This is a genomic window from Bacillus sp. JKS001846, assembly GCF_900176455.1.
GTDB classification, from domain to species: domain Bacteria; phylum Bacillota; class Bacilli; order Bacillales; family Bacillaceae_G; genus Bacillus_A; species Bacillus_A cereus.
In genome coordinates, this window is record NZ_FWYG01000001.1 from 2327798 (window position 1) to 2443140 (window position 115343).

Consider the following 115343-nt stretch of genomic DNA (forward strand, 5'->3'; position numbering starts at 1 on the left):
AAGAGGTCTTTATATAAAGAGCGGATATTACGAGTAAACTTTTTTGTGAACGCTAACAATTATATTAGGACGCTAACTAGCGAATGTTTCAATTTGGATTCATTATGATGAAGGACATACAAAGTGGGGCAACTTGTAAGGAATTCATTTTCCGAAAAGGGAATATTTGTTAGGTGCAAAGAGAGATGCAGGAATAGATACAAGGGGGAGTTATTATATGAACGGGAATACTGCAAAGAAAATAGAAGTTCAAGCTGAAAATACCGCACGAAAAAATGAGCAATATGCAGATCCGAAAAAGTGGCATAAGCAGGATACTACATGGGCACTCAGTCTATTTGGAACTGCAATTGGAGCAGGGGTGCTCTTTTTACCGATTAATGCAGGTTCAGGTGGTTTATTATCTTTACTACTAATTACATTACTTGCATATCCAGTTATGTATTACTCACATAGGGCGCTTGCTAAAATGATATACGCTTCTAATTCTGCTGATGAGGGGATCACAGGTACAATTAGAGAGTATTTCGGAAATAAAGCGAGTATCATTTTTAACATCGTATATTTCGGTTCAATTTATACAATCGTACTAATGTATTCGGTTGCGCTTACAAACACTGCAAGTAGTTTTATCGTGCATCAATTGCACATGCCAGAACCTCCAAGAGCTATTTTATCACTTGTATTAGTTCTTGGTCTTATCGCTATACTGAATTTTGGTCAAGATATTACTGTAAAGGTAATGAGTATGTTAGTGTATCCTTTCATAGTTTCTTTACTTTTTATCGCAATATCTTTAATTCCACAGTGGAATACGTCAATGCTTAGTTTTTCAGCTGTTTCAACTGCTTCAACAGGAACAGGCTATTTTGGAACGATATTGATGATTCTACCAATCATCGTATTCTCATTTAATCATTCACCTATGATTTCATCATTTGTTGTGAAACAGAGAGCTACGTATGGAATCGAAGCCACTGATGCTAAATGTGCGCAAATACAAAAGGTTTGTTATATCATGACATTCGCTGTTGTTATGTTCTTCGTTTGGAGTAGCGCATTGAGCTTGACTCCAGATGATATAAAAATGGCAAAAGAACAAAACTTATCAATTCTTTCATATCTTGCTAATGAGCTTAATTCGCCTGTAATCACTATTGCAGCTCCAATTATTGCTTTTGTGGCTATTACAAAGTCTTTCCTTGGCCATTATATCGGAGCATTTGAAGTAATGCGTGACATGATTATTAAGCTCGGTAAATCACGTGGAAAAGATATTGAAGAAAAAACAATTAAGACAGTAATCCTTACTTTTGTTGTATTATCATGCTGGTTTGTTGCTTATACAAATCCAAGTATTCTTGGACTTATTGATTCTCTAAGCGGTCCATTAGTTGCTGCTATCTTATGTCTATTACCGATGTATGCGATTCAAAAAGTTCCAGTACTAGCTAAATACAAAGGGAAAATGAGTAACGTATTTGTTATTATTGTAGGTGTACTTACTGTCTTAGCAAGTATTAAGTCATTATTCTAATTCACGATTGTTAGTTCTAGTGCAAAATAAAATAAAGCGATTTTGGGACAGGCTTCTCCATTTGGAGAGTTTGTCCCTTTTTAAATGAGTGACAAAAGGTCATCTTTTACATAGTCTCTTTTCGTACATAAGGTTGCTTTATTGAGTGTAATTTTTTGATGATTATGAACAAGCATTCCTTTGGTTAAATGAATATCCCATATGAAACTTTTAGCGAACCGGTTGCTCAATCAACTGTTTTTTATGTTTGTAAGTAGTATTCGGAAGAAAACTTCTATACGAAATGTTTAGCACTAGAGGACATACATTTTTAATGAGTTAAATATAATTCATAATAGCACCAAGAAGAAATGAATACGCTTTACGGTATTAGTTATATGGAAAGACCGCACGATAGGATTGCATAATTTTAAAAGTAGCAATCTGGCATAAAGTGAGTAAGGGGGACAAAGATATGAGTACTTCAAATTTGAATGAAATAAGTAAACAAATTTTAAAAGAGGAGGAAACACTTCAATTTTCCTCTTTTACAAATGAAGATGCCTTGCAACTAGGTTTATTTATCGTTGAAACAGCAAAGCAAGAGGGGAAATTGATTGCTGTTGATATAACGAAAAATGGTGTGCAATTATTTCATTTCAAGATGACAGGGACAAATGAGGAAAATACGAAATGGATTGAGCGTAAAAAACGAGTCGTTTCCCTGCATGATCGTAGCTCGTATTATATGCAGATACAAAGTGAAATAACTGGGGTCTCCTATAATGAAAAATATCTTTTAGATACTTCAGAATACGCTGCGTTTGGTGGATGTTTTCCTATCAGAATAAAAAACGTAGGGGTTATTGGAATGATAACAGTTTCAGGATTACCACCAGAAGAAGATCACGAATTGGTAATAAGGGCAGTTAAAAATCATTTGAAGCAATAGTAAAAATAAATGTGATGGTTAAGTAAAAGCCAAGAATGAACATATTATTGTTCGTTTTTGGCTTTTTATTATTTTTTCTTATAGTCGGCTAAGAGGGTTCTTTTACAGGTAGTACTTAATTTTGCAATGTTCTTTAAATTGCATCGTTTTGTTCGAGTGAGCGAAATTGCTGTAATTGAAGATGCTCTAAATTAATGTGAAATTTGGTGATTAAAGTAGCTACATTTCATATTTGTGTAAATATGAAACAAGCAGGATACATGAATAGAGAATGGGTAAAATAGTACCGAATGATGATTAGATTTTATGAATGATGTTATAAGGCTTTTTTTAGGAAAACTGAAGGAAGCAGTGTGTTTAGATTTAGAATGACTGGCAATGGGTGCTAGGAAGTTCAATGATTCAAAAATGAACTCATTTAAACGCATACTATCTTCGAGATGTATCATTTTGAAGAATATTAAAACTTAGGAGGAACGGAATTATGACAAAAGATTTCTATACTGCACTGAAAGAAAGACGTACTTACTATGGGATTAATAAAGAGGTACAAGTATCGGATGAAAAAATTAAAGAAATCGTGGAGTTTGCTGTGAAATATACTCCATCCGCTTTCAATTCTCAAACTGCACGATTAGTTGTATTATTTGGTGAAGCTCATGATAAATTATGGGATATTACCACTGAAACATTAAGAAAAGTAGTTGGAAATGGAGACTTTTCAGGAACGCAACAAAAAATGGATTCTTTTAAAGCTGGTTATGGAACAGTATTATTCTTTGAAGATGAGGCTATCGTTAAATCGCTTCAAGAAAAGTTTGCTGCATATGCTGAAAACTTCCCAATTTGGTCACACCAAGCATCAGGTATGCACCAATTAGTCGTGTGGACAGGTTTAGAAGCAGAGGGATTAGGGGCATCATTACAACATTATAATCCATTAATTGACGATGAGGTAAAACAAGAATGGAATGTCCCTGCTAATTGGAAACTAATTGCACAAATGCCATTTGGTAATCCAACAGCTGCACCAGGTGAAAAAGAATTCCAACCACTTGAAGAGCGTGTGAAATTTCATAAGTAATATTCGAATGTAATAAAATAGAAATTTAATCAGTGGTGGTCTTACTGTCCGCAAATAGCAGGGGAAGCTAACTGTATTGTAAAAATAAAACTGTTTATTAATAAAAAAGCTTATTCGTTTTTTTTATTAATCGAGTATGTATGAATAAAAGATTTTAAAACACTATTTTAATCTGTAAGGGAACAAGGTGATCGTTTTGATCACCTTGCTTTATTTCTTACATTTTATTTATTAAAAAACGCTAGCTTTTCATAAATGCTTGAAAAATTAGCGTTTTAATAATAGGTATCTGTAATTTGATTACTTAAAACTATATACGAAAAAGCTTTTATGTTATTCCTCAAGTTCTATCCATTCCTGTGACCATTCTTCTATTCCGCGAATAATAGCTTCTAAAGCAAATCCTTTTTGAGTTAAAGAATATTCTATACGAACTGGTGTCTCAGGAAAGACTTTACGTTCGACAATTCCTTCTAGTTCTAATTCTTTCAATCTTTCTGAAAGTAATCTTCCGCTAACAGGAAGAGAAGATTCAAGTGTACAAAAGCGCTGAGATCCAGAAAAAAGTTGGTAAATAATTAGTGCTGTCCATCGTTGACTAAAAAATTTCATTCCTTTTTCAAAGCGAGGGCATAATGTAGAATCATTCATTTTCCTTCACCTCCTAAAATAAATTATATAACATCTTACTATTAGTAACAAATGTTTTTATAATTAATTACTTGACGTAAATTGATTACGAATGTATACTAACTTACATAAAGTAACTAAGTTGTTTTATGTAACTAAAACTCTTTTCTTTAAATGGCCAAAGTTGTAATGATACATATTGCATATAAGCTGAGAGAAAAAAGAATAGCATCTGTAAAAACACTTACGTTGTGTAAGTTAAACAATAAAAAATATAACAATGGAAGAGAATTTTAGAGATTCTCTATACTAGGAGGTACCTAATGGTTACAACAGATACAATTCATATGTTAGAAGATAAAATTCAATTTATACATCAAGATGGAAAGGATATTTATTTAGTAGGTCCTATCAAATTGCCAATTAATTTATATGGGGAGACTAAAGTTTTTCAATGGTATTCTTGGTTACAATGTAGTGAGGTTACAAATAGTGTAGAAGGAATTATCGAAAAACTCTCATCTATTAATTTAGCTGATATGCAGCAATCTAGTGTACTTGTATATGGTGATTTTGAGAATTCTGAAGATGCCCTAATTCGTATGCATAGTATTTGTCACACCGGTGATATCTTTGGTAGTAAACGTTGTGACTGTGGATTCCAATTAAAGCAGTCTTTACAAATGATTACAGAACATGGTTCAGGTGCTTTATTTTACTTAGCGAATCATGAAGGAAGAGGAATTGGCTTGTTTAGTAAAGCTATGACGTACCTCTTGCAAGAAAATGGGTTAGATACAGTAGAAGCTAATCTGAACCTAGGTTTTGAAGATGATGTTCGAAACTATGATGATACAATTGAAGTATTAAAAGCGCTACGCTCAAAACCTGTAAAACTTATTACAAATAATCCGAAAAAATTAGAAGCGTTACAAAAAGCTGGATTAAATGTTACGAGTCGTGAACCGTTATGGGGTGATGTCTCAGAGTTTAATGAGAAATATTTGCAAACGAAGATTCAGCGTTCTGGACATTTTGAAGGGGGACACTTACATGCTTGAGCATGAATTGTATATGAAGCTAGCACTAGAAAATGCCAAGGCTATGAAGGGACAAACGACTCCAAATCCATTGGTTGGATCTGTAATTGTAAATGATAATCGAATTGTAGGGGTCGGAGCACATATGAAGGCCGGAGAACCACATGCCGAAATACATGCGATACGTATGGCTGGAGAACAGGCACGTGGTGGTACAATTTATGTAACTCTTGAACCTTGTTCTCATCATGGTAGAACAGGGCCTTGTGCTGAAGCAATTGTACAAGCAGGAATTAAGAAGGTAGTAGTTGCTACACTTGATCCCAACCCGCTTGTTTCTGGACGTGGAATTAAAATTCTACAAGATGCAGGTATTGAAGTACTTGTAGGAGTGTGTGAAGAAGAATCTAAAAAAATGAATGAAGTCTTTAATAAATATATTTTGACAAAGCGCCCATTTGTAACGATTAAATCAGGAGTTACATTAGATGGGAAAATCGCTACGTCTTTATCGGATAGTAAGTGGATTACATCTACAGAAGCAAGACAAGAAGTACACCAAATACGAAACGAAAATGCGGCTATTTTAGTAGGAGCGAATACTGTTCAAAAGGATAATCCATCATTGACAACGCGTATTCCAAATGGCCGAAATCCAATTCGAGTAATATTGGACTCGACATTACGCATACCGATGGAAGCTAACGTTGTTACAGATAGAGAAGCTCCTACCTGGATATTTACAACAAGTAATCATGCAGAGGAAAAAAAGAAAGCATTAGAAAATGCAGGAGTTAAAGTATTTGTTACTAGCGGAGAAAAGCATATAAACTTACATGAAATGCTTGATGTTTTAGGACAAAAAGGAGTTTCCTCCCTGCTTATTGAAGGTGGTGGAGAAGTAAATGCTTCGTTTATTGAAAATAAACTAATGGATAAAATTATTTTATATTTCGCACCTAAAATTATTGGAGGTAGATTGGCGCCTAGTTTTGTAGAGGGGACTGGTATTACTAAAATGAAAGATGCAATTGAATTTAAGGATATATCATTTACCCAGATTGGAAAAGATTATAGATTTATTGGCTATCCAGCATATCGGAAAGATGAGCAATAAGGGGAATAAAAACTACTTATATGTTCCGATAAATGGATTGCAGAAAGGAGCGATGAAGAGTGAAGTTTGGATTTGATATCGATGATACACTAATTGATTTAAGGCAGCATGCTTTTCATTTATATAATAAGAAATTAAACAAAAAAGTAGGGTTGGATGTATTCCATTCTTTAAAAACAATTGAAATTCATGAAGCATTTGGCATGACTTCCGAGGAAGGCGGTCATATGTGGAATAGTTTGCTGGATGAGATTTATTATACTTCTTGTTCACCGTTTCCGTATGCTGTAGAGACATTGCAAGAATTAGAAAGACAGGGACATGAAATTTACTATATAACGGCGCGACCTAAAGAGCATGGAGAGCAAACAAAAAAATGGTTAATAGAAAAAGGATTTCCGGTACATGAAGATCGCTTTTTCTATGGAATGAAGGATGAAGAAAAAATACACTTCATACAAGAAATAAAATTAAACTATTTCTTTGATGATAAGCCGGCTGTTTTAGAAACGTTAATAGGAAAACCGATAAATGTATATGCAAAAACTACTTCTTACAATCAATATCTCAATATCCCGCGTATTACAAATTGGATGGAGTTAGGAGATATTATAAAGAAAGATATGTGAGGATTTAAATGGAAAATCAAATAGAGCCAAGAGCATATTGAGTATTACAATTTTAGAGGAAAGACATACGTATTATGTCTTTCCTTATTTTTTAATATTATCGTTTTTATTAGTGTGATGTGCTAGGAGTACTTCTAATAGAGGGGGAATAGAAAAATGAGCAATAAGAAAAATATTTTTAAGCTAGTCTTGTATGGAAGCGTAATTTATATATCATACCAGTGATGGTTTTCCCTGGTGCCACAGTATATGCGGATATTTTGGGTAAGAAGTTCAAGAATTAATGAGATGTGTTCATGATCATGAATTTTTGGAAAACGAAAATTATAATGTTAGGTTATTTTGAATCAGTAGTGGACGATATGCAAAATTACATATTACAAAATAAACATCGTAATTTTTGGATTCTTGGTATAAAATACATTACTTAAACTATATATTAGAATGGAGAAAGTGAATTGGAATTATTAAGAAACAGTAAGATTGGTACAAAACTAAACATATTAATAACTATATCAAGTATTGCATGTATAGTATTATCCCTAATAGGGTTTTGGGGGTTAGAAAGAGGGAAAAGTACTTCCTCTAATATGTATGAGGATAATTTACTGCCAATTGAGTGGATTGGAATTGTAGAATCTAATTTTTATCACGTTAATATGAACTTTATGGAAATAATGTTATCAAAAGATGAAAAAAGAATGAACGAATTAATAAGAGAAATGGATGGGATTCGTAAGGAAAATGATCATCTTTTAAAGCAGTTTGAGGCTAAACTTATTTCTACTAAAGAAAAAGAATTATATAACACGTTTCATGAAACATTTAATGAATTAAGGACTCAAATGAAGAAAGCACAAGAATTAGGGAAGTCTAATAATGAGGAAGCATATGCATATTATCTAAAAGAGATTGAACCTAATATGCAAAAATCAATAAAATCAATTCGTGAATTGATTTTATATAATAGTAATAATGCAGAGCTTTTACAGAAGGAAAATAATAATAGTGCTCAAAATACAATGATAATGTTTGTTAGTATTTCGATTTTAGCAATTTTAATAATTATATTAATTGGATATGTTATTAAATTAACTATCCGAAAACCACTTGCATTACTACAAAATGATATGGAAAAAGTAGCAGCTGGAGATTTAACAACACGTACTCCTTATAAAGCAAATAATGAATTAGGGCATATTGTTCAGTCTTTTAATAGTATGTTAGATAACCTTCAACAATTAATTGCGAATGTTAAGATGACAACACAAGAGGTTATTTTTACTACGGAGAGTGTATTACAAGATACAAATCGAGCGTCTAGTATTTCAAATGAGGTTGTACAGACTGTTTTAGAAGTAAAAACAAAAATAGAAGGACAGGTAACTAGTATTCAGGAGAGCTCATCCTCAATGGAAGAAATTACAACCGGGGTGCAAACTGTAGCTGAATCTTCAGCAGTAGTCGCTGAGGTAGCAGTAACGACTACAGAACGAATAAATATCGGTAGTGAAGTGATAAATCACTCTATTCTTCAAATGAATAGTGTGCATGATGTTGTCGAGGAAACATCAAAAGTAATAAATAAACTTGTTACACGTACACAACAGATTGATACAGCTCTCGCTGCAATTACTAATATTGCCGAACAAACGAATCTTCTTGCCTTAAATGCCGCTATTGAAGCGGCACGTGCTGGAGAGAATGGGAAAGGATTTGCAGTGGTTGCCGCAGAAGTTCGAGACTTGGCTGAGCAATCTAAAGAATCTGCAAAAGAAGTTAATCATTTAATAAAATCCATTCAAAAAGATACCCAAGATACAGTTAATGTCATGCAAAAAGGACAACAAAAGGCAGTAGAAGGAAAAGAAGCTGCTTACAAAGCGAATCAAACCTTCTTGTCTATTATGAGAGATATTGATAAGATTACAGGTCAAATTCAAGAAGTATCCGCAGCGACAGAAGAGATGTCTGCTGGTACAGAAGAAGTAAATGCTTCTCTTTCGCTAGTTTCTGAAACTGCAACGGATGTGAAAAAGGAGACTCTTCAAACTGTAAATTCAATTCAATCACAGGCCGTATCAATTGAACAAATATCAATCCAATCCAACAAAATGAAAGAAAAGGTGGAAGAATTAACGGAATTGGTTTCAAAATTTAATATTACAGAACAAAAAGAATAAGTAAATTGTAAAAGATTAGGTACGGCTATCAGCCTAAAAATAATTGATTTTTTACGATTAAAAAGATTTTAGTAATTAATTCAATCACAAGTGTAATAACATGTATAAAAAACATGAAGACTTAAGAGTCTTCGTGTTTTTTTTATTGAATAATGTCTGAAAAAATATTGATAATTATACGATATTTTGGAATTTATCACAAAATATTCATATATGCAAAATTACATACATTTAATGATTGATAATCACGAGTTAATGTAACTATAATAATTACACTGATAAGTAACTTATTGACGACAGTTATAAGTGAAGAAGGAGGGCTTTATTGTATTTTGTATATAAAAAAATAGAGAAGGAGATATGCAAATGAAAAGGTTACTTGTTATAGGCCTAATGTATACAATGTTTTTCCTCATAGGAAATATACACTTACATGCTGATGAACGAATAAATGCAAAAAAAATTACTAGTTTAGAAGAGCCTACTTGGATATTTCAGGCGGGCATAAGTAAGGGGAAATATCATGACCGACAAGATTTAGGATTTATTTTGAAGAGAAATACACCATTAAAGGTAAGACAAACAAATCCTAATTTTAAAGACAAATTAACATTACGTTTATTGTCTAATGACTCAAAAAATGAAAAATCCATACAAGTAGGAAATGAATGGGTTACTATCCAAGGTGATACGTCTTTAGTTCCTTTCATAGATACTCCGTACGGTGAAGAGCACGCTGTACTTGAGTACCAAGTAGGGAATGAAAGTGCTACTAAACCCCTTCCCATTTATAAACAACAAGGAAGTGTATCTCAATTTTTTAGTGCATGGGATCAATTTGATGGAGAGTATGCGTTACTTCAAGGGGAGAGTTTTCAATTATTTGTACCTAAAAAAGATAAAGAGTTAGTAAGATCTTTAAAAGATTTTCAATCATTGGATGAGTTAATTGCGTATTATGAAGATATTTTTGTGATGTATGATTCAATTATTGGTTTAGATGGCTCAACGTTTGAAAATAAAAAAAGTCAAAATCGTTATTTCTTAAAAGCAGATATATCTGGTGCTGGCGGTGCCTATTATGGCACAAATTGGACAGCGAATAGTACAGATAGTACAAAGATGTGGTTAGATAAACTAAGTTGGGGAACTTTACATGAAATCGCTCATGGATACCAAGCTGGTTTTGATAATCAAGGAATATTTACAGGAGAAGTTTCTAATAATCTATTTGGTGTTCAATATCAATATAGTAAATACGGCAAAAAAGCAGATCAACTTGGTTGGTTGTTTAATTTCGGGAAAAAGGAACAGGTAGAACGGAATTTATATAATGCTTTAATGAAAGAAAATAAAAATTATGATGATTTAGATTTACGACAAAAACTTATTCTTTTAACGATGGCGAAACAAAAAGCTGGCGATGAAGCATTTGCAAAAATGTATCAAGGTTATCGAAAACTAGCTAGCAATGCTGCTTTCAAAAAAGGTGACCATTCTTTACCAGATTTAATGAATCAGTATTATAGTGAGAATGGACAAGTTGATTTTACACCTGTTTTTGAAAGGTGGGGCTTTAAGCTTAATCATAAACAAATAGAGATGAATAGGGCGAAAGGTTTTCCGGCTGTTACTTCTTTAGCTTATATAGTGCCTGAATCACAATTAGCGAAAGCAAGAGCTATAGTTGATCCTGATATTCCGATAAACTCCAACTTCGAAATAGTTACGAATCAGCAAATTGCTCCACTTGGGCTAAAAGGGAATTTGCATATCCATTTAAATACAAATGAAATAGATACATTAAAAGGAGGAAAAATTAAATTAAAAGAAGGGAATACAGTTATTCAAGAGAAAACAATTGAAACAACAGATATCAATTTACAAGACGTACCAAATGGAGTGTATACGGTTGAAATTTCAGGTGGGAAAACGAATAGTATGTACCATTTCAGTTCGTATTATGCCTATGTAAAAGAAAAAGATAATAGTCTAAAGATTGATATTAACGAAATGAAAGTGAGTAAGTTGGTAAATGAAACGATTCAATTCCTAGGATTAGGAGATGACCAGTTTGCCGTATTAAATACAGACTTAGAGCAAAATCGAGCTATTTTTACGATTACTACTAAAACGCCTCATAGCTATTATGCAGGTGAAAAATATGCATCGATAGAGGTCTTTAATGAAAAAGGTGAAAAAATTTATACGAAGGAAATGGAAGGAACAAATGTAACAATTGTAAAAGATATCATTCCACTAAAAGAGGGATATAGAATTAAAATCTATCATGATGAAATAAAAAAACGATTAACTAGTAAAGCTACTATTATTAATCCTATGAATAAAACGAATGAATTTATAATAACAAAATGGGGATTGAAAAATACTTCTTTGCAAAATAATCCAGAAGAAAATCTTATACAAAGAATTGATGAAGAAATGGAAGCGATTATAGGTAATCAGTTTTTAAAAGAGATACCAATGCAAAAATTAGAAATGAAAAAGAATGTGTGGATGGCAATAAATATGTTATCAGAACCACAAAAAATAACGTATATGAATAAATATAAAGATAGCTTATATAATGAATAATTTTTGAGAAATGAATTGAATTGAATTGAATCTAAAAAAGTAGCAAACCAATCTATTAACCTATGTATGTAGAGGTATGTAAAAACGATTGGCTATAGTTAAAATTTTTTATCTATGCTTAAAATTCTAAAATACATTTATTTAATTTAATAATACGATTATAAAGGAGTAAAAATATGAATAATTTCGTAAAGGTAGGTTTAACTACAGGAGTGGTGTTATCGGCGATTATGCCTTATGGAGGAGTACATGCGGAAACAGAAGATTTAAAAGTGGAAACAAAGGAAGATACGTTCCGAACAGGTAATTTAACAGCACCTTCTCAAAATTCGGCAGAAAATGTAGCAAAGGATGCACTAAAAGGAAAAACAGAACAAGCATTATCATCAAAGCAAGTTAATACGGAATCCAAAGTTAATTATAATGTTACGCAAAGTCGTAAATCTTATGATGGTACTACATTGGTACGTCTTCAACAAACGTATGAAGGACGTGATGTATACGGATATCAACTAACAGCACATATTAATGATGATGGTGTACTTACGAGCGTTTCGGGAGATAGTGCCCAAAATTTACAACAACAGGAAGATTTGAAACAACCTATTACTCTATCAGAAGAGGATGCAAAGAAACAGCTTTTCAACATCTATGGAAATGATCTCACATTTATCGAAGAACCAGAAATTAAACAAGTGGTATATGTAGATGAAAATACAAATAAAGCTACAAACGCATATCAAATTACTTTTAGTGCATCTACACCTGAATATGTATCCGGTACAGTATTAATTGATGCTTTTGGTGGTAATCTATTAAAAGAACTCGTTCAAAAATTGGGTATACAAGTAGAGAGTAGTATTGTCCAATCTGCGACATCAAATAAATCAACAGATCCTTCAAAATTAACAGGTACAGGAAAAGATGACTTAGGTATTAATCGTACGTTTGGAATTACACAAAGAAGTGATGGAATGTACATGCTTGCAGATTATTCTCGTGGTAAGGGAATTGAAACATATACTGCTAATTATAAAGATTATAATAATTATAGAAGAAATGTATGGGGTTATCTCGATGATTTAGTAACAAGTAATTCTACAAATTTTACAGATCCTAAAGCAGTTAGTGCCCATTATTTAGCAACGAAAGTATATGATTTTTATCAAGAAAAATATGGCCGTAACAGCTTTGATAATAACGGACAAAAAGTAATTTCTGTCGTTCATGGTTGGAACACAAATGGTACGAATAAAGGAAATCCTAAGCAGTGGTTTAATGCATTTAGTAATGGCGCTATGCTAGTATACGGAGATCCAATTGTTAGAGCATTTGATGTGGCAGGACATGAATTTACACACGCGGTTACAAGAAATGAGTCTGGACTTGAGTACGCAGGAGAAGCTGGTGCAATTAATGAAGCGTTATCTGATATTTTAGGAGTAGCAGTTGAAAAGTATGCCAATAACGGAAAGTTCAATTGGACAATGGGAGAACAATCAGGTCGTATTTTTAGAGATATGAAAAACCCATCATCTATCTCTTCTAGATATCCAGAGGATTATAGGCATTATAATAACTTACCTATTGATGCTGACCACGATCATGGTGGTGTACACACGAACTCTAGCATTATTAATAAAGTAGCTTACTTGATTGCTAGTGGTGGAAGCCATAATGGAGTAAACGTACATGGCATTGGAGAAGATAAAATGTTTGATATTTTCTATTATGCAAATACGGATGAATTAAATATGACTTCTGATTTTAAAGAATTAAAAGAAGCTTGTATTCGTGTAGCAACGAACTTATATGGTAAAGACTCATTAGAAGTACAAGCTGTCCAACAAGCCTTTAAAGCAGCGTATATTTAATATTATTGTGATGAATTACAAACTCTTTCATTTTAATATAGTGATTAATTTGTATTTATAGACAAAAACCTTGTAGAATTTTTCTGCAAGGTTTTTTTGAATGTTATCCCGCTATTTGCTGGGCAGTAAGACCCCCACCTCAAAATTTAGCTGTTATTTTTTTACTTGTTGTAAAGGATGGAAAGCTTTTAAGGTTGTGGCACGCCTCTTAAGAAAAAGATAAGGCGAAGCGATCTCGCTGTTATTTCCCAACAACAAACATTTTATTTAGTGAAAGTTACCAAACGTTTTTCAAAACTATTTTACCTATTGCTTTATTTGACTCCAAATATTCATGTGCTTGTGCAACTTCATCAAACGTAAAAGATTTAGAATCTAGCAATGGACGAAGTTTTCCTTCTTCTACAATTTGCGTTATTTTCGTTAAGATTTCTCCGCAATCATTACGCTTATCTGTATGTAATATTTTTAATGCCATAAAAGTAACGTGCAGAGAGAGTCCTTTTGCGTGTAAAGGAGAGAGGTCATGGGTTGAACGAGCTGCAATAGTTACGACAGTTCCATTGACCGCAGCAGCTTCAAAAGAATGATCAAGATTCTTGCCGCCTACTGTATCAAATATAACTTCAAATCCGTTTCCGTTCGTATGTTTTTGTACATATTCTTGAACAGATTCTTCTTTATAATTAATAGCTATATCGGCTCCTAAACGATGGGCTATTTCCATTTTGTTTTGCTGAGAAGCTGTTGTAAAAACTTTAGCGCCTGCCCATTTAGCTAGTTGAATGGCTACGTGTCCTACGCCACCAGTAGCTCCATGAATGAGAACATTTTGACCAGGTTTAATATTTGCACGATCAAATAAAGATTCCCAAGCTGTAATTGCAACTAATGGTAGAGCAGCAGCTTCTTCCATTGTTAAATTATTAGGTTTGTGAGCAATTAATCGTGCATCAGCAAGCATAAATTCTGCAAGTGCACCTCCAGTTTCTTTAAAACCTCCGGCACATCCGTATACTTTATCCCCTGATTTGAATTTCGAAACACCTTCTCCTACTTCAATAACAATACCAGCTACATCGCCGTGTAATATAGCTGGAAACTCAGGAGCGACGGCTGAAACGGCCCCACTACGCATTTTTGTATCGATTGGATTTACACTTGTTGCTTTTACATCGATTAGAACATGACCTGGTAAAAGTTTCGGTTTTGAAACTTCTTCTAATTGAAATACAGATGAATCCCCAAAAGAATGGATAATTTGTGCTTTCATAGTTTATACCTCCTGTTTGTGGTTATAGCATAGCAAAGTACGAAAAATAAGTATAATATTTTGAATTTTGTTAGTGAGAATTTTATATAGAGAAGGGGAAAGTGCATGAAATGAAATAATGTAACGTACTTCTAAAAACTACTGTAAAGCTTTTTGAAGAAAGGGTAGATGTTATTTTTGCAGCATGATTTATTCATTATGTTTATTATTACTCACTTAGTATAGGTATTTTAAAGTGCTACATCACTTTAAAGTACGTACTGCTATTCATGTTATGGCCGATTTATAATAACACTCGTAGCACAAAGAAAGTTATAACGATTACAATAGGCAACAATGTGGTGTTACAGTATTGCCTATCAATTTTGAGTAGAAATATGAAAAGTATAGATTTATATGAATGAAGGAAAGAAAGTGGATTGTGAGCTACAAAAGGATTAAATCGTCTTATTATAGAGAAGCCTTTTGGTTATAATGTAACGTCTGCTCGTGAGTTTAGTGTTAAATTAATTGAATATTTTGATAAAAATGATATTTATTATAACGATCATTATCTTTGAAAATGAATGGTAACTAGGAATACACTTAGAAAAGTATTACGAAATAAATCGTATGTAATTCAAGACATTTTTATTGACGATAATAATTTATGTGGTTAATATATTAGACATAAGATTATTTAATTACTAAAAGTAATCAGATATAAAATGTTTCGTTAAATTCTATAAATAAGTAAGTTGTGGTAGAAATGCTTTGAATTGCCACTATTAATATTGGGGACAATTAAAAAGCGAAAGGTATAAAAAGAATTGGGATTTGATAACTCTTTGTTTTTTTATAAAAACAGGGGCTTCTGTACAATTCATTTTTAGTATATCGACGAGGATTATACAACAAGAGGGGGACTGAACTTGGAATCAATGACCTTTGTTTTATTTGGAGCGACAGGGGACTTAGCGAAACGCAAAATTTACCCAGCACTATATAATTTATATAGAGATCAAAAGCTTCCAAAGCAAATATCCGTTATCGGGCTTGGGAGACGTCAAGTATCTCATGTAGATTTTCAAGAAAGAATAAAAGAATCAATAGAGACGTTTTCCCGTCATAGAGAAGAAGGTACTCCGGAACTGGAAGGTTTTTTAGATAATTTTCGCTATTGTCCATTAGATGTGAGTAAGCCGGAAGACTATGAGAGGTTATTACAAGTCGTTCGTGAAAGGGAAGAAGAATTACATATAAAAGGAAATAGAATGTTTTATCTTTCCGTTGCTCCTGAATTTTTCGAGACTATTGCTTTAAATATTAAGGAAAGCGGACTTGATAAAACGGATGGATGGAAACGTCTGATGATTGAGAAACCATTCGGGCACGACCTTACATCTGCTCGTGAGCTTAACGATAAGCTTAGTCGCACGTTTGAAGAAGACGAGATATACCGTATCGATCATTATTTAGGTAAACCGATGATTCAAAATCTTGAAGCATTAGAATTTGCAAATCCTGTTCTCCAATCAATTTGGAATAAAGAACATATAGCGAATGTACAAATCACAGCGAGTGAAACAGTTGGGGTTGAAGAAAGGGCAGGATATTATGACCAGGCAGGGGCCATTCGAGATATGGTTCAAAATCATATGTTACAAATATTAATGATGACTGCTATGAATCTGCCGGAAAAGGTTAATGCATGTGAAATTCGAGAGGAAAAGCGAAAGGTAATGGAAACGCTTCGTAAAGTGAAAAAAGAAGACGTTCAAAGCCATATCATTCGCGGACAATACGCTGCAGGTGAGATAAAAGGCGGGCAAGTTGTAGCATACAAAGAGGAGCCAGGAGTAAATCCTTCTTCTAACATAGACACATTTGTTGCTGCTCGCCTGTGGATCGATAATCCATTTTGGACTGGCGTTCCCTTCTATATACGAACAGGCAAACGAATGAAAGAAAAGTCTACTCGTATTGTAATCGAATTTAAAAATACGTTAAAACAGCAATATCAAGATAATAATCCAAATGCAGCACCTAACTTATTAATAATTGAAATTAGCCCAGGTGAGAACGTTTCATTACAGTTAAACAGTAAAAATCCATTGAAAAATGGAGAAATTGAACCGATGCGTATTAACTTTACTTGTGAGCAAGCGGATGTGGGAGTACCTGAAGCGTATGAAAGACTCATTCATGATGCTGTGAGTGGAGACGCTACATTCTTTGCACATTGGAGAGAAGTTGAATTGTCATGGGAATGGGTACAACCAATTCTTGAAGCGTTCGAGGAAAACTTATTACCGCTTCATGAATATGAGTCTGGTTCATATGGTCCAGAAGCGTCTAATGAACTGTTACAAGAAAGTGGATTTAAATGGTGGTTAGATCAAGAGACGGAAAAATAAGTACTTTCTTTAATGAAAGCATTTAGGGGGACGATTACTATGACACAAAACATAAATCAATTAGCAGTGAATACACTTCGTACGTTATCGATTGATGCTATTAATGCGGCAAACTCAGGTCATCCAGGTCTTCCGATGGGAGCAGCACCAATGGCTTATGCATTATGGGCGAATCATTTAAATTACAATCCTAATCACCCAGAATGGTTTAACCGTGATCGTTTCGTTTTATCGGCGGGACATGGATCTAGTCTGTTATATAGCCTACTTCATTTAGCTGGATATGACGTTTCAATTGATGACTTGAAAAATTTCAGAAAGTTAAATAGTAAAACACCTGGACATCCTGAGTTTGGGCATACTCCTGGAGTTGAAGCGACTACAGGCCCGTTAGGACAAGGGATTGCTAATGCTGTAGGAATGGCAATGGCAGAAGCTCATTTAGCAGCGAAGTTCAATAAGGATGGTCACTCTATTATAGATCACAATACGTATGCTTTAGTCGGAGATGGTGACTTAATGGAGGGTGTCGCTTATGAAGCGATGTCAATGGCAGGACATATGAAACTTGGCAAGTTAATTGTACTGTATGATTCAAATGAAATTTCACTTGATGGTGAATTAGGCATTGCTTTCTCTGAAGATATTCAGAAAAGGGCAGAATCTGTACATTGGCAATATGTAAGAGTTGAAGATGGAAACGATGTTGATGCGATTACAAAAGCTATTCAATCAGCGAAAGAAAATACGGATCAACCTACTCTTATAGAAATTAGAACCATTATAGGTTATGGAAGTCCAAAAGTTGCTGGAACGAACAAAGCACATGGTAATCCGCTTGGAGTAGAAGAAGCGACAGCGACAAAACAAGTGTATGGTTGGGATTATGAGGAAGATTTCTTTGTACCTGAAGAAGTAAAAGCTCATTTTAATGAACTAAAACAAAAAGGTATTGAAAAAGACAATGACTGGAATGAGCAGTTCAACTTATACAGAGAAGCGAATCCTACACTGGCAGATGAATTAGAAAAAGCGATTACAGGTGAGGTTTTAATTGAAGCAAAAGACATTCTATCTTTTGATACTGAAAAAACGATTTCCACTCGTGTTGCAAGTGGGGAAGCTATTAATCATTATGTGAAATCGATTCCTTCTATTTTCGGTGGAAGTGCGGATCTTTCTCATTCTACGATGACAGATATAAAAGGTGAAGCAGTATATGCAGTAGAATCATATGCTGGACGAAATATATATTTCGGTGTACGTGAACATGCAATGGGCGCTGCAGCGAATGGATTGGCGCTTCATGGAGGAGTAAAACCTTTCGTAAGTACATTCTTTGTATTTAATGATTATCTTCGTCCGTCCATTCGACTGGCTGCACTGCAAAAGTTACCTGTTACTTACGTATTTACACATGATTCGATTGCTGTAGGAGAAGATGGTCCAACGCATGAACCAATTGAACAATTGGCAGCTCTTCGAGCAATTCCTGGTTTAACAGTTATCCGCCCGTCAGATGCAAATGAAACAGCAAGTGCTTGGGCGTATGCTTTACAGCAAACGGATGGTCCAGTCGTTTTAGTACTGAGTCGTCAAAATTTACCGGTGTTTAATGAAACGAAAGCGAACATAGAGAATTTCTCTAAAGGAGCTTACGTATTAACACAAACAAATGAAAATCCGGATGTAATTTTAATTGCGACAGGTTCTGAAGTATCCTTAGCTGCTAGTGCGAAAGCAAAATTAGAAGAAGATCAAGTTTCTGTTCGCATCGTTGCAATGCCGAGCTGGGAGTTATTCGATCGCCAATCGAACGAATATAAAGAATCCGTTCTTCCGTCTTCTATAACGAAACGAGTATCTCTTGAGATGGGTGTATCTCTCGGTTGGGAACGTTATGTAGGACAAGAAGGAAAAGTAATATCAATTGAAACATTTGGAGCTTCAGGTACTGGAGCTGAAGTCATGAATCTATTTGGATTTACGACAGAAAATGTTGTTCAAATTACAAAAAATGTGTTGAATTCTTAAGCTATGACTGTGAATACCTTTCTGTACATACTAACATTTCAGTGCTGAAAGGTATTCCAGATTGTAGTGATATGGATTTTTAATAAAAGATGATTTGAGGAGGAATTATATTATGCAAGTAGGATTAATTGGGTTAGGTAAAATGGGATTAAATTTAGGGAAAAATTTAATGGATCATAAACATGAAGTAGTAGCGTTTGATTTAAATACGAGCGCAGTAGAAGAAACGAAAGAGTACGGGGCAACAGGTACATCTAGTTTAAGTGAACTTGTTCAGTCATTACAATCACCAAGAATTCTTTGGGTAATGGTACCACACGCTGTTGTTGATTCTGTTATTGATGAGGTTACACCACTTTTATCAAAAGGAGATATTTTAATTGAAGCTGGTAATTCACATTATAAAGAGTCTATCCGCCGATATGAGCAATTAAAGAAAGATGGCATTCACTTTATGGATGCAGGAACTTCTGGTGGAATGGAAGGCGCTCGTAATGGTGCTTGTTACATGATCGGAGGAGATCAAGAAGCTTGGGACATCGTTGAACCTATCTTCCGCGATACTGCTGTAGAAAATGGATTCTTATATGCTGGAAAAGCTGGTAGTGGTCACTTCTTAAAAATGGTTCATAACGGAATTGAATACGGTATGATGGCTGCTATTGGTGAAGGATTTGAGATTCTAGAAAAAAGTGAATTTGACTACGATTATGAAAAAGTATCAAGAGTATGGAACAACGGTTCAGTCATTCGTTCTTGGTTAATGGAATTAACAGAAAATGCATTTTCTAAAGATGCAAAACTGGATGAGATTAAGGGTGTTATGCATTCTTCTGGTGAAGGAAAATGGACAGTAGAAACAGCATTAGACCTTCAAACAGCAACTCCTGTTATCGCAATGTCTCTATTAATGCGCTACCGCTCATTAGACAATGATACATTTACAGGAAAAGTTGTAGCAGCTCTGCGCAATGAATTTGGCGGACATGCAGTAGAAAAGAAATAAAGTGAAACTTTAATAAGTAGGGGCTTCATTCCACACAAATCGGGCTTTTACGGGATAAGCATATTAAACATGTAACTCATCAACGTTTAAAAACTGGAGGGAATTAATCATGAAATTTTTTATTGATACTGCAAATCTTGAGGATATAAAAAAAGCATATAAACTTGGAGTTTTAGCTGGTGTTACAACGAATCCTTCTTTAGTAGCAAAAGAGGGCATTAAATTTGAAGACCGTATTGCAGAAATTTGTCAGGCAGTTCCTAAAGTTGAATCTGTTTCGGCAGAAGTAACGCCAGATGCTGTTACAGCTGAAGAGATGATCGCCCAAGCAGAAGAACTGATTAAAATTAACGGTGGCGATGAAAAAGTTACAATTAAACTTCCGATGACGTTAGCAGGATTAGAAGCTTGTCGCTACCTTACTGAAAAAGGTGTGAAAACGAATGTTACACTTATTTTCACGGTGAACCAAGCACTTTTAGCTGCTCGAGCAGGTGCAACGTACGTTTCTCCATTTTTAGGTCGCTTAGATGATATTTCTGAAGATGGTGTACTATTAGTTGCTAAAATTGCTGAATTATTCGATGTTCATCAACTAGATACACAAATTATTGCGGCTTCTGTTAGACATCCAGATCATGTAACTCGTGTAGCGATGGCAGGTGCTCACATTGCAACAATCCCTTATAAAGTAATTGAACAACTTGCTATGCACCCATTAACAGACCAAGGTATTGAGAAATTTGCTGCTGATTGGGCGAAAGCGCCTAAATTATAATGTTATGAAAGTGAAGGTGCTTTCCGAAAGTTGTTTTTCATGAGAAGACAAATCCTAAGTAACTTCATCGTTTAAAGTGGATACTGAGTTTGTAGTCTTACTACGTGAAAACAGCAAGAGAAGAAAGTGTCATTCACTTTTAAAAAAGGGAAAATTGATCGCGCGAAGCGTTTATCACAATAACATTATAATTATGGAAGAGAAATCCCCTTATCAGAGAGGTGAGTTAACATGTATCTCTGATAAGGGAGATTCTTTTTGTATAAATTATTATTTTGTGAAGATGATTTGTATATCGATATATAAATTCTTACTCATGAAAGAACTATATAGGTTCTCTTAATTGTATAGCAATTTTGAAAGGGTTTACATAAAGGGGTGGAACTGCGTATGAATATGTACCTTTTAATGATTACATTATTATCAATCGTAATTGTTATTTTAGGGGTATCGTGGTGGAGATGGCATGCATTTATTAGTTTAACGATTGCAAGTTTGTTTTTAGCAATTATGTCTGGGATGCCAATGGATAAAATAGTGAGTGCTTATGAAACGGGAGTCGGCAGTGTTCTCGGGCATTTAGTAGGTATTTTAGTATTAGGTACAATTTTAGGGAAAATGATGGCAGAGTCAGGTGCTGGAATGCAAGTGGCAGAGTTCTTTATTAAATCCTTTGGGATAAAAAACTTACCATGGGCGATGTTAATTGCAGGTTTTATTATTGGAATCCCGGTGTTTTTTGAAGTAGGCATTTTAATATTACTGCCGTTAGTAATTTCAATTCATAAAACAACGAAACAAAATATTTTATTGATAGCATTACCAGCAATTGCTGGGCTATCTGTCGTACACGGCCTTGTTCCTCCGCATCCAGGGGCCATAGTTGCAATTGGTATTTATAAAGCGAACCTTGGGAAGGTACTATTGTATTCACTCATTATTACATTTTTTGCAGCGATTATTGCAGGTCCTATATTCGCTAAATGGATTCACAAACGTGTAATTCCTGAAAATGAGCCAGAATTGATTCGTGTAAATACAAAATCAACGAAATTACCAGGAATAGGAGTTTCATTTTTAGTTATATTGTTACCAGTTATGTTAATGGTTTTAGCTGCAGCGGCTCCGTATGTTCCACTGTCTACTACTTTGATGAAGATTGTCACATTAATCGGTAGTCCTATCATTGCGTTATTGATTGCATGTTTTGCAGCATTTTATTTTCTTGGATTTCGTCAAGGTATCGATAAAAAGGCTATTAAGAAGGTAACAGAAGATAGCTTATTACCAATCGGTTCAATTGTTGCGATTATTGGTGCTGGTGGCGGATTTAAGCAAATTCTTATCGATAGTGGTGTAGGGAATGCTATTGCTCAAATGTCTGAGCATTTAGCTCTATCTCCAATTGTATTAGCATTTATAGTAGCAGGATTAATTCGAATTGCGACAGGGTCAGCGACAGTCGCTTTAACAACAGCAGCGGGTATCGTTTCGCCAATCGTTGAAAATACGATAGGTGTGAACTTAGAGTTACTCGTTATTGCAACAGGTGCAGGAGCGTTAATGTTTTCTCACGTAAACGATGCTGGGTTCTGGATGGTAAAAGAATACCTAGGCTTAACAGTGAAAGAAACATTTAAAACATGGACAGTATTAGAAACGTTACTTTCATTTATCGCTTTTGGAGGCGTTTTACTACTCGATATGTTTGTTTAAAATAAGGATATTTTTATATGAATTGAGAGAGACAACTTTAGCACATAACGTTATGAATAGATAAAATAAATATATTTTTATGGTTCTTATATGATTAGGACACTGTAGGGATTTTTGTTAGGAGGAAGAGATGGTGAGCTCAAAATATATGATTGGTGTAGATATTGGGACAACTAGTACAAAATCAGTTCTATTTTCTACTGATGGATCTGTTATTGCTAGTCATGGAATTGAATATCCTTTATATTCTCCTACACCTGAAACAGCAGAACAAGACCCAGAAGAAATCTTTCATGCAGTAATAAATACGATTAAAGAAACTGTACGAATAAGTAGTGTACAGCCGAATGATATTCTTTGTGTCTCTTTTAGTTCGGCAATGCATAGTATCATTGCTGTAGATGAAAAGGGAAAGCCGTTAACGAGATGTATCACTTGGGCAGATAATAGAAGTGCAAGCTGGGCGGAGAAAATAAAGAATGATATGAATGGTCATGAAATTTATCTTCGTACTGGGACACCAATTCATCCGATGTCACCACTTTCGAAATTAGTTTGGCTACAGAATGAGCAAGCAGAGTTATTCGCAAAAAGTTATAAATTCATTTCTATTAAAGAATATGTTTTTTACAAGTTATATAAAGAATATGTAATTGATTATTCTATAGCATCAGCGACAGGAATGTTCAATTTAAAATCTTTAAAGTGGGATGAAGAGGCTTTACATGTAGCAGGAATTACAGATGAAAAGCTTTCAAAGCTTGTTCCAACAACGCACAGTTTAACAGGATTAGATGAAGAGTTTGCCAAAGAGATGAATGTACTTGTTTCTACGCCTTTTGTAGTAGGAGCGAGTGATGGAGTACTATCTAATTTAGGTGTAAATGCAATAGATCCTGGCGTTGTGGCTGTTACAATTGGTACAAGCGGTGCGATACGTGCTGTAACAAATCGTCCTGTAACAGATCCAAAAGGTAGAATTTTTTGTTATGCGTTAACTGAAGACCATTGGGTAATCGGTGGACCAGTTAATAACGGCGGTATGATTTTCAGATGGGCTCGTGACCAATTGGGCACTTCAGAGATTGAACTTGCAAAGCGCTTAGGAAAAGATCCATATGAGGTGCTTACTGAAATAGCAGCAAAAGTGAATCCGGGATCTGACGGTTTATTATTTCACCCGTATTTAGCGGGGGAAAGGGCTCCTTTATGGAATGCAAATGCGCGAGGATCTTTCTTTGGACTCGGATTGCATCATAAGAAAGAACATCTGATACGTGCTGTTTTAGAAGGAGTAATTTATAACTTATATACAGTTCTTCTCGCTTTAAAAGAACTAATTGGCGAACCGAAAAAAATTCAAGCGACAGGCGGTTTTGCAAGGTCGGAACTTTGGAGACAGATGATGGCGGATATTTTCCATCAAGACGTATATGTTCCGGAAAGTTTCGAAAGCTCTTGCTTAGGAGCTGCAATCCTCGGTTTATATAGTTTAGGTGAAATAGATACATTATCCGTAGTTTCTGAAATGGTAGGTGCAGATTTTCATCATGAGCCAAACATGGAAAGTGTGGAAAAATATAAAGATTTAACGCCAATCTATATCCGCTTGTCCCGTCAATTGGAAGAAGAATATGAAAGTATAGCAGCGTATCAAAAAAAGTGGGTTTAAAAGCTATTTACCAAGAAAATATGGTAACGTATAAAGAGGTACTCCGATTTTTTAGGATACTCTTTCAACATAAAATATTTTAAAAAGTATGATGAACGAAAAATATAGGGAGAGAGGGTTATGAAAATGAAGGATAACAAAGAGTTTATCGGATATGTTGGGACTTACACGAAAGAAAATAGCGAAGGAATATATAAGTTTATTTTAGACACGGAAGCAAAAAAAATTGGTAATGTAACACTTACTGCTAAGCTGGATAACCCTACATATGTAACGATTAACCGAAATAATGAATATCTCTATTCTGTTGTTAAGGAAGGCGAATCTGGCGGTGTAGCTGCTTATTCCATTGATAGTCATACTGGAGAACTAAAAGCGAAAAATAGACAAGTAGTAGAAGGGGCTTCTCCTTGTCATATTAGTGTTGATAGTGGAAATCATACAGTAGTTACAGCAAATTACCATAAAGGAACGATTGAGTCTTTTGAAATAAATGAAGAAAATGGAACTGTAAATCCTGCTTCATCTATTATGGCACATGAAGGTTCAGGTCCGAATAAAGAAAGACAAGAAAAACCACATGCACATTACGCGGGGTACACTCCTGATGAAAAATATGTAGTGGGCGTTGATTTAGGGATAGATAAAATAATTACGTATGAAGTAAAAGATAGTACATTAATAGAAGTGAATAGCCTGTCTGTGAATCCGGGAAGTGGACCAAGACACATTGCTTTTCATCCAAATGGAAAATACGCTTATGTAATGACGGAGCTTAGTTCAGAGGTTATTGCGCTAACATATAACTCGGAAGAAGGATCCTTTACAGAATTACAGTATATTTCTACTCTTCCAGAACAATTTGATGAAAATAGTCAAGGCAGTGCTATCCATATTTCTTCTGACGGCCGCTTTGTATATGCAGGTAATCGTGGTCATAATAGTATCGCTGTTTATAGCGTAGATCAAAACTCAGGTGAGCTTGCATTTGTGGAACATACATCTACAGAAGGAAATTGGCCAAGAGACTTTGTATTAGATCCTACTGAAAAGTTTCTTGTTGCTACAAATGAAAAGTCACATAATCTTGTGCTATTTTCAAGAGATGAATCTACAGGAAAGTTAACACTTTTACAATCTGATGTTGCTGTGCCAGAGCCTGTTTGTGTGAAGTTTTTAAATGTTTAAGTTGTGTTCGATATAATTTCATATACTCAGAAAACAATAAAAAGCAAAGCGATATCGCTTTGCTTTTTATTGTTTCTTTTTCGGCCTACGTACTAATTCGCCGCCGCAGTTTGGACAAACGTTTTGTCTTTCTTCTGTACATGGTGCGCAAAATGTACATTCATATACACAAATGTATGCTTCAGAATCTTGTTCGAGCGATTGATCGCAAATTTGACAGTTTGTTTTCATTTCTAGTGCCATAATAAGTCTCCTTTTAGTTAGAAAATTTATAATTTAATTATAATTCATTAAATAGAAATAGTCCTTTTCAATTGAAAGGAAATCGAATGATAAAGTTATGAATTGGAACGAAAGATGCCGGTTTATTTTAAAATTGATTATTTATTACAGTTGGAATATTATGAAATAGTCAAAAGACAACAGGGGGTATAGATTTTGACTAATCATAATGATCATTTAAAAGCAAACTGCGAAAAATGCTTCGGTCTATGTTGCGTTGCATTACCGTTCGCAGCATCGGTAGATTTTGCAGTGAATAAAGATGGTGGTAAACCATGTTCTAACTTACAATCAGATTTTAAATGTAGTATACATAAAAATCTTAGAGGAAAAGGTTATAAAGGTTGTACAGTATTTGAGTGTTTCGGTGCTGGGCAGAAGATTTCTCAGGGTACGTTTAAAGGGATTGATTGGCGGAAAGATGCAAAGCATGCAAGAAAAATGTACGATGCTTTTCCGGTTATGCATCAACTTCATGAAATGCTTTGGTATTTGAATGAAGCGATTCTTTTAAAGGCAACACAGCCAATTCATAAAGAGCTGGAGACCGCAATTGAGGAGACAGAGCGACTTTCGAATTTAAATCCAGATGAGTTAATGAAAATAAATGTTCCAATGCATAGGGCAGAGGTGAACATTCTTCTTTTAGAAACGAGCGAATTAGTATGGAAGGAAATGAATACTGCACGTAAGAAACGAATCATTCACCGCGGAGCAGATCTTATGGGAGCAAATTTGAAAAAGAAAAATTTACAAGGTGCAAATTTAAGGGGTGCTTACTTAATTGCGGCTAACTTAAATGGAGCAAATTTAAGAGGAGCAGATCTTATCGGAGCAGATTTAAGAGATGCAGATATTCGCGGGGCTGATTTTACAAATAGTATTTTTCTGACGCAAGTTCAAATTAACGCAGCGAAAGGGGATAAGCATACGAAATTACCGAAAATGTTATCCCGTCCATCGCATTGGAGTGCGTAAAGAGTGAGGAGTGTTTAGTGTGGATATATTTCAGTATTTAGAAGAGATGCAAGAGGATCTCTTTTCGTTAGCAGTAGAGCAAATAGAAGCGAAGTATTATGATATATACCGATTTGTATTGGTTTTCACGACCAAGATCCAATAATGCGAACAGGCAGAGACTAAAAATCTCTGCCTGCTTTTTATTTCTTTTCAAAAGTAGTAATTAAAACGCTACATATAATAAGAATACCGCCAATAAAAAAGTTACTATTTAATGTCTCATTTAATAAGAGCCAGCCAAGTAATGATCCAACAATAGGTTGGAAGAAGAAAAATAAGGAACCGATGCTTGCATCTATTAATTCTAATCCTTTATTCCAAAGGAAAAAGGCACCTGCTGTTGAGACAATACCTAAGTATAATACGCCTAATATTACGTACGTATTTACTGTTCCGATAGAGGATGTTTGTAGTTCCCATATCATAAAGGGTGTAATAAAAAAGAGTGAAAAGAATATGGCATACGTTGTAATAACTAAGGATGAGAATTGGATTGAAGCGATCTTTACATAAATAGATAGTAAAGCCCACGTAATAGCGGCTCCAACTAAAATGATTGTTCCAATAAAATAGGAGCCAATTTCAATATCCCACCCGATTACGATAATGACGCCGATTGTCGCTATTATAGTAGATAAAAGTCTACGAGCGGTTAGTTTTTCTTTCAAAATGAGCGCTGCAAATATAACCATAAATGCAGGTGTAGCTGATGTAACTAACGAGCCTGTATGAGCGTCGGATAATTTTGTTCCGATAAATTGGCATGTGATCGAAATGAAATAGCCGATAAATCCAATCCAAGCGAATAGGAGCCAATCTTTTTTGCGAATGGTTACTTTTTTCTTTTGCTTTTTCTCAGCTAGTTTCAAAATGCCATACAAAACAACAAAAGCAATGATAAAGCGTAGCCAAACGAGGGTTAGTGGTGGGATAAAATCGAGTACGTATTTGCTAACAACATACATACCACCCCATATACTTGCTGCTAGTGATAAACATATAGCTCCTAAAATTGTTTGTTTCATGTAAAGTACCTCCGTCTATTTTTAGGGTATTATGAGTTCCCTAAGACGAGGCGTAGTGTATGTGTTATATGATTGCCCGTCTTAGTTTATAGACGGCCTACAGGTTGATCGTTTTCGAATGAAGTGTTGTAGTACATGCGTGCATTCCTCCTCTTTAAGTTATAATGATATTATAACTTAATTTTCTGATTATTGGAGGTTGTTATGAAATATATCGTTATAAAATCACATGTTAGCAATTATCCTAATCCAATTCGCTTAGAAGAGGGGGATGTAGTGAAAATGATAGAGAGTTACGCTGGTCCGGAAAACTGGGAAAACTGGATGTTTTGTCACGAAGAGAAATATGACCGGAAAGGATGGGTTCCGGAGCAAATTATAAAAAAAGATATGAATGGAACAGGAATTATTATAAAACAATATACTGCGAAAGAATTAAATGTGAGTATTGGAGAAAGAGTGATTGGATTAGAAGAATTCAATGGATGGGTTTGGGGCGAAGGAAGAGATGGTGAGAAGGGCTGGGTACCAAAGGAAAACTTACAAAAATATTAATAATAATATTTGATCAATAATTAGGAAACATATTTTTGCTTATGAGTATATTGGTTGTAGGATAAAAAGTAGATTAATAGAGAAAGAGGAGGAGATTATTATAACTACAACCGTTATTTCGCATTTTTACAATGAAGAATATTTATTGCCATGGTGGCTTATGCATCATACGAAACTTTTTGATCATGGTATTTTAATTAATAAAGGTTCAACAGATCGTTCCGTTGAGATTTGTAAAAAATTCGCACCGCATTGGGAAGTGCGAGATTCTGTAAATCCAGAGTTTGATGCATATGCGACAGATCATGAAGTGATGAGGATAGAACAAGAAGTACAAGGATGGAAAATGATTTTAAATACGACTGAGTTTCTTTGCATGCAAGATAAAAATCAGTTTTGGAAATCACTAGATGAATTGGGAGGTAGGATGTATTGGCTAGAAGGGCTTATTATGGTCGATGATCCTAACTATAATTATCCGGAACTTAACTTTGGAATACCTTTAATGAAACAGCGATTTCATGGTTATTTACCAGAGGAGTGGAGACTATGGAGAAGGGGAAGATTTATTCATAATCATGAGCATGGAAGTTATACGGTTGGAAGACATTTATCTGCGCATGAATCGATGATTTATCCACCTCTTGCCTGTATATTATGGTTTGGGTTTAGTCCGTGGAATGATGCGATGAGAAAGAGAAAGTTACAAATTGGTCCGACTCTTTCTGAAGCTAGTAAGCATGGAGGAATGGGTACGCATCATATTGTTACGCCGGAAAGATTAGAAGAATGGTATAAGGAATTAGCGAGAGGAACGAAGGATTTACGTTTTAATGATGCATATCGTTATGTTTTTGTATAAATGATTTCCACCATAAAATTGTTTCTTCTATTCCTGTATTTAGATCGTATGTTGGTTTCCAGTTTACTTCAGTTTTTAAACGTTCTACATTAACCCCGACAAATAAAGGTTCATCTTTAGAGAAAGGGATTGCACCTAGTTTAATTAAATGTTCTTTTCCTATCTTTTTAGCAATGATAGAAGCTAACTCTTTAATTTGTACAGATTGACCAGAAGCGATATTGATGGTGCCTGTAACGCCGTGTTCTAATATTGTTACGAGAGCGTCAGCGACGTCACTCACATGGAGGAAATCTCTCGATTGTTTTCCATGTGTACATAGTGCTTCCTCGTTTTTTAATAAGGAAGTGATAATGTTAGAAACGAGCCGATTACCTTGTTCGTGAGGTCCATACATATGAAAAATGCGGCCCCAACACATGCTGAGGCCTGTTTGTTGTGCATACGTTTCTAGCCAGGAGTGCAGTGCATTTTTACATAAAGAATACGGGGTTTTATAGGAAAGGAGCGGTGAATCTTCAAATAATACGCCGTTAAACCATTCGTATTCTGCGCCAGTACCTGCAACGACAACACGCTTTCCGCCGCATGTTGTAAAGTGCTGAATCAATGAAATACTAGACTTTAGCCAATAGTAATTATTAATAGATACATAGCATGCTGGTGGTACTGCTTCCCAAGCAAGGTGAATGAGATGGCTAGGCTGAACGTCGTAAATGAATTGTTTTACTTCGTCATTACGGAGCAAGTTTACTTTATGCCAGTGGCAAGGGAGGTGAGAGGGGTTATTTTTATTATACGTGGCGTGCACTTCGTATCCCTTTTGTATAAGTGAATGTACAACATATTTACCTATCCAGCCACTACCACCTGTTACAACAACTTTCTTCATGGCTCAATCACCTCAACTTCTGGAACTGTCACTAAAAATTTACCGCCCCATTCACGAATGAAAGAGCATTCTTTTATAATTTCGTCTTTCAAATTCCAAGGAAGTATGAGAATGTAATCCGGTTTTGTACGTTTAATTTCTGCTGGAGATTTTATTGGAATACGAGTTCCTGGTAAAAGGAGATTTTGTTTGTGAGGATTTTTATCTACTGTATACGCTAAAAATTCTTTACCTATTCCGCAATAATTCAACAGGGTGTTTCCTTTAGCCGGAGCGCCGTAGCCGATGATTTGTTTGTTTAAAGCTTTTGCTTCGATAAAAAACTTTAAAATATTTATTTTCAATTGTTCCACTCGTTTAGAAAAAAGGAGATAGCAATCTAATGTATCGAGTCCGTAATTGATTTCTTTTTGGAGTAAGTTTGTAACGTTGGAATGGATAGTGGATTGGGAACTTAGATGGTTTACAAAAATACGTAATGAACCACCATGTGTTGAAAGCTCTTCTACATCAACAATTTGTAAATGATGATGAGCTAAAATTTTTTGAAGGCTTATAAGTGAGAAGTAGGAGAAGTGTTCATGGTAGATGGTATCAAATTGGTTAAAGGATATAAGGTTTAATAAGTGCGGGAATTCAATTGTTATCGTGCCATCACGTTTTAATAGTGTTTTTAAACCAGCAACAAAATCATGCAAGTTTGGAACATGTGCTAATACGTTATTTGCGACGATTAAATCAGCTTGTGGCAATTTTTTTGCTAAGTCATTACTAAAAAAATTCACATGAGTAGGAATTCCTTTTTTGATAGCAATTTCTGCTACGTTTTTCGCGGGTTCAATTCCCAATGTCTCGATATTTTCTTTTTTAAAGTATTGTAATAAGTACCCATCGTTACTTGCGATTTCAATCACTTTTGAATGTTTCGTTAAGTTGAAACGCTTAATCGCCATTTCTACATATTGTTTAGCGTGTAGTAGCCAACTTGAGGAGTAAGAGCTGAAGTATAAATAGTTATGAAAAATATTTTGCGGGGATTCAAATTCATCTAGCTGTACGAGTAAACAAGAGTGACAAACAAATGTGTGCAGCGGATAAAAAGGTTCCATTTTATATGAGCTTTCAGGAGCTACAAATGAATTAGCGAGAGGGGAAACGCCCAAATCTAAAAAAGTGTTGGTTAGTAATGAGTGGCAAAAACGGCATTTTTTCTGTTCCATTTTATAGCCCCTTTATAAATTTTTGAATGCATCGATTTGTTGTCGTGTGAAAGATTCTATATTTTCACCAGATGCATATTTTTTGTACCAATCAACAGTCCAAGCGATAGAATCATCTGTTGATAACTTAGGAGTCCAGCCGAGTTTGTTTACTGCTTTTGTACTATCGAGTGTTAAAACAGGTGATTCATAAGGAGTATTTGTAGAGGAGGAAATGATTGTTAGTGGGTTATTCCATAATTTTATTACAGATTCAATGACATCATGAACGGTTCTGTTATGTTCATTTATTGGGCCGAAATTCCACGCTTCTGCATATTTAGCATCATTCCAAAGTTTCTCAGCTAAAAGGATATAGCCATGTAGAGGATCTAAAACATGTTGCCACGGACGGACGGCATATTTGTTTCGAATACACAAAGTATGATTGTACAAATATGCCCGAATGATATCAGGGAATAATCGATCTTCTGCCCAATCACCACCGCCGATGACGTTACCAGCTCTGACTGAGGCGAGTTTCTGGGTATTAGTGCGGAAGAATGATTTTTGATAGGATGTTGCCACTATTTCAGCGCAAGCTTTACTAGCGCTATAAGGGTCGAAACCTCCTAGTCGGTCATTTTCCACGAACGCTCGGTCGCCACTACCGTCATTCTCATAACATTTATCGCTTGTCACATTAATAATGGCACGTACGCTTTGGACGGACTTTGCTGCTTCTAGCACGTGGACAGTACCTAAAACATTCGTTTTGAATGTATCGATAGGATTTTTGTATGAAGCGGTTACGATTGGCTGAGCTGCTAAATGAAATATTATGTCAGGTTTATGCTGCTTCATGGCATGAAATAAAGAATGGTAATCTGTAATATCGCCTTTCATTGTCGTGCACTCTTTTGCTACGTTACCTTGTTCAAAAATGTTAGGAATGGATGGGGGATGAGAAGAAAAGCCTACTACTTCTGCACCTAAAGAACTTAAGAAAAGGGTGAGCCAGGAGCCTTTAAATCCAGTATGTCCCGTAATAAATACTTTTTTCTTATTCCAAAAAGATGATGAAGCCATATTACCAAACCTTCCACGGAGCGTTATTACTTTCCCATAGCTCGACTAATTTATTTTTATCGCGCAATGTATCCATCGGATGCCAAAAACCAGAATGTTGATATGCGGCCAATTCATTTTTATTTACTAACTGAACTAAAGAGTCTGTTTCAAAAACAGACTTATCTCCACTAATGTAATTGAAAACTTCAGGATTTAAAACGAAAAATCCACCATTAACCCATCCGCCATCACCTAATGGTTTTTCTTGAAAAGATGTTACAGACTGTTTATCTAATATGAGAGAACCGAATCTACCAGGAGGTTGTACGGCAGTAACAGTAGCCATTTTTCCATGTTTTTTATGGAATGTAATAAGTTCTTTTATATTTACATTACTTAATCCATCACCATAAGTGAGGCAGAAAGGTTCGTCTCCGACATAATTTTGAATCTTTTTCACTCGGCCACCCGTTTCGGTATTTACACCAGTATCGATTAGTGTAACTTTCCATGGTTCTACACGATGAGAATGGCTAGTAATTGTATTATCGTTTAACTGTATTGTGAAATCAGACATGTGTAAGTTGTAATTTAGAAAGAACTCTTTAATTGCATATCCTTTATAGCCTAAGCAAATAATAAACTCAGTAATTCCGTAATGACTATACAAACTCATAATGTGCCATAGAATGGGTTTTGTTTCAATTTCAATCATAGGTTTCGGTTTTAAATGTGTTTCTTCCCCAATTCTTGTACCGTACCCACCAGCAAGAATAACAGCTTTCATTTTTTCCTCCTAAAATAAAAATTTATTATTTATACAGTATTCATGTTTTATGCAAATGAGATTGTTTTTGATTAAGTGAATGAAAATGTTTGAGGTGATGACGATGCAGAAAATATTACGGTTTGAATTTTGGAAATAATTCTTGATATTCAGGGTTATGACGGAGGTCTTGTGTTAGGTTACTAAGCTCTAAAAAACGTATGTCCAGTACTTCAGGAGATTGACCGTAATGTGTTTGAAGTCCCATTTGAACACCCCTTTTTGAAAGGGTAGGTGTAATTTGTAATTTTCTTGCCTTTGATTGTTCATTCCAAGGGCTAAAATAAAATTTTAAAATAAATGAAGGATAGTCATAAATTATATATCCGTGCCGCGAATGATGTCTACCAGGTAAATATGCACCGTCTAGATGATTGTGAATAAATCTCCAAGCACATCCGAGATTTGGGTTATAAGGGAAGACACCGTGGTATCGCTGTTCTACTAAGGGGATAGAATATCTAGGCTTTGAATAATTATAATTATGATTATCTATCATTAAAATCATTCTAATCGCATACATGTTTTGGCCTAGTGTATGAAGAGATGAAAAAAATTCTTCAGTATTATTACAACAAAAGAATTCAGTAGTATTTAAAACGATTTTCCAACCTGAAACTTCTCTTTCAATTTCCATCACTTCAATATCAGTATTAGTTGGATCAAACTCAAGAAATCTTGAATTTCGTACCTCCCAGTGGGGTGCTAATAGTTTACAAATCTCTACGGAACGATCTGTAGACCCTCTATTAATTAAAATGCCGTGATCGAATATTTTCGTGTGATGCATAAGCCACCATGGAAGTAGGTATTCTTCATTATAAAAATGAGAAATGATTGTCTTTTTCATATTAATTCCCTCCTATACAAGCAATCATTATTAGTAGGATATGCTTTTAAATAAGAAAGGTTAAAAGTGGCAGACAATGTAGTGATTAGGTAGTAGTTTAGTAATTTTATTGTATAAGTGTAGATTACTCGTATTGAATCATCATAGGAGGAGATTGGAATTTTGTATAAATTGTGAATAATAAACCGTCACGTTTGACTGTACAGTTTATGTGTTGTATGATGTAAGTAATATAAACAAGGGGGGAAGATCGTTGGGAAGGTGTATCGAATCGGACAGTTGGCTCTCATGGCTCACGTGTCGAAACGAACGATTGATTATTATACGAATCTAGGTATCTTAAAAGCGGAGCGATCTCAATCTAATTATCGCTATTACGACGAAACAGCATTTGAGACATTACAATTTATTGAGAAGTGCAAAGAAATGCATATGCCGCTTTGTGAGATTAAAGAGAAAATCGAGGAGAAGAAGAAGCTGCTCGGTATCAATGAACACGTTTCGAAACAAGTGAATGAAGTGACAGACCATATTCATCAATTAGAAGTGGAGCTTACTGAGTTAAAGCCGCTTTTAGATGAATTGACTGATTCACAACGTGAAAAAATATCGAAATCTTTATCAGGTCAAACGACAGCTTTAATACAGACACTTGCTCTATTATTATAGAATAAGTGAAATCCGACCTCTTTAATTTTTGTATCGGGCTATGTTTTCTAACAAACAAATAAGAAAACATTATAGTATACAGGAGGTGGACACCTTAGTTTTTTAACTAAGGGGATTCATTGGAAATATTTAATTTAGTCATGGTTGCGATTTTAATCGCATTTACTGGATTTTTCGTAGCAGCAGAGTTTGCGATTGTAAAGATACGTTCAAGTCGTATCGATCAGCTTGTTGCGGAAGGAAAACGCGGTGCTTTAGCAGCGAAAAAGGTAACAACAAATTTAGATGAATATTTATCTGCTTGTCAATTAGGTATTACAGTTACAGCTATGGGATTAGGTTGGTTAGGTGAACCGACAATTGAAAAGTTATTACACCCGTTATTTGAGAAATGGAACTTAAATCCTTCTATTTCATCAGTATTAACATTTGGTCTTGCTTTTATGATTATGACGTATTTACACGTTGTAGTAGGGGAATTAGCTCCGAAAACGATGGCAATTCAAAAGGCTGAAAGGGTAACGTTATTATTGGCAGGTCCATTAATGATGTTCTATAAAGTAATGTATCCATTTATTTGGGTATTGAACGGTTCAGCTCGTGTGATAACTGGTTTATTCGGTTTAAAGCCAGCTTCAGAACATGAAGTAGCTCATACAGAAGAAGAATTACGTCTTATCCTTTCAGATAGCTATGAAAGTGGCGAAATTAATCAAGCTGAATACAAGTATGTAAATAACATTTTTGAATTTGATAATCGTATTGCAAAAGAGATTATGGTACCGCGAACAGAAATCGTTGGTTTCTACCTGGAAGATTCAGTAGAAGAACACATGAAAGTAATCCAAAATGAGCGATACACACGTTATCCGATTTTTGGAGAAGATAAAGATGATATTATCGGTATGGTCAACGTAAAAGATTTCTTTATTCGATATATGACCGAGGATCAAAAAGATTTATCATCTATTCGCTCGTATATGCGTCCGATTATTGAAGTGATGGAAACGACTCCAATTCACGATTTATTACTTCAAATGCAGAAGAAGCGAATTCCGATGGCTGTTTTATATGATGAGTACGGAGGAACAGCCGGAATTGTAACGCTTGAAGATATCTTGGAGGAAATCGTCGGCGAAATTCGTGACGAATATGATGAAGATGAGGCACCGCCAATTCAACATGTGAACGAGCAACATATCATTGTTGATGGAAAAGTGCTTATTTCAGAAGTGAAAGATTTATTTGGATTACACATCGAAGAAGATGATGTGGATACAATCGGTGGATGGATTATGATGCAAAATCATGAAATCGAAGAAGGACAACATGTTGACGCGGAAGGTTATGAATTTAAAGTGTTAGAAAAAGACGCTTACCAAATTAAACGTGTTGAAATTCGTAAGATGGAACAAGAACAAGAAGAAGAGAAAGCAGCAACTGTGTAAGTTGCTGCTTTTCTTCTAAAGTACAAAAAATGAGAACTTAGGAGCGGATATTTTGATTCAAGAAGCCTTACGTGTATATCGATTACAATTGTATGTGATCTTTAGTGGTTTACTACTTATGTGGACGATTACTCCGTTTGGAAAACAAGTGACAGGGTTCGGTATTGGATTAGCAGTAAGCGCCTATTGTCTTTGGTTATTAGCTCGCAGAGTGGAGAAACTCGGAAAAAGTATCGTAATGAAGGAAAAGGCTCCTGGATTAGGAGTTTTAAACCGATTTGCAGCTGCTATTTTAGGAGCTATCATCATGTATGAAATTGAGCATGAGATGGAAATGTGGGCATTCGGTACAGGTATTTTAGGTGGCCACTTTTTAATGATTGCAAATTTAGCGTATGCAAATATGCAGTTAGTGAAAGAAGAAGAGAAGCAAAGGGAACATGCTTCGAAAAACATAGAGCTATGATGAAAGGGACCTAATCGGGTTCCTTTTTTATTTTAGTGATTTGATACAAGTAAACAAATTAACGACAAATATAATACGCTTCTTTTTTACGTTTTTCAATAGTATGAAAAATAATAAAAAAAATTTAAAAAACCCATCGATTTCTAAAGGTTATGTATGTTATTATGACAAAAGACTTTTTGAAAGAGGTGGATACCAATGTTACAAGCGCTACTTATTTTTGTGCTACAAATTATTTACGTTCCAATTTTAACAATCCGTACGATTTTGCTTGTAAAGAATCAAACAAGATCCGCTGCTGGTGTTGGATTGTTAGAAGGAGCTATTTACATTGTCAGTTTAGGTATTGTGTTTCAAGATTTATCAAATTGGATGAACATCGTTGCCTATGTCATTGGCTTTAGTGCGGGACTGTTATTAGGCGGTTATATAGAGAATAAATTAGCAATTGGTTATATTACGTATCAAGTTAGTTTACTAGACCGTTGTAATGAATTAGTAGATGAGTTACGTCACTCTGGATTTGGCGTTACAGTATTTGAAGGCGAAGGTATTAATTCTATACGTTATCGCTTAGATATCGTCGCAAAGCGTTCTAGAGAGAAAGAGCTTTTAGAAATCATTAATGAAATTGCACCGAAAGCGTTTATGTCTTCGTATGAAATTCGCTCGTTTAAGGGTGGATATTTAACGAAGGCGATGAAGAAAAGAGCGTTAATGAAGAAGAAAGATGAACATGCATCGTAAAAAAGAGGAGTAGTGCTGCAGTAAAAGTGCAGTATAAGTCCAAATGTAAAAGGAGGAATCTATTTTGATGTAGATTCCTCTCTTTTTTTATGAAAAATATTGATCTGTTAATTCAAAAAAACTAAATCGTATAATTATTTTTTTTACTCATTCTCAAATTAATGATTAGCCATATAATTTGAAAAAATACCGGTATGATAAACGCAATTAATAAAACGATAAGTGATATTGATTTAATTTCAGGTGTTTGAATAACACCAGCACCATCAACATCTCGTAGCCAAATAATAGCGGCCCATATTCCAAAAACGATAATCCAAAATATGTTACCAATCCACCAAGAAATCCATCGTTTTTTCATGTTAGCACCCCCTACATTTATCTACTGTTAAAAGTATATTTTCGTTCGTTACATTTATAATGAAACAACTTTAAAATCAGTTTTTAACTGTATATCTAACTTGTTTGAAGATTACCATTTCTCCATCATCATTATCATCTTTCGTTTGGAAAAGTTGAACTTTTGGTTTGTAGTCTGTCCTATGAGCGTGTTCGATATCTTTAATATTAAGCTTGTAGGATTCACCATTTTTTAGTTTTTGTTCCAATACTTTTTTATTAGCAACATAAATAAAAGTTACTTTATTTTCATCAATGCCTTTAGTTTTAATTTCTAATTCATTATCTTTTGCTGTGATCGTTGGTGTTAATAATTCCATACTGCCTTTCCCGCTTTCTAAAGAATTCTCTGCTATAGTTGAACATCCTGATAATATGATTCCAGTGAATAGAAGAACAGCTAATTTCTGTTTCATAACATCCCTCAATTCCATGTGAATTTTGATTTTGGTATTGCTAGATTACTAGTGTGGAGCGTAAATGTTTAGTTAGTACCCTTTTAAGTGTACCATAATATGTAAATTAAAACAGGATGTATATCCAATTTAAGGGAGATTGAAAAATTTACTCATTATTGTAAATTCGTGTGTTTTAGCTTCTATTTCACTCGAAATGTAGACGAGAGAAAGAAATTTTTTTATAGAAATTATAATTTTCACATTTTACAATAATGATAGGGAATAGATGAATTCATTTACTTCGGAGGTAGTTGTTTGAACATTAATGAGAAGGCAATTGAAATGTTTGAACAAAATAAATATGAGGAAGCAATGGAACTGTTTCAACAAGCAGTACATGAATCTAGAGACGTACAATCTCTCAATAATCTTGCTTGGATGTACTTCTATGAGGAAGAGAATGATGATAAAGCTCTTGAATTAATAAGAGAAGTTGTTAAGTTGAATCCTTCTTCATACTTTCCTTATAACATCTTAGGGGACATTTACATGAAACAAGAAAAATGGACAGAAGCGAAAGAAGTATTACAAAAATCTATTTCGATTCAACCATCGGATGAAGCATATCATAATGTAGCTGTAGCTCATTATAACCTTGGAGAGCTGGAAAAAGCTTCGGAATTTTTTTACGAGTTGCAGGGGATTCGGACTATATCATGTATAGCTATGTAAAATGTTTAATTGATTTAGAACGAACGACAGAAGCAAAAGAGAAGTTAGATACTTTTAACAGGGAATCTGATAATTTTTTAGGGGAAATTAATGTAGCAGATTTATATGTTGAATTGAATTGCTATAAAGAAGCAATTGAATGGTTCGAAAAGGGATATAAAGAATGCTGGAAAAGTCCTAATTGGATTGGTAGATTTGTGTATGCTCTATATAAAACGAATAATTTCTCCCGTATAAATGAAGTTATACGGGAATCTATCGAAGCGAAAACAGCATAAATAGAAGATGTTCAGAGTGAAGAAGTAGAAGAAAACTGGACAGAAAATGATAAGAAAGAGTTAATTGAGGAATATACAGAAGAGAATAATTGTTATAAAACAATGGTAGAACGTATCAAATCTGGATACGTTCCAGGATTAGAGTTTGAAACTGATTATATAGGGGCTTGCTATTTATTTCGTTGTAAAAGACATAATCACCTTGAATATGAAAAATAAAAAGATTCGACTGTCACATATGATGGTCGAATCTTTTTCGTTATAGGTCGCTTGTATTACATAGGTGTATATCCTCTTTAGAGGCCACTTTTTTTATATTCAAAATATGTAGTGAAATAAAACCAATAAGTCCTATTCCGCCAAAAATAAGCCATGGTGTATACATTCCGCTTAAGTTGGATGTAAAAGATGTACCGGTATAATTACCAATGATAAAACCAAATGCGAGTGATAGTTGATAAAATCCGAAGAAAGTGGCTGTATATGATTCATTACTGTAATTTGCAATAGCGATATCAGCGTTAGGTAATACGAGTGTTTCACCGATTGTAAATAAAATTACACAAATAAAGAACCAATATGGGTGTTGAAATAAAGGAATGAGTAAAAAGGAAATACTCATTAATAAAACACCGTATTTAATAATCGAAAGTGTGTTGTATTTGTGGAATAATTTTCGGAATAATACCATAAATATGACGCCTGTTATCGCATTTATCGTAATAACGAGTGTAGCAAGTTGATTGCTATTACTAATGTTTTTCATATGAAGTGGAAGTGCGACAGTAAGCTGAGTAAACATAATATAGAAGAAAATCATGATAAAGGAAAACAGAAGGAAAGATTTGTTTTGTAAGATGACCTGTATTCCTAATGTAATAGACGTGTTTTCAGTAGTGACTTGGAAGTGATTTTTAAGTAAGTAAAAAATAAAAGCAAATAACAGCATAAGAGATCCTGTTAGAGAGAAAGCGTAGAGTGGATCGAGTAAGAGTAAGAATCCTCCTGCAATTGGTCCGATTATTGCACCGCAATTAAAGCTAAGGTTTAAATATGTAAATAAATTTTTTCTCAAATGAGCTGGCTGTGAGCCAAATATAGCGCGAGCGGCAGGTTCGTAAAATGCAGTTCCGAAGCCAATAAGTGCAGAAGAAATAGAAATTGTATAGAAATCAGAGCATATTCCTAAAGCGATAAATCCGACTCCTCTTAAAAATAATCCGGCTATCATCATAATGATATAGCCTATTTTGTCAGCAATTAACCCTGAGAATAATGGGATAACTCGTGATGTAATTGTCATAATCGTCAACACTGTTCCTACTTGGACAGCAGAAAAATGAAGAAAGGTTAATAGATAAATAGCTAAAAATGCGTATACTGCAAAATACCCAAAAGACATAAAAAATGAAGAAATAAGCATGAAACGTATCGGTGTTGAGAAACTTTTCATAGAAATCCTCCTAATTATGTAACCAGTAAAATTATTTGATGGTTAACTACTTTATATTATAATTATACATAAAGTCAGAAAAAAGTAAATTTTAAGAAGAAGGTGGATTGAATTGAATCAAAACGCTCCAAATGAACTAGAATATATTCGGGAATTTTTAAATACATGGAGAATACCAAACGATACGAGAGAGCCAATTGATTTGCTGCAAACAAAAGAAGATATAAAGCTCTTTATGAAAGAATATTTTGATGAAGAGTTTCCATTTCATACGATAGAGGAATTAAGAGGTTTTCGAGAAGATATTCGGATGACAATTGAAGGCGAAGGATCATTGCAAAAATGGTTAGAGAAATACCCATTTCATGTACATATAAAGGATGATATGAAAGGTATTACATATGAACCAGTATATGAAGAGAATGTGTATACAAAAGTGTTAAGCATTGTGTTAATGTCAATTCAAGAAAATGTGTGGGGAAGGTTAAAAGCATGTCCAGATTGTCGCTGGGTATTTTATGATCATTCGCGAAATGGAAGTAAAAGATGGTGCGGTATGTATGCTGGAGAAGAAGGAGGAAGAGCATGCGGTACGATTGCGAAAGTGAAAAACTACCGGGCGAAGAGAAAAGGGCGATCTGGTTATGATATGTAAGTAATATTAGAGAAAGAAAAATGGATGGGGGAATGAATAATATGAAAGGCACACAAATGCTAGCTACAAATAAAAAGTGTTGGGATACAGTTGCACCTTATTTCTTTCAAGTGGATTGTTTACCTAAATATGGTCCGTATACGGCGTCTGAAGATGAGATTCGTTTGTTCGATTCAATCAGAAAGAAAAAGGTTCTTGATATTGGCTGTGGAAGTGGGCATTCGTTGCAATATATGGCGGAACAAGGGGCAGAGGAATTATGGGGGCTTGATCTTTCGAGTACACAAATTGAAATAGCGAATAAGACGTTAAAGGATTGGAATCCAAAGTTAGTATGCGGAGCAATGGAAGAAGAAGGAGATATTCCGAAAGGATATTTTGATATTGTATATTCCATTTATGCATTAGGTTGGACTTCAGATTTAAGAAAAACGTTGGAACTGATTTATTCATATGTAAAGCCAGGGGGAAGTTTTATTTTTAGTTGGGAGCACCCAGTATATTCAAACTTACAGTATGGTACGGAAGAAGTTGCTATAAAGTCTTCTTATCATGAGGAAACGCCCATTACGTTTGAAACTTTTAAAGGAGAAAATGTACAAGCGACATTATATAAGAGAAAAATAAGTACATACATAAATGAGTTAAATAGAGCGGGATTTAAAATTGAGAGAATAGAAGAGCCTGAACCATCAAGCTCGTTTGATGGAGAACTAGCTGAGCCGTCTACGAAATATTATTCTTTATATAAAGCTAGGATGGTGCCAACTACTTTTATTATTAAGGCGAGGAAGTAAATTGTTTTATAAAAAGAAGCCTATCATTTCAAATAGATGAAATGATAGGCTTCTTTATTTTAAAAAATGAGGTCAAAGGTGTACTTTTTTTATAAAAATGCATTTCATATAAAAGGTGTAATATTTTCAAGGGGATGCAAATGGTGGGAATGAGACAGTATCTGTTAGATTGCTATTAAATGGAACGCAACTAACAGGGAGTTTTATACAAAACGTAACGACATCAACTGTAGTAATCGAACCAGCCATTTCAAATACACTTCTTGTGAATGTGACGAGTGCCAATTCAACATTAATATTACAAAATGGCCCGTTAGGTGTAGGGCATGTGACTACTATAGCAGGTGCGATTACAGCAAGCTTAAATGTAGTGAGAATTTTATAAAGAATATAAAAAACACAAGGAATGTCTTTGTAAGACACACCTTGTGTTTTTTAATATTAAATAAACATTTTCTTTATCTTTTCGGTTGAAAAATATGCTGAAAGAAGTATTTGTGATGTAAGTTATCTACAACCTTATTTGCTTGATATGTGCGTTGTTTTTCAATTCGAAGTCTTTGCTCCATCATTTTAATTGCGTGATCAGATAAACGTAACATAATACATTCTCCTTTTCTATAAATATAGGTGACTATTTGATATCGATCCCATATTTATAATTAAGGAGGCAAAATGTGTAACATAGGCAAAAAGCACCTTCCTCTCCCATTACGCTTACGAGGTTAGCTGTCGGACTCGGGAAGTGAGAGTTTCCCTACTTAAAAAAGATTCGCCCCAAGTAGCATAGCTACAAAAATGGTTCCCCCGCTCCAAAATTTGGACTCAGCAAAAGGTTTTATAAAGTAAAAAATAACATAAAGGAGCGAACAAGTCAAATTATTTTGTGTATTCTGTCTTTTTTAATTGCGTAAGAATCATACCGTCAGGAAGTATTGTATCTGATACTGTAATGAATCCGTGTTTTTTATATAAAGTAATAGCAGGGGTATTCGCTTTACCTGTTTGTACAATGTATGTCATTGAAGAGGGAAACATGTTAAATATATAAATTAGGAGTTTCGTTGCGATTCCTTTTTGAAAAAAATCGGGCGATACAACTAACCTGTGGATATCGATTAGTTTTTCTTCTTGTACAAAAGAAATAAAACCGACAAGTTTATTTTCAGAAAAATATCCATAGAATGTTTCAACGCAATTTTGAATATCGTTTACAGTATCATATAAACGAGGTATGGCAGTACTATTTAAGTAGTCTGCTTCAACTTTATAAGCTGGAATTTGAACCTGTAAAATGGATGTTGCTACTTCAAAAGAAGTGGAATTTAACTTAAGAATCATAGATAATGAAGCCTCCTTTAAATATGGTATATGAATATAATTGCTTTATGGGTGAGTTTGACAATATTTTTCTTTTTTGCATATAATATATGTATCTCCATATGTAAAATAGTAGTAAATATATTTCTATAGTGAAATATGATTAGCAATGATAAATACATATGTTTGTATTAAATCATACAAACTATAATAGAAATGGAGGGCTAAAAATGGGATGGATTATCACATTAATAGTTGGTGCTATTATAGGTGCAATTGCTAGTTCTATAACGGGTAAAAATTTCCCGGGTGGTATGTTCGGAAATATTATCGCAGGTTTATTAGGTGCTTCGTTAGGTGGTAGATTATTTGGATCCTTTGGGCCATCATTTGGTGGGATTCATGTAGTGCCAGCATTATTAGGTGCAATCGTGTTAATTTTTATTGTATCATTTGTAGTGAAAGCTACAAAGAAATAGATATATAGATTATGATGAAGAGCCCTGAATAAGGGCTTTTCATCATTCGAAGAGGTGGTTTCGTTGGAGAAAATAAATATAAGAAAAAGAGATAAGTTAAGAAAGTTTTTTAGAGAACAAAATTATTTGGCGGTATTACTTGGATTTGCGTTATTGTTCATTAATATTTTATTGCTAACAAAAATATCATTTGTTTTTACACCGTTTATCGTATTTTTAAAAACAATTTTCTTCCCAGTACTATTAGCAGGCGTGCTATTTTATATTTTACATCCATTCGTTTCGCTTTTAGAAAAGAAAGGTGTTTCAAGAATCGTATCGATAGCTTCCATATATTTAATCGTACTAGGATTATTTGTATTTTTAGTTGTAACGGTTATCCCTATTATTAAAGATCAAATTGATGCATTAATTGATAACTTACCGTATTTTGGCCATGAGATTGAACAAGCAGCACGTAGATTCGGGGAAAGTAATTTACTCGGTAAAATTCAAGAGAATTTAAATATTAATGTTGCGAATATGGTAAAAGAATACACAGTTGATTTTACAAAGTCATTATCATCAGTAACTGGGAATGTAACTGGATTTTTGAGTACTGTTACAGAGGTTGTTTTAACATTTGTAATGGTTCCATTTATATTGTTCTATCTTTTAAAAGATGGTGAGCAATTGCCGAATCACTTTTTAAAGTTTATTTCAGAGCAAAGACAACCAGCAGCAATGAGAATACTAGATGATATGCATTATGCGATTAGCTCGTATATTAGAGGTCAAATTATCGTGAGCTTATTTATCGGTATTATGTTATTAATCGGTTACCTTATTATCGGTATTAAATATGCTGTACTGCTTGCTATTTTAGCGATGATTGTAAATATCGTTCCGTACGTAGGACCAATTATCGCCATTACACCAGCGTTAATTATCGCATTTATCGACTCGCCAGCAATGGTGTTAAAAGTAATCATTGTTATGATGGTTGTACAATTAGCAGAAGGTAAATTTATTTCTCCGCAAGTCATGGGTAAAAAGTTAGATATTCACCCGATTACTATCATTTTTATCATTTTAACTGCCGGAAACTTATTCGGGATTATGGGGATTATCTTAGCGATTCCAGGATATGCGATATTGAAAGTATTAGTTACGCACGGTTATAGATTTGTTAAGTTGAATACGTGAAAAAAAGCGCTAAAACAGTGGGAACTGTTTTAGCGCTTTTTTATTAACAATTCATTTGCATATTGGCGCGCCCATTGATCCGCTTCTAATATAGCATCTAGTGAAGGATCTTTTACGTTATGATGAGCTTCAACTGTTTTGTAAATTGTTTTTTCAATATCGAAAAAGGCAATTTCATTTTTTAAGAATAGTGCATTCGCAAGTTCATTTGCTGCATTTAATACAGCGGGAGTAGTACCACCGATTTTGCCACATTCATATGCGTATTGTAGACAAGGGAACTTCTCTAAATCTGGTTTTTCAAAATGTAAACTACCGATTTCTAATAAATTTAATTTTTCATAGGAAGAAGGTAGCCGAGTAGGATAGTGAAACGCATATTGAATCGGCATTCTCATATCAGGAGCACCGAGCTGTGCCATAACTGATCCATCAATAAATTCTACTAAAGAATGAATGATACTTTCTTTATGAATCATTACATCAATTTTTTCATATGGAATATCAAATAGCCATCTCGCTTCCATTACTTCGAACCCTTTATTCATTAATGTGGCAGAATCAATCGTTAGTTTTGCGCCCATTAACCAGTTTGGGTGCTTTAAAGCATCTTTAGCTTGTAATGTTTGCATTTCATCACGTGTTTTATCACGGAATGCACCGCCAGAAGCTGTAACGATTAATTTCTCAATTTCTTTATTATTTTCTCCGTTTAAACATTGGAAAATAGCTGAATGTTCGCTATCTACTGGAATTAAGCGACATCCGTTTTGTTTCGCTAGTTCAGTTACGATATGTCCAGCTGCAACTAACGTTTCTTTATTAGCGATGGCAATATCTTTCTTCGCCTTTAATGCTTCAATCGTTGGAAGTAGTCCGGAAACTCCGACAACAGAACTTAATACAAGATTTGAATCAGGGTGAGTAGCTACCGCAATTAAGCCATCAGTTCCGTATGTGATTTTTGTATTCGCTGAAATACGCGTACGAAGCGTGTCTGCTAAGTCTTTTGTTGCAACGCTTACAATACGAGGTTGAAACGTTTTGATTTGTTGCTCAAGAAGATCGATATTATAATTTGCGCTTAAACCGACGATTTTGAAATGTTCAGGATGAGCTGAAACGACATCTAATGCAGATGTGCCGATGGATCCTGTGGAGCCTAAAATGGATATATATTTTACCATGAAAAAACCTCCAAAGTTGTTTCGAATATTTCTGCAAACCTATATAACATTAGACAATTGAAGTGAAAATTCCTGCTATATAAAATAGAAAATTCGGGTTTGTTTGGAAGTGAAATGTGATAAACTGTAAAAAATAACGAAAAAGCAATGAAAGAGAAGAGTACATATTCGAAACTTTTCAGAGAGCTGATATGTGGTGAGAATCAGTAAGGGATGAATATGGAATGGACTCTGGAGCTTCTAACTGAAATGAGTAGGTAAAGACGGTTACTTCACGTTATTGAAGTATGAAGTGAGCTAATGATAGCTAATTAAGGTGGTACCGCGGGAGTCTCTCGTCCTTTTTTAAGGATGAGGGGCTCTTTTTATTTTGAGAAAGGAGGAGTTAGTGTGAGTGAAAAAATAATGTTAACAGGAATTAAGCCGACAGGTTATCCGCATTTAGGGAATTATATTGGCGCGATTAAACCTGCATTACAAATGTCAAAGAATAATGAAGGAAAAGCATTGTACTTTATAGCTGATTATCATGCATTAAATGCTGTGCATGATTCAGAAAAGTTCAGCAGTTATACGAAAGAGGTAGCAGCTACTTGGTTATCACTTGGACTTGGAGAAGATGTTGTTTTTTATCGGCAAACAGAAGTACCAGAAATTCTAGAATTAGCTTGGATTTTAGCTTGCCTAACTCCGAAAGGTCTTATGAACCGTGCTCATGCGTATAAAGCGAAGGTGGAGCAAAATAAAGAAGCGGGGTTAGAGGTCGATGCAGGAGTGAATATGGGGTTATATACGTATCCGATTTTAATGGCAGCTGACATATTATTATTTCAAGCTACCCATGTACCTGTCGGAAAAGACCAAATTCAACATATTGAAATCGCGCGTGATATTGCGACGTATTTTAATCATACATTTGGCACGACATTTACACTTCCGGAGTATGTCATACAAGAAGAAGGAGCTATTTTACCTGGTCTTGATGGAAGGAAGATGAGTAAAAGTTACGGAAATGTGATCCCATTATTTGCAGAGCAAGAAAAACTACGAAAGTTAATATTTAAAATCAAAACAGACTCTTCACTTCCAAATGAACCGAAAGAATTAGAAACATTATTTATGATATATAAAGAGTTTGCGACCGAAGATGAAATACAGTCGATGTGTGAAAAGTATGAGACTGGAATCGGATGGGGCGATGTGAAAAAAGAGTTGTTTCGCGTTGTAGATCGTGAGTTAGCTGGACCTCGTGAAAAGTACGCAATGTATATGAATGAGCCGAATTTATTATATGAGGCGTTAGAAAACGGTGCTGAGAAGGCACGCGCTATTGCAAAGGTAAATTTAGCGGAAATTAAAAAACGGATTGGATTTGAGAGGGAACGTTAAGCGTTCCCTTATTTTTTTAGATAATCTGTAATAATCCTCTCAATAACAGGGGGAAGATTATTAGGTAATTCATTAAGTGAAAAGAAGCGTAGTTCTTTTGATTCACTTTGATCGCATACAAGTTCACCATGAAATTCTCGGCAAATATAAACAACGAGTACACCGTGTACTTGATCGCCGTTTGGATAGATTTGAAAGAAGTCTGGCCCTGAGTATGTACGGAATAGTTCTGGATTTTTAATAATAAGTCCAGTTTCTTCAAACACTTCTCGTTTTAAAGCATCTTCTAACGTTTCGTTATATTCTAAGGCACCGCCAATAATGCCCCAGCGGTTAAAATCTGTACGGAGTTGCAGCAATACTTCATCTTTTTCATTTAATATAATGGCGTGTGATCCTATTAAAATAAGTGGATGATTTCCTACTAGATTTCTCATATCTTCAATATAACCCATGTCATTGCTCCTTGTATTTAATAATAGTTAGGAAGTTCTTTTAACATTCTTTCTGTTTTACGTGCTGTAAAGGCTAAGTTATGGTCATCTTTCGTTCTGAAAAATAATGTGCGTAAAAAGGTTTTAATATTGGCACATAAAATACAATACTCATTAAGCGAAAGGCGTTTTCTAATTTGAGGAAGCCTTTTTATTTTTTTATGAATAATAGAAATTAAATCGTTCTGAGGAAAATCATGATACAGCATTGCTAGTAATGGAGTAACAATGCGTTCATCTTCGTTATTATGAAAAAGGTCAGATGGAATAAAGATTTTATTTAATAAACAATGAATTAATTCTTCGTACCATTCAAAAGTTGTATACGTATTATGAACAATTTCAGTAAAGGCATCAGATACGTGAGCAAGACAATGAGCCCATCCTTTATTTTCGATATAGCCCCGAAAATCCGTTTCTAAGTTTGTGTATGTAATGAGTTTGTTTTTTATTTCTTCGATATCCTCCTCTGTACAAAAGTAGTGCGAATTAGCGAATTGGAGTATTAACGCAATTAACGAAATAGTGTAAGAACGTGTGAAAACCCCATCTGAATGTGGGGAGTAAATGTCACAATATAAATACTCATCACTTAAACAAGTTTGCAGAAGTAATTTCAGCTGATCGTCCATAAGGAATTCATGATGAATGAAATGCGCAAAACATTTATATATAAGTTGGTAACGAACGTAGCTATCAGTCGTTCCGATATACTGAAGCATGTTCAAAGTTAACTCATTTACGTCTATATGCTGTAGTTGCGTATAGTCATTTTGTTGTATAAGCTCTAACTGTTGTTGCAATGCTGTAATATCCACTGGAGAACCTCCTCCGCACTTTAAAGATGCGATCTTTTCTAGTATTCTATATATTCAAGGACAATCCTGCTCATGCAAGGAGAACGATTAGAAATTCGAGTATGATATAGATGAGGGAAGAATATGACGACGATAGAACAGTTAGAAAAATATTTTAAAATAAGAAGAAATGCTTCTTCTATTATGATAAAAGAAAATAATGCAGAGATTTTTACAGAAGAGCAATTAGAGGAAATGATGCAATATTGCGTTGCTGAAGCTAAAAAAGATGGATTAGAAAAACTACATTTTGAAATCTCTTCAAAAAGTCCAAATTATGATGTGTATAAAAAATGTTTTGAAACGTATTCATTTGAATATGTTACGGAAAACATGATTGTATTTAAAGATATATATGAAGTAGAAGATGCAGAAAGTGAAATTGATTTTAAGCTTATTGAAGAAGTTGGAGAAGAGGCTTTTTATTCACTGTGGAATGAAGCGACGGGAGAACCAGTCGCTCATGATCAATTTGTGCATATGATGCTACAAGAAATTGGTGAGCAATGGAAAGAACATTGCTTAACAGCGAGTGTCGATAAAAAGCCGATAGGAATTGTAATCCCGCATATTGAAAGAGGTACGTTAGAAGAAGGGAAACTTATGTACTTCGCAGTTACTCCAAATATGCGTAATAAGGGATATGAAGCGGCATTATTTGCAGGTGCGATGTTTGTCTTAAAGGAAATAGGTGCATCTTATTATATTGGTGAGACAAATATACAAAATGAATGGATGAAGGATGTTTTTGAAAAGAATGGATGTCAGCTGCTTAGTTCAACTGAGAGATATGTGAGAAAGTTTTAGGAGGATGAATGATGTATACTCTCGAACTCGTATAGCGGGAGGGGACTATATATGTTAAAGCAATCCATGCATTCATTCGTGTTATTGTATCCAAATGTATTGTTAGAAGGCTGGAATGTTGAAAAAGTTTCAGAACGTTATGAAGGTGAAAAGTGGGGAACTTTTTGGTTTCAGGTTGTTACTCCAACTGGGATGTTTCGAGTAAAGGAATTTTTTCTCGATATAATGGAACCAGTATTTCCGGATAGCTGTATTTCTCAAGCAAAAGGAGATTGTTTTCAATATAAAGGGCTTGTGTATTGGAAAGGTATAAATTATAAAGGAAAAGAAAGTTACGTTACATCTATATGGAAAACACAAGTTGAAATTTCTGTTGATCATGGATATGTAAACCAAGACGAAATGGAACGATTTCTATTTGAATTACAACCAGTAAATATGGAGCTTGGGAAAACGATATTACATACATCATTTCACTTATTAAGCTTTCAAGTGAAGAGAAGTGAAATGGGTGAGATAGGAAGATGTAGAGAGTGGAATGCTCCAGATGACGTATCCTATGTAAATTTGTTAATTCATGAAAAACTAAATTGGAAACTTGAATCGGTCGGTTTCGGAAATGACGAAACGCAGTATGTATACTGGGACGAAGTTAATAAACTATATGCACTTTGGGTTTGTAGACATAAAAACAAAGCGTATTATCCTATTTCTTCATGGACAATGAACTATGGCCCAAAACAAATTATAAACGGGTTAGAGTTTTATCCGCACCCTAATCGCGGAACAGTTGTATACGAAGATTTAGGTAATGAACAAATCGCATACGTATTTCGCGGTAATCCATGTACAAATTTTGAACAAGTAAAAGAACTTTTCGCCTGTTTGTAAGATAAAAAGAAAAATGAGAACGACAAAGTAGATATTTGTATAATACAATAGAGTGAGATTCGATTATATGAGAAAGCGTTGGTGAAAGAATGGGACAGCAAAGAAATTGGTTACAAGCAACTGTAGAAAGAAATAAAGATAATACGTTACAAATAAAGTGGGAAAATAATATAGAAGAAGTTCGTATTTATTGGAGTACTTCACCAGATCATATTGAAGAAAATGGAGAATTACTTGCAACAGTAAATGGGGAATTATCATATACAATTGAAAACCCGAGTGAAAATGAGCGTCCATATTTTAAATTAGTAGGAAGTAATGGACAAGCAGTAACAGTAGCCGAGCGTAGATTGCCATTACAAGGTGCGTTTAACTTCCGTGATATGGGAGGATATGAAACGACTGAAGGCCGTAAAGTAAAATGGGGCAAATTATACCGCTCTGAAGAATTAGCAGGGCTAACTGAATGGGATATTGCCTATTTACAAAAGTCTGGTTTAAAGTTAATTTGCGATTACCGTACAGACTTTGAAGTGAAGCATAAGCCGAATCCAGAAATTACGGGTGCTCGTCAAGTGTGCTTACCAGTTATGCAAGACTTAGCGAAAGACTTAAATATAAATGAGTTTTTCCAAGTTGGTGACCTTTCTATGTTAGGAAAACCAGGTGAGTATCTTGTGAAAATGAATCAAGATTTCGTAAGTGGTAACGAGGCATTCGTGAGCTTCTTAAACTTAGCGCAAAACCCGGAAAACTTACCGTTAGTAAACCACTGTACAGCTGGAAAAGATCGTACTGGATTTGGTTCAGCATTATTACTACTTTTACTAGGTGTACCAGAAAAAACAGTAATGGAAGACTACTTACTAAGTAACGGATTCCGTGAAAAGCTAAATGAAAAAATGATGGCCTTTTTAGGTGCGAAATTACAAAACGATGAGAGCAGAGCGATATTAGGTGCAATGTTTGAAGCACGTGCTGAATACTTGCAAGCTGCGATTGGTGAAATTCAAAAGCAATACGGATCAGTTGAAGCATACGCTGAAAAAGCTCTTGGCTTTACGAAAGAGTCGTTAGAGGAAATGAAAGAGTTATTGCTAGAAGATTAATAATGAGAAGGAGGCTGAGCGGATTAGCCTCCTTTTACTATTGTTGCTATAATTTTGTTAATGAGGATGTTGTGCACAGAGGAGAAAATGGATGAAAAGAACTTAAGAATCGGGGGATAAAATGATTCATACACGTGTAAAAGCAGAGGGGTTAAGAGAGAAGCTGGCAACAATACTAAGTCAAGAGTATAAGGAACTAGCTATTCAAGATTTAAAGGTGATTGGAACGGGAGTGCAAAATATTGTTTTTCAAGGAGATTCAGAAAAGGGGTCTTTGGCATTTCGAGTACCGTGGGAAAGAGAAGTGGAAAATATAAATGAAGACTTATTTAACAGTCGGATTTCGTTGCAAAAGGAAGCGGTGCTGTCTAAGTATTGTCATTCAAAAGGTATTCCAGTACCAAGGATACACGGATTGCATCTTTCAACCGAACTTGATTTTTTAATTTCGGATTGTGTGTATGCTGATCATATGCCAATTTCCGCATGCAAAATAGGGGAGTTAGTGAGCAATCTTCATAGTATGCCAATTGATGGTTTGTATTACAAACAAAAGCCCATTAGTAAGTATATAGCAGAACGAATTGTGAAACGGATAGAAGGGTTTAATACAATCACGAACTGCAAAATTAATCTTCCGGATACAAAAACAATTGAATATATTCTTAGTACAGCAGATCATGTAAAATGTTTATTACATATGGACATTCGACCAGCCAATTTAATCGGGTATAATGGAGAAGTTAAAGCAATAGTTGATTGGGATAATGCTTTAATTGGTCATCCATTGCTGGAGCTTATGAGAATAGCTGAAACAAATGAGGTTAGTTGGGATGAATTTAAAGATGGATATAAGAATGATAGTATCTTTAATGTTACTCCTCATATTGTTAGTTTATTTTATAGACTAGATACAGCAGTCATGCTAGCAAATTTATTTATAGCACATTTGAAAATAAAAGATAAAGGTGTATTCTATAAAGAGCGGGTTAAAGCGCTTCATCACGACATATATAAAAACTTATAAGCAATGAGAACGAAGCTTTTAAAATAGGAATTGAGGAGAACATCATGAAATACAAATTTATATTATTCGACGTAGACGATACATTATTAGATTTCCCTGAAACGGAAAGACACGCATTACATAATGCGTTTGTACAGTTTGGTATGCCTACAGGGTATAATGATCATCTTGCAAGTTATAAAGAGATTAGTAATGGATTATGGAGAGATTTAGAAAATAAAATGATTACGCTAAGTGAATTAGCCGTAGAGCGATTTAGACAATTATTTGCACTTCATAATATAGACGTAGATGCGCAGCAATTTAGTGATGTATATCTTGAAAACTTAGGAAAAGAGGTACACCTTATAGAAGGTGCAGTGCAATTATGTGAAAATCTTCAAGATTGCAAGTTAGGTATTATTACGAATGGATATACGAAGGTGCAACAATCAAGAATCGGAAATTCGCCTTTATGTAATTTCTTTGATCACATTATTATTTCTGAAGAAGTTGGTCATCAAAAACCAGCGCGTGAGATTTTTGATTATGCATTTGAGAAATTTGGAATTACGGATAAATCAAGTGTACTAATGGTCGGAGATTCGCTAACTTCTGATATGAAAGGCGGAGAAGACTTCGGCATTGATACGTGTTGGTATAATCCGAGTTTGAAAGAAAACGGGACAGATGTTAGCCCGACTTATGAAGTGGAGAGTCTGCTACAAATTTTAGAAATTGTAGAAGTGGCGGAAGAAAAGGTAGCTTCATTTTAATCATGCTGATATTTGTCGAAAAATCAATATATTGAAAAAATCGTTGATATATTGTAAGTTGCGATAGATATATTTGAAAAATCGCTCATATAAATTCATATACTAAGATATAGAACAAAAAAATAGAGCTACTATACAAGGTCATTCACGTGTTATAATGCGTGAATTAAATATGCGTATATAAATAGTTTCCTAGCGTGATGCGATGTCATGTATGATTAGTGTGACAACTAGAGGTGAATAAAGGATGTTAATGTTTTTATTTGAGTTAGACAAGAATCTCCCGCAGAAGGATGAGCCACGGTATGATGCTTATTCAAAGGGTTTTATCGAAGGAGATGTAACGATTTGCGCGAGTGACAGCGTATTTTTTCAAAAATCATGTATGAAGGTTGCAGAGCTGGGCATTTATTTAGGTCAGTGGATGGAGCAAGTTCAACATGGGCAGAACGTGCCTATGAAATATGAAACGGCTGACCGTGAAGAGGTAATTCTTGGTTTCTTCTATGAAGAGGATCATAATCAATGGAATGTTTTTTCCAGTTGGCAAGAATTTGAACTTCAAGAGCGTATAGCTACTACAACATTAATAGAGAGTGTTCAACACTATTTGTATGAGCTAAATAAAGAACTGCGCATGATAGAATATCCTGTGACGTTTGATCAGTACTTAAGAGGAGAGCGAATGATGCAGCTCTCTTACAAACGACCGTGTGATAGCAAAGCAGATACGACACCGATAGAGGTTTATAATGGAAGTGAGCAAGTAGGTGTAGTAAGGGGCTATTATAAAAATACGCTGATGAGAGTGCTGGATTTTATTCCGAAAATTGGTAGTAATATTATTTATGAAATAAAGGATAGTAAGGACAATATTCGCGTCATTGCAAAGGATGTAAGTAGGCAGCGCCAAAGAAAGATTTTAGTAACGTACAAAGATAATCATGATGCAGAGCATGAAATACTTGTATGTGACGGAAAGTTATTGGATGCAAATTTCTTATTTACCTTTACATATAAGGCAGAAGAATATGTTGTTCATAAAACTTCATTTGGAATGGGAAAGTTATTACGAAAGGGCTATGTAATTGCAGATTGGAATATTCGTCTTGAGGAAGATATGTATTACATTGAGATGAATGTATATGATGAAGATTACATTCAGGATCAATACTTACTATTAGGCGTATTTCATGCGGTTTTATATGGATAATCAATGAGAAATACCGTCATTCTTCTTGGAAAGAATGACGGTATTTTTTATTTATCCTCAAAAATAAAAATCTCATCAATCATACTATGTAGTGCCTTCGCTATATCGTGAGCAAGTTGTAAGGAAGGATTGTATTTACCTTTTTCGAGATGACTAATTGTTTCACGTCGCACACCAACGCTCTTCGCTAAATCTTCTTGTGTCATGTTCAATTTGGCACGGTATTCTTTTATCTTCGTTACGAACGCCATGGTGCATCTTCCATTTCATCAACAGGTTTATCATAAAAGAACATAGAAAAGCCGAATGTAAGAATGAGTGTGCCGAAAATAAGAGCGATATCAATCTCTTGTAGCGTAGGGTTTGGAAATAACATTTCAATAAACATAATGATTGTGGTAGTTAGTAACGTAACGATAAATGCATTGCGACACGATTTATTGACAATTTGTTCAAACAGTTCATCGTGTTGAACTGTTCTATACGATGTGAAAAAGGAGAAGAAACAGAACATAGTAAACAATCCTTTTTCATAAAAAAATCCGAGGAAACCGAAGAAACCGAGAAATCCTAAATATTTTATCCAAGTTGTTTTCATGATAGGTCCTCCTTACGTTGTTAGAAATAAGTCACGTTATGTTACAAATATATCACAATTGGATAGGAATGGTAATAATAGTTTTCCAGCTTGCTTCATAATAATAGTAAAAAGAGGAAATATGCTGCGAAATAAAGAGGATAATATTGTAAAATGGTTGTAAGGAGGGGGAGGAAGAAATGCTAACTTGGATCATGATCGTTGTATTACTTGTAGTGATTACTGTCATTGCGACGGTGTTAATTGGGCGGAATGGTGATGCAAATTATAGCAAAGCGACAAAGGGGAATATTAAACGCTTAACAATGATTTATATTATACTAGCTGTCGTTTTAGTTGTTGGATTAGGGGTGTATATTTATTTTAAAGGTTAAATAAACTGAAAAATGTAAAAATCTTAAAATAGAAGTATGCTATAATATCAATATAGTTATTTGGTAATTAAGGAAAGGATTGGATGGAATGATTGAAATTACGAATGTGTCAAAAAGTTATAATGGGTCTACCTATGCAGTAAAAGACTTAAGTTTATCTGTACCTAGCGGCGAAATCTTTGGATTTTTAGGACCGAATGGTGCGGGTAAATCAACGACAATTAAGATGATTACTGGCATTCACGGGGTGGACAAAGGGACTATTACGATTAACGGAAAAAATATTATGGAAGAGCCGATGGAAGCGAAGAAGACGTTTGGTTATGTACCAGATAGTCCAGATATGTTTTTACGATTAAAAGGAATTGAATATTTAAACTTTATGGCCGATATGTATGAAGTGCCGAAAGAAGTACGACAAGAACGAATAGAGTCTTTAGCGAAGAAGTTTGATCTTTATAATGCTTTATCTGATCAAATTCAAAGTTATTCGCACGGTATGAGACAAAAAATCGTTATTATTGGTGTGCTCGTACATGAGCCAGATGTATGGATTTTAGATGAACCATTAACTGGGCTTGATCCGAAATCTGCATATATTTTAAAAGAAATGATGAGAGAACATGCGGATAAAGGAAAGATTGTATTCTTCTCTACACACGTATTAGAAGTGGCAGAAAAATTATGTGACCGCGTCGCGATTATTAATAAGGGAAACCTTCAGTTTAAAGGGAATTTAGATGAAATGAGAGATCATTTTAAATCCAATGAATCACTTGAAAAAATGTTCTTGGAGATGACGGGCAATGAGTAAAATTTGGACGTTAACGAAAGTATTATTGAAATTAAATTATGCAGATTTTATAACAGATAAGAAGAAGCGATGGGCGTATGTATTTTCATTTGCAGCTATTTTATTTGTCGGCTTTTTACTGTTTGGTTCTATCACGCATGCAATGTATGAGGGAATGATACATTTAGGGCAAGATCCAGGAATGATTATCGCAATGGGACTTGCGATTGCGAGTATATGGGTATTTTTAATGAGTATTACGAACATTTTAACTGTATTTTACTACAGCAATGACATTGAAATGTTATTACCATTACCATTAAAACCAGCGCAAATTATTTCAGCCAAATTTTTAACAGTATTAATTACACAATACGTAATGAGTTCATTTATTTTATTACCGATCTTTATTACGTACGGTTTAAAAAGTGGCGCATTTATTACATATTACATATATATGATTTTCATTTACTTACTCTTCCCAATTGTGCCGTTAGTACTAGCTTCGTTACTGATGACAGTTATTATGAGGTATACAAATATAGCGAAAAATAAAGACCGAGGAAATATATTTATTGGAATCGTAAGTATACTATTTATTGTAGGAATTAACGTATTTTTGCAGTGGAAAAATAAAAGTTCGTTTTCTGAAGATGCAATTGCGGATTACCTTGCAAACAACCAGTCTTCTCTTTTAGTACAAATGACAAACTATTTTCCAACTACATATTTTGGAGCAGTAGCATTAGTAGAAAATGCAAATTGGAAGGGACCTTTATATGTAATAATCTTTGCAGTTATTTCATTTGTCTTCTTTGTGTTGTTTTATTACATAGCAGAGCGTACATATTTAAAAGGGGTTATTGGACTTTCAACGAGTACAGCAAAGAAACAAGTTATTTCGGCGGAAGGTTTACAAAAATCAACAGTACAAAGTTCGCATTTAAAAGCGTATGTGAAAAAAGAATTTAAAACGTTATTCCGTACACCACAATTTTTCTTAAATTGCATTGTACAAACTTTCGTTATGCCAATTATGTTGTTCTTTATTTTATTTGTGCAAGATGGAAATTTAAAGTTTATTACAGAGTATATTAACAATCCAGAGACAACGGGATTTGCAATTGGTGTTGGCCTTTGTGCATCGTTATTTTTAATGGGTAGTAACGTCATTGCAACAACGTCATTTTCGCGAGATGGAAGCTCTTGGTTTGTGAATCGTTATTTACCAGTAAAGGCTTCGGATATCTTTTTTGCGAAAGCAATCACTGCTTGGTTAATTAATGTGATCATTTTAGCAGTATTCGGTATTACGATGGCAGTTGTAGCTGGGATTTCTCCAGTCTTTATGATACTGTGGTTTTTACTAAGTGCGAACGGGTTGTTATTAATTAATTTAATCGGAACACGCTGGGACGCGCAAACTGCAGATATTCATTGGGATACAGAGCAGAAATTATTTAAAAGTCGATATACAACTTTGTGGAATTTTTTAGCTAATATTTTAATAGCTTTAATTATTGTGGGGGGAGTAAGTGTATTATACTTCTTCCTTCATGTCGGACTGTGGGTTATGTTTATCGTTTTATTTGTAATGTTTACGATTGTAAATTATATCTTTATTAAAATGTTAAAATTAGGTGCTGAACGTATACTGTCAAATATTCAATAAGAAGATAGATCCTCTGTATTCATACAGGGGATCTGTGTATAGATGGAGGAGAAAAAGGTGAAGAAAATAGCAATTGTAACAGGGGCAACTCGTCTGAATGGAATTGGTGCAGCTGTATGCAAGGTGCTTGCTCAAAAGGGGATAGACATTTTTTTCACGTACTGGCCAAAGTATGATAAAGCGATGCCATGGGGAATGAGTGATCAAGAACCCTTTTTGCTGAAAAAGGAAATTGAAAGTTACGATGTTCGATGTGAAATGGCAGAAATCAATTTATCGCAGTCTTATTCGCCAAATCGTTTGTTTTATATGGTATCAGAACGGTTAGGTGATCCATCTATTCTAGTTAATAATGCAGTGTATTCTAATCATACGAGGATTGAGGAATTAGATGTAGAGCAGTTGGATAAACATTATACAGTTAATGTTCGGGCTACTATGCTATTAAGTTCAATGTTTATAAAACATTATTCACTTAAAACGGGCGGGAGTATTATTAATCTTACTTCAGGACAGTCAGTAGGCCCAATGCCAGATGAACTAGCATATGCAGCAACGAAAGGGGCAATTGAAGCATTTACAAAGTCAGTAGCACCAGTTGCAATGGAGAAGGGGATTACAGTGAATGCTGTAGATCCAGGACCGACGAATACAGGATGGATTACAGAAGAGCTGAAGCATCATTTAGTATGGAAATTCCCGCAAGGTAAAGTAGGAGAACCGGTGGATGCTGCGCGCTTAATTTCTTTTTTAGTAAGTGAAGAAGCGAAATGGGTTACTGGGCAAGTCATTCACTCGAATGGTGGTTATTCATAAAAATATTATGTTAACAAATGTTGAGAAACAAAAAACGAAAGAAAATTTTATTTTTTTGTATAAATAAAATGTCAAGAAAGATAAAAATTTGATAGAAGAGTATATTGTCATATGAAGATAGTAATTCTTAATGTGACAATATACTCTTTTTCTTTTACTTGTGAGCAGAAAAATGAAGTAGAAGAAACTCGAATATTAAAATGAGTTTATCAGTTTTTGTACGTATTATTATGAAGATTACTGTCGGAAAGATGATAATTCGTATGAAAAGGGATTTTTTAAGGGGAAATCGAATCGTAAAGGGGAGGATAAATTATGTAAAACATAGGGGGATTTATATGAAAATGAAAAAGGTCGCTATCGCATCGATTACAATTGGTACAATGCTTACTATGGCAGCTTGTAGTCCTTCAGCAGATAAAGAAACGGAAAAGAAAGAGCAAGTAACTGCGCAAAAGGATGGAGAAGCAAAAACGACAAGTGCAGATGAAGCTTCAAAAACAACGAAAGATACTGAAAAAGAAACAAATACTTCTTCAAATGAAAAAACAGATAAGGATGCAAAAAATACGAAAGAATCATCAGGAACAGAAAGTAACGGCAAAACGTCAACTCAAAACGAAAATGTAAAAACAAAAGAAAAAGAAACGACAGGAAAAACGAATGATCAAACGACTAGCGGGAAAACAGCAGATCAAAGCACAAGTACAAGCACAAACAATAACGGAAAGGCAACGAAAGATCCGAAGAAAAGTGTTGCTGTGAAAACGAATGTTAAAGAAGTTGTAGCATTAATTGATAGCTTGGACAAGCAGTTAGCTGCTAATCCGAAATTGGAAACAGTGAATAAGCTTGGCAAACAAATTAACGAAAAGTGGGATGTGATTGAAAAAGAGCTAGAAGCATCACATCCGACGGATTCTAAAACAATCGGTCAAAGTATGTATCCGTTAATTGTAGGGGCGGAGAAGGAAAAGATTGATGTTAATAAAATGAAATCATTAACGACGAAAACGAAAAAAGATTTAAATCAGTTATTGACGAAACTTTCATAGTTTCAAAAGCCTACTCGTGTGAGTAGGCCTTTTTTAGGTTGTTGTAATGTGCACAGTATAACTTATTTATTTTCATTTTCAATTACGATGCGAAAGGAACTGAATGCTTGTTGACTGACATAATCTTCTTCGCTAACTTTATAAGGAAATGGAAAAGCGACGAGTTGAAAATTACTTTCTTGATCCACTGAAGGCAATGTGAAATTAAAGATTTGTCTTGTTTCAGGTGCAACCTTAGTATAAACGACTTTTCTATTGCTAAATATTTCAACTTGTTTCCAATCTTTAAAAGCCACGATTGCGTAAGTCATTTCATCATTTGTTTCATTACCGTTTGATAAAATTAATTGCTTGCCTTCCTTTTCAAAGAAGACAGTTTGTAAGTTCTCTTCACGGTTCGTAACAAATACTGGTTCGTAAAGACCATCTTTTAAAATAGCATCTGGATCTATAAGGGGGAGTTTTATTTTTTCGTTTTCTTTCTGAAGAGGATGCATTGAATATCGCATACTTAGAATATCTTCTAAAATAGCTGCTTTATTTAAGTTATTATCTTTTAATTTGTATTCAGGTTTTTTTATTATTAAAAAGGTTAATGCACTTGCATTAGGAGAAGTGTGTAAAGAGATTTTCGTAGTCATTGAACTGTTTGGTTTCATATCAAAAAAATAGTGTGATATTTCATTAGTAGTATCTTCTATTTTAAAAGGTTTTTGTTCGTAATCTTCTAGAACAATTAATCCATATTTTCGGTTTTCATTAATAGTATGTACGAATGATAATGTTACATTAATTTTATTATCCTCACTAGTAATTGTACTGCCATTGTTAATATGTTGGCCTTGATTATCCTTCAATCCGTAAGAAATAGTATTGGTTTGTTGCTCGCGTTTATTTTCTATGGAAGGTGGATGAGGTTGTATGATTGAAGTATTGAACAAAATATAAATTGTAAGTAATGAAATAAGTAAAACACCGCTAATAATATATATTTGTTTCATAAATAGCACCTCAATATATGTAAAATATTAGAGAAAAAAGATATGCAAGATGCATATCTTTTTTCTCTTTCTTACCAGAAAGCTTTTGTTTCGTGATTCACATCATTATAACCACTTAATTTATAGGTATGATTACCGATAGCGTAATCATCTCCATAATAAATGCTTGTGTTGGTCGCTGTAGCACTTACAAAGGATGATTTTTTTGCACTATTACTTTTCGTATTTACTAATGAGCCATCGCCATTGAAAGTTCTTGCTTTTGCATAAACATAGTCTTCGGTCGTAGTTGATTTCGATTTAGCAACTGCATATGGGTTACCAAAAAAGGGAGTATATACGCTAATGTTAGAGTCATTCTTAGGTGCAGCTGCAATAGTCAAACTAGGAACACTAGATGTTTTTGTTGATTGAATTGTATCAAAGTCAACTAAAACGGGCTGCTTGTCTACAGTATCGATCTCTGAAGCACTTGCGTTATTAGTAAAACCAAAACCTAAAACCGCTAACCCTAAAGTTGTCACCGATAAAGATTTTTTCATATTCACTAATTTTCCCACCTTTTTAAATTTTTGAGTTCGAACTCAATTCATACAATATATGAAAATTTCGAAACTCTCAATGGTTTATCCCATACTTAACTTTTCTTTTACTTTCGATTCAACATGTCTTCATTTGCAAAAAAGCGAATATATCTTCTAATGCTTAGCCAGCAAGGGATACAGGTTTAATTTTATGAAATTCATGTAAATTTAAATCTATTCATGTCAGAATCTCTGTTATTTTTAAGTTCATATGGGAAACTTATTAAAAAAAGGATGGTGACAAAAATGACAATCGATCGAATTTGTACAATTGGACCCGCAAGTAATAATAAAGAAACATTAGCACAGTTAATAAAGAATGGTATGAAAATTATTCGACTGAATTTATCGCATGGCACGCATGAAAGTCATAAAGACATCATTCGTTTAGTGAAATCATTAGATGACTCTATTAAATTTTTGGGTGATGTACAAGGACCTAAAATAAGATTAGGTGAAGTGAAGGGAGAGCAAATTACACTTCAGGCAGGAGATTCATTTATTTTACATACACAACCAGTTACAGGGAGTAATACAGAAGCGAGTGTTGATTATGAAGGAATACCGAATGATGTGAAAGTAGGCAGTAGAATTTTAATTAATGATGGAGAAGTTGAATTAATTGTTGAAAAGATAAGTACGGACAAAATAGAAACGAAGGTAAAAACAGGTGGCAATATCTCATCTCATAAAGGAGTTAATTTACCAGATGCGGCTGTTCGTTTACCAGCTATTACAGAGAAAGATAAAAAAGATATTCAGTTTCTTTTAGAGGAGAATGTTGATTTTATCGCATGTTCTTTCGTAAGAAAACCTAGTCATATAAAAGAAATACGAGATTTTATACAACAGTATAAAGAAACGTCACCTAATGTAATTGCAAAAATAGAAACGATGGAAGCAATCGAGAATTTTCAGGATATATGTAAAGAAGCAGATGGAATTATGATTGCAAGGGGCGATTTAGGAGTAGAGTTACCGTATCAATGCATTCCGCTTTTACAGAAAATGATGATTCAGGAATGTAATCGAACGAATACATATGTCATTACAGCAACACAAATGCTTCAATCTATGGTAGATCATTCTATTCCAACAAGGGCTGAGGTGACTGATGTGTTTCAAGCTGTACTGGACGGGACGAATGCAGTTATGCTTTCAGCTGAAAGTGCATCAGGAGAACATCCAATCGAAAGTGTGAGAACATTACGTCTCGTTTCAGAATTTGCGGAGCATGTTAAAAAAGATGGACCTTTTGCGATGAAAGATGTACTGCAATTACTGCGTGAGTCTCTGGATGAGTAATAAAAAGAGGGCGGATATGCATCCGCCCTCGTGTTTTTCATTCATACTATTCTTGCTCTTGCTCATCCAAAATCTTTTCAAACGCAGCAGATACTTTATCAAACTCTTCATCATTTTCAATGTATGAAAACTCATTATCTTCTTCTACTTTTAAAAAGAAAATATCAATGTCTTCCTCAGTTTCTGTTTGGATATCTTCAACAAAGGCAACTGCAATATATTCTGCGCCTTCGACATCCATCGCTCCAAGTACTTCTACTTCTTGCTCTTCGTTATTCTCATCACTAAGAGTAAACACTTCGCCAACTTCAATATCAGACATATTCATTCTCCTCCTGTTCGACTCTAAAAAATAGAGTGCTCAAACTGCATACATACTAATATATCTTTCCATGAAAAACCAAATTCATACATAAGAAAAACGACTAATAGTTCTTTAGTATAAGTATCCAGCTATTAGGAGCATTATTTGTGTGTGCTACATTACTTAATCCATTCAACAATTGTATCTATAGTCTGTCTTGTTTTATCACGTTTTGGATCTTCTTTACGGTAACCAAAGGCAACCATAACAGATACTTCAAAGTTATCGCCCTGTATAATGCCTTCTTGACGAAGTAAAGAGTCTACTTTCTCTTTATCGAATCCTTCTATCGGACAAGAATCAATACCGATTTGAGCTGCGCTCGTCATCATATTACCTAAAGCAATATAAGTTTGTTTAGATGCCCAATCAAATACAGTACGATCGGATTGTAATAAGTTAAAATCTGTTTCCTGGAACTTTTTGAAGAATTCATATCTAATTTTTTGAGTGTCTTCAGGCAATCCAATAATATCGTTCATCATATATTTAATATACTCTGCATCATAATGCATATCTTTAATGTTTCTTGAAAGAACAATGACGAAATGGCTTGCTGTTGCAAGTTGCCCACCAGCGCCCCATGAATACGGTTGTAGTTTTTCTCTTAATTCTTTATTTTGTACGACAATAAATTTCCAAGGTTCATATCCAAAAGAAGAAGGAGATAATCTGCCTGTTTCTAAAATGAATTTAAAATCCTCTTCTGAAATTTTGTGCATAGGATCGAACTCTTTACATGCATGTCTGAAATGAAAAGCCTCCATAATTTTCTCTTTTGTAATTTCGTTTGTATTTGTCATAAAAGTTCCTCTTTTCGTTAATTTATTTTGTAAATAAATTATATTTTTAAAGTAACATAGATACAAGTACGCACATTTATGTGTTATAGTATCAAAAAAGATACTATTGTTAAGGGAAGGGGTTTATTATGGATTGTTCAAATGAAAAAAATATAAATTACCCATTTTTAAATAAATATTCTTGTCCAGTTGAAGCGATGGTAGAGGTGATTGGTGGAAAATGGAAAGGTGTTATTTTGTATCATTTATTAGATGGGAAAAAGAGGTTTAATGAATTAAAAAGATTAAAACCTAATATCACACAAAGAATGTTAACACTGCAGCTTAGAGAACTTGAAGCAGATGGCATCATACATCGTGAAGTATACCGTGAAGTGCCACCTAAAGTAGAATATTCGTTAACCGAGCTTGGTGAATCACTTCGTCCAATGATTCTATTAATGATGGAATGGGCAACTCATAATATGGAGAAAGTTTTGGAGAGTAGGGATACGAAAAATAATAATTAAGAGTTGAAATTGTTATAGAAGAAATAATTGTAGAAATAAAAGGTGTTTTCATACGTGAAAACACCTTTTATTTTTAAATTTTTTAACTTTTTAACTTCAACTGCTGAAGTTGGAAAATTATTTAAGTTTGCAATTTGACCATACCAATCAGCGTGTTTAAAAACAACACCTTTTCCATATCCGTCCGTTGAAGTACGTTCCCATAGCGTTGTTGAATAGCTAGCAGTGGGGGATGCTGTACGTACAGAAACAATTTGATTTTGCCAACTAGCAGACAAGTTTTTATAACCGCTACTTAGAGAAAAATACTCGCTACCTTGATTTGTGTGTTTATAGAAGTCTGTACTACCAGGTCCGCTTCCACCAACACCAAGGGGAGTGATTGAATTATTCAACCTTTGTTTATCTTTTTCAATAAAAGACTCTAAACTTTCTTTGCTCGAAAATCCATAAGATAACCAGTCTCCATTTTGATTTTGTTTCGGTAGAACTAATGTTATTTTTATGTCTTCCTTTGATGGAGCACTCAATTTGTTAAACGAATCAACAGTCTTTTCATCTACAGTTACATATTCGAAAGAGGAAATCGAATAATCCTTTTCGGTACTAGCTGATACTAATCCCACTCCTCCAGTTAACGACGAAACAGTTAATAATGCACCTGCTATCAACTTTTTAAGCATGGATTCATCTCCTTAAAACTTAGATTTTTTACATAACTAAAATGTATGTTAATTTGAATGTTTTATAAATATTTAGAAATTTATAAAAATCAAACAGAATATTCTTTTATTATTCTGGAGTAAGGAAAGTAATTAAAAATGAAAAAAGGTTTACTTAAAAAGTAAATCCTTTTTGCTGACCTATTTCAAAACTCAATGGATTAAAGTTTCATTTTATCCATCTATGAATCATAAACTTCTTTTGCATTCGTAGAAGCAGCATCTAATATAAGGAAAATGGCTGCTATCATATGTAGAAAGATGTCTATATAAGGAAAGAAGGCAACTAGAGTAACGATAATACCGATATAATGAGGGTACGTATTCATGCCTTCTTTTTTAGCTAATAAAATAGTAGTGATATGTAAAACAATCAATAGTAGTAAAGGTAACCCATATAGGTTAACAAGACTTGGAAATACATAATAACAAGGAAGTAATAAAAGATGATAGATCCCTGTAGTCCACTTTAGTGCTTGAATGTAGGTTTTCAAAGTTAATCCTCCTAAAACAATTCATATCTATACATTACCAAAAATAATAGGTAATTGGATATTGTTTATTTGTATTTTTAATAGATTATAATAATTTTATGTAAACTAATTGTTAGGTATCTATAAAATAGAAAAACCACCCAAACGAGGGTGGTTCGTATTATAAATGACTACTTAAAGAAGAAATCGGAACCTTTACCTCACTACCTTCCTTCATATTCCGCAGCACAACAGTGTCTGCACTAAGTTCTTCTTCACCAACAATAAGCACATAAGGGATATTCTCTTTATTGGCATAATTAAGGGCACGTTTTAATTTGCGTCCTGCTAGTTCAAGTTCAACTTTTAAGGAAGTGGTGGAACGTAATTGCTGGGCAATTTGTAAGCATTGTAATTCTGTCCCGAGCGGGATGATAAATAGATCCGCTGTAGATGAGATTGTTTCTTTCTGCGATAGTGCTGCATAAATAACGTCTAAACCGAATGAGATACCGACTGTTGGATAGTTCATACTATCACCACGGAATGCTCCGATAATGTTATCGTAACGGCCGCCGCTACCGATGCTAGATGTAATTGAGCCATCTTTTAGGAAGATTTCATATACAGTACCTGTGTACATTGTCAGTCCTCTTGCTAAAAACGGATTGAATATCGTATTTTCATTTATTCCGAGAGCGATTAAATATTGCTGTAATTGTTGCAATTCGTTTACTCCATCGGCAACGAGTTGGTTATTGAAAGCTTCTTTAAAGTCAGCTATTGTAAGCTTTAGACAAGATAATACAGTATTACATATTGTATCAGCCATTTCTTCAGAAATTCCGCGCTCTAATACATCTTTTCGTACACCATCAATCCCAATCTTTTCGATTTTGTCTAATGATAAAATGACGTCATTTGTTAATTCAGTAGGGATGTTAATGGCCTGAAGAATACCATTTAACAATTTTCGGTTATTATATTGAATCGTTATCTCTAAGTTTAATGTTCGGAACAGCTCAAACGCCATGCTCATGAGTTCCGCTTCAGCCATGACTGATTCTACACCGACAATATCAACGTCGCATTGTATAAATTCACGAAATCTTCCTTGTTTAATTGGCCCATCTCGAAATACTTTCCCAATTTCATAACGTTTAAAAGGGAGGCGGAGGTTCGGATTCATTGCCACAACTTTTGCGAATGGAATAGTTAAATCGTATCGTAAGGCGAGCTCACGTTTTCCTTGATCTTGAAGTGTATATATTTCTTTTAATATTTCATCACCACCGCCGTACTTGTAAGACATAAGCTCATACATATTTAACGTCGGCGTTTCTAAAGGTTTGCATCCGTATCGTTCAAACGTATCTTCACAAGCTCTTTTAATTTTATTTCGCAGCACTTGTTCCTCTGGTAAATAGTCTTTCGTTCCTTTTACATTTCTCATTTCCATTGTAATCACTCCTTTTTAAATTAAAAAAAGCTATGTGAGTATAAAAATACCCACATAGCTTTATGAACGCTTCGTGGGTCAACAGGAAAAGCCCTGTACCCACGAAGAAAAATTTTTCTTCGGATACACGGCGTTACGTATGATGATGAAGTTGGAAAGAAGTATTAAAATTTCGCATTACAAATCTCTCCTTAACATAAGTTTTTCCAAATTATATCAGATGATTTTTGAATTATCAATATTTTTAGTTTTGAAATATACGTGAAGTTATGTAGGAGAAATGGAAAAGGGTGTATAATAAAACTTAATAATATGAAATAACCTTTTAAGGAGAACGTTATGAAAAAAGATAAAACAAATGCGATGCGAATATTAGATAAAGAAAAAATTGAATATTCGATGATGTCATATGATCCAGACGATGGGAAAATTGATGGCGTATCAGTAGCCGAGAAAATTGGACGAGAAGTGAGAGAAGTATATAAAACGTTAATCGCTCAAGGGAATAGTAAAAATTATCATGTGTTTATTATTCCGGTAGATGAGGAACTAAATTTAAAAGCTGCCGCAAAAGCAGTAAGTGAAAAGAAAATTGAAATGATTCCTGTTAAAGATATTACGAAAGTGTCAGGATACATTCGCGGCGGTTGTTCACCAGTCGGAATGAAAAAGCTATTTTCTACATGTATTGATGAAAGTGCCCAATCACTTAATACGATCATTGTAAGTGGAGGGAAAATTGGTATACAAATTGAGCTTAAAGTAGATGACTTGGCGAAAGTGACGAGAGCGCAGTTTGGTGAAGTAACGAAATAATGATACATAGGAAAAGAAGTTCTAGTTTTATCCCGCTATTCGCCGGGAAGTAAGACCCTCACCTCAAAATTCAGCGGAAGCAAAGAAATTAGATGGGGATCAACTATTTGTACTCCTGTCTATATAATTTAAACGAATAAATAGCTCCAATAAAGAATACAAAAGCTTCAAATAATATAAAGATTTGACGGAAATTCTCAATATCTTTACCAACTAAAGAAATAAATATAGCATTCATTAGAATTTGAGTAGTAAACATACGAGAAGTAATTTTTAAATAAATAGTATTTGTTCTTTCAACCGGTTTACCAATTTTTTTGTAAATAATAATAAGTGCAATTACTGAACCCAAAAATAGAAGTGCTGTAAGTCCTACAACGATATTAAAATTGGCTGTACTTTCTAACATCCATTTATTTAATAGATCAATCATTATTATCTTCCTTTTCTACATAAGAGAATATTTTGTTCTTCTTTTTCACTATAATAAAAAAAGGAAAAAGAAAACATCGAACTTTCTTACAAACATTCGTGTATTCTTACAGTTTTGTCATTTTGTAAATGTATTCATCGCCCTGTTTTTCACTATTTTCTTTGGAAAACATAGTGAATTACGAGAAAGGGCGCTACAAAATCAACTTCCGAGAACAAAAATTATGTAAATAAGCTGTTCACTGGATTCTCGTAGAAAACTGTGGTGAGATAAAATTTTTGATTTTGTAGCACTTTAAAATCTTAGCTAGAGGGCTATTTATCGGTATCCCACAATAAAAAGGCAGGAACATATCAAATATGCTCCTGCCTTTGATTTTATTAAGTTTAATATCTATGACCTAAATATAATAGAATTTGGAGCTTCTTTTTATTTTAAGTAGATTGGGTAATTAGACTATAACATTAATGTTTATCGTTGAATATCATAATAATATAATGGGGGTGATGTTATATGGCTCTTACTACAGGACCAATTGAAAACGTAGGAAATCAACCTGCTAATGCAAATAAAGTTAGGGTGAAAATCCTTAACCGTACTGCGGGCCCACTTACTGGAGTAGCTAGAGTTTTTAGACTTGACGGTTCATTAGTATTAATTGAACAGGTAAACTTCAATGTGAATTCTAATGCTTCTACTTTTGTAACTCTAAGTTTAGTTCATCCTGCTTTTGGACAAGCATTTGAATATGAAGTTCAAATTGTTCCTAATCAACCTGGTGGACTATATAGTGTTTATGGACTAACAGCTGACAGTGTTATCATTACTGCACAACGTATTGTGAACTCAGAATTGACACAGTTTCTTTAATTAAAATAGATTGGTGCCTAAATGGTATCCAATCTATTTTTGTACGTATTATTCAGAGAAAGAAAGGTTTTACACAAAAATAAAGACAGTTATGGAAAAGGGAAAAGTCGAGCTATCATCTTGATTTTTATTATTTCTGTCTTAGACTGTATCTGTTTTGTTGCACGGTTTTCTTTGAATGCATTTTATTCAAACTATTTTTTTAAGTATTTATCAAATATGCATTATTGCATAAATAAATTAAAATTTATAAGTTAATATTAAACTACTTTTTAGTTGTAAAGAATATGTTAATAATCTTTATAAGAGAAGGATATTCCTTGTAAAAAGTGAAATTGTTTGGAATGTGAATAAATAAAAAGTTTAGAAGTGATACAGACTGGATAGAGTCTTGTATTAAATAAACAGAAAAGGGGTAGGGGTTTCTAAAAGGTTTTGGGGGTTAGAAAGCACTTTTTAGTTAATAGCTTTAAATTATATTTTAAAGGGGAATGGGTATATGAAGTTTCGAAATACAAAGATTGCTATGGTTACACTATCTTCATTTTTTATTTTAGGTTCTGCATCTCTATCATTCACAGATACTATACACGGTGAAGTAGCTTCTGCATCAGCACAAGAGATTATTGTAAAAAATTATGACGATACATATTATAATAACGCAATAGGAAAAACGGGGTTAGAATTAAAGAAGGAACTGCATAATATTATTGATAATCATACAAAGCTATCATACAGTGCGGTTTGGGAAGCGCTAAGAGATACTGATGAGGACCCAAATAATAAAAATAATGTGATACTCTTATATACTGGTCGTTCGCATGGGAAACTTACGAATGGATCAGGAGTAAATAACTGGAACCGAGAGCATGTTTGGGCAAAATCTCACGGTGACTTTGGAACGACTGCAGGACCTGGAACAGATCTACATCATTTAAGAGCAACGGATGTATCTGTAAATAGTTCACGTGGAAATCTAGATTTTGATAATGGTGGTGTGAATCATTCTGAAGCGACAGAGTGTAAATATGATAGTGATTCCTGGGAACCTCGTGATAGTGTAAAAGGAGATATTGCTAGAATGCTGTTTTATATGGCTGTTCGTTACGAGGGAGACAACGGCGAAATAGATTTAGAACTGAATGAAAAAGTAAATAACAATAAAGATCCATACATGGGGAAACTATCTGTCTTATTAAAATGGAATGAACAAGACCCGGTCGATGATTTAGAGCGAAAGCGTAATGAAGTGATTTTTACAAAATATCAACATAACCGCAATCCTTTTATTGATCATCCTGAATGGGTAAATAAAATCTGGAACTAAGATCTTTAAAGGTATTATATTTTGATAAAAGGGATTGATCATTATGATCAATCCCTTCTTATATTTTTACTAGAATAAATGATTTTTATAGGACTAGTGAGGGAAATAGAATAGATATTTATATGGAACGATAGTACTTATTTATCTAGTTAAGTATTTAGTAAGGTCCCCACTCAATATTCACCCCAACAATAAGAAAAACAAGTCCAATGATAAACCAAATGAGTGCAAGTGGAGCCATGAAACGAATCCATTTTCCATAAGAAATGCCGCTCGCTGCGAGAACGCCCATTAAAACACCGGAAGTTGGATTAAGGCAGTTTACTACACCCTCGCCGAGCATAACAGCCTGTACTGTAACTTGGCGTGTAATGTGCATGAAATCAGCTAATGGAGCTAATATCGGAATAAAAATAACCGATTCTCCTGTTCCGGATGAAATAAGGAAATGTAATGCGGCACTACTTACGTACATACCGATAACACCAAATACAGGGCTTTGTCCTTCAAGAGACTGTGCGAGCTGGTTAACGATAGTATCAAGTAATTTGCCTTGTTCTAAAATGACTGAAATACAGCGAGCCATTCCGACAATTAAAGCACCATAGATAAGGTTTTGGCAGCCATTTAGAAAAGTAGAAGCGATATCGTTTGCTTTCATGCCACCTATTATTCCGGCTGTAATTGCTATGAAAATAAAAGTAGCGGTCATTTCTGCGTCCGTCCAATGTAGACGAAAAGCGCCTATTAAAAATGCAATTAATGATAAAGCTGAAACGAGTAAAATTAATTTATGACGTATCGTCCAAGGAACTTCTTTTTTCTCTGCTTCCTTTTCGCTTGAAAGAGCGTTACTTGGAAACCAGTTGTCGCCAAGAATGCTTCCTTTATTCAATTTTTTCAAGCGCTTTACATACCAATTAATATAAAGGATAGTGGCAAGTAAAAAAGATATATAGATAGCTGTGCGTAAACCAATTCCCGAAAATATCGGAAGTTCTGCGATCTTTTGTGAAATGCCTAAAGGTGAGGGGGATAAAATAGTAGCATTAAAACCAGCATAAGTGCCTAAATAAATAATTGCTACACCGACGATAGCGTCCCATTTTAATGTGCGTGCAACGATGATACCGATGGGGATAAAACCGATAACTGAATTAACGATAATGCCAGTCGTTCCGAGAATAGAAAAAAGTGCGGCAACGATACAAATGAAAAGTAATTGCTGATTACGAAATTTGTTTATAACATGATAGATTAAACCGTCAAGAGCACCTGTTTTTTCAAGAATGGCAATGGCACCGCCTGTAAATAAAATTAAAAAGATGATCGGAGCAGCAAGTGTCATTCCTTTTTCAATATCGGTAAAAAAAGAAACAAATCCTACAGGTGATTGCGGAACAGAATGATAGCTACCTGGTATTGTCGTTGTAACGGTCCCGTTTGTAACTCTTTTAAATTCTCCAGCAGGAACGAAATACGTAGCAATGGCGCAAAGTAAGGCAATAAAAAATAGTAGTACGTACGCATCAGGCATTTTAAACTTTTGTTTACTAGGTTGTTTTTTGCCTCAGTTTGTATTTGCATAAAATTCCTCCTTCTTCACTTTATTAATTTTAATATTCTGAATTCAATCCGTGAAATAGATTATAATAAAGGTAGCTTCTTAAGGCAATAGTTTTTGTATCCTTTTCCCGTACATACAAATTATTGCAATATTAGACAGGGAAACGATAATAAGCCAAGAATATGTTATGTAGAAAGAAAAAGGAAAAGAGGGAACAAGATGTGGAAAACTACAGATCTATGTGATGAATTTGAAAAGGAATTACAAATATGTCGCCAGTCTTTTCGGTCTTTTGGGAAGAAAGAACAATTCCACGGGAAAATTGCAACTGTAAAAGTGAAAGATGATAATGTACTAGTGAAGGAAGGATTGCAAACATTACCAGAAGGAACAGTATTAGTTGTTGATGGCGGAGCGTCTACTAATTGTGCGTTACTTGGTGATAATTTGGCAGCTATTGCGGAAGAAAGAAAGCTAGCAGGAATTATTGTGAATGGGTATGTTCGTGATTCTAGTGAACTAAAGAATATTAATATTGGTATTTTAGCGTTAGGAACGATGCCAAATAGAAGTGTGAAAGAAGGAAAAGGAGAACGAAATATTTCATTGCATTTTGGACAAGTGGATTGGAATCCAAATGAATATGTTTATGCGGATGAAGATGGCGTCATTATTAGTGAAAAGAGTTTACATAGTTAAGAGTTAATAAGTTATTATTCTTAGAAAATAAATCCGATAAAGCATGGACAAAATTCTTTGTCAATAGTAAAATAATACAGAAATTTAAAATTTACAGAATGTATAGGTTTATCGTTTTACGATAACTTAAATGGAAGTAAGTTGTGCCAAGAAAAGTGAATGTTATCACAATGATACGTTCATAAACAAAATTATTTTTCCTATACAAATATAGCCGCGAATAATGCGGGTAGGAGGTGTTGTACATTTTTGTTCGACACTTACAAAAAGAGAGTGTCAATCGCACGCCCTTGAAGGGCCTTTTTTTGTGTAAATGGTAGTAAGGGAGGAAATTTTGGGATGGCAATGTTGAAAAAGTGGCTGCTTACGTCGTTAATGGCAGTGACACTTGTATTTGTTTCTTTTGCGAATACAGTACATATTACGTTTGCTGAAGAAAATACAGCAAAACTTGCAATTATTGGGGAATCACAAAAAGGCATTATGTTATGTCCGAAAGAAGAGCAAATTAAAGATGGGGAAACAGCTTTAAGTTTGCTGCAAAAGGTCATGGGGGACAAGGTAGAATCTGAAACGATGTCGTTTGGAACATATGTAAAAGGAATCGATGGTTTAATGGCCGGGGATACAAGTGCTTGGCTGTATGATGTAAATGATAAGTCTGCAGAAGTCGGAGCAGATAGTTATAAATTAAAATCTGGAGATGTTGTTGTCTTTCGCTTTGTTTCAGACTGGAGCAATATAAGCCAGGAAACATTGAAAGAAACGTTAGATAAGTTTGGGACGTGTAAAACAGAAGAACCAAAGACGGATGATCCAAAACAAGAAAAACCAGAAGAGCCAAAGACGGATGATCCAAAACAAGAAAAACCAGAAGAGCCAAAGACGGATGATCCAAAACAAGAAAAACCAGAAGAGCCAAAGACGGATGATCCAAAACAAGAAAAACCAGAAGAACCAAAGACGGATGATCCAAAACAAGAAAAACCAGAAGAACCGAAGACGGATGATCCAAGACCAGAACAACCAGAACAACCAAAGCAAGAGAACATTCAAGATCCAAGTGCACAATTAAACGAAGCCATTTCTAAAACATCAGATAAGATGTTACAAGATGGAATTGAAAGTGACTGGGTAGCTGTAGCGCTTTCTCGTTCTGGAAAGAATGTGCCAATTGAGGCAAAATTAAATTATGTTAAGTCAGTAACTGAAAAAGTAGAAAAGCGCATTAATCGTTTTTCAGCGACAGATTTAGCTAGAACAATTATTATGATGAATGCAATGAGTGCAGACCCTAAAAATGTAGGTGGACATAATTTAGTTCAAAAATTGTATGAGTCAGATAAAGTGAATTCTGTTACAGGTTATGCATTTGCTTTACTTGCATTTGATACGAAGAAGTATGAGATTCCAGTTGAATCAAAATGGAACAGAGTTGCTCTAGTGGAAGCACTGTTAAATAATCAGCATACAGACGGTGGATGGACTTATAATAGTTCAGGTAGTAAAGATAGTGCTAGTAGCGTTGATGTAACAGGTATGGTTTTATCAGCATTAGCTCCTTATCAAGAGCGATCAGATGTGAAACCAGCTATACAAAAAGCTGTTGCGTATTTATATAACGAACAGCTGCAAAATGGTGGTTTTTCAGCTGATGGACAAGAAAATTCAAATAGTACTGCGCAAGCAATTATTGGATTATCGCTTGTTAAAGGTGTAGATCAAAACCGTCTTCATAAGGCAATGCAAAACCTATTATCATATCAACTTTCAAATGGTGAATTTAAATGGTTACCAAGTGATCAAAATGGTAACGGAATGGCTACAGAACAGGCTCTTTTAGCATTACTTCAATTTAAGGAAATGGGAAAATCTATTTATGATTGGTCTAATGTAGACGCTGGTGATGTAATTAAGCCAAAACCGATTGAAGAGCCAGAAAAGGTCGTTGAACCAGAAAATAATGTAGTAGAAAAAGAAGTTACTGAAGAACCGAAAGAACAAGACCAAGTACAACAAGAAACAAAAGATGAAAATCTAAAAGTAGTTGTAGATAACGAACCGGTTAAGAATAAAAAAATCGGAAACGGTAACAGTCTACCAAAAACAGGAGCATCTTCTCATAGTCCAGCAACAGAAGTAGGTATGGGTGTATTATGTATTGCTTCTGCATATGTATTATGGAGACGTAAAGCAGCTTAACAAAAAATTAGGAGCAATTATTTGCTCCTAATTTTCGTATGAAAGGTGAGAGATAGGATGAGTAAGGTGAAATGGTTCATTTCTTTACTGCTTTCGCTCGGGCTACTTGCCGGATGTGAAGAGGCAGCTGTAAAGCCTGAGAAGAAGGTAGAACCGAAGCAAGAAGAGGTAGCGAAACAAAAAGAACAAAAAGATGAAGCGAAGCCGGAAGAAAAAACAAAAGAAAAGCAAGCTGAATCAGAGCAAAAGCAGCAAGAAGAACAGAAAGAGAAACAAGAACAAAAAGTAGAAGAGAAGCCGAAAGAGGAAAAGCCGCAGGCACAACCAGAGGTAAAGAAAGAAGAGAAACAACAGGAACAACCGAAAGAGCAACCTGCTGTAAATAAGCAACCAGAGCAGCAACAAGTACAAGAAGAGAAACAACAACCGAAAGCACCAGAAGTAAAAGAAGAAGCAAAGGTTGTGAATCAGCCGAAAGAAACACCGAAGCAGGAGCAAAAAGAAGATCCGAATAAAGCGGAGAAAACGATACCGACTCCGGCAGTACCAAAACCTGAACCACCAAAACCAGATCCAGTACCAGTACCGAAACCGCAAGCAAAACAAGTAACAATCTCAGTAAAAGGAAATAACGGATATATAATGGGTGCGAAAAAGATGGATGTACAAGATGGCGATACTGTGTATAAAGTATTGCAACGTACAGGATTAGATGTTGATGCAAGCGGATCTAGAGATAGTATTTATGTAAAAGGTATTAATGATTTATATGAAAAAGATATTGCGGATACTAGTGGATGGAAATATCGTGTGAACGGTGCTTTTCCAAACCATAGTGCTGGTGTAGCTACGGTAAAACCAGGAGATACAATTGAGTGGGTATACGTATTACAATAAGAAAGGCATTCGGTAAAGGGCTATGAAAATAAGTTTTTCTTCTTTACATCCTTTTGTGAATTTTTTCTATTATATCGGGGTGATGATACTATGTATGATGTGTCTTCATCCTCTTTTTTTAATTGGAGCAATAGTATTAATTATTATGTTAAATGTGATGCAAGGAAATAGCGAAAAGATAAGAAAGATGCTACCGAGCACAATTGTTTTCTTCTTTATGGTAATTTTATTTAATTCGTTATTAACGCATAGAGGTCGAACTACGTTATTTTGGTTAGGTGATAGCCGTATTAAGCTTGAGGCGATTATGTTTGGAATAGTAATGGGGTTATTACTAGTTGCAGTTATGTTTACGTTTGCGTCATACAATGATATTATTTCCAGTCATAAATTTTTATATTTGTTTTCAAGAATTTCACCGAAAGTTGCATTGTTAACGATGATTACAGTGAGATTTGTTCCTTTGTTTATAAGGCGATTAAAGAAAATCACACTCGTTCAAAAGACGAAAGGTGTGCAGGTAGATTCAGGTTCGATAATTGAACGCGTCAAAAATGGTATGCAATTGCTGCAAGTATTATTAATTTGTTCATTAGAAGATGCACTGCAAACGGCAGATTCTATGCAAGCTCGTGGATTTGGTGTAACGAAGCGTACGACGTATATTCGCTATAGAATGGAAAGGCGCGATTGGTATACGCTCAGTTATTTAATCATTTTATTTATAGCTGCTATTATATGTAGTAATTATGGCGGGGGGAAATTGATTATTTATCCGAAAGTCGAATCGATTCTATTTCAGCAATACGATGGGATGATGTTTGTCGTATTTACGATGTTTATTAGTTTACCAATCATAATGGAAGGGAGAGAATGGATATGGTGGCGCATGCAGAAATAAACAATTTATCATTTGTATATGCTGATGAAAATGAAAAAGCGTTACAGCATATTTCTCTTTCTGTTCAAAAAGGTGAGTTTATTGCACTTGCTGGAGGATCGGGATCTGGGAAGACGACTTTATTAAAACATTTTAAAAAGGAGTTACTTCCAATTGGTACGCGTTCTGGAGAGATATTTTATGAGGGTGTTTTAATAGAGGAAGTAGCTGATTTGTTATCTGCCCAAGAAATTGGGATGGTATTTCAAAACCCAGAAAATCAGATCGTTATGGATACAGTAATTCAAGAATTAGCATTTTCTTTAGAAAATATCGGATTATCATCACATATTATTCAAAAAAGAATAGCAGAGCTTATTAGCTTTTTAGGATTTCAAGATTTATTGCATCAATCTGTTCACACGTTATCTGGTGGGCAAAAGCAACTTGTTAATTTAGCTGCGGTATTAGTTATGCAGCCGAAATTGCTATTATTAGATGAACCGACAGCGCAGTTAGATCCAATCGCTGCAAAAGAGTTTTTAGGATTATTAAAACGGATTAATGAAGAACTTGGAATTACGATTATTTTAAGTGAACATCGTTTAGATGAAGTTATCCCGCTTGCAACACGCGTTGTTTGTATGGATAATGGCCGTATTATGTATGATGGTAGTCCTAAATTTGTTATTACGGATATGTGGGGAGTAGAATCATTCCGTCCATTTATTCCGCAAATTCCAAGGCTATTTTTAGAGTGGAATGTGAGAGATATTCCGTTTACAGTGCGAGAGGCGCAAATGAAAATGAATGATTTTGCAGCGATATCATATGTAAATGAGCCAATAGCACAAAGTGAAAAGCAAGAGGTTATTTTAAGCGCAGAGCATATTTCGTTCCAATATGAAAAAAATAGTCCGCTTATTTTACATGATTTATCAGTTTCGATTGAAAAAGGAAAATGGGTAGCGCTCGTTGGGAAGAACGGTACAGGTAAGTCTACACTGTTAACGATTTTAGCAGGATTACAAAAAGCGAGAAGAGGGAAAGTAAAGTGGAACGGAAAAGTGATACATAAAATTGATTCGAAAGAACGATTTAAAAGTATTGGGTATGTATCGCAGCATCCGTATTATCATTTTACATTTGATACAGTATGGGACGAGGTTTATGAACGTGCACGTGAATTATACGGAGAACAAGGAAAAGAAATAGCAGAAGATACGCTAAAACAGTTTTGGTTGTATTCGCTTAAAGAACGCCATCCGCACGATTGTAGCGGAGGAGAGCAACAACTTCTTGCATTATGTACAACGTTATTATCAAAGCCGACTTTATTATTACTTGATGAACCGACAAAGGGATTAGATCCATGGAAGAAAGAAAGAGTAGGAGAGCTATTTAGGAAGCTACAAAAAGAAGGTACAACAATTGTAATGGCAACGCATGATATTGAGTTTGCAGCGAAATACGTTGATCAATGTATGATGTTATTTGATGGAACAGTCATTATGAATGATGCACCGAAAGAATTTTTTAGCGGCAACTTCTTTTATACAACATCTATTAACCGATTCATTCGAAAAGAATTGCCATATGCATTAACGTGGGAGGATGTGTACGAAGCTTGTCCAAAAGATATGTTGCATTCATAATATGTATCTTTGCAGTAATAATCGGCACATTACTCCTTACGACACTTGTCATGGACGGTTATTACATGTTAAGTAGTTTGTTTATATTAGCGGTTATTATGTTACCTTTCTATATCCGTTTTGAAAGAAAGGCGTTTGTTTCACGTGAAATTGTTCTCGTTGCTGTATTAGCGGCAATTGCAGCAGTAAGCCGGGTGCCATTTTCTATTTTACCAAGTGTACAACCAACTTCTTTTGTCATTATCGTTTCTGCAATTGTATTTGGTAGTGAAACTGGTTTTATGATTGGTGCTACAGCAGCAATCGTATCTAATATTTTTTTAGGACAAGGTCCATGGACACCGTGGCAAATGTTTTCATGGGGCATGATTGGTTTTATAGCAGGTTTACTTCGTAATACATTTTTTATGAAAAAGCTATGGGGAAGACTTCTTTACGGAGTAATTGTTGGCTTTTTATTTGGCTGGATTATGAATTTCTGGGGTCTTCTCGGTTTTATACGAGAAGCAACATGGGAAACTGTCATTTCGTATTATATCGCAAGTTTTTACTTTGATTTGAGCCATGCGATTTCGAATGTTATTTTCTTATTACTATTTAGTACTTCATGGATTACGATTCTTACAAGATTTAAAAAGAAATACGGTATATTAGATGAGCATAACGTGACATAGAAAAGCATACTCATATAAGGTAGGGTCGCGACTTACATATTCGTTTGCCTCTTTCATGCTTCTTACATATTGTAAGGAGCATTTTTTTGTCAAAAAATCGATTTAATATACATCCGTTATTATATAAAATTATTTGTATAATGGTAGGTGAGAACTTTTTTCAAAAGGGAGGTGTATAGTTAATGAAGTTAGTTATTCCGAAGCAACATGGTGCATGGGCTATGCTTGTTATTCCTTTTTTATTAAGTGTCATACTTGGGAAACCTACTATTTATCATATTCCATTGTTTTTAGCGTGGTTTTTTATCTATTTAGCCACGTATCCATTTCTTACGTACATAAAGCAAAGACGAAAAAAAGAGTTTTTACAAGCTGCCATTGTTTATTTCAGCATTGCGTTCCTATTTGGGATGATTTCTTTATTATATGAGTGGCGAATTCTTTTATTCGTAATAGTAATGATTCCATTATTTATAGTGAATATGTATTACGCTCGTCAAAAAAATGAAAGAGCACTATTAAATGATATTTGTGCGATTATTGTGTTTTGTATCGGTGGATTAATTAGTTATTACTTTTCAATGAAGCAAATCGATCATACAGCTATATTCATTGCACTTATTTCATTTTTATACTTTTTAGGTAGTACGTTCTATGTGAAAACGATGATTCGTGAAAAAAATAACCCGAAGTATCGTCTTATATCTTGGGGATATCATATCGTATTAACAATAATCATATTTGTGATTAATCCCTGGTGTTCTCTTATTTTTATACCAAGTGCCATTCGAGCAATTGTGTTGTATGGCAAAAAAATTTCTATTATAAAAGTAGGAATTTTAGAAATTGCTAATTCTGTATATTTTTTAATCATAACGGCAATAATTATGAAGTATGCCATTTGAAAAAACTTCCCATCAATTGATGGGAAGTTTTTAATCTTTTTCTAAAATGTGAACGGTGTACTCGCAACGTTGAATAGCTTGTTCAACAGCATAAAGTGATTGTTCAATACGAGCGCGATTAAAATCTTTTTCAACTGTTTCGAGCGCTTCTTCTAAACAATTTTTAGCTTCTTGTAATGATTGAAAAGAATCTTGTACATATCCGCGAGCATTTTGATGCATTTCATAATCCTCCTTGCGTGTTCGTATATGGGTAGTATGAACAGTAAGGAAGAAAATATAATTTGTTATATTTATTTGACAATTAAAGTGGAATTACGTATAGTAAGAATTAAGTGAATATTTTCTTATCCAGAGAGGTGGAGGGACTGGCCCGATGAAACCCAGCAACCGCGATGCAGGTGCTAATTCCAGCAGAACATATTTGTTCTGGGAGATAAGACGAAGATATATACGTAACTTCTTCTTATCGGAGAGGTTTTTTTATTGCAAAAAAACCGATTACGAAAATTTATATTAAGAAGAAAGGGGTTGCGCATTACTGTGACACTCGAAAAATACGTAAAACTGCGTAGTACAGTTTATGAATATATGATAGAGCAAGATAAGCCGATATCATTGTTAGATATTCAAGAACATATCGTTTCGCATCATGAAGGGAAATTCACGAAAAAGATGTTGCATCAATTTTATTTATCAAGATTATTAGACGAACTAAAACTGGATGGGAAAATTACATTAGCTGATGAATATCTCTATGCTGAAAAAGGGGTATTGTATAAGGCGAGAAAAGGGAGCTAAGCTCTCTTTTTTTCTTAAAATAACGGAGTATGTAGAGTAAAAGACTGCTAAAGCAGCCTGATACAGGGAATGGTGTTGAGTGTGTAGTGTCAAAAATTGAATGTGCCTGAAAGAGGCAATTCATATCGGCTGCAAATGAAAAGAGACACCTTCGCCGAATAGGTGTCAGTCGTTTTGTCATATAGACTTGCTATTTGACAGTTATTAGAATAACATACAGGATTTTTGAAGTCAAAAGGGAATTAAAGGAAGGGGTACAATTATGTACGCTTACTTATTAAAAGATATAACGAAATGGATCCCAAAGTACATTGTAGATAAGGGATATGAATATTATGAAGATGGACATGTAGAAGATGTTGAAATACATGATAAAAAAGTGTTTGCTTTCGTTACTGGAAATGCAGGAAATTATGAAGTAGTTATCGATCTCGAAGATTTTTCAGAAAGTAGCTGCGAATGTCCATATGAGAATCTTTGTAAGCATATGGCGGCAGTTGTTTATGATATTCAAGGTGCTGGTGAGAGTGCAGTTAAAGAGAAACTGAGAGATTTAGAAAAAGAAGAATTACTTATATTATTGAATCGATTATTGCAAAGTTCGAAAAACGTACAGATTGTAGAGAAGATGTTAAAGAAGGGGTAACTTTAACGTATAGAGGGAGTTGTTATGTAGTGAACGTACTAATTGTATACGCTCATCCTAATCCTTCAAGTTTTAACGCGGCGATTTTAAATCATGTGCAAAAAGGACTACCGGAAACAAATCATTCAGTTACGCTGCTTGATTTATACAAAGAACAATTTGATCTAGTCCTCGTATTTAATGAAGAGAAGAAAAGACGTGATTTAGTAAATGAAGAAGAAACAGCTCGGTACAGAACGTTAGTAGAAGAAGTAGATACACTTTTATTCATCTATCCAATATGGTGGTGGGGGATGCCAGCAATTTTAAAAGGATTTATCGATCGTATTTTCGTAGCTGGATTTGCTTATAAATATGAAGGGGCTCTGCCGAAAGGATTATTGCAAGGGAAAAAAGCATGGGTTATTAATAAGTTAGACTCGCCCCTATGGTACGTCGCACTATTATATCGATCAGCAGATTGGATTATGATGAAGAGAGGTGTTTTACGTTTTTGTGGCATTCGCGATATAAAACGTTCAGTGTTTCAATCTGTGAAAACGAGTAAAGTATCAAAGCGTGAAAAATGGTTATTACAAATAGAAGAAAAGGCTCGTACATTATGAATGAAGTCGACCGTATTATAAACTGTATTCAGTATGACGGCGAACTTTTTCGGAAGTATGTTACGCGTTTACTTCAATTGAAAAAATGTAGCGAAACATTTCAGCAAATTCAAATAGAGTTAAGAAATGATTATTTAATAAGAGGAATTTGTGAAAGAGAAGTAGATGAGATAGTACGGGGAAGTAAAGAATATGAAACATATTTTCTTCCTAAAGCGTTACAGTGGAATTTTTTGAGTGAACATCCACACTTAATCGGAAAAATTTGCGAAGATTTTTTTGCATTTGAGTCATTACATCTTACGGAGATAGAGTGGGAGAAGATTATAAATTGCATGGGAAATAAGTGATTTATTATGTAAAAAAGCTAGTATAAAACTAGCTTTTCGTTTAAATAAATAAGAAGCATAGACTGATGATAAAACCCGCATATAGTAAGTTCACAACACAAAATCCCATAATGTCACGAGCACCTAAACCAGCTATCGCTAATGCTGGTAATGCCCAGAAAGGTTGAATTAAATTCGTCCAAGCATCGCCCCATGCAATTGCCATTGCTGTTTTTGCAGCAGGTACACCAAGTTCAGCGCCAGCTGGAATCATAATTGGTGCTTGCACAGCCCATTGACCGCCGCCAGATGGAACGAAAATGTTAACAATGCCAGCACTTAAAAATGTAAAGAGCGGAAAAGTCGTTTCATTTGAAATGCTAATAAAGAAATTAGAAATAGCTCCTCCAAGTGAAAGTCCTTCACTATTTGCTCCAATCATCATGCCCATAATTCCTGCGTAAAACGGAAATTGAAGTAAAATGCCAGAAGCACTTTTCGTAGAGTCTGAAAAAGCGCGAATATACTGAATCGGAGTACTGTGGAAAATAAGACCTGCAATTAATAACATAAAAATCACGATATCGAGAGTAAGGTTAAAACCTTTCGTATAAAAGTAATTGAAAATATAAATGAGACCTAACAATCCAACGCAAAGTGTAATAATAATGCTATTTTCCATCTTTTCAGCGAATGTATTTTTTTCTACTTCTTGAGCAGCGGCTTCTTCATGGAACACGCTAGGATCTACAGTGATCGTATGTTTTTCATCTGGATGCATCGCCTTATTAATGAGAGGCATCGTAATGAGAAAAATAATAACTGGAACGAGAGCGTATGGTGAGAATAACGTTTCTGTTATTGGAATCGCCTCTTTAATACTTCCAGCAGTCGTTTTAATTAACGTTTCACCGCCTGTTGCTAACGTAAGAGGGATGGAGGCAGAAAGACCCGCATGCCAAATGAGAAATCCAGAGTAAGAAGAGGCGATTGCTAGTCTATAATCTAATCCGTCCAGCTGCCTTGCCACTTCTTTTGCGTATAAAACAGATACAACAATTCCAAAGCCCCAGTTTATGTATGCACCAAGTAAACTTACAATTGAAATGGCAATAATGCCTTGTCCATTCGTTTTTGGTAGTCTGGCAGCTTTCGTTAATCCTTTTTTTATAAGAGGAGCATTTGCTAAAGCAGATCCAGTCACGAGTACAAGTGCCATTTGCATAGAAAAGGCGAGGAGTCCCCAAATTCCATTACCCCAGTGATTAATCATTTCTACAGGGGTTTGGTGAGTCGCAAACATACCAAAGAAGATAACGAAAACAGTTAGTAAACATGATAAAATAAACGGTTCTGGCAAGAAGCGTTGCACTAAGGCGACGCAACCATTTGTAAAGGAACGAAACAAAATAGATCACCCTCCTTATGTATATGTAGTACAATTATTCGAGGTTGTTTGGGAGATAACCTCTAATATAAAGAAAATTCAGATATTTATAGGGTGATAATTTATTGATAGGTTGATATAGAGCCTTGTATCAGATTCTGCTTTTAATATACTAGAAGAAAACGGTTGGAAATGGGGTAGCACTTATAGGGATAGTATAGAGAAAGGTTACTAGCTGGCTTCAAAGCAACTGTTGCAAAGGGAGAGGAGATTCAATACAATAGTGTTGTATTACATGAGAAATATGTTTTAGCACAAATCTAGCTAAAAATGTTTATACAAATACATTTAAAATTGATGGGGGAATTATGATCAAAAGTTTTTATCTTTTAAAGCCTAAAATGTTTACGGCAGATATGTATTATAAAGTTTTTATTACAGGTGACTGTATATATTTTATAAAGATTGGCGGACAGTTTCATAGTCGACATGCTTATAAAAAACAATTACCTGGTATTTCAGAGCTATTGTTTTTGTTCTGGTTCAAAAAAATTGAGAAAAAACAATTAAACTTAGAAACTGAAATAGATACAAAAATACATACTGGCGATGTACATGAACTCTTGCAATTAAAGAATAACTTTTCAATGGAAATAAATACAATTGAAGAGGTAGTATTAAATAAACGAGGAACGTTTCATACAGGTTTTAATGATAATGGAACAATTTCCTTTATGTTAAAAAATGGTCAAAAAATAAAGTTCATCATCCCGGAAGAAACTTTATTTTCATCTATAGAAGAAATTTTCGACCAATATGAACAGACAATCTTTGTAAGGGAAGTGTTTTAACGAATTCTCCAAAAGGTGTGGATGTATTAGTTAAACACTTAATTAAACATGTAAACTGCTTATATAAATTTTGATAGGCGTATTTTAAGCAGTTATTCTTTCAGTATCTTCTAATATGTAGGAGTATAAATAAAATATCCCAACAAGAAAAAGCTTCCACTACTGTGGAAGCTTTGCTAAATGATGTGCAATATCAACATACATATTTGAGTAAACTGAATGTATTTCATTACTTGGCGTTGCGTTAGAAGAGAAGTGGGCGATTACCATATTTGCTTTCGGATCGATGTAAAGTGTTTGTCCGTAACTACCTAACACTTCGAAAGCACCTTGTTCATTGTGGGGAATCCACCATTGATTATGATAAGAAATAGAAGCGCCACTACTAATTTCAAGTTCACCTTCTTGTACATTTTTTACACTTTCTGTAATAGAAGAAGGGAGAATTTGTTTTCCGTTATATTCCCCGTTGTTTAATAGTAATTGCCCGAATCTCGCCATATCTCTAGCAGTTGCATTTAATCCAGCACTAGCTTGTTCTACTTTTGTTTCATCTGTAACGTAATACGCGTTTTCTTCCATACCAATTTGAGACCAAATTCGTTCGCTTACATTTTCAGCTAGTGATTTACCAGTAATAGTTCTAATAATCCAAGCGAGCGTTTCTGTTGATCCGTTATTGTAAGAAAAGGAAGAACCAGGTGGTGCAGTTTCTTCGGCTTCTCGTAACATATCATAAATTTTCATCGGACCGTCGTAGTTTTTGCCGCGGGGTAAAATATTGCTAGCTAAATATAATTGTGCATCTTGATTTTCTAGCCCAGGCTGCTCATATCCGTGGGTCGGGTATTCTGCTGAAACTTGCATGTCCATTAATTGCTGAAGTGTGGCATTACCGAACGGTGTGTTTTTTAATTCTTTTATGTAAGTGTCAGCTGTTTTTTCTAAGTCAATACGTTTTTCTTCAGCGAGAGATTGTATAATCGCCCCGGTAAAGACTTTTGCTAATGATGCCATACCATGAGGTTCATTCTGTTTATACCCATTGAAATATCGTTCATAAACAAGTTGTCCATTATGTACAACGACAAAAGCATCTGTTTTGTTATCGTCTAAAAGTTTTTTTAGAGGAGTTGTATTTCCGAATCTACGCTCCACAGCAAAATCGTCTAAGTTTTGCAATGCGGAAGGGAAGTGAGCAATTTGGTCAGGATTGTTTTTTACGTTATTAACTAAAGTGAATTCTTTCATATGTGTGTACGACCAACGTAAGTAAGGGTCATTTAACCAGTTTTCTTTTGTCACATTATGTTTTGATGGGGTCGTTTTATTTTGTTTGAAGTAAGTAAACCCAAGCCCTGTAATTACAAATATGAATGTTAGTATAAGTAAGAGTAGGGGAGATTTTTTTAGTTTCATATATGGCCCTCCTTTTTATTTCTACTATAAGTATACGCTCGTCTTGAAAGAAATACAAAATAAGGAAAGTAAACGGGGAAGTTTACTTTCCTTATTAACGTTAAGCGGAAATTTTTCCGTCTGTAGGTTGTTTCTTGAATTTTTGTTTTCGTCCGTGTAATCCATAATATAAAAGTAAAGTGAACGCAACGATAATAGCTGCGATAAAATACATATTATGATAACTGGATTTCGCTGCGACAATACCTAAAATGAAAGAACCAAAGCCAATACCACTATCAAAGAATGAGAAATACGTAGCTGTCGCAGAACCACGTCTATGGTTTGGAGCGGCAGAAATCGCAATCGTTTGGAAACTCGGAATTAATGTTCCGTAACCTAAACCGATTAGCATACCTGCGCCAAGGAACCAAAATGAAGTTTGTGCTTGGCTTAATATGAACATTCCGATTGTGAAAATAATGATAGCAGGGTAAACGAGTACATTTTCACCGAAGCGATCAAAAATCTTTCCTGTAAATGGACGAGAAATGACAACAACAAGTGCGTATAAAATAAAGAAGTAACTTGCAATTTCACTTAAACCGAGTTCTTTCGCATAAATAGGAATAAAGGATAAAATACCACTATAAGAAAAGGCTAAAACAAATCCTGTAAGTGCAATTGGAATAGAAGATGGTTCGATTAAGTCTTTCCATTTCATTTTTTCACGTTTTTGTTTGCTAACAGGTGCTTCGTGTGGAATATCTACAAGTAGTCCTAATAAAAATGCAAGTAATGAAAATACGGAACAAACGATAAATAACACAGTAAACGAAAAATGAGAAATAATTGTTAAACCTAAAAAAGGACCAATTACCATCGGCAGACTCATAAATACGCCGAAATATGCAAGTGCTTCGCCTCGTCGATGAGCTGGCGCAACATCAGTTACGATCGTACCAGTAGCTGTCGTTGCCATCCCGAACCCAATACCGTGTAAGAAGCGAAGGGCAAGTAATAAGAATAAACTTTGCGCACCGAAATACATAACAGTAGCGGCTAAAAATAATGAAAGTGAAATAAATAATATTTTCTTTCTTCCTAAATCATCGAGCCATTTTCCTGTGAATGGTCTACATAAAACAGAAGAAATAAGAAACACAGTTGCAACTAAACCAATTTCCTCAGGTTTTCCTTTTAGGCCGTCTATTACATAGACAGGCAGAGTAGTCATAAGCATGTAAAATGTTAAGAAGAGAAATAGACTACTAAAACAAGTTCCGAGGAAATCCTTCGTCCAAAGTTTCTCACTTTGCATCGTCATCCCTCCAATTTAATCTAAATTTTTAATAATTTGTTGTAACACTTGAAATGCTTGATGTAAATCATCTTCGTTAATACCTTCTAGCGTTTTTTCTTCGAAAGTATCAACTTCTTCTTGCCATATTGGAATCATCTTTATCGCTGTTTCGGATAAAGAAATGAGCTTCTCACGGCGATCTTTACCTTCTGTACGAATAATCCATCCCATCGTTTCCATACGTGTTAACGTACGAGTCATCGTTGGTGATTCAACATTTAAATACTGGCACAATTCTGTTTGCGTACAAGAACCAGTTTGATTAATGCGGAAAATAACAGCCCATTGCGCACTAAATAACCCTGTTGGAGATACACGTTCATTAAATTTCTTCGTAAACTTTCGAGAAGTCTGGCTGACGATGTGAAAAAAATGTTGTTTTTCGTCCATGTATTTTGATCCTTTCAAATTAGTTACCTAGCTAACTATATACTTTTTTATAATAATTGTCTAGTAATAGACATGTTGGTTTATGTAAAAAATTCTTATAGCTTTTATGTTGCGAACGTACATTCTACGTGCTATTCTTTAATTAAGTAAAGAATTTTCTTTCTATTAAATAGAATGGGGGAACTTGTGATGATTAAGCCTGCAACAATGGAGTTTGTTTCACTATCGAACGGAGAAACGATTGCATATCAGGAAGTTGGAAGGCGAAATACAGATATTCTTGTACTCATTCACGGGAACATGACATCGTCACAACATTGGGATTTAGTTATTGAAAAGTTGCAAGATCAATACCATATTTACGCTCTTGATTTAAGAGGGTTTGGACAATCAACGTATAATCAATCGATAGATTCATTACAAGACTTTGCAGACGATGTAAAATTATTTATCGACGAGTTAAAACTAGAGAAATTCTCATTAATGGGCTGGTCAATGGGCGGTGGCGTTGCGATGCAATTTACAGCGAATCACCCAACTTTTGTAGAAAAGTTAATTTTAGTAGAATCAGTAGGAATGAAAGGTTACCCAATCTTTAAAAAAGATACGAATGGGCAGCCGATTGTATCAAGTTTAGTAAAGACGAAAGAAGAAATTGCACAAGATCCAGTACAAATTGCTCCAGTATTAGACGCGATAAAAAATATGAACAAACTATATTACCGTACAGTATGGAATCTATTAATATATACGCATAACCAACCTGAACCGGACCGTTATGAAAAGTATTTAGATGATATGTTAACGCAACGTAATTTCGTAGATGTGAATTATGCGCTCATTACATTTAATATTTCAGATGAACATAATGGGGTTGTAGAGGGAAGTAAACAAATTCATCGTATTAAAGCGCCAACACTCGTCATACAAGGCGATAGAGATTATGTCGTTCCGCAAGTAGTCGGTGAGGAATTAGCGAAACATTTGCAAAATGCAGAGTTGAAGGTATTAGAAGATTGCGGACACTCGCCGTTTATTGATTGTTTAGATGTATTTATAAAACATGTAGAGAATTGGTTAGAACAGAAATAATCCCCGAAATGAACAGTATTGCATATACTATAACATTTGTATGTTAAAGGGGAGATTATCAATGCATCAACCATTTTTCATCGCTTATTCGCCATATAATCATTACGCATATACAAAAATGATGATAAACCCGCTGTATATGCAAGTTTCGCCAGCTGTACTTCCTTTACAAATGCAATATCCGCAGCCACCAATCGCTAACGCACAGCAATACTTATATGAAACTGCTTTTTATAAACATCCATACTTTAAGCAATTTCATAACAATGTGAAAGCACAAGTTTGGGAAGGATAAGGTAACAAGCTAAAAGATTCATTCTTTTAGCTTGTTTTTTATTGCGAATATTCGTACACGCATTTGCAGAAACAGTTTATAATGAAAAGTGGAAGCGTGAGAAGGAGAGGGAAAGGGATGTCAATGCGTTTTACTTTTTGGATTATGGTTGGGATTGTAGCAATCTCGGGTTTATCACAAGGAATGCTCTTACCGGCCATTGCAATGATTTTTGAACAAGAAGGGGTTAGTTCAAGTATTAATGGTATTCATGCGACGGCATTGTACATTGGGATATTAGTCATTTCGCCGTTTCTTGAAAAACCGATGCAAAGGTTTGGAATGAAGCCGATTATTGTTATAGGTGGGTTTCTCGTTATTATTTCATTATTCTTTTTTACACAAACATTTTCGTTTTGGGTATGGTTTATCCTTAGATTTCTAGTTGGAGTCGGAGATCATATGCTTCATGTCGGAACACAAACGTGGATCACGACAACATCAGACCCAAGTAAAATAGGGAGACAAGTATCGATATACGGTGTATTCTTCGGAATTGGTTTTGCCGTTGGCCCGTATTTAGCAAGCACTGTGCAGTACGGTCTTGCAACGCCATTTATTATATCTACTATACTTTGTCTAATAGGTTGGCTTTTACTACTTCCAACAAAAAATGCATTCCCAGCGCAAGATGAAAGAGAAGCGAAGAGTGAATCATCATTTTCTCGTTATAAACAAGTTGTTGGATTAGGATGGATTGCACTGCTAGGTCCACTTGCATATGGCGTACTTGAAGCAATGCTAAACAGTAACTTACCAGTATACGCACTTCGTAAAGGGTGGTCTGTTTCAGATGTATCCTTCTTATTACCAGCATTTGCAGTTGGGGGTATTATTACACAAATTCCGCTCGGTATATTGAGTGATAAATACGGAAGGGACCGTATATTAACGTGGACGTTTAGCATAAGTACGGGCATTTTTCTACTTGCCGCCGTATTTGATCAATATTACTGGATCGTCTTTGCCTGCATGCTTTTAGCGGGTATGGTTATTGGATCGTGCTTCTCTTTAGGGCTTGGATTTATGACTGATTTATTACCGAGACATTTACTACCGGCAGGTAATATATTATCCGGAATCGCTTTTAGTTTAGGAAGTATTATGGGACCTGTATTAGGCGGCGTATTTATAGAAAAAATACAGTATACAAGCTTTTTTATTGCGGTTATGATTATAATGGGAATTCTCGCAATGTTATATATGGTCTACATGAAAAATCAATTTGCATCAAGAAAAATAGAAAGTAGGTTAGGGCATGACAAAACAACCTAATAAAAAGAAATTTGAAGTACTTGAAAATGAAACAATTACAGACTGCTTAGCACGTATGGAACAAGAAGGCTACGCTCCTTCTCGTCGTATGGAAGAGCCAATCTTTCATGAAGTAAAAAAAGACGGCAAAACAGTAGTTGAACCGTGCGGTAGGAAGATTGTTTTTGAAGGGAAATTGAAGTAATCCAATAACAAATTCTCTTTATAGTATAGAGCCATCCAATAGTTGGATGGCTTGTTTTTTTATTAATCAATGCAGGAATTGAATAGAATGAATCTCTCGTTCATTTCTCCTAATGGGCTTCTTTATATGGGACAAAAGATTGCTACTTTTTTCGTATATTGGTAAAATAAGTTCTTGGGTCTTACTTATTGTTATCGGTATAATGTTTGTCGCTTGAATGAAAGAAATTAGTTACAAAAATTTCGCACTATGTAAAGGGGTACAGCAACGATCCCTTTTTTTGGAGGCACCTTAAACATAAAGCGAGAGAAGAAGCTATATGAACGATTCTCCTATCTTGTTTAAATATTAAACGAGTTACTGCAATTGGAACAGGGATATCAAACTAGTCGATATCCTGGTGGATCATCTTTTTCTAGTAATCTATCACTTCTGATGGAATCGATAGATTGCTAGAAAGCGGAAAACAATTATTAGTATATTCCGAAGCAGGTGTAACAGAGTGTCCTTCCATAATTAAGGGTAAAACCAAAATACGTTGTTTTAAAGAATGATTTTTTAGAACTGGTTATAAGGAATAAAACAGAAAAGAGGATCACATGTTAGATACTTTACAGAGAAGTAAAAAGTTTTTTTTAGTATGTCTTATTTTTTTAGTGCTTTTAACCGCTTGTGGTAATACAGATGTTAAGACATCTAAAGCTTCATTACCACCAGCTGAATCCAATATAGATACATCATTAAAAGCACCAAATTGGGTAGAGAAAAGTCCTATCCAACAGTCTCCTAATTTTACGGAAGATAAAAAAGTACAATCGGTTGTGAATTTAATAGCAACGGGTGATAATTTATATCATGACGCAGTAATTAAAGATGGCAAACAAAAAGACGGTTCATATGATTATAATTATATTTATGAAAATATCAAAAAAGCTGTTAAATCAAGTGATCTTGCTATAGTGAACCAGGAGACTCCGATTGCCGGAAATAATTTAAAAGTACAGGGATATCCGACTTTCAATACACCTGAAGAAGTAGGCCAATCTTTAGTGGACACTGGATTCAATATAGTGACGCAAGCGACAAATCACGCTATGGATATGGGTATTAAAGGTGTTGCGAATACAAGAGAATACTGGAAGAAATATCCGGATGTTATCCCGGTAGGTATTAATGAGAGTAAAAACGAGCGTAATGAAATAAAAACGATTACAAAAAATGGTATTCGTTTTGCGTTACTAAATTATACATATGGTACGAATGGAATTAAAATTCCAGCTGATAAGTCTTGGGCTTTAAATTTAATTGATAAAAAAGCGATACAAAATGATGTGGAAAAGGCAAAGAGTAGCTCTGATATGGTGATTGTTATGGTGCATTGGGGAGTAGAATATACCTCAACACCTTCAAAGCAACAAAAAGAAGTTGCTCAATATTTAACAGATTTAGGTGTAGATGTAGTAATTGGAAATCATCCACATGTAATTCAACCAATTGAGTGGAAACAAAATAAAGATGGACATGAAACGCTAATCTATTATTCTCTTGGAAATCTTATTTCTGCGCAAGAAAAATTAGAAACATTAGTTGGAGGATTATCTTATGTACAATTTGTTAAGTATGAAGATAAAACTTTTGGTATACGACAAGCGGCAATCGTACCGACAGTAACCGACTATGCCGATGGTAAGAAACAATTTAAAATTCAATTTTTAAAAGATTATTCGGATGAAAATTCTAAAAAACATGGAATTAAAAAATTTGTCGGTCCTGTTTCTTTGAAGGATTTCAAGGAGATTCCTAGAGACGTGTTGGGAAATTGGTATAAAGACTAATAAACAAAAAGGGAATGAGATACAATTAAAAAATTTATAATTTTAGCATTGGTATTAGCAATGGGATGGAGTCTTGCTGCTTGTAGTGGAAAGCAAACATCTCAGGCAACTACTAATAATAACGATAAAAATAAAAATGAAATACATGCGAAGAGAAAAGATGTTTTACCTATCTCTGATGTTAATGATTGGAGAATTATCCTTGTAAATAGAGAGCATATGTTATCAAAGGAACTAGGAATTGAATTAACAAGTATCACCCAAAATGCGAAGCCAAATATGAAAATAGATAGTAGAATTGCAACTTCCTATCAGGATATGGTAGCAGCTGCAAAAAAAGAGGGAATCAATCTTTATTTAAGATCAGGTTATCGAGCTATAAAATTACAACAAACTTATTATGATGCTTCAGTTAAAAGCTATAAATCTCAAGGCTTGTCGGATAAAGAGGCTAGTGCTAAGGCATTGGAATATCTTCAGTATCCTGGTGCAAGTGAACATCATACTGGATTAGCGTTAGACATTATTTCAGTTGAATGGCAAAATACTGTAGAAGATTTAAATGCAAAATTTGAAACTACCGATGCATTCAAATGGTTAGATAAGAATGCTGCAGAATATGGGTTTACTCTCCGCTATCCAAAAGATAAAGAGAATATTACTGGCATTAAGTATGAGCCATGGCACTATCGTTATGTAGGAAAAGAAGTTGCCGTTTATCTAAAAGAAAAAGGGTTAACTTTAGAAGAATATAACGAAAAAATTAAGTCTGGTAAGTAAAAATATGCTTTAATTTTATTAAACATTATGCACTGCTACAAGAAAAGGTGAATCTGAGGATGTGTTAACCTTCCGCCTAGTATTGTAAAAACTGAGTATGATAATTTGAGCACGTATGAACCAGTTATCGTGTAAAAAGATGTATGTATTAAGAAATTAAAGTTAAGGATCTGATATTCATATCAGATCCTTTTTCTATTGTTCTTTTAAGAGCGACTGAGCCAAAATATTGGAATGAATATAGAAATAAAACAGCCTAAGGAATAGTAAAACGAGTCCGGGAGCCTACTCGTACGCTTCATTGGGATTATCCAGAAATAGTTGTTGATGAAATAAGAAAGAACTGGTCTTACTCTCAAGCAAGGATTTAATACGAATGAATTGGATAAAAGGTAGTAATAAAAAACACTGCGCCTGGCAGTGTTTTTTATTATTTCTGCACATAAATACATAGTCATATTGATTAAAGTTTCACTTTATTGAAGAAAAATGCGAAAGCCATTCATAAAATATGGAAATGTTAAAATCCCTTTGATAAAATAGCAATATGTAAAAATAATTATTTGTTAATTCTTAATGTAATGAATATTCATGTTTAAATATACGAATTTAACTACATAGTTATTGTGCTAAAGGGGGAGAAAGATGTTAGATGAATTGTACAATGCTTTTTTAAATGCGTCTGGTTTTACAGAAAGTGCGAGGAAACGAGATCGGTATGATGATTTACATGATTATTTAAAAGATAAAGAAAGAGAGTTAAAGCAATTCATTCAAGAGGCTGAATCAGCGAAGAGAGAGTATGAGAGTAAAAGTAATGGCTTAGAAGCTAATAAAATTCCGGCAGTTGAATTTGAACAAAAACGTCATGAAAAGGATGAAGAATTACATACATTAGTATCCTATTTTAAAAGTGCATTAAGCGATGTTGGATCTGCAAAAAGTACAGCTTATGCAAAGTATTTGGAATATAAAGCGAAAGCAGAATCGGAGAAAGCGTCAGCATACGCTGCAGCGACCAAGGCTTTTGAAGAAAAGAAAAAGGAATTTGAAAAACTTATCCATTAAGCATACAAAGAATGGAGGGAACCAACATGAGTGGTAAAGAGGTTGAAATTATAGGAAGTAACACTGCAAGTGCCATTTCTTACGCACAAAACATTGAAAATGGTATGAAGGATTCTTTAAACCAAGCGAAAGACTTAAAAGCATATGTCACAGGTGCGAAATGGAATGGAAAAACGAGAGATGCATTTTTAAGTTATCTTGATTTGATTATTCAATATAATTCAGAAATGGTAGAGGCATTTGAAGGACATACGAAAGCTTTGAAAGAGTTAGATAAAAGCATTCAAACGTACGGAGATAAATCGGAAGTAAGGGCGATAAAACAACTGTGATGGAGAAACGAGGGATAAAAGAATGGGGAAAGAAATGAGTTTTGCACCTGCTGAATTATATGTTCTCGCAGGTGCAGCTGGGGTTACCGATATATTTGGATTGCCAAACCGTGACGCAATTATTTTACTTGATGCAGAATGTGTCACGAAAGCAACTACGAGTTTAAAAGAAAAAGGCCTACTTACAAGTGAAAATGGAATTACCCCTGCAGCTTTTCAAATAATTGAACTATTAAAGGAATATGAAAATTGTCATGAATACACGAGAATGAATAATGTATTAATTGGCTTTTTAAAAGAGGATAAAGACCGAGTGGCTGTATTAACAGAAATAGAACCAAATAAAAAATACGAGATCGACTACATACCAAAACCGGACGTATATTTTTCATTATTAACACGCATTCCTTTCTTATTGAGAGAACCGAGGGAAATAGAAGATACATTTTTCTCAAAGAGAATGACAGAGGCAGAACAACAAACATTTGAGGAAAAAGATTTATCAAATAAAGACGTTATAGCGATAGAAACGTATACGAGGCCTCGAAGTAATAGAGGAGGAAAATGGGAATGTTTCTTATATTTTACTGAAGGAGAAGATTTCGTTCAAATAGATGTAGATCGTAATCGATATGACTGGGTGAGCCTCTATGCGGTTAATAAGAAATTGTATGACGTGTTAAAAATGCCATATAAAAAGTTAATTGACCCGAGACAATTCTCGTTAGGAGGTATTCAATAATGCAAGTATCAATGGGAGATAGTGGTTCTGGTGGTGGAGAAGAAGTATTAGTTAATTTTCAAGAACTACTTGATATAGTAATGAAGTTAGAAAATATATATAAAATCCATGTAGACGTCATTGGAACGAATATTGAGAGTTTATTAAGCTGTGATTTTTATCAAAAAGGTGAAGCGATGAGAGTAATTGAAAAATATCCTGATATATTACACAAAACACTAGAATTGGCTGAACACTATTCTAGGTCAGCGACAGTTGTAGGAAATGTATGTGTAGAAATGCTTGAAAAGGACGAACAATTACGTGAAATATTAAGTAAGTTGTAGAAATCACCATACGGCTGGGGGGATGAAAACGAGATGGATGTGAAATATAGACCTGAACCATGGCAAAACATGGGGGATGGTATGAATCGAATTACAAAAGATGCACTCATAAAATTACGGGAAGCAAATGAATCATTAAAAAGAATTGATGGAAGAATACGAGATTTAGACTCGGATGGTAGTATACATTTTAATCCTAAAGATCAATCGCAAAAAATCGGGGAATTACTTGATAGCTATTCAACATTACAAAAATATTGCGGAGAAGCAGGGCGATTAGTCTCTGAACATATAGATAAACCTTTTTTAGTAGAAATGGATAAATTCGCTCAAAAAATGAGAGATACATCTATTCTCAGTTTTGAAACAAATAACCGAATTGGCTCTACAACAACGACAGTATTACCAGGTGCGCATGCAGGCTACGGAAGTGTACCACAAACAATACAGAAGAAGAAAGATAAAATAACAGTAGAAGATATTTTTAAAGATTCACCTGCATTTGATAACGTACTTAGGGCGGAATACAAAGAACTAAAAAAACAAAATCCAGATGCAAAACTAAATTATGAAGAATACAAGAAAGTAGTCCCATCCACACGAGGATTTGAATACAAATCGATAGAAGATGAACAGAAAAAACTAGAAATGGTGCGAGACATAGGAATAGGCGTAGGAATCATCATCACAACAATCCTTTGTCCACCACTCGGGGCCGCTGCCGCAGTAGTATACGGAGGTGTACAAATAAAAAGCGGTATCGACGGAGAAGACTGGGGAACACATAGGAAATTGAGCCAAGAAGAGCGGGTAGGAAACATCATTTTTGGCGGATTAGATGCAATCCCAGTTGTTGGAGCAGTAGGAAAAGGAGTAAAAGCATTCAAAGGCACGAGTGAATTAGCTGATTTAGCGAAATTATTAAAATTCAAAGAAGGAATGCCTGGTTTTAATCCAAATTTGGGTGGAAATGTGGTACAATCGCTTAAGGAAAATAAGACTTTAAAGAATGCACTAGATGCTATGAAAAATACTCCTATTCCAGTAGCAGTTAGGACGGTGGATACTGGAATAGGAATGAAGCTTCCTTATATAGAATCTTCAACTGTTGGAGAAGTAGCTGGAAAGTTTTCAAAGGCAAGTACGGCAGCTAAGGATGACGCTTATCAACTTGCTAAGGGTACGGGTGAAGTAAAGAACCTAGATAACGTTCCGCGAATTGATGAAATTGAAGTAAACTTTAATTATAAAACTAAATTCGATTCAGAAGAATTTGCAAGACAGTTAAAGGATCAAGAAAAAGGTATGAATGAATTAACCGTATATGAGTATCAGCAAAATCGGAAGCGATTTATTGATGAAGGTAGAGCAATAGAAGGAAATGCAGCACAACAAGCAGCTCGTGAAAAAGCCTTAAGTAAAAAAATAGAAGAATTATTTGAAAGTGGAATGTCTTGGGAAGAAGCTGAGGGAAAAGCAGCTAGTTGGTTGAAAACACAGGCAGCACTTCATAATCCTGATCAAATAGCAGGGGGAAATCCGTTGCATATTGGTGGTCTGGGGGATAAAAGGATAAATTCTTCACTAGGTAGTCAATGGCGGTATAGAATTGATATTGTTGATGAACAAATCAAGGAATTAGAAAAGAGTTTAACCCTAGAACAACGGAAAAATACGTATTTAAATGTTAAACTTACATATTAAAGGAGGATTGTCAATTGAGTATTTATAGTGATTTTAAAAAAAATAGTAAAGTAGAAGAGTCTACAATAAATAAGTATAAAGAATACCTTCCTAAAGAATTGATTGAAGCATGGAGAATTTATGGCTATGGGACTTTTATGGATGGCTATTTAAAAGTAATAAATCCGGATGATTTTAGTTCTTTAGTAAGTGACACATACTTAAGGAGTAAAGGAACGATTCCTATTTTTACTACATCCCTAGGTGATATTATAATTTTTGAGAAAGATGAAAATCAAGAGTCGTATATAGTTATGATTAACTATCGGAAAGGTAAAACAAAAGTGTTAGCCTCAAAATTCTCCTTGTTTATTAGATTTTTAGAGGAAGAAGCATTTAAACAAAGGGCATTAGGTTGGTTACCTTATCCAGAGGCAATAAAACAATATAATGAACCAGAGTATGAAGAATGTTTTGGTTATACACCTTTACTAGGGCTTGGTGGAGAAGAAAAAGTAGAGAATTTAAAAAAGGTGAAATTGAAGGAACATATTCTAATTATTACTGAGTTTATGGGCCCTGTCCAATAATAGAAGAAGCAAGTGTTTTACTCCTATGCGAATGGATATATAGGATTAGTTTTAATAACTTACACTTACTAATTCATTTGCAGATATGTCAATGTTTGTATTGCTAAAGTTAAATATACAATAATTCATAAAAAGATCAATGAAAATAAAGTATATGTGGTGTGGAGAGAAAAAAATAGAGTGTTTGAAAATACGTACTTCATGATGGTTGTACCGTCATGGAGTATTATGTGCAATGATAGAATAGAAAAAGAATTACGAGCTTAGGAGAGATGACATTTTACTGTGCGACGAATATAAAGACATGGAATGGACATGAAACTAACGGACTCGTACAAACTCGTAAGTTTTAACGTAGTAGTTGTCACGACATACAAAAGGTGTCATACTGTTACTACAAAACTTACAAACTTATGTTACTTAAAAACATATGAACTTAAAGCACTTGATTGTCAATTAAAGGCAACAAGTGCTTTTTTGCGTTTAAGCGTAGAAATTTAAAAGAGCATTATAATTTTATAAGTGTATTAAGTGTTAAATTTTTATTGTTGTTTTATAGATTGTAATGGCTATGTACAGCGTACGACGATAGTAGAGGAAAAAATAAAGGGTTGTATTATTTTTGGAAATCATCGTAAAGTACGTTTTAACGGATGGACGTTATGCACACGTTATCCGCAAAAAACGGGTAAACGTTACAGGGATTGTAATTGCTGTAACGGGAAGGGGCTCAATATGGGAGAGAAAGTAGTTGGTTATGTACGAGTTTCAACGGAAGGACAAGTGCGTGAAGGGTATAGCCTAACGTATCAAGTAGAAGAAATTGAACGGTACTGCATCGAAAATAAACTACAACTGCTTCACATATACGAAGATAAAGGAATCAGCGGAGCGAAAGTAGATGAAGATGGATTAACAGTTGAACGTGAAGGTCTACAAGAGCTATTGTCGGATATGGCATATCATCAAGTGAGCAAAGTTATTGTACTAAATACATCTCGGTTATGGCGCTCTGATATGGCAAAAGTGTTAATACAACGAGAGCTAAAGAAACACAAGGTAGATGTGAAAGCAATTGAACAACCAAATTATAGTATATACACGCATGACCCAAATGACTTTTTAGTAAATGGTATGTTAGAGCTATTAGATCAATATCAACGTCTTGAGATTGCATTAAAGCTAAGTCGAGGCAGAAAGAAGAAAGCAGAACAAGGTGGATATGCGGGGGGCGGTGTGATGTTTGGTTATAGAGTAAAGAAAGAACAAAAGGTGTTAGAAGTAGATACGGAGAAAGCAGTGGTTGTACGTAGACTATTTGAGTTAAGACACTTTTTTAAACATTGGTCGCTGACTCAATTGGCAGAACGACTGAATAGGGAAGGTTATCGTACAGAGAAAGGAAAACAATTTACGAAAGTACAAGTGAAACGCATGTTAGACCGAGAGAGTTTTTATCGAGGGATATATACATACGGGCAAATACAAACAAACGGTAAACATCCAGCAATTATATAATAGTCGTACTTAAAAAAATCACTCATTTTACTATATGTACTTATGAAATTATGAAAATGGATAGGCTTGCGTACCTATGCGCATCGGAAGATGAACGCTCGAACTAAGGTTGCCGACGTTTTTATATATGACTAAATCATTGAATAGAGGGATGAGTTATGCATAATAGACAGAACTATTTGTATGTAGGAGTAGATTTACATAAGGAGCATCATACGGCTGTTATGATTAATTGTTGGCAAGAAAAATTAGGAGAAATACAATTTGATAATAAACCATCTGCATTTTCGAAGTTTTTATTAGAAGTAGAGACATATGTGAGTGCTGGGATAACTGTTGTATTTGGTTTAGAGGATGTTGGTGGTTATGGAAGAGCGTTAGCGAAATATTTAGTAGATCATGAACAAGTAGTGAAAGAAGGAAATCCAGCTTTATCATTTTTAGAGCGAAAAAGCCATGTGACGACACAAAAAAGTGATAGTTGGGATGCGGAATGCGTAGCCCGTATACTAATAAATAAGTTAAATCAATTACCAGATGCAAAGCCAAACGATTTATTTTGGTCGATACAACAACTAGTTTCAACAAGGAATGCATTAGTAAAAGCACAAAGTGCGTTAAAGAACCAATTACATATTCAATTAAACCACCATTATCCAAGTTATAAAAAGTTTTTCTCAGAGTTAGATGGAAAAACAGCATTAGCATTTTGGCAGCAGTATCCGTCACCCTTTTGTTTAGAGGGTGCGAATATAAAGCAATTAACAGCTTTTTTATTAGATGTTAGCAACAATACATGTTCAGTAAAGAAAGCAAGCGACATATTAAAACTTGTAAAAGAAGATGGACAAACAATGAAAGAGTATCAAGAAACACGAGACTTTTTAGTAAGAAGTATTGTACGGGATATTGAGTTTAAAAAGAAGGAAATGAAATACATCGAAAGAGAATTAAAACGGTTAGTAAATCTACTAGATTATCAATTAGAGACGATGCCGGGAATAGAACTTGTAACGGCATCAGCATTAATTGCAGAAATTGGGGATGTAAGGCGATTTCCAAATGCCAATAAATTAGCACGATTTGCGGGGATTGCGCCTGTTTACTTTGGTTCTGGTGGGAAAGGTAAGATACACAAAAGCAAACAAGGAAACAGGGCGCTACACGCTTTATTTTATAATTTAGCAGTACAGCAAGTGCAAGTAGCGAAAGGAAGTAAGTTACCTAGAAACCCAGTGTTTCATGCATACTATCAAAAGAAACTTAAAGAGGGAAAAACAAAAGGACAAGCATTGGTATGTATTATGAGAAGGCTTGTAAACATTGTATATGGCATGATGAAATATAAAACAGCTTATGAGTTGCCAGTAGTGGAAGAAAAAGAAGTAGTTTAATAAGGGTTTACATGGTTTGCTTTTTTATTGTGAGGGTTTAAGATTACAACATAGGGTACGGGTGAAGGTAGTACAAAAGTTAAAAAAACTGATAGTTTGTATAAGAGAAGTAGTTTTAGAAAAGGTACTCGTGTTAAAGCAGAAAGTGAAGCACCAAAAAATGCATCAGGAAAAATGATTTGTCCCACGTGCGGAAAAGATATTCCAGATAGTATTACCATTAATACTAAAAATGGACCAGTAAAAAGAATTGGATATGACTTAGATCATTATCCAGATACTTGGGCAGAAAGAGTTGTAAGTATGAAAACAGGTGAAGTAAAACCAACACGAAAAGAAGTATTGGATGAATATAATGCTCGACTAAGGGTTCAATGTCATGAATGTAATATAAGTCATAAATTTGAAGGAATAGAAGGAACATATAAAGGGGAGATAAAAGAATGATAAATTACGGAGAGCTTTATTATGACCATTATAGTAAATATTTAGGTGATCCAATAGACCGAGAGGTTTTTAAAAATAATGAAGAGCTTCCGAGTATGCAAATTTTAAAATATGAAAATGTATTTGAAGAATGTTTAGTTTTTAATACACTTGGACTCAGTAAATATGAAGAAATAGTAGGGGATAATGTTGAAATTTCAATGGTAGTTGATGGGGCATTTAATAGTACAGGGTATATCCTTGCAAGTGCTTTATTTTATTGTATAGGTAATGGAATAGAAATAGGACGAGGAACAGCAATTAGTGGTATTGAAAGTATTGATAAATCATTTGTTCAAAAATATAATAAAAGTGCAGTTTACTTTACTGAACCATTCGCTTTTCCAGAAGAATATGGTGATGTACGTACTGGAAGTGAAGATCAAGATGGTAAAATTTTGTTAGCATTCTTTATTTCCCAGTCGGAATATGAATGTTTTGTAAAATACGGAACAGAAAAATTTGAAGATTTGTTAGAGGAAAATAACGTAGATCCTTTTAATGTTAGCAGGAAATCTATAATTTGAGGGTTAATTAGTATTGAAAGGTATAGACAATTAGGGTTAGAAATTAAAGAATTCACATAAGACAAGTAAACGAAAAAGAATAAGAATAAGAATAAGAATAAGCTGTTAAAAAGTAAATACTTCATGATGGTTGTACCATCATGGAGTATTGTGTGCAATGATAGAATAGAAAACGAAGTACGAGCTTAGGCGATATGACATTTTACATGGTGGTGAATATAAACACATGAGATGGACATAAAACTAACGAACTCGTACAAACTCGTAAGTTTTAACGTAGTAGTTGCCACGATATATAAAAGGTGTCAAACTGTACTACAAAACTTACAAAATTAGCGATACTTAAAAATATATTAACTTAAAGTACTTGATTGTCGATTACAGGCAACAAGTGCTTTTTTTGTTTTAGTGTAGAAATAATGTGGTACAATCGCCTAGGGAAAATAAGACTTTAAAGAATGCACTAGATGCTATGAAAAATACTCCTATTCCAGTAGCAGTTAGGATGGTGGATACTGGAATAGGAGTGAGGATTCCTTATGTAGAATCTTCAACTGTTGGAGAAGTAGCTGGAAAGTTTTCAAAGGCAAGTACGGCAGCTAAGGATGACGCTTATCAACTTGCTAAGGGTAGTGGTGGTTCAGGAGTTAGTAAGGAAGGTAGTGTGGCTAAGGGTACGGGTGATATTGATAATCCTATTAGAACATATCGTGGTGTAGAACTTCAAAATATAGATCCAGTTTATATTGCGGATCAACGTACAGTCGTTGAGATGCCTTTTGTTGGGAAAGGCGAAAAGTACACTAATGCAGAAGGATGGAGACGTGATTTAAAGTATTTTTGGAGTGAACTCCTTGATCGACATCCAGAAGCATTCAGCCCGAATAATAGAGCAATAATAGAAGGTAGGAATCCTTTTACTGATAGTCCTGTTAATGATAAGGTGTTTAGGGAATACTTCTCTCAATATGATGTTAAAGGTGTTAGGGGGGACAAATTAGTTCATCATCATATTGGTGGAGGTGGACAAGCATTTCCAGTGCCCCAAAAACTACACCCAGGCTCCGGTGGAATTCATAATATAGAAAAAGAGGCAGGGATATGGGGGAAAGATAAAATTTATTCAGAGTTACTACAGAAACTTATTAAGGAGTGATTTCTAATATGAAAGAGATTATGAAAGACTATTTTGAAAAATTTATAGATAAATGGATGGAGTACAACAATTCCTTACCGCAAATAGCATGGAATGAAGATGTAGATGAATTTATATATTCGGGTGAAGAAGATGAATATGGATATATTCCTTGGAAACCAATAGAGAAGGGAGTGGAATTTTCCTTTGATGAAATTGAAAGTCAATATAACGTTCAGTTACATGATTCGGTGAAGCAGTATTTCAATTCATATTGGTTTTTAGAATTAACGGGATGGGTTTCTTCTTATAATATTAATTTGCACCCCGTTATTCCAGGGATTGAACCAGATTATTTTATTTCACTTGTCAAAGACTATGCAGAATCTAAAGAGGATATTTTTAAATTTATCCCAATTGGTTTTGAATCAAATGGCATGTTAATAGTGCTAGACAACAATACAGGTGAAATTTTAGTTGAAGATTTTGAATTAAATGAGTATAAACGAATAACTAATAGTTTAGAAAGTCTCATTTCACAATTGAAATTTAAGGATGAACAATAGAAATCTATGGTTGAACTTTAAGTACGACAAAGTGTTTAACCTATTTTTGTTTCTTGTGGGAACTGGATTGATTTAGATACAAGTACTGAAATTGTTATGAACTGTATTAATAATGAGAGTCATTTACCTATTCCTGTTAGATTAGCAGATTTAGAAACACATAAAATGAGGAAGAAGTTAATAGGAGAATAAAACAATGTATTCTATATTTATTAAGCAATAACTACAAGTAGAATGCATTTATATAAACTTGTAAGTTTTACCTAGGATTTGTCACAACATGTAAGGCTGTCGAACTGTTACTAAAAAACTTACAAATTTAATACTACTTAAAAACATATAAATTTAAAGCACTTGATTGTCTACTGAAGGCAACAAGTGCTTTTTTAATAGATAAGCATGCTATAAATTTATAAAAATTATTTTTGTGAATTAAGGCTAACCCAAATTACTAGTATTATATAATTGGAAATACATTAGCAAAAGGTGTGGACTCCGTAACCCCATTCGCTAAAGGTGTAGAAATCATGCCAGATGGAAGTGTCGTTAGATCTGGAACGAACTATAGCGGGAAACTCCAAGAAGCCCATGATGCCTCAAAGGCGAGTATTCAGAGTAGGATCTCGAATTTGGAGAGTGGTGGGGTTAAGGGTACGGGTGAAACTCCTAAAGGTTATTATCAAGATGTAAATGGAAAATGGCACCGACCAGATGGGGGTTACGCAAGTAATAAAGAAGTGGGTTTACCTGAACCAAGTAGCATAACAAAACGCTTGGAATATATGGAGAATACGCCTGGAAAAGGCTCCAAAACGGGTAAAGAAGTAATGGAAAGAATGGAAAATGAAATTCCACCAAAAATCCGTACAACACGTGATGGTGAAATAGAATTTATGGCAAGTGATAATAAATGGTATCCAATAGATCAAGCAGATATGGCTCATTTAACAGATGCAGTTTCATGGTGGAACAGTACAGGTAGATATTATGGAGCGAAGTCCCCAGAAGTTAGAGAATGGATGTTAGACTCCAATAATTATGTATTAGATCATTATAGGTTAAATCGATCCGCAGGTGCAAAGTTAAATGAAACCTACTTGTCACCAAATAAATGATTATTGGGAGGGGTTTATATTGGAACTCAACGATCAAGTGTATGATCGAATTGTAAAATTATGTAATGAGGGAAATGCTTTTATTGAAAAAGGGAAAGATGATAAGGCAATAGAGAGTTATATAGCTGCTCTGGATTTGGTTCCGTTGCCGAAGACCGATTGGGAAACAAGTACATGGATTTATACAGCATTAGGAGATACTTATTTTTTAAATCGTGAGTATGAGAAAGCAAAAAGTAATTTATATAATGCACTAAATTGTCCGGATGGTATTTCAAATCCATTTATTTTACTGAGACTTGGAGAGAGTTTATTCGAGTGTGGAGAGCTTGATAAAGCTAAGGAGTATTTGTTAAGAGCTTACATTTTAGAAGGCTATAAACTCTATTATAATGAGGATGAAAAGTATTTTGAATTGATTAAGGATATGATTTGAGGAGGATAAATATGGCTATTTTACAATCACCTATAAAAGAAGAATTTGAAAGTCTTTTGGAAAAAAGTAATGAACAATTTAATAATGGTAACTATAATGATTCTATTGTGTTATTAGAAGAGGCATGGGATATAATACCTAATCCTAAAGGTATTTATTGTGAAGAGAGTTACCATTTAGTTAAGGATATTATCTCTACTTGTTTTATGGTAAATGATTTAAAAAAAGCAAAGGAGTGGGCAGATAAAATATTTTTAACTGGATTTGCACGTATAGATTCCGGTGACAAGGAATTTATTGCAGGGAAAGTTGCTTTTGAATTAGATGATTTAGAAACCGCAAAAGAATTTTTTAGCATTGCCAATACAAAATCAGAAGGTAGATGTTTTGGGAATCCGAAGAATACTAAGTATCTTAAATTTTTGAAAAGTTAAATGTTTAGCTGCGTAAAAGGAATTTAAAGATAGATTTAGTGACTTATAAAGGTTACAGCATTTGCATACAGGAGTGACAAAGTATTGGCTGTAATTAATTTAAAACATATTATGAAGTGTACAGGAAAATAATAGGCTGTTAGAAAGTACGTACTCCATGATGGTTGTACCATCATAGAGTACTGTGTGCAATGATAGAATAGAAAACGAAGTACGAGCTTAGGCGAGATGGCATTTTACTGTGCGACGAATATAAAGACATGGAATGGACATAAAACTAACGAACTCGTACAAACTCGTAAGTTTTAACTTAGTACTTGTTACCACATATAAACGGTGTCATACTGTTACTACAAAACTTACAAATTTATGCTGCTTAAAAACAGATGAAACTTAAAGCACTTGATTGTCTATTTGAGGCAACAAGTGCTTTTTTGTGTTTTAGCGTAGAAATAATGTGGTACAATCGCCTAGGGAAAATAAGACTTTAAAGAATGCACTAGATGCTATGAAAAATACTCCTATTCCAGTAACGGTTAGGATGGTGGATACTGGAATAGGAGTGAAGCTTCCTTCAACTGTTGGAGAAGTAACTGGAAAGTTTTCAAAGGCAAGTACGGTAACTAAGGATGACGCTTATCAACTTGCTCATGGGCATAGTAAATTAGAAGGAAGTAATAAAACTAGCGGAGTGGGTAATAATAGCTCGCGTACTGACGAAATTGGAATCGAATTTAAACGTAATCGGAAACATAATGAAGATGAGTTTATACGACAATTAAAAAACCAAGAAGATGGACTGGGAAAATTGACAGTTTATGAGTTTATTTAGAATCGGAACCAATTTTTAAAATATGGGAGATCAAAACAAGCAAATTCAGCTCAAAGATTAACACGAAAACAAGCTGTGCAAGATAAAATTGATGAATTTATGGAAGAAGGTTTTTCATTTAGGGAAGCAGAAGAGCAAGCTTTAAAGTGGATAAAGGATAAAGCTGCATTACATGACCCAGATCAAATTGCGGGTGGAAATCCATTAAAAATAACTGGCATGGGTGATTCTAGAATTAATTCATCAATAGGTTCGCAGTGGAAAAGCAGGATTGGTAATGTGGATAAGGAAATTAGACGAGTTGCTGACACCTTATCAGAGGAAGAAAAAAATTGACATATCTTAATGTTAGATTGAAATCGGAGTAGGGGGATACTATGGAAAATATAAATGATTTTATATCTTTCGAAAAACCATCAACAGAGGTTATTGAAAAGTATACAGGGAAAGTTCCAAATCAAATAATAGATTTATGGAAATGCTATGGGTTTGGGAGTATGTTAAATGGATACTTAAGAGCAATAAACCCAGAAAAATATTTAGATATATTAAAGGAAAGTTATATCCGTTATGAAGAAGCTATCCCAATTTTTACAACAGGTATGGGAGATATTCTTGTGTGGGAAAATAACTATTTATTATTACTTAAGTATCGAAAAGGTACGGTAGATGTAGTAGCTGGAAAATTCAAGTTTTTCTTTATAAATACGAAAGATGATTATTTTTTAGAGAAAGTATTGGATTGGAAGCATTATCAACAGGCATTAAATAAATACGGAAAGCTTGAAATAGATGAATGTTTTGGTTACACACCTTTACTTGCACTAGGTGGACCAGAAAAAGTAGAAAACTTACAAAAAGTCAAACTTATCGAGCATGTTTATTTAATTACTCAATTTATGGGGCCGATAGAATAATGAACGAAGAAACTGGAAGGTGGATAAATCCTCTTTCAGTTTTTTTATTTAAAAGGCTATTAATGTAAATGAAGCTTTAAAAGATACGATTGAGTTAATGTTATAATATAGAAATGTGGTAACGAGAAACTTGGATTAAATTTATAAAAAGTAATTTTTTATGAATTAAGGCTAACATAAATTCCTAGTATTATATAATTGAAAATACATTAGCAAAAGGTGTGGACTCCGTAACCCCATTCGCTAAAGGTGTAGAAATAATGCCAGATGGAAGTGTCGTTAGATCTGGAACGAACTATAGCGGGAAATTCCAAGAAGCCCATGATGCCTAAAAAGCGAGTATTCAGAGTAGGATCTCGAATTTGGAGAGTGGTGGGGTTAAGGGTACGGGGGATAGTGGAATTCCTCCTAGGTACGGTGAGAGAAAGATTACAGATGAAGAATATGAAGCATTAAGAAAAAAAACACCGACAGCAAAAATAAGAAAACAAGTAAATAAAGGCCACAATAAAAAGATAGAAACAGAGGATCAGGCTCTTCCTGGAAAAACTTTTATAGGTTCACTAGAAGCAGATCATATTGTGTCTATGGACAGAATTGCAAGTATGGATGGTTTTGGTAATTTAACAAAAAAACAACAGTTAGAAGTATTAAATAACCCAGAAAACTTTACAGGATTAAGTAAATCTGCAAACACTTCAAAGCAATCTAAATCGTATGAAGAATGTACACATTATAAAAAGGGAACACCAGATGAGATAGAAGTTAGTCTTGACTTTAGGAGCAAGATAATTACAAGAGAAAAACAGCTTGAAAGAATATTGCAAAAACAAATTGATGATTTTAAAAAAGAATAATATAAAATAATATTAAAAAGGATGGGGAAAAATGAGTTCTAAGTTAGATATATTAAGAGAGTATAATGAAGATATTCAATTGATTAATGCAAATGAATTTAAGAATATAAATGCATCTTTAATTCCTGATTTATGGGTGGAAGTATTTAGTGAACATAATAGAGAAAAGAGAATCAAGAAAATTTTAAGTATATGGAAAAAATATGTAGATAATAATTTATCTAATACTATTGCTTACTTATCAGAATACCTTGAGGATATTGAACTGATGATAAGTGAGGACACCTATTCAATCTTGTATACAATAAAAAATCAAGGTGGAGAAGATTTATATTATGAAGGAAGAAATCCTAAAGATAGTTTTAATAATGAGGAATTAGAATCTTCATGGAGAGAAATTCCTGAATCTATTAGGGACTTTTATGAAAATGTTCATAATGGATTTTATGATTACACAAGTGAATCGATGGGATTGATGCCATTAGAAGCTATAACTTACTTTGGGGATGATGACTTAGAGTGGGGGATTATAGATGAATTGGAAGAACCTATAAAGATTAATTTAAAAACATCTTTTGGATTCTTTAGTAATGGTATGGGGAGCTACATAGCTATAGATTATGAAAATTGTAAGAATAACAATGCTACTTTTTGGTCAGCTAAGAGTCAGCCTAAATATAATGTTCACTTTTGGGATTTTGTAGATGAATGGATTGTTATCGGTTTTGAATAAAAGGTTTTTAAAATTTTGATACAAAGTCTATAAACCTTTTGACGTGATTGTGACATCTGAGGGGAAATTAAAAATTTATTATGGGTATACTAAATGGTATCAATCTACTTTTGGACCGAATGACCGAGTGGATTATTTTGAATATAAATATTTAGGGAAGAAACCGAGTAATGAAAATGAGCGAAGAAAATTCGAAGAGATGAAAGAATATGAAGAGCAAAATAAATCTTAAAATATTCTCTGTTAAATTAAGGAATGCATTATTAGCGAGTAAATATGTAAAATATCCAAATCAACTAACTTTAGTTGGGCTATTGAAAAAAGAATAGTGACGGATTAATGTTACTTATAAAACAGATGAACTTAGAGCACTTGATTGTCAATTAAAGGCAACGAGTGCTTTTTTGCGTTTTAGCGTAGAAATAATGTGGTACAATCGCTTAAGGAAAATAAGACTTTAAAGAATACACTAGATGCTATGAAAAATACTCCTATTCCAGTAGCAGTTAGGATGGTGGATACTGGAATAGGAATGAAGCTTCCTTATATAGAATCTTCAACTGTTGGAGAAGTAGCTGGAAAGTTTTCAAAGGCAAGTACGGCAGCTAAGGATGACGCTTATCAACTTGCTAAGGGTAGTGGAGGGGTTAAGGGTACGGGTAAAAATCCAGAAATAGTGAAATTTACAGAGGAACAATTATCTACTAAACCCTTATATTCTAGAGATCCTGAAAAATGGCAGAAAAAAGGTGGGAAAATCGAAATTAGTGAGGAAGGAATATGGACTTATATTGATTGGGAGATTCCTCCAAATCGAGTTTCTTATCCTGGTGGTTTTTCCGACTTTAAATCTGCTGGGTTGGTAAGACAAGAAGTTCCGATAGGTGAATTTAATAGATATGACATTGATTTTGCTAAAGCTGATGAATTAGCTCCAAATGGACCAAAATTAGATGAAAACACATGGCACCATCATCAAGATTTAACAACAACGCAAGAAGTTAGTAAAGAGATGCATAGAAGATTTCGACATATGGGTGGAATGTCATTAGCTAAGAAGTTAAAAGATTAAATAGGAGTGAAATAAATGAATTTAAATGCTTTTGGTAAAGCAACTGAAGAATCAATTGAAGAATTAGAAGAGTTTTTAGGATTTTTACTTCCGGAAGATTATAAAAAATTTTTAAGTGAATATAACGGAGGTACTTCGAAAGTTAGGTATAGTAAATTTTTTGTTAAAGAATTAAATCAGGAAATCCCTTTAGATGTTTTGTATGGTATAGGTGTAAAAAAAACTTTTGATTTAAGTGAATGCTATGAAGAGTTTGAAGAAGATATGTTACCGACCAGTTTAATCATAGGAGATGATCCGAGTTCAGGGTTAATTGTACTTATTACAGATACTGAAAACCATGGTGTATATTATTGGGATCACTCTTTTTATTTTCCACAGTCTAGTGAAGAAGAAAATACGTATAAAATAGCTGATAGCTTTAAGGATTTTATTAATGGATTGAAGAATCCTTAATTACCAACTTTTATATGTTGTAATTAATAATTTAAGATATTAAGCAAATATACGAAATGGATTACAGTAACTTTATAAATGCTAAAACTATACTTTATATATGAGAATGCTAAAAAATGTGGTGCTTGGTTAAAGGTAACAATCATATATGTAGATGAATAGAAAATAAAGTGTATTTGCAGTGGAAAAAAAGAATAGGCTATTAAAAAGTGCATACTTCAAAACACATGGAATGCATATTAAACTAACGAACTGATAGAAACTCGTAAGTTTTAACGTAGTAGTTGTCATGACATATAAAAGGTGTCGTACTGTTAATACCAAACTTACAGATCTTATAAATCTTACAAATTTATGCTACTTAAAAACATATGAACTTAAAGCACTTGATTGTCTACGAAAGGCAACGAGTGCTTTTTTAATAGATAAACATGCTGTAAATTTTTAGAAATTATTTTTTGTGAATTCAGGCTAACAAAAATTACAAGTATTATATAATTGAAATTAAACTAGCAAAAGGTGTGGACTCCGTATCCCCAATCTTTAAAGGTGTAGAAATAATGCTCGATGGAAGTGTCGCTAGATCTGGAACGAACTATAGCGGGAAATTCCAAGAAGCCCATGATGCCTCAAAGGCGAGTATTCAGAGTAAGATCTCGAATTTGGAGAGTGGTGGGGTTAAGGGTACGGGTAAGGTTACTAAGGATGTAGACAAAATTGATTATGGAGCTTATTTAAAAAAGAATATAGGAGATCCTCCAAAAGATATGTATGATCCGCATGCGCATCATATTGTATTTAAAAAGGGAAATGGAAAAGCCCAAAAAGAATTAGTTAAAGAGGGGCAAGAGATATTAAAGGAATATGATATTGATCCGATTTTAGGACTTGAAAATCTTGTTTGGGCTCCCAATAGGGTTAAAGGTCAGCATGGTATTGAAGCGCTTAGAAATGTTGTTGATAACCTAAAAAAAGTAAGAGATGCTGGTGGAGATAGAGATGATATATTAGAAATGCTTAATAAACTTGGAGATATTGCAAAAAGGAGGAAGTAATTAAGATGGATAGTAAGCAGGTTGCAAAAGAAATCAGGTCATCTATAAAAAATGGCAATGTTGAAGAGGTGGCTGAATTAATTGGTTCTAATAAAGAACTTTTAAATATGATGACACCTTTTGGGACATGGCTTCACGTTGCTGCTTCTAGAGGGAAGTTGGATATAGTAAAAAAACTAGTAGAACTTGGGTCAAATATAAATACGTTAGGTGGTGTATATGGTGGTGGAGCATTAAACGAAGCTGCTTCTGAAGGGTATATTGATATAGTAAGATATTTATTGTCATGTGGAGCTGATATGGACACAAGTGAGCCCGAAAGGAATCCATTGTTTGGTGCAATTAGTAATGGGCATGTTGATATTGCAAAACTGTTAATTGAGAGTGGGATAGGTACAAAAGTTAAATATAGTGGTGAATCCATGAAAGATATAGATGCATTAACTTTTGCAAGGGAACAGGGTCAATTAGAAATTGTAAAGTTATTAGAGAACCAAAAAGAATTGAATACTACTATAACCGAAGTAAATGATAATAATCAAGATTATCATGATGAAATCTTAGAGCATGTAACTAAATACTTTGGAACTATCCAAAATACTATAATTGAGATTGTTCCTGGTAGTAAAGTTTCAGTCAATATCCATATAATTTCTCCGTCAATGAATAAAGATTTTGTAACTATGGTAACTACAGGTATGAGTGATGTACCTATGGGTTATTCAAATGAAGAAAGCGAGTTTAAATATGCAGAATTGTTATTGAAATTGCCTTCGAGTTGGGTAGTTGGGAAAGAGAATATGGAGGACAAAAACTATTATTGGCCTCTTGAATGGTTAAGGAAAGTAGCTCATATTCCACATATTTATGATGGATGGCTTGCTGAAGGAGTTATTCTTCCCAATGGAGAACCCCCACAACCATTTGCATCGAATACAAAATTATCATGTATAATGGTATGTCGTCCCAAAGAATTCGGACTAGATAAAGTTCAAGTTGAACAAGGAGATATAAATATTTATACACTTGTTCCTATTTATGAAGAAGAAAGAAATCTGGCGTTAGAAAAGGGTTATGAGTACCTACTTAAAAAAATGAATGAGAAAGGTATCTCAGATGTTTTAGATATAAACAGGGTAAATGTTGGTTTATAGTAAGAATTATAGATATTATTTAACGTAATAATGCTACGTTAGACAGGCCGATTATAGTCAGATAACACTATGATTGGTCTGTTTTTTTGTTTATTTAACTTAGTGCTTGCTTGTTTTACAAGAGAAGAAGAGTACTTTTTTGATTTTAGAATGAAAAGTGAAAAGAGAATTATAATTTTATAAGTGCACTAAGGGTACAGGAGAATCCAGATTAGAATATTTGAGAGGGAAATATGGCAAATTAACTTCTGAACAGCTCCATGCTAATATTAATGAAAGGGCCGGTATTGCATTTCCGCAAAGGTCCTCTAGGAGTCAACTTAAAAATGGAGGTTATATTGTTGAAGATGTTGACTTGTATAAAAAAATGAGTCCAAATAAGAATCGTGCTCTAGGTTTTCAGAATACAAAAAATGATGGATTGGTACAAGCGCATCACGCAATACAAGATGAATGGGCTAAGATATGGGCTAAAACAAGCGGTAATAATTATAGCAGTCGACAAGCACCATCAATATTACTCAAATCTACCTCTGGTGAACCACATGCTATAATATCCGCTCTTCAAAGAGCTAGAAGAAGGAATGAAGGTTTTAGTACGGATATAATATACGAATTTAATATTAGCTATAAAGAAATGATTGAAGCGGGTGTAGATTTAAAAGTAGCAAAAAAAGTAATGCGAGAAGCATATAGATATTTTGATGGATTAGGAGGATTTAAATGATAAATGTTCAAAAATTGTCGACTTATGAATTATATTCTCCAGTTGATGAAAATGAAATTAAAAAAATTGAAGAGGAAATGGGATTAATACTCCCTAATGCTTATAAACAATTACTAAAGCATACAAATGGTTTTGTGTCCGATAATGGAGTCGTTATATTTGGAGTGGATATAATAGATGAAATGAATAAAACATATGAAGTCCATGAATATGCAAAGGGTTATGTTGCTGTAGGAAGTAATGGTGGAGGCAAAATACTGTTAATGACTGCAAATGAAAACGCAACAGAGTTAGTACAAGTTGATTCGGGGATTATGGATCCGAATTATGCAACCACAGTAAGTGAGAATTTTATACAGTGGATAAATGACGGAGCGATAGATATTGACTGTGTGGACGAAGAACAGGAAGTGTTTAAGGAAAAACTGTGTAATCTTATATTGGTAAGTCCACCAGTAGGAGGGGCTATGGATTTAAAGAAAATACAAGAGGTATTTATCATCAAAAAGGGATTGTTTGACTTATTAAAAGGATCAAAACAATTACCATTCGTGTTAATGAAAGACATACCTGTTGAGTTGGCTTTAAAAAACATAGAACTGTTAGGCGAATTAGGGGATATATTGAAAATATCTAGTACTGATTAACTGATTTTAGGGCTTAAAATAGAGGGTATTTGAATCAAGCACCGTTTAATACAATTATTAATTCAAAATAATATTGTTGAAAAATTGCTATTGGTTCCGTGTATGTCTTATATAATCAATAAATTAAACTCTTAGAAAATATTATTTGAATTTAGAGCACTTGATTGTCGACTAAAGGCAACGAGTGCTTTTTATTAGATAGAAATGCTATAAATTTTTAGAAATTATTTTTTATGAATTCAGGCTAACAAAAATTACTAGTATTATATAATTGAAAGTACATTAGCAAAAGGTGCGGACTCCGTATCCCCATTCGTTAAAGGTGTAGAAATAATGCCAGATGGAAGTGTCGCTAGAACTGGAACGAACTATAGCGGGAAATTCCAAGGAGCCCATGATACCTCAAAGGCGAGTATTCAGAGTAGGATCTCGAATTTGGAGAGTGGTGGGGTTAAGGGTACTGGTAATATTGGTAAGGGAGCCAGTGGGGCTAATGAATTCGATGATATCTTAATTGATTCATACAAAAATCTGAGGAAAAATAAAGAAATTTCAGGTCAAGCACATCATTTGAATCAAGATGCTGCTTTTAGAGACTATATTCCAAGAAATGACGGACTTTCTGTAAAATTGGAAGGAAATATATTTAAAGATATAGATAGCCCCCATTACAATGCTCATAAAAGTTTAGAAGATTTTTGGAATATTTACAGGAAAAATGGAGATCTAGCAGGGCTTAAGCCTAATTTAACAGACTATAACAATGCATTGAGAGATTCTTTAATTAATGTAGGGTTA

The 115343-nt window shown here is 34.3% G+C and carries 119 protein-coding genes, 8 pseudogenes, 2 riboswitches and 1 other annotated feature (1 of these 130 cut by a window edge); of the genes and pseudogenes, 94 read left to right on the forward strand and 33 right to left on the reverse strand.

Going from position 1 to position 115343, the window contains the following annotated elements; genetic code table 11:
- Positions 1-217: 217 nt before the first annotated feature.
- From B9A45_RS12555 to B9A45_RS12570, 3 genes are all read left to right on the forward strand, one after another.
- Positions 218-1537 carry an aromatic amino acid transport family protein gene (locus B9A45_RS12555; RefSeq protein WP_084064088.1) on the forward strand — a complete coding sequence of 440 codons (1320 nt, stop codon included), beginning with the start codon at positions 218-220 and terminating at the stop codon, positions 1535-1537.
- A gap of 454 nt (positions 1538-1991) precedes the next feature.
- A complete protein-coding gene (locus B9A45_RS12565) occupies positions 1992-2468 on the forward strand; it encodes a heme-degrading domain-containing protein (RefSeq protein ID WP_000107937.1) in 477 nt (158 codons plus the stop codon).
- A 484-nt stretch (positions 2469-2952) separates the two neighbouring features.
- The gene (locus tag B9A45_RS12570; RefSeq protein ID WP_084064089.1) at positions 2953-3552 is read left to right on the forward strand and encodes a nitroreductase family protein; all 600 of its coding nucleotides are present in this window, start codon (positions 2953-2955) and stop codon (positions 3550-3552) included.
- A gap of 333 nt (positions 3553-3885) precedes the next feature.
- Here the strand turns inward: B9A45_RS12570 and B9A45_RS12575 are convergent, their stop codons facing one another.
- On the reverse strand, positions 3886-4203 hold the full coding sequence (locus B9A45_RS12575; RefSeq protein ID WP_001000104.1) for a winged helix-turn-helix transcriptional regulator: 318 nt from the start codon (positions 4201-4203) through the stop codon (positions 3886-3888).
- A 302-nt stretch (positions 4204-4505) separates the two neighbouring features.
- Here B9A45_RS12575 and B9A45_RS12580 point away from each other — a divergent pair, with 302 nt between their 5' ends.
- The 6 genes from B9A45_RS12580 (at position 4506) to B9A45_RS12605 (ending at position 13620) form a co-directional block, all read left to right on the forward strand.
- Complete coding sequence (locus B9A45_RS12580) at positions 4506-5243, forward strand: GTP cyclohydrolase II (protein WP_000258865.1); 738 nt, start codon at positions 4506-4508, stop codon at positions 5241-5243.
- The gene (gene ribD, locus B9A45_RS12585) at positions 5236-6339 is read left to right on the forward strand and encodes a bifunctional diaminohydroxyphosphoribosylaminopyrimidine deaminase/5-amino-6-(5-phosphoribosylamino)uracil reductase RibD (protein WP_000889429.1); all 1104 of its coding nucleotides are present in this window, start codon (positions 5236-5238) and stop codon (positions 6337-6339) included. Before B9A45_RS12580 ends, ribD begins: the two co-directional genes overlap by 8 nt.
- A gap of 59 nt (positions 6340-6398) precedes the next feature.
- On the forward strand, positions 6399-6968 hold the full coding sequence (locus B9A45_RS12590) for a 5' nucleotidase, NT5C type (protein ID WP_000668223.1): 570 nt from the start codon (positions 6399-6401) through the stop codon (positions 6966-6968).
- Between the two features lie 458 nt (positions 6969-7426).
- Positions 7427-9151 (forward strand): methyl-accepting chemotaxis protein, encoded by a 1725-nt coding sequence (locus B9A45_RS12595; RefSeq protein WP_058839842.1) that lies wholly within the window; start codon positions 7427-7429, stop codon positions 9149-9151.
- Positions 9152-9517: 366 nt separating this feature from the next.
- Positions 9518-11746, forward strand: a complete 2229-nt coding sequence (locus tag B9A45_RS12600; RefSeq protein WP_084064090.1) for a putative mucin/carbohydrate-binding domain-containing protein — start codon at positions 9518-9520, stop codon at positions 11744-11746.
- Between the two features lie 176 nt (positions 11747-11922).
- Positions 11923-13620, forward strand: a complete 1698-nt coding sequence (locus B9A45_RS12605; RefSeq protein WP_001058953.1) for a M4 family metallopeptidase — start codon at positions 11923-11925, stop codon at positions 13618-13620.
- A gap of 277 nt (positions 13621-13897) precedes the next feature.
- Here B9A45_RS12605 and B9A45_RS12610 read toward each other — a convergent pair whose 3' ends face one another.
- Positions 13898-14893, reverse strand: a complete 996-nt coding sequence (locus B9A45_RS12610; RefSeq protein WP_000647254.1) for a zinc-dependent alcohol dehydrogenase family protein — start codon at positions 14891-14893, stop codon at positions 13898-13900.
- 407 nt (positions 14894-15300) lie between these two features.
- Between B9A45_RS12610 and B9A45_RS12620 the strand changes: the two are divergent.
- The 8 genes and pseudogenes from B9A45_RS12620 to B9A45_RS12655 all read left to right on the forward strand — a co-directional run.
- Positions 15301-15453 (forward strand): annotated as a pseudogene (locus tag B9A45_RS12620) (glucose-6-phosphate dehydrogenase); the annotation flags it as partial.
- A 351-nt stretch (positions 15454-15804) separates the two neighbouring features.
- Positions 15805-17289, forward strand: a complete 1485-nt coding sequence (gene zwf, locus B9A45_RS12625) for a glucose-6-phosphate dehydrogenase (protein ID WP_000445362.1) — start codon at positions 15805-15807, stop codon at positions 17287-17289.
- 39 nt (positions 17290-17328) lie between these two features.
- Positions 17329-19323: a transketolase gene (gene tkt / locus B9A45_RS12630; RefSeq protein WP_000193045.1), complete on the forward strand. Its 1995-nt coding sequence runs from the start codon at positions 17329-17331 to the stop codon at positions 19321-19323.
- A 112-nt stretch (positions 19324-19435) separates the two neighbouring features.
- On the forward strand, positions 19436-20329 hold the full coding sequence (gene gnd, locus B9A45_RS12635) for a phosphogluconate dehydrogenase (NAD(+)-dependent, decarboxylating) (RefSeq protein ID WP_084064091.1): 894 nt from the start codon (positions 19436-19438) through the stop codon (positions 20327-20329).
- Positions 20330-20438: 109 nt separating this feature from the next.
- Positions 20439-21107, forward strand: a complete 669-nt coding sequence (fsa, locus tag B9A45_RS12640) for a fructose-6-phosphate aldolase (protein ID WP_000667676.1) — start codon at positions 20439-20441, stop codon at positions 21105-21107.
- Positions 21108-21497: 390 nt separating this feature from the next.
- Positions 21498-22823, forward strand: a complete 1326-nt coding sequence (gene gntP / locus B9A45_RS12645; protein ID WP_001057616.1) for a gluconate permease GntP — start codon at positions 21498-21500, stop codon at positions 22821-22823.
- Positions 22824-22953: 130 nt separating this feature from the next.
- A complete protein-coding gene (gntK, locus tag B9A45_RS12650; RefSeq protein ID WP_000254931.1) occupies positions 22954-24495 on the forward strand; it encodes a gluconokinase in 1542 nt (513 codons plus the stop codon).
- A gap of 120 nt (positions 24496-24615) precedes the next feature.
- Positions 24616-25683 (forward strand): lactonase family protein, encoded by a 1068-nt coding sequence (locus B9A45_RS12655; protein WP_000782217.1) that lies wholly within the window; start codon positions 24616-24618, stop codon positions 25681-25683.
- A gap of 66 nt (positions 25684-25749) precedes the next feature.
- On the opposite strand, the gene B9A45_RS12660 is transcribed toward B9A45_RS12655, so the two are convergent.
- Positions 25750-25926 carry a DUF1272 domain-containing protein gene (locus B9A45_RS12660; protein WP_001162791.1) on the reverse strand — a complete coding sequence of 59 codons (177 nt, stop codon included), beginning with the start codon at positions 25924-25926 and terminating at the stop codon, positions 25750-25752.
- Between the two features lie 195 nt (positions 25927-26121).
- On the opposite strand from B9A45_RS12660, the gene B9A45_RS12665 reads away from it, so the two are divergent.
- Both B9A45_RS12665 and B9A45_RS32635 read left to right on the forward strand, forming a co-directional pair.
- The gene (locus B9A45_RS12665; RefSeq protein WP_000181431.1) at positions 26122-26943 is read left to right on the forward strand and encodes a pentapeptide repeat-containing protein; all 822 of its coding nucleotides are present in this window, start codon (positions 26122-26124) and stop codon (positions 26941-26943) included.
- A gap of 19 nt (positions 26944-26962) precedes the next feature.
- Positions 26963-27088, forward strand: coding sequence for a hypothetical protein (locus tag B9A45_RS32635; protein WP_254905753.1), 126 nt, complete (start codon positions 26963-26965; stop codon positions 27086-27088).
- 37 nt (positions 27089-27125) lie between these two features.
- Here B9A45_RS32635 and B9A45_RS12670 read toward each other — a convergent pair whose 3' ends face one another.
- The gene (locus B9A45_RS12670) at positions 27126-28010 is read right to left on the reverse strand and encodes a DMT family transporter (protein ID WP_000814736.1); all 885 of its coding nucleotides are present in this window, start codon (positions 28008-28010) and stop codon (positions 27126-27128) included.
- 204 nt (positions 28011-28214) lie between these two features.
- On the opposite strand from B9A45_RS12670, the gene B9A45_RS12675 reads away from it, so the two are divergent.
- Together B9A45_RS12675 and B9A45_RS12680 are read left to right on the forward strand one after the other, a co-directional pair.
- Positions 28215-28565 carry an SH3 domain-containing protein gene (locus B9A45_RS12675; protein WP_000875282.1) on the forward strand — a complete coding sequence of 117 codons (351 nt, stop codon included), beginning with the start codon at positions 28215-28217 and terminating at the stop codon, positions 28563-28565.
- Positions 28566-28626: 61 nt separating this feature from the next.
- Positions 28627-29427, forward strand: coding sequence for a glycosyltransferase family 2 protein (locus tag B9A45_RS12680; protein WP_071686365.1), 801 nt, complete (start codon positions 28627-28629; stop codon positions 29425-29427).
- Here the strand turns inward: B9A45_RS12680 and B9A45_RS12685 are convergent.
- From B9A45_RS12685 to B9A45_RS12705, 5 genes are all read right to left on the reverse strand, one after another.
- Positions 29396-30319: an NAD-dependent epimerase/dehydratase family protein gene (locus tag B9A45_RS12685; protein ID WP_142263052.1), complete on the reverse strand. Its 924-nt coding sequence runs from the start codon at positions 30317-30319 to the stop codon at positions 29396-29398. The genes B9A45_RS12680 and B9A45_RS12685 overlap by 32 nt on opposite strands.
- A complete protein-coding gene (locus B9A45_RS12690) occupies positions 30316-31539 on the reverse strand; it encodes a class I SAM-dependent methyltransferase (RefSeq protein ID WP_065703605.1) in 1224 nt (407 codons plus the stop codon). Before B9A45_RS12690 ends, B9A45_RS12685 begins: the two co-directional genes overlap by 4 nt.
- A gap of 12 nt (positions 31540-31551) precedes the next feature.
- Positions 31552-32607, reverse strand: a complete 1056-nt coding sequence (rfbG, locus tag B9A45_RS12695; protein ID WP_084064092.1) for a CDP-glucose 4,6-dehydratase — start codon at positions 32605-32607, stop codon at positions 31552-31554.
- Position 32608: 1 nt separating this feature from the next.
- Positions 32609-33376, reverse strand: a complete 768-nt coding sequence (rfbF, locus tag B9A45_RS12700; RefSeq protein ID WP_084064093.1) for a glucose-1-phosphate cytidylyltransferase — start codon at positions 33374-33376, stop codon at positions 32609-32611.
- 115 nt (positions 33377-33491) lie between these two features.
- The gene (locus tag B9A45_RS12705) at positions 33492-34265 is read right to left on the reverse strand and encodes a glycosyltransferase family 2 protein (protein WP_000750973.1); all 774 of its coding nucleotides are present in this window, start codon (positions 34263-34265) and stop codon (positions 33492-33494) included.
- A gap of 261 nt (positions 34266-34526) precedes the next feature.
- Between B9A45_RS12705 and B9A45_RS12710 the strand changes: the two genes are divergently transcribed.
- From B9A45_RS12710 to B9A45_RS12725, 4 genes are all read left to right on the forward strand, one after another.
- Positions 34527-34934, forward strand: a complete 408-nt coding sequence (locus B9A45_RS12710) for a MerR family transcriptional regulator (RefSeq protein WP_000285634.1) — start codon at positions 34527-34529, stop codon at positions 34932-34934.
- 119 nt (positions 34935-35053) lie between these two features.
- Positions 35054-36382 carry a hemolysin family protein gene (locus B9A45_RS12715; RefSeq protein ID WP_000402256.1) on the forward strand — a complete coding sequence of 443 codons (1329 nt, stop codon included), beginning with the start codon at positions 35054-35056 and terminating at the stop codon, positions 36380-36382.
- Positions 36383-36434: 52 nt separating this feature from the next.
- Positions 36435-36848, forward strand: coding sequence for an ATP synthase subunit I (locus B9A45_RS12720; RefSeq protein ID WP_000613876.1), 414 nt, complete (start codon positions 36435-36437; stop codon positions 36846-36848).
- A gap of 198 nt (positions 36849-37046) precedes the next feature.
- A complete protein-coding gene (locus B9A45_RS12725; RefSeq protein WP_000938438.1) occupies positions 37047-37595 on the forward strand; it encodes a DUF2179 domain-containing protein in 549 nt (182 codons plus the stop codon).
- 121 nt (positions 37596-37716) lie between these two features.
- On the opposite strand, the gene B9A45_RS12730 is transcribed toward B9A45_RS12725, so the two are convergent.
- Both B9A45_RS12730 and B9A45_RS12735 read right to left on the reverse strand, forming a co-directional pair.
- Complete coding sequence (locus B9A45_RS12730) at positions 37717-37956, reverse strand: DUF3923 family protein (RefSeq protein ID WP_000747679.1); 240 nt, start codon at positions 37954-37956, stop codon at positions 37717-37719.
- Between the two features lie 76 nt (positions 37957-38032).
- The gene (locus tag B9A45_RS12735) at positions 38033-38428 is read right to left on the reverse strand and encodes a hypothetical protein (RefSeq protein ID WP_084064094.1); all 396 of its coding nucleotides are present in this window, start codon (positions 38426-38428) and stop codon (positions 38033-38035) included.
- A gap of 279 nt (positions 38429-38707) precedes the next feature.
- On the opposite strand from B9A45_RS12735, the pseudogene B9A45_RS12740 reads away from it, so the two are divergent.
- Positions 38708-39621: pseudogene (locus B9A45_RS12740) on the forward strand (tetratricopeptide repeat protein).
- 40 nt (positions 39622-39661) lie between these two features.
- On the opposite strand, the gene B9A45_RS12745 reads toward B9A45_RS12740, so the two are convergent.
- Positions 39662-40855: an MDR family MFS transporter gene (locus B9A45_RS12745; RefSeq protein ID WP_084064095.1), complete on the reverse strand. Its 1194-nt coding sequence runs from the start codon at positions 40853-40855 to the stop codon at positions 39662-39664.
- A 112-nt stretch (positions 40856-40967) separates the two neighbouring features.
- Here B9A45_RS12745 and B9A45_RS12750 point away from each other — a divergent pair, with 112 nt between their 5' ends.
- The 3 genes and pseudogenes from B9A45_RS12750 to B9A45_RS12760 all read left to right on the forward strand — a co-directional run.
- The gene (locus B9A45_RS12750) at positions 40968-41510 is read left to right on the forward strand and encodes a CGNR zinc finger domain-containing protein (RefSeq protein ID WP_016111541.1); all 543 of its coding nucleotides are present in this window, start codon (positions 40968-40970) and stop codon (positions 41508-41510) included.
- Positions 41511-41551: 41 nt separating this feature from the next.
- Positions 41552-42307 carry a class I SAM-dependent methyltransferase gene (locus tag B9A45_RS12755; protein WP_016111542.1) on the forward strand — a complete coding sequence of 252 codons (756 nt, stop codon included), beginning with the start codon at positions 41552-41554 and terminating at the stop codon, positions 42305-42307.
- Between the two features lie 121 nt (positions 42308-42428).
- Positions 42429-42692, forward strand: a pseudogene (locus B9A45_RS12760) (collagen-like protein); the annotation flags it as partial.
- Between the two features lie 73 nt (positions 42693-42765).
- On the opposite strand, the gene B9A45_RS32160 reads toward B9A45_RS12760, so the two are convergent.
- Together B9A45_RS32160 and B9A45_RS12770 are read right to left on the reverse strand one after the other, a co-directional pair.
- Complete coding sequence (locus B9A45_RS32160; protein ID WP_000945243.1) at positions 42766-42909, reverse strand: hypothetical protein; 144 nt, start codon at positions 42907-42909, stop codon at positions 42766-42768.
- 96 nt (positions 42910-43005) lie between these two features.
- Positions 43006-43148: riboswitch (cyclic di-AMP (ydaO/yuaA leader) on the reverse strand.
- A gap of 38 nt (positions 43149-43186) precedes the next feature.
- Complete coding sequence (locus B9A45_RS12770; protein WP_000601229.1) at positions 43187-43648, reverse strand: GNAT family N-acetyltransferase; 462 nt, start codon at positions 43646-43648, stop codon at positions 43187-43189.
- Positions 43649-43857: 209 nt separating this feature from the next.
- Between B9A45_RS12770 and B9A45_RS12775 the strand changes: the two genes are divergently transcribed.
- Together B9A45_RS12775 and B9A45_RS12780 are read left to right on the forward strand one after the other, a co-directional pair.
- A complete protein-coding gene (locus B9A45_RS12775) occupies positions 43858-44106 on the forward strand; it encodes a GlsB/YeaQ/YmgE family stress response membrane protein (RefSeq protein ID WP_000539731.1) in 249 nt (82 codons plus the stop codon).
- Positions 44107-44169: 63 nt separating this feature from the next.
- Positions 44170-45291 (forward strand): AI-2E family transporter, encoded by a 1122-nt coding sequence (locus B9A45_RS12780; protein WP_000411484.1) that lies wholly within the window; start codon positions 44170-44172, stop codon positions 45289-45291.
- A 29-nt stretch (positions 45292-45320) separates the two neighbouring features.
- Here the strand turns inward: B9A45_RS12780 and B9A45_RS12785 are convergent, their stop codons facing one another.
- Positions 45321-46478: a 1-deoxy-D-xylulose-5-phosphate reductoisomerase gene (locus B9A45_RS12785; RefSeq protein WP_016111543.1), complete on the reverse strand. Its 1158-nt coding sequence runs from the start codon at positions 46476-46478 to the stop codon at positions 45321-45323.
- A 138-nt stretch (positions 46479-46616) separates the two neighbouring features.
- Positions 46617-46824, forward strand: a binding site (T-box leader).
- Between the two features lie 44 nt (positions 46825-46868).
- On the opposite strand from B9A45_RS12785, the gene B9A45_RS12790 reads away from it, so the two are divergent.
- Positions 46869-47867: a tryptophan--tRNA ligase gene (locus tag B9A45_RS12790; protein WP_016111544.1), complete on the forward strand. Its 999-nt coding sequence runs from the start codon at positions 46869-46871 to the stop codon at positions 47865-47867.
- An 8-nt stretch (positions 47868-47875) separates the two neighbouring features.
- Here the strand turns inward: B9A45_RS12790 and B9A45_RS12795 are convergent, their stop codons facing one another.
- Complete coding sequence (locus B9A45_RS12795) at positions 47876-48322, reverse strand: NUDIX hydrolase (protein WP_016111545.1); 447 nt, start codon at positions 48320-48322, stop codon at positions 47876-47878.
- 17 nt (positions 48323-48339) lie between these two features.
- Positions 48340-49179 (reverse strand): DUF2785 domain-containing protein, encoded by an 840-nt coding sequence (locus B9A45_RS12800; protein WP_016111546.1) that lies wholly within the window; start codon positions 49177-49179, stop codon positions 48340-48342.
- A 123-nt stretch (positions 49180-49302) separates the two neighbouring features.
- On the opposite strand from B9A45_RS12800, the gene B9A45_RS12805 reads away from it, so the two are divergent.
- The 6 genes from B9A45_RS12805 to B9A45_RS12830 all read left to right on the forward strand — a co-directional run bounded on the left by B9A45_RS12805 (position 49303) and on the right by B9A45_RS12830 (position 55020).
- Complete coding sequence (locus tag B9A45_RS12805; protein ID WP_016111547.1) at positions 49303-50025, forward strand: GNAT family N-acetyltransferase; 723 nt, start codon at positions 49303-49305, stop codon at positions 50023-50025.
- Positions 50026-50076: 51 nt separating this feature from the next.
- A complete protein-coding gene (locus B9A45_RS12810; protein WP_016111548.1) occupies positions 50077-50916 on the forward strand; it encodes a hypothetical protein in 840 nt (279 codons plus the stop codon).
- A gap of 89 nt (positions 50917-51005) precedes the next feature.
- Entirely contained in the window at positions 51006-52025 is a 1020-nt protein-coding gene (locus B9A45_RS12815; protein WP_053512620.1) for a tyrosine-protein phosphatase, read from the forward strand.
- A 121-nt stretch (positions 52026-52146) separates the two neighbouring features.
- Positions 52147-53052, forward strand: coding sequence for a phosphotransferase family protein (locus tag B9A45_RS12820; protein ID WP_053512619.1), 906 nt, complete (start codon positions 52147-52149; stop codon positions 53050-53052).
- Between the two features lie 44 nt (positions 53053-53096).
- Complete coding sequence (locus tag B9A45_RS12825) at positions 53097-53807, forward strand: YjjG family noncanonical pyrimidine nucleotidase (RefSeq protein WP_048568373.1); 711 nt, start codon at positions 53097-53099, stop codon at positions 53805-53807.
- Positions 53808-54054: 247 nt separating this feature from the next.
- Positions 54055-55020 (forward strand): tubby C-terminal domain-like protein, encoded by a 966-nt coding sequence (locus B9A45_RS12830; RefSeq protein WP_084064096.1) that lies wholly within the window; start codon positions 54055-54057, stop codon positions 55018-55020.
- 47 nt (positions 55021-55067) lie between these two features.
- Here the strand turns inward: B9A45_RS12830 and B9A45_RS12835 are convergent, their stop codons facing one another.
- Both B9A45_RS12835 and B9A45_RS12840 read right to left on the reverse strand, forming a co-directional pair.
- Positions 55068-55271, reverse strand: coding sequence for a helix-turn-helix transcriptional regulator (locus B9A45_RS12835; RefSeq protein WP_000896299.1), 204 nt, complete (start codon positions 55269-55271; stop codon positions 55068-55070).
- Positions 55259-55618 carry a DUF3796 domain-containing protein gene (locus B9A45_RS12840; protein ID WP_000859227.1) on the reverse strand — a complete coding sequence of 120 codons (360 nt, stop codon included), beginning with the start codon at positions 55616-55618 and terminating at the stop codon, positions 55259-55261. The genes B9A45_RS12835 and B9A45_RS12840 overlap by 13 nt, the downstream gene beginning before the upstream one ends.
- Before the next feature lie 179 nt (positions 55619-55797).
- Between B9A45_RS12840 and B9A45_RS12845 the strand changes: the two genes are divergently transcribed.
- The 5 genes from B9A45_RS12845 to B9A45_RS12870 all read left to right on the forward strand — a co-directional run bounded on the left by B9A45_RS12845 (position 55798) and on the right by B9A45_RS12870 (position 60328).
- The gene (locus B9A45_RS12845; RefSeq protein WP_000958863.1) at positions 55798-55992 is read left to right on the forward strand and encodes a hypothetical protein; all 195 of its coding nucleotides are present in this window, start codon (positions 55798-55800) and stop codon (positions 55990-55992) included.
- Between the two features lie 88 nt (positions 55993-56080).
- Positions 56081-56806, forward strand: coding sequence for an ABC transporter ATP-binding protein (locus B9A45_RS12850; protein ID WP_000570206.1), 726 nt, complete (start codon positions 56081-56083; stop codon positions 56804-56806).
- On the forward strand, positions 56799-58457 hold the full coding sequence (locus B9A45_RS12855; protein WP_000036884.1) for a putative ABC transporter permease subunit: 1659 nt from the start codon (positions 56799-56801) through the stop codon (positions 58455-58457). Before B9A45_RS12850 ends, B9A45_RS12855 begins: the two co-directional genes overlap by 8 nt.
- Before the next feature lie 57 nt (positions 58458-58514).
- Entirely contained in the window at positions 58515-59273 is a 759-nt protein-coding gene (locus B9A45_RS12860) for an SDR family oxidoreductase (protein ID WP_002101122.1), read from the forward strand.
- 338 nt (positions 59274-59611) lie between these two features.
- Positions 59612-60328, forward strand: a complete 717-nt coding sequence (locus tag B9A45_RS12870; RefSeq protein ID WP_000782538.1) for a hypothetical protein — start codon at positions 59612-59614, stop codon at positions 60326-60328.
- A gap of 62 nt (positions 60329-60390) precedes the next feature.
- Here the strand turns inward: B9A45_RS12870 and B9A45_RS12875 are convergent, their stop codons facing one another.
- Both B9A45_RS12875 and B9A45_RS12880 read right to left on the reverse strand, forming a co-directional pair.
- The gene (locus tag B9A45_RS12875; protein ID WP_000810170.1) at positions 60391-61329 is read right to left on the reverse strand and encodes a hypothetical protein; all 939 of its coding nucleotides are present in this window, start codon (positions 61327-61329) and stop codon (positions 60391-60393) included.
- A gap of 71 nt (positions 61330-61400) precedes the next feature.
- Positions 61401-61877, reverse strand: coding sequence for a hypothetical protein (locus tag B9A45_RS12880; RefSeq protein ID WP_001056346.1), 477 nt, complete (start codon positions 61875-61877; stop codon positions 61401-61403).
- A gap of 282 nt (positions 61878-62159) precedes the next feature.
- On the opposite strand from B9A45_RS12880, the gene B9A45_RS12885 reads away from it, so the two are divergent.
- Positions 62160-63218 carry a pyruvate kinase gene (locus B9A45_RS12885; protein WP_142263054.1) on the forward strand — a complete coding sequence of 353 codons (1059 nt, stop codon included), beginning with the start codon at positions 62160-62162 and terminating at the stop codon, positions 63216-63218.
- Positions 63219-63264: 46 nt separating this feature from the next.
- Here B9A45_RS12885 and B9A45_RS12890 read toward each other — a convergent pair whose 3' ends face one another.
- Both B9A45_RS12890 and B9A45_RS12895 read right to left on the reverse strand, forming a co-directional pair.
- Positions 63265-63546 carry a DUF1292 domain-containing protein gene (locus B9A45_RS12890; RefSeq protein ID WP_002005464.1) on the reverse strand — a complete coding sequence of 94 codons (282 nt, stop codon included), beginning with the start codon at positions 63544-63546 and terminating at the stop codon, positions 63265-63267.
- Between the two features lie 155 nt (positions 63547-63701).
- On the reverse strand, positions 63702-64385 hold the full coding sequence (locus B9A45_RS12895; RefSeq protein WP_000185717.1) for an NAD(P)H-dependent oxidoreductase: 684 nt from the start codon (positions 64383-64385) through the stop codon (positions 63702-63704).
- Between the two features lie 128 nt (positions 64386-64513).
- On the opposite strand from B9A45_RS12895, the gene B9A45_RS12900 reads away from it, so the two are divergent.
- Positions 64514-64894: a winged helix-turn-helix transcriptional regulator gene (locus B9A45_RS12900; protein WP_084064098.1), complete on the forward strand. Its 381-nt coding sequence runs from the start codon at positions 64514-64516 to the stop codon at positions 64892-64894.
- Positions 64895-64980: 86 nt separating this feature from the next.
- On the opposite strand, the pseudogene B9A45_RS12905 reads toward B9A45_RS12900, so the two are convergent.
- The 3 genes and pseudogenes from B9A45_RS12905 to B9A45_RS12915 all read right to left on the reverse strand — a co-directional run.
- Positions 64981-65577, reverse strand: a pseudogene (locus B9A45_RS12905) (hypothetical protein); the annotation flags it as partial.
- A gap of 221 nt (positions 65578-65798) precedes the next feature.
- Positions 65799-66110, reverse strand: coding sequence for a hypothetical protein (locus B9A45_RS12910; RefSeq protein WP_084064099.1), 312 nt, complete (start codon positions 66108-66110; stop codon positions 65799-65801).
- Positions 66111-66270: 160 nt separating this feature from the next.
- Positions 66271-67548 (reverse strand): histidine--tRNA ligase, encoded by a 1278-nt coding sequence (locus B9A45_RS12915; protein WP_084064100.1) that lies wholly within the window; start codon positions 67546-67548, stop codon positions 66271-66273.
- Positions 67549-67887: 339 nt separating this feature from the next.
- Between B9A45_RS12915 and ybaK the strand changes: the two genes are divergently transcribed.
- The gene (gene ybaK, locus B9A45_RS12920) at positions 67888-68364 is read left to right on the forward strand and encodes a Cys-tRNA(Pro) deacylase (RefSeq protein WP_084064101.1); all 477 of its coding nucleotides are present in this window, start codon (positions 67888-67890) and stop codon (positions 68362-68364) included.
- Between the two features lie 103 nt (positions 68365-68467).
- Here the strand turns inward: ybaK and B9A45_RS12925 are convergent, their stop codons facing one another.
- Positions 68468-68797, reverse strand: coding sequence for a hypothetical protein (locus B9A45_RS12925; protein WP_000566272.1), 330 nt, complete (start codon positions 68795-68797; stop codon positions 68468-68470).
- 513 nt (positions 68798-69310) lie between these two features.
- On the opposite strand from B9A45_RS12925, the gene B9A45_RS12935 reads away from it, so the two are divergent.
- Together B9A45_RS12935 and B9A45_RS12940 are read left to right on the forward strand one after the other, a co-directional pair.
- Positions 69311-69667, forward strand: coding sequence for a hypothetical protein (locus tag B9A45_RS12935; protein WP_053512614.1), 357 nt, complete (start codon positions 69311-69313; stop codon positions 69665-69667).
- A 499-nt stretch (positions 69668-70166) separates the two neighbouring features.
- Positions 70167-70994: an endonuclease I family protein gene (locus tag B9A45_RS12940; RefSeq protein ID WP_084064103.1), complete on the forward strand. Its 828-nt coding sequence runs from the start codon at positions 70167-70169 to the stop codon at positions 70992-70994.
- Between the two features lie 157 nt (positions 70995-71151).
- Here the strand turns inward: B9A45_RS12940 and B9A45_RS12945 are convergent, their stop codons facing one another.
- Complete coding sequence (locus tag B9A45_RS12945; protein ID WP_084064104.1) at positions 71152-72531, reverse strand: YfcC family protein; 1380 nt, start codon at positions 72529-72531, stop codon at positions 71152-71154.
- Positions 72532-72780: 249 nt separating this feature from the next.
- Here B9A45_RS12945 and rraA point away from each other — a divergent pair, with 249 nt between their 5' ends.
- The 7 genes from rraA (at position 72781) to B9A45_RS12980 (ending at position 80473) form a co-directional block, all read left to right on the forward strand.
- A complete protein-coding gene (gene rraA / locus B9A45_RS12950) occupies positions 72781-73260 on the forward strand; it encodes a ribonuclease E activity regulator RraA (protein WP_000266038.1) in 480 nt (159 codons plus the stop codon).
- A gap of 339 nt (positions 73261-73599) precedes the next feature.
- Positions 73600-75462, forward strand: a complete 1863-nt coding sequence (locus B9A45_RS12955) for a DUF4430 domain-containing protein (RefSeq protein ID WP_084064105.1) — start codon at positions 73600-73602, stop codon at positions 75460-75462.
- Between the two features lie 57 nt (positions 75463-75519).
- Positions 75520-76359 carry a DUF4430 domain-containing protein gene (locus B9A45_RS12960; protein WP_000048903.1) on the forward strand — a complete coding sequence of 280 codons (840 nt, stop codon included), beginning with the start codon at positions 75520-75522 and terminating at the stop codon, positions 76357-76359.
- A 22-nt stretch (positions 76360-76381) separates the two neighbouring features.
- Entirely contained in the window at positions 76382-77260 is an 879-nt protein-coding gene (locus B9A45_RS12965; protein WP_002101120.1) for an energy-coupling factor transporter transmembrane component T, read from the forward strand.
- Entirely contained in the window at positions 77233-78894 is a 1662-nt protein-coding gene (locus B9A45_RS12970; protein WP_053512609.1) for an ABC transporter ATP-binding protein, read from the forward strand. The genes B9A45_RS12965 and B9A45_RS12970 overlap by 28 nt, the downstream gene beginning before the upstream one ends.
- The gene (locus tag B9A45_RS12975; RefSeq protein ID WP_000044907.1) at positions 78867-79568 is read left to right on the forward strand and encodes an ECF transporter S component; all 702 of its coding nucleotides are present in this window, start codon (positions 78867-78869) and stop codon (positions 79566-79568) included. Before B9A45_RS12970 ends, B9A45_RS12975 begins: the two co-directional genes overlap by 28 nt.
- Before the next feature lie 182 nt (positions 79569-79750).
- Positions 79751-80473, forward strand: a complete 723-nt coding sequence (locus tag B9A45_RS12980; RefSeq protein WP_000779980.1) for a YwiC-like family protein — start codon at positions 79751-79753, stop codon at positions 80471-80473.
- A 30-nt stretch (positions 80474-80503) separates the two neighbouring features.
- Here B9A45_RS12980 and B9A45_RS12985 read toward each other — a convergent pair whose 3' ends face one another.
- Positions 80504-80695: a hypothetical protein gene (locus B9A45_RS12985; RefSeq protein WP_000554032.1), complete on the reverse strand. Its 192-nt coding sequence runs from the start codon at positions 80693-80695 to the stop codon at positions 80504-80506.
- Between the two features lie 122 nt (positions 80696-80817).
- A riboswitch (SAM riboswitch) is annotated at positions 80818-80916 on the forward strand.
- Positions 80917-81016: 100 nt separating this feature from the next.
- Here B9A45_RS12985 and B9A45_RS12990 point away from each other — a divergent pair.
- The 4 genes from B9A45_RS12990 to B9A45_RS13005 all read left to right on the forward strand — a co-directional run bounded on the left by B9A45_RS12990 (position 81017) and on the right by B9A45_RS13005 (position 82875).
- Positions 81017-81274 carry a hypothetical protein gene (locus tag B9A45_RS12990; RefSeq protein WP_000171476.1) on the forward strand — a complete coding sequence of 86 codons (258 nt, stop codon included), beginning with the start codon at positions 81017-81019 and terminating at the stop codon, positions 81272-81274.
- A gap of 262 nt (positions 81275-81536) precedes the next feature.
- A complete protein-coding gene (locus B9A45_RS12995) occupies positions 81537-81920 on the forward strand; it encodes an SWIM zinc finger family protein (protein ID WP_053512608.1) in 384 nt (127 codons plus the stop codon).
- Positions 81921-81949: 29 nt separating this feature from the next.
- Complete coding sequence (locus B9A45_RS13000) at positions 81950-82525, forward strand: NAD(P)H-dependent oxidoreductase (protein ID WP_058839529.1); 576 nt, start codon at positions 81950-81952, stop codon at positions 82523-82525.
- Positions 82522-82875, forward strand: a complete 354-nt coding sequence (locus B9A45_RS13005; protein WP_058839530.1) for a group-specific protein — start codon at positions 82522-82524, stop codon at positions 82873-82875. Before B9A45_RS13000 ends, B9A45_RS13005 begins: the two co-directional genes overlap by 4 nt.
- 40 nt (positions 82876-82915) lie before the next feature.
- On the opposite strand, the gene B9A45_RS13010 is transcribed toward B9A45_RS13005, so the two are convergent.
- Entirely contained in the window at positions 82916-84262 is a 1347-nt protein-coding gene (locus tag B9A45_RS13010) for a short-chain fatty acid transporter (RefSeq protein ID WP_000490012.1), read from the reverse strand.
- A 347-nt stretch (positions 84263-84609) separates the two neighbouring features.
- On the opposite strand from B9A45_RS13010, the gene B9A45_RS13015 reads away from it, so the two are divergent.
- Positions 84610-85092: a hypothetical protein gene (locus tag B9A45_RS13015; protein ID WP_084064106.1), complete on the forward strand. Its 483-nt coding sequence runs from the start codon at positions 84610-84612 to the stop codon at positions 85090-85092.
- A gap of 159 nt (positions 85093-85251) precedes the next feature.
- Here B9A45_RS13015 and B9A45_RS13020 read toward each other — a convergent pair whose 3' ends face one another.
- The 3 genes from B9A45_RS13020 to B9A45_RS13030 all read right to left on the reverse strand — a co-directional run bounded on the left by B9A45_RS13020 (position 85252) and on the right by B9A45_RS13030 (position 88243).
- Entirely contained in the window at positions 85252-86511 is a 1260-nt protein-coding gene (locus B9A45_RS13020) for a serine hydrolase domain-containing protein (protein WP_058839533.1), read from the reverse strand.
- Positions 86512-86611: 100 nt separating this feature from the next.
- Positions 86612-87811: an MFS transporter gene (locus B9A45_RS13025; RefSeq protein WP_001190318.1), complete on the reverse strand. Its 1200-nt coding sequence runs from the start codon at positions 87809-87811 to the stop codon at positions 86612-86614.
- 15 nt (positions 87812-87826) lie between these two features.
- Positions 87827-88243 (reverse strand): MarR family winged helix-turn-helix transcriptional regulator, encoded by a 417-nt coding sequence (locus tag B9A45_RS13030; protein WP_000343675.1) that lies wholly within the window; start codon positions 88241-88243, stop codon positions 87827-87829.
- A 189-nt stretch (positions 88244-88432) separates the two neighbouring features.
- On the opposite strand from B9A45_RS13030, the gene B9A45_RS13035 reads away from it, so the two are divergent.
- From B9A45_RS13035 to B9A45_RS32480, 34 genes and pseudogenes are all read left to right on the forward strand, one after another.
- Entirely contained in the window at positions 88433-89335 is a 903-nt protein-coding gene (locus B9A45_RS13035; protein ID WP_053512603.1) for an intracellular short-chain-length polyhydroxyalkanoate depolymerase, read from the forward strand.
- Positions 89336-89396: 61 nt separating this feature from the next.
- Positions 89397-89630 (forward strand): hypothetical protein, encoded by a 234-nt coding sequence (locus tag B9A45_RS13040; RefSeq protein WP_000554160.1) that lies wholly within the window; start codon positions 89397-89399, stop codon positions 89628-89630.
- Between the two features lie 117 nt (positions 89631-89747).
- Complete coding sequence (locus B9A45_RS13045) at positions 89748-90944, forward strand: MFS transporter (protein WP_000062796.1); 1197 nt, start codon at positions 89748-89750, stop codon at positions 90942-90944.
- Positions 90928-91128: an NETI motif-containing protein gene (locus B9A45_RS13050; protein ID WP_000166303.1), complete on the forward strand. Its 201-nt coding sequence runs from the start codon at positions 90928-90930 to the stop codon at positions 91126-91128. Before B9A45_RS13045 ends, B9A45_RS13050 begins: the two co-directional genes overlap by 17 nt.
- Before the next feature lie 599 nt (positions 91129-91727).
- The gene (locus B9A45_RS13055; RefSeq protein WP_000887606.1) at positions 91728-92963 is read left to right on the forward strand and encodes a CapA family protein; all 1236 of its coding nucleotides are present in this window, start codon (positions 91728-91730) and stop codon (positions 92961-92963) included.
- Positions 92964-93011: 48 nt separating this feature from the next.
- On the forward strand, positions 93012-93743 hold the full coding sequence (locus B9A45_RS13060; protein ID WP_084064107.1) for a M15 family metallopeptidase: 732 nt from the start codon (positions 93012-93014) through the stop codon (positions 93741-93743).
- 645 nt (positions 93744-94388) lie between these two features.
- Positions 94389-94811: a hypothetical protein gene (locus tag B9A45_RS13065; protein ID WP_000883470.1), complete on the forward strand. Its 423-nt coding sequence runs from the start codon at positions 94389-94391 to the stop codon at positions 94809-94811.
- A 26-nt stretch (positions 94812-94837) separates the two neighbouring features.
- Positions 94838-95143 carry a WXG100 family type VII secretion target gene (locus tag B9A45_RS13070; protein WP_000014535.1) on the forward strand — a complete coding sequence of 102 codons (306 nt, stop codon included), beginning with the start codon at positions 94838-94840 and terminating at the stop codon, positions 95141-95143.
- 22 nt (positions 95144-95165) lie between these two features.
- The gene (locus tag B9A45_RS13075; RefSeq protein ID WP_000514121.1) at positions 95166-95885 is read left to right on the forward strand and encodes a DUF5081 family protein; all 720 of its coding nucleotides are present in this window, start codon (positions 95166-95168) and stop codon (positions 95883-95885) included.
- Positions 95885-96211, forward strand: coding sequence for a hypothetical protein (locus tag B9A45_RS13080; RefSeq protein WP_001198201.1), 327 nt, complete (start codon positions 95885-95887; stop codon positions 96209-96211). The genes B9A45_RS13075 and B9A45_RS13080 overlap by 1 nt, the downstream gene beginning before the upstream one ends.
- A 33-nt stretch (positions 96212-96244) precedes the next feature.
- Entirely contained in the window at positions 96245-97915 is a 1671-nt protein-coding gene (locus tag B9A45_RS13085; RefSeq protein WP_084064108.1) for a polymorphic toxin type 15 domain-containing protein, read from the forward strand.
- 14 nt (positions 97916-97929) lie between these two features.
- Positions 97930-98484, forward strand: a complete 555-nt coding sequence (locus tag B9A45_RS13090) for a T6SS immunity protein Tdi1 domain-containing protein (RefSeq protein ID WP_050821999.1) — start codon at positions 97930-97932, stop codon at positions 98482-98484.
- 735 nt (positions 98485-99219) lie between these two features.
- Positions 99220-100002: a recombinase family protein gene (locus B9A45_RS13105; RefSeq protein ID WP_046392896.1), complete on the forward strand. Its 783-nt coding sequence runs from the start codon at positions 99220-99222 to the stop codon at positions 100000-100002.
- A 158-nt stretch (positions 100003-100160) separates the two neighbouring features.
- Positions 100161-101396, forward strand: a complete 1236-nt coding sequence (locus tag B9A45_RS13110; protein ID WP_084064109.1) for an IS110 family RNA-guided transposase — start codon at positions 100161-100163, stop codon at positions 101394-101396.
- Positions 101397-101492: 96 nt separating this feature from the next.
- Positions 101493-101843, forward strand: a complete 351-nt coding sequence (locus B9A45_RS13115) for a GH-E family nuclease (RefSeq protein WP_223153415.1) — start codon at positions 101493-101495, stop codon at positions 101841-101843.
- Positions 101840-102409, forward strand: coding sequence for a suppressor of fused domain protein (locus B9A45_RS13120; protein ID WP_000611567.1), 570 nt, complete (start codon positions 101840-101842; stop codon positions 102407-102409). The genes B9A45_RS13115 and B9A45_RS13120 overlap by 4 nt, the downstream gene beginning before the upstream one ends.
- 472 nt (positions 102410-102881) lie before the next feature.
- Positions 102882-103565: a hypothetical protein gene (locus B9A45_RS32165; RefSeq protein ID WP_256891707.1), complete on the forward strand. Its 684-nt coding sequence runs from the start codon at positions 102882-102884 to the stop codon at positions 103563-103565.
- 8 nt (positions 103566-103573) lie between these two features.
- Positions 103574-104110 carry a SecY-interacting protein Syd gene (locus tag B9A45_RS13135; RefSeq protein ID WP_084064110.1) on the forward strand — a complete coding sequence of 179 codons (537 nt, stop codon included), beginning with the start codon at positions 103574-103576 and terminating at the stop codon, positions 104108-104110.
- A 27-nt stretch (positions 104111-104137) separates the two neighbouring features.
- Positions 104138-104302 (forward strand): annotated as a pseudogene (locus tag B9A45_RS33200) (endonuclease V); the annotation flags it as partial.
- Between the two features lie 296 nt (positions 104303-104598).
- Entirely contained in the window at positions 104599-105225 is a 627-nt protein-coding gene (locus B9A45_RS32645; RefSeq protein ID WP_084064111.1) for a GH-E family nuclease, read from the forward strand.
- 19 nt (positions 105226-105244) lie between these two features.
- Positions 105245-105661 (forward strand): hypothetical protein, encoded by a 417-nt coding sequence (locus tag B9A45_RS13150; protein WP_084064112.1) that lies wholly within the window; start codon positions 105245-105247, stop codon positions 105659-105661.
- Between the two features lie 11 nt (positions 105662-105672).
- Positions 105673-106095 (forward strand): hypothetical protein, encoded by a 423-nt coding sequence (locus B9A45_RS13155; protein WP_084064113.1) that lies wholly within the window; start codon positions 105673-105675, stop codon positions 106093-106095.
- A 454-nt stretch (positions 106096-106549) separates the two neighbouring features.
- Positions 106550-107295, forward strand: a pseudogene (locus B9A45_RS33205) (polymorphic toxin type 15 domain-containing protein); the annotation flags it as partial.
- Positions 107296-107304: 9 nt separating this feature from the next.
- Positions 107305-107844 carry a T6SS immunity protein Tdi1 domain-containing protein gene (locus B9A45_RS13170; RefSeq protein WP_084064114.1) on the forward strand — a complete coding sequence of 180 codons (540 nt, stop codon included), beginning with the start codon at positions 107305-107307 and terminating at the stop codon, positions 107842-107844.
- A 221-nt stretch (positions 107845-108065) separates the two neighbouring features.
- Positions 108066-108239 (forward strand): annotated as a pseudogene (locus B9A45_RS33210) (hypothetical protein); the annotation flags it as partial.
- Between the two features lie 493 nt (positions 108240-108732).
- The gene (locus tag B9A45_RS13180; protein ID WP_000095661.1) at positions 108733-109434 is read left to right on the forward strand and encodes an SMI1/KNR4 family protein; all 702 of its coding nucleotides are present in this window, start codon (positions 108733-108735) and stop codon (positions 109432-109434) included.
- A gap of 37 nt (positions 109435-109471) precedes the next feature.
- Positions 109472-109666, forward strand: a pseudogene (locus B9A45_RS13185) (immunity protein YezG family protein); the annotation flags it as partial.
- Between the two features lie 246 nt (positions 109667-109912).
- Positions 109913-110506 (forward strand): HNH endonuclease, encoded by a 594-nt coding sequence (locus B9A45_RS32660; RefSeq protein ID WP_340637830.1) that lies wholly within the window; start codon positions 109913-109915, stop codon positions 110504-110506.
- Between the two features lie 15 nt (positions 110507-110521).
- Positions 110522-110962: an SMI1/KNR4 family protein gene (locus tag B9A45_RS13195; protein WP_001052204.1), complete on the forward strand. Its 441-nt coding sequence runs from the start codon at positions 110522-110524 to the stop codon at positions 110960-110962.
- 521 nt (positions 110963-111483) lie between these two features.
- Entirely contained in the window at positions 111484-112017 is a 534-nt protein-coding gene (locus B9A45_RS32665) for an AHH domain-containing protein (protein WP_097919499.1), read from the forward strand.
- Between the two features lie 5 nt (positions 112018-112022).
- The gene (locus tag B9A45_RS13210) at positions 112023-113171 is read left to right on the forward strand and encodes a suppressor of fused domain protein (protein WP_084064117.1); all 1149 of its coding nucleotides are present in this window, start codon (positions 112023-112025) and stop codon (positions 113169-113171) included.
- 220 nt (positions 113172-113391) lie between these two features.
- The gene (locus tag B9A45_RS13215; protein WP_084064118.1) at positions 113392-113898 is read left to right on the forward strand and encodes a hypothetical protein; all 507 of its coding nucleotides are present in this window, start codon (positions 113392-113394) and stop codon (positions 113896-113898) included.
- The gene (locus B9A45_RS13220) at positions 113895-114545 is read left to right on the forward strand and encodes an SMI1/KNR4 family protein (protein ID WP_000611385.1); all 651 of its coding nucleotides are present in this window, start codon (positions 113895-113897) and stop codon (positions 114543-114545) included. The genes B9A45_RS13215 and B9A45_RS13220 overlap by 4 nt, the downstream gene beginning before the upstream one ends.
- Before the next feature lie 270 nt (positions 114546-114815).
- Positions 114816-115343: the 5' portion of a type IV secretion protein Rhs gene (locus B9A45_RS32480; RefSeq protein WP_254905752.1), read on the forward strand. It continues 126 nt past the right edge of the window; only the first 528 of its 654 coding nucleotides appear in the window; its start codon is at positions 114816-114818; its stop codon lies off the right edge, out of view.

Bases quoted from the DNA above. Each gene is read 5' to 3' on its own strand.
- B9A45_RS12725 (WP_000938438.1), top strand. From the start codon at position 37,047: ATGTTACAAGCGCTACTTATTTTTGTGCTACAAATTATTTACGTTCCA.
- B9A45_RS12785 (WP_016111543.1), bottom strand. From the start codon at position 46,478: ATGGTAAAATATATATCCATTTTAGGCTCCACAGGATCCATCGGCACA.
- B9A45_RS12895 (WP_000185717.1), bottom strand. From the start codon at position 64,385: ATGACAAATACAAACGAAATTACAAAAGAGAAAATTATGGAGGCTTTT.
- B9A45_RS12915 (WP_084064100.1), bottom strand. From the start codon at position 67,548: ATGGAAATGAGAAATGTAAAAGGAACGAAAGACTATTTACCAGAGGAA.
- B9A45_RS12955 (WP_084064105.1), top strand. From the start codon at position 73,600: ATGGCAATGTTGAAAAAGTGGCTGCTTACGTCGTTAATGGCAGTGACA.
- B9A45_RS12610 (WP_000647254.1), bottom strand. From the start codon at position 14,893: ATGAAAGCACAAATTATCCATTCTTTTGGGGATTCATCTGTATTTCAA.
- B9A45_RS12855 (WP_000036884.1), top strand. From the start codon at position 56,799: ATGAGTAAAATTTGGACGTTAACGAAAGTATTATTGAAATTAAATTAT.
- B9A45_RS12970 (WP_053512609.1), top strand. From the start codon at position 77,233: ATGGATATGGTGGCGCATGCAGAAATAAACAATTTATCATTTGTATAT.
- B9A45_RS12965 (WP_002101120.1), top strand. From the start codon at position 76,382: ATGAAAATAAGTTTTTCTTCTTTACATCCTTTTGTGAATTTTTTCTAT.
- B9A45_RS13050 (WP_000166303.1), top strand. From the start codon at position 90,928: ATGACAAAACAACCTAATAAAAAGAAATTTGAAGTACTTGAAAATGAA.
- B9A45_RS12985 (WP_000554032.1), bottom strand. From the start codon at position 80,695: ATGCATCAAAATGCTCGCGGATATGTACAAGATTCTTTTCAATCATTA.
- B9A45_RS12830 (WP_084064096.1), top strand. From the start codon at position 54,055: ATGTTAATGTTTTTATTTGAGTTAGACAAGAATCTCCCGCAGAAGGAT.
- B9A45_RS13005 (WP_058839530.1), top strand. From the start codon at position 82,522: ATGAATGAAGTCGACCGTATTATAAACTGTATTCAGTATGACGGCGAA.
- B9A45_RS12890 (WP_002005464.1), bottom strand. From the start codon at position 63,546: ATGAATATGTCTGATATTGAAGTTGGCGAAGTGTTTACTCTTAGTGAT.
- B9A45_RS12825 (WP_048568373.1), top strand. From the start codon at position 53,097: ATGAAATACAAATTTATATTATTCGACGTAGACGATACATTATTAGAT.
- rfbF (WP_084064093.1), bottom strand. From the start codon at position 33,376: ATGAAAGCTGTTATTCTTGCTGGTGGGTACGGTACAAGAATTGGGGAA.
- B9A45_RS13135 (WP_084064110.1), top strand. From the start codon at position 103,574: ATGAAAGAGATTATGAAAGACTATTTTGAAAAATTTATAGATAAATGG.
- B9A45_RS13045 (WP_000062796.1), top strand. From the start codon at position 89,748: ATGTCAATGCGTTTTACTTTTTGGATTATGGTTGGGATTGTAGCAATC.
- B9A45_RS12980 (WP_000779980.1), top strand. From the start codon at position 79,751: ATGAAGTTAGTTATTCCGAAGCAACATGGTGCATGGGCTATGCTTGTT.
- B9A45_RS12870 (WP_000782538.1), top strand. From the start codon at position 59,612: ATGAAAATGAAAAAGGTCGCTATCGCATCGATTACAATTGGTACAATG.
- B9A45_RS12815 (WP_053512620.1), top strand. From the start codon at position 51,006: ATGGGACAGCAAAGAAATTGGTTACAAGCAACTGTAGAAAGAAATAAA.
- rraA (WP_000266038.1), top strand. From the start codon at position 72,781: ATGTGGAAAACTACAGATCTATGTGATGAATTTGAAAAGGAATTACAA.
- B9A45_RS13105 (WP_046392896.1), top strand. From the start codon at position 99,220: ATGGGAGAGAAAGTAGTTGGTTATGTACGAGTTTCAACGGAAGGACAA.
- B9A45_RS12775 (WP_000539731.1), top strand. From the start codon at position 43,858: ATGGGATGGATTATCACATTAATAGTTGGTGCTATTATAGGTGCAATT.
- B9A45_RS12755 (WP_016111542.1), top strand. From the start codon at position 41,552: ATGAAAGGCACACAAATGCTAGCTACAAATAAAAAGTGTTGGGATACA.
- ybaK (WP_084064101.1), top strand. From the start codon at position 67,888: ATGAAAAAAGATAAAACAAATGCGATGCGAATATTAGATAAAGAAAAA.
- gnd (WP_084064091.1), top strand. From the start codon at position 19,436: ATGCAAGTAGGATTAATTGGGTTAGGTAAAATGGGATTAAATTTAGGG.
- B9A45_RS13180 (WP_000095661.1), top strand. From the start codon at position 108,733: ATGAGTTCTAAGTTAGATATATTAAGAGAGTATAATGAAGATATTCAA.
- B9A45_RS12995 (WP_053512608.1), top strand. From the start codon at position 81,537: ATGTACGCTTACTTATTAAAAGATATAACGAAATGGATCCCAAAGTAC.
- B9A45_RS13035 (WP_053512603.1), top strand. From the start codon at position 88,433: ATGATTAAGCCTGCAACAATGGAGTTTGTTTCACTATCGAACGGAGAA.
- B9A45_RS13085 (WP_084064108.1), top strand. From the start codon at position 96,245: ATGGATGTGAAATATAGACCTGAACCATGGCAAAACATGGGGGATGGT.
- B9A45_RS13040 (WP_000554160.1), top strand. From the start codon at position 89,397: ATGCATCAACCATTTTTCATCGCTTATTCGCCATATAATCATTACGCA.
- tkt (WP_000193045.1), top strand. From the start codon at position 17,329: ATGACACAAAACATAAATCAATTAGCAGTGAATACACTTCGTACGTTA.
- B9A45_RS12945 (WP_084064104.1), bottom strand. From the start codon at position 72,531: ATGCCTGATGCGTACGTACTACTATTTTTTATTGCCTTACTTTGCGCC.
- B9A45_RS12655 (WP_000782217.1), top strand. From the start codon at position 24,616: ATGAAAATGAAGGATAACAAAGAGTTTATCGGATATGTTGGGACTTAC.
- B9A45_RS12885 (WP_142263054.1), top strand. From the start codon at position 62,160: ATGACAATCGATCGAATTTGTACAATTGGACCCGCAAGTAATAATAAA.
- ribD (WP_000889429.1), top strand. From the start codon at position 5,236: ATGCTTGAGCATGAATTGTATATGAAGCTAGCACTAGAAAATGCCAAG.
- B9A45_RS13025 (WP_001190318.1), bottom strand. From the start codon at position 87,811: ATGCAAAGTGAGAAACTTTGGACGAAGGATTTCCTCGGAACTTGTTTT.
- B9A45_RS13155 (WP_084064113.1), top strand. From the start codon at position 105,673: ATGGCTATTTTACAATCACCTATAAAAGAAGAATTTGAAAGTCTTTTG.
- B9A45_RS12660 (WP_001162791.1), bottom strand. From the start codon at position 25,926: ATGGCACTAGAAATGAAAACAAACTGTCAAATTTGCGATCAATCGCTC.
- B9A45_RS13195 (WP_001052204.1), top strand. From the start codon at position 110,522: ATGAATTTAAATGCTTTTGGTAAAGCAACTGAAGAATCAATTGAAGAA.
- B9A45_RS12570 (WP_084064089.1), top strand. From the start codon at position 2,953: ATGACAAAAGATTTCTATACTGCACTGAAAGAAAGACGTACTTACTAT.
- fsa (WP_000667676.1), top strand. From the start codon at position 20,439: ATGAAATTTTTTATTGATACTGCAAATCTTGAGGATATAAAAAAAGCA.
- B9A45_RS12900 (WP_084064098.1), top strand. From the start codon at position 64,514: ATGGATTGTTCAAATGAAAAAAATATAAATTACCCATTTTTAAATAAA.
- B9A45_RS13120 (WP_000611567.1), top strand. From the start codon at position 101,840: ATGATAAATTACGGAGAGCTTTATTATGACCATTATAGTAAATATTTA.
- B9A45_RS12685 (WP_142263052.1), bottom strand. From the start codon at position 30,319: ATGAAGAAAGTTGTTGTAACAGGTGGTAGTGGCTGGATAGGTAAATAT.
- B9A45_RS12690 (WP_065703605.1), bottom strand. From the start codon at position 31,539: ATGGAACAGAAAAAATGCCGTTTTTGCCACTCATTACTAACCAACACT.
- B9A45_RS13210 (WP_084064117.1), top strand. From the start codon at position 112,023: ATGGATAGTAAGCAGGTTGCAAAAGAAATCAGGTCATCTATAAAAAAT.
- B9A45_RS13220 (WP_000611385.1), top strand. From the start codon at position 113,895: ATGATAAATGTTCAAAAATTGTCGACTTATGAATTATATTCTCCAGTT.
- B9A45_RS12730 (WP_000747679.1), bottom strand. From the start codon at position 37,956: ATGAAAAAACGATGGATTTCTTGGTGGATTGGTAACATATTTTGGATT.
- gntP (WP_001057616.1), top strand. From the start codon at position 21,498: ATGAATATGTACCTTTTAATGATTACATTATTATCAATCGTAATTGTT.
- B9A45_RS13020 (WP_058839533.1), bottom strand. From the start codon at position 86,511: ATGAAACTAAAAAAATCTCCCCTACTCTTACTTATACTAACATTCATA.
- B9A45_RS12735 (WP_084064094.1), bottom strand. From the start codon at position 38,428: ATGGAATTGAGGGATGTTATGAAACAGAAATTAGCTGTTCTTCTATTC.
- B9A45_RS12840 (WP_000859227.1), bottom strand. From the start codon at position 55,618: ATGAAAACAACTTGGATAAAATATTTAGGATTTCTCGGTTTCTTCGGT.
- B9A45_RS12605 (WP_001058953.1), top strand. From the start codon at position 11,923: ATGAATAATTTCGTAAAGGTAGGTTTAACTACAGGAGTGGTGTTATCG.
- B9A45_RS32165 (WP_256891707.1), top strand. From the start codon at position 102,882: ATGAAAAATACTCCTATTCCAGTAGCAGTTAGGATGGTGGATACTGGA.
- B9A45_RS32660 (WP_340637830.1), top strand. From the start codon at position 109,913: ATGAAAAATACTCCTATTCCAGTAGCAGTTAGGATGGTGGATACTGGA.
- rfbG (WP_084064092.1), bottom strand. From the start codon at position 32,607: ATGGCTTCATCATCTTTTTGGAATAAGAAAAAAGTATTTATTACGGGA.
- B9A45_RS12820 (WP_053512619.1), top strand. From the start codon at position 52,147: ATGATTCATACACGTGTAAAAGCAGAGGGGTTAAGAGAGAAGCTGGCA.
- B9A45_RS12940 (WP_084064103.1), top strand. From the start codon at position 70,167: ATGAAGTTTCGAAATACAAAGATTGCTATGGTTACACTATCTTCATTT.
- B9A45_RS12875 (WP_000810170.1), bottom strand. From the start codon at position 61,329: ATGAAACAAATATATATTATTAGCGGTGTTTTACTTATTTCATTACTT.
- B9A45_RS12810 (WP_016111548.1), top strand. From the start codon at position 50,077: ATGTTAAAGCAATCCATGCATTCATTCGTGTTATTGTATCCAAATGTA.
- B9A45_RS13075 (WP_000514121.1), top strand. From the start codon at position 95,166: ATGGGGAAAGAAATGAGTTTTGCACCTGCTGAATTATATGTTCTCGCA.
- B9A45_RS13065 (WP_000883470.1), top strand. From the start codon at position 94,389: ATGTTAGATGAATTGTACAATGCTTTTTTAAATGCGTCTGGTTTTACA.
- B9A45_RS13015 (WP_084064106.1), top strand. From the start codon at position 84,610: ATGATCAAAAGTTTTTATCTTTTAAAGCCTAAAATGTTTACGGCAGAT.
- B9A45_RS32160 (WP_000945243.1), bottom strand. From the start codon at position 42,909: ATGTTACGTTTATCTGATCACGCAATTAAAATGATGGAGCAAAGACTT.
- B9A45_RS12835 (WP_000896299.1), bottom strand. From the start codon at position 55,271: ATGGCGTTCGTAACGAAGATAAAAGAATACCGTGCCAAATTGAACATG.
- B9A45_RS12555 (WP_084064088.1), top strand. From the start codon at position 218: ATGAACGGGAATACTGCAAAGAAAATAGAAGTTCAAGCTGAAAATACC.
- B9A45_RS13070 (WP_000014535.1), top strand. From the start codon at position 94,838: ATGAGTGGTAAAGAGGTTGAAATTATAGGAAGTAACACTGCAAGTGCC.
- gntK (WP_000254931.1), top strand. From the start codon at position 22,954: ATGGTGAGCTCAAAATATATGATTGGTGTAGATATTGGGACAACTAGT.
- B9A45_RS13080 (WP_001198201.1), top strand. From the start codon at position 95,885: ATGCAAGTATCAATGGGAGATAGTGGTTCTGGTGGTGGAGAAGAAGTA.
- B9A45_RS12805 (WP_016111547.1), top strand. From the start codon at position 49,303: ATGACGACGATAGAACAGTTAGAAAAATATTTTAAAATAAGAAGAAAT.
- B9A45_RS12925 (WP_000566272.1), bottom strand. From the start codon at position 68,797: ATGATTGATCTATTAAATAAATGGATGTTAGAAAGTACAGCCAATTTT.
- B9A45_RS13110 (WP_084064109.1), top strand. From the start codon at position 100,161: ATGCATAATAGACAGAACTATTTGTATGTAGGAGTAGATTTACATAAG.
- B9A45_RS12960 (WP_000048903.1), top strand. From the start codon at position 75,520: ATGAGTAAGGTGAAATGGTTCATTTCTTTACTGCTTTCGCTCGGGCTA.
- B9A45_RS12675 (WP_000875282.1), top strand. From the start codon at position 28,215: ATGAAATATATCGTTATAAAATCACATGTTAGCAATTATCCTAATCCA.
- B9A45_RS12705 (WP_000750973.1), bottom strand. From the start codon at position 34,265: ATGAAAAAGACAATCATTTCTCATTTTTATAATGAAGAATACCTACTT.
- B9A45_RS12670 (WP_000814736.1), bottom strand. From the start codon at position 28,010: ATGAAACAAACAATTTTAGGAGCTATATGTTTATCACTAGCAGCAAGT.
- B9A45_RS12600 (WP_084064090.1), top strand. From the start codon at position 9,518: ATGAAAAGGTTACTTGTTATAGGCCTAATGTATACAATGTTTTTCCTC.
- B9A45_RS13055 (WP_000887606.1), top strand. From the start codon at position 91,728: ATGTTAGATACTTTACAGAGAAGTAAAAAGTTTTTTTTAGTATGTCTT.
- B9A45_RS13170 (WP_084064114.1), top strand. From the start codon at position 107,305: ATGGAAAATATAAATGATTTTATATCTTTCGAAAAACCATCAACAGAG.
- B9A45_RS12745 (WP_084064095.1), bottom strand. From the start codon at position 40,855: ATGAAAAGTTTCTCAACACCGATACGTTTCATGCTTATTTCTTCATTT.
- B9A45_RS12575 (WP_001000104.1), bottom strand. From the start codon at position 4,203: ATGAATGATTCTACATTATGCCCTCGCTTTGAAAAAGGAATGAAATTT.
- B9A45_RS12795 (WP_016111545.1), bottom strand. From the start codon at position 48,322: ATGGGTTATATTGAAGATATGAGAAATCTAGTAGGAAATCATCCACTT.
- B9A45_RS12565 (WP_000107937.1), top strand. From the start codon at position 1,992: ATGAGTACTTCAAATTTGAATGAAATAAGTAAACAAATTTTAAAAGAG.
- B9A45_RS12935 (WP_053512614.1), top strand. From the start codon at position 69,311: ATGGCTCTTACTACAGGACCAATTGAAAACGTAGGAAATCAACCTGCT.
- B9A45_RS12850 (WP_000570206.1), top strand. From the start codon at position 56,081: ATGATTGAAATTACGAATGTGTCAAAAAGTTATAATGGGTCTACCTAT.
- B9A45_RS12845 (WP_000958863.1), top strand. From the start codon at position 55,798: ATGCTAACTTGGATCATGATCGTTGTATTACTTGTAGTGATTACTGTC.
- B9A45_RS13030 (WP_000343675.1), bottom strand. From the start codon at position 88,243: ATGGACGAAAAACAACATTTTTTTCACATCGTCAGCCAGACTTCTCGA.
- B9A45_RS12770 (WP_000601229.1), bottom strand. From the start codon at position 43,648: ATGATTCTTAAGTTAAATTCCACTTCTTTTGAAGTAGCAACATCCATT.
- B9A45_RS12580 (WP_000258865.1), top strand. From the start codon at position 4,506: ATGGTTACAACAGATACAATTCATATGTTAGAAGATAAAATTCAATTT.